The organism is Achromobacter insolitus (assembly GCF_002209555.1).
Taxonomy (GTDB): Bacteria; Pseudomonadota; Gammaproteobacteria; order Burkholderiales; family Burkholderiaceae_B; genus Achromobacter; species Achromobacter insolitus.
Genome location: NZ_NJIF01000004.1, coordinates 226,732 through 341,023, shown reverse-complemented (window position 1 = coordinate 341,023; position 114,292 = coordinate 226,732). Strand labels below are relative to the sequence as shown.

Below are 114,292 nucleotides of genomic sequence, written 5' to 3'. Positions count from 1 at the left end.
AATCAGGGCGGGCCAGGATGGTGCCGTCCACGTCCACCTTGATCAGGCTGGACGCCGTGATTTCCTCGTACATCATCCCGTAGGGGTTGATCAGGAAGGCGTTGTCTTCGTCCGGCACGCGCGCCGAGATATGGTTGGCCATCATGTCGGCCATGCCATAGAGCTCGACGAGCCGATAACAGGCCGCGAGGTCGATGCGGGCATTCCACTCCGCCTCGGAACACTGCGGACGCATGGAGGCAATGCGCAGGCGCCCCGGCGCTTGGGGATCAGGTCTCATTGGAATTCGTGCAGATCTGTCGCCGCTGCACCATGCCGCGGCATCCTGGCTGGCAATTTATCTGCGGTGGCGGGCAGGGCCTAGCCACTGTGCCGGCATGGGGGCATCACGAATCGAGAAGGGTTGCCCCCGGCCAGCCGCCGTTGCGCACGAGCGCGCGCATCACGTCCAGGAGCACCACCCGCGCGGCCAGCGCCGCCGGCGACAGCTCTTCGTCGTTGATGCAATAGACCAGGTTGCGCCGGAACAGGAACGGATCATCGATGGGGTGCATGCTCAGCAGCCCCGATTCCACGCGGGCCACTGCCGCGCCAGGCTGGATGGTCGCCAGGGGATTGGCCTGCACCAGGTCCATCAGCGTGGTCAGCCCATCGATCTCCACGCCGATCCATGGTTCCACGCCTGCTCGCTCGAAGGCGGCCTCCACCCACGCCCTCAGGCCGTGGGCCTTGCTTGTCACTGCCTGAGGCAGGCTGCCCAGCTGCGCAATGGTGACCGGTTCGCCATCCGCTAGCGGCACCATGCCGCGGCGCGCAAGCAGGAACAATCGCTCATCCAGCACCGGGATGGCGCTGCGTCCCTGTGTGCTGTCGTTCTGGAACAGCACGGCCAGATCTAGCCGCCGGCCCGTGAGCAGTTCCCCCAGGTTGCCGGACAATCCTTCGACCAGGTGCAGCCGCACATTCGGGTAGCGCTCGGCCATGGCCGCGTAGAACGGCCGGGCCAGCACCGAAGCGGTGGTGGGGGCGAAGCCGACACTGACCATGCCGGAGAGCCGCGCCTCGCGCGCTGCGGCCACCGCGTTTTCAGCGTGCCGCAGCGTCAGCTGCGCCTGCCGCAGGAATGCCGTGCCGGCGGGGGTGGGCACCACGCCGGTGGGCGTGCGCACCAGCAAACGCGTGGCCAGCTCGCTTTCCAGGCGGCTGATCTGCTGGCTGAGCGCCGAGGCGACCACTTCGAGCTCGCGCGCAGCGCGGCCGATGCTGCCCAGTTCTGCGACGCGGACGAAGTAGCGGAGTTGGCGAAGTTCCATGGCGGCAGGCTAGAGGCGGAAGAGGGGATAGTAGCTGCCGCAGGCGCGCGCGCGCCGTTTTGCCGGCCTCGGGAAAACCAGTCTGACGGTTCAAAGAAATGTCAGGTATCTGACTTTATTCTGAACACCAAACGAAAATTGTTTACACTCTCATCCTCAAAATTCGAGTATGAGCGGGCCGCCGCGGGGGCGGGTGCCGTTCGAGTTACGGGAGAAAGTCGATGCGCAAGTTGCTGTTGGGAGCGGTATTGGCCGCTGCGGTATTCGGGGGAACGGCCCAGGCCGCGGTCGAGCCCAAGGCCGTGGTGGCCACGTATTCGGATCTGGCGCTGGCCGGTTACGAAGACTCGCTGACCTCTGCCAAGGCATTGCGCACCGCCATCGACGCCTTGATCGCCAAGCCCAGCGCCGAAACGCTCAAGGCCGCGCGCGAGGCCTGGCTCGCAGCGCGCGTGCCCTACCAGCAGACCGAGGCTTACCGCTTCGGCAACCCCATCGTCGATGACTGGGAAGGCCGCGTCAACGCCTGGCCGCTGGACGAAGGCCTGATCGACTACGTGGACGCGTCCTACGGCACCGAGAACGACGAGAACGCCTATTACGCCGTCAACGTCATCGCCAACTCCAAGATCTCGGTGGGCGGCAAGACCGTCGACGTCAGCAAGATCACTCCCCAGCTGCTGTCCGAAGTCCTGCACGAGGCCGACGGCAACGAAGCCAACGTGGCCACGGGCTACCACGCCATCGAATTCCTGCTGTGGGGCCAGGATTTGAACGGCACCGGCCCGGCACCGGCGGACCGCAAGGGCACGCCGCAGGAGCGCCACGCCGGCAATCGTCCGCACACCGATTTCGATCCCAAGCACTGCACGGGCGGCCACTGCGAGCGCCGGGTCGAATTCCTGAAGGCCGTGACCGACCTGCTGGTGACCGACCTGGAAGAAATGGTCGGCAACTGGAAGAAGGACGGCGCTGCGCGCAAGGCTGTCGAGGAAGATCCGAAGGCTGGCCTGATCGCCATGCTGACCGGGCTGGGCAGCCTGTCCTACGGCGAGCTGGCCGGCGAACGCATGAAGCTGGGCCTGATGCTGCATGATCCGGAAGAAGAGCACGACTGCTTCTCCGACAACACCCACAACTCGCACTACTACGACCAGATCGGCATCCGCAACGTCTACCTGGGCAGCTATACGCGCATCGACGGCAAGACCGTTACGGGCGCCAGCCTGTCGGAACTGGTGAAGGCCCGCGATCCCAAGCTGGACGCCGAAGTGCGCGCCAAGCTGGACGCCACCGTGGCCGCCATGCAGGCGATGAAGACGCGCGCCGAAACGGTCGAGACCTACGACCAGATGATCTCGGACGGCAACAAGGAAGGCAACGCCGTGGTGCAGGCCGCCATCGACCGCCTGGTCGACCAGACCCGCAGCCTCGAACGCGTGATCGCCCTGCTGGACCTGGGCAAGGTCGCCATCGAAGGTTCCGACAGCCTGGACAAACCTGACGCCGTATTCAAGTGAAACTCGTTTTAGCCGCCGTACTGGCGGCGTCGGCCCACGCCGGCGCCGCCGCTGCTCCAACCGGGCGCGACGATCTTTCGCCCGAAGACAATAAGCGCGTGACCGCCATCACCGCGCCCACGCGGGACTTCTCGAAGGCCGAGACCTTCGAAACCATGCAGGCGGGGGCAGCCACCACCAACAAGCTCATCAATGCCGACATCTTTTCGCAGCCGTCGGCGAACATGAGCTTCGAGGGGCGTCAGGAGTTCCAGGTCGGCAACGGCCTGTTCCGCAAGGACTGGGTCTCGGCGCCCGCATCCACGCAAGCCTCGGACGGCCTGGGTCCGCTGTTCAACGCGCGGTCCTGCCAGGCCTGTCATACCAAGGACGGGCGCGGCACGGTGCCGGGTTTCGATCCCCTGGAGCGCACCGACGCGGTGGCGCTGTTGCTGCGCCTGGCGGTCCCGGAAGGGCCGGATCGCGGCCACCCGCGGCTTTCCGCAGGTGAAATCGCGGCTTTGCCCGAACCGGTCTATGGCGTGCAGCTGCAGAACTTTGCGGTGGCGGGCCTGCCCGCCGAAGGCCGCATGGAAATCGAGTACGCGCCGGTTCCCGTCGCGCTCAATAGCGGTGAAACCGTCACCCTGATGAAGCCCACGTACCGCATCGAGAACCTGGGTTACGGCCCGATGCGCGCGGACACCCAGATTTCGCCTCGGCTGGCGCCGCCCATGATCGGGCTGGGCCTGCTGGAAGCCATACACGAGGCCGACATCCTGGCCAACGTGGGCGCGGACAAGCGCGATGGCATCGTCGGCAAGGCCAACTGGGTCACCGACGTGCGCACTGGCGCGCGAGCTCTGGGCCGCTTCAACCTGAAGGCTGGCCAACCCACGGTCGAGCAGCAGAGCGCCGCCGCCTTCTCCAATGACATGGGGCTGTCGACGCCCTTGTTCCCCAAGCATTCCGGCGACTGCACGCCCGCGCAGAAGCAATGCCTGGACATGCCGCACGGCGCGCAGCCGCGTTTCGGCCCGGAAGAAGTGCCGGCCAAGCTGATGGACTTCGTCACCATCTATTCCACCAACCTGGCCGTGCCGCAGCGCCGCGATGCCGATGATGCGCGCGTGCTCGCCGGCAAGAAACTGTTCTACGAAGCCAATTGCGTCGCCTGCCACGTGCCCAAGTACGTCACCAGCCGCAACGCCAAGCAGCCTGAGCATCGCTTCCAGCTGATCTGGCCCTACACCGACATGCTGGTGCACGACATGGGCGACGACCTGGCCGATGGCGTGTCCGACGGACTGGCCAATGGACGCGAATGGCGCACGCCGCCGCTGTGGGGCATCGGCCTGACCAAGACCGTGAATCCCAACGCCACCTGGCTGCATGACGGACGCGCGCGCACCTTGTTGGAGGCCGTGCTGTGGCATGGCGGCGCAGGCAAGCCCGCGCGTGACCGCGTGGTGGCGATGACGCCGGAGGAACGCGCCGATCTCATCCGTTTCCTGGAGTCGCTGTGATGGCGGGATTTGCCAAGCATCTGTTGAAGTGGACGGCTGCCGCCGCGCTGATCGGGGCCGCGCCCTGGCCCGTTCTTGCTGCGCCGCCCGCCGATCTGGGCGAGCGCCTTGCGCGCGATTACGCCCGGCCCGCGATGGCCAGGATGGTCGACGCGGCGTCGGCCCTGGATGGCGCGCTGGGCGTCTGGTGCGCGCAGCCCGGCGCCGCCGACGCGGCACGTGTGAAGCAGGCGTTCGAAAACCTCGCTCTGGCCTGGTCCGGCGTCGAGTTCCTGCGCTTTGGCCCGCTGGTACAGGCCAACCGCTACGAGCGCCTGGCCTTCTGGCCCGATACGCGCGGCGTCATGCCCAAGCAGGTGCAATCGCTCATCGCCGCCAAGGATGATGCCTTGCTCCAGCCTGGCGCCCTGTCGGGACGCAGCGTGGCGGTGCAGGGCCTGCCAGCGCTGGAGTATGTCCTTTATGGCGAACCGGCCTTGCTGCGGCGCAACGGCGAACAGGATTTCGCCTACGCCTGCGGCTACGCCAAGGCTGTCGCGGCCAACGTCACGCAGATTTCGCGCGATGTGGCGCAGGCCTGGAGCGCCGAAGGCGATTTCGGTCGGCAGTTTGCGCAACCCAATGCCGGCAACGACCTGTACCGCGACCAGCAGGAGGTCGCGGCCGAGGCCATGAAGTCTCTGTCCACTGGACTGCAATTCGCGCGCGACGTGAAGATACTGCCGGTGTTGGGCGACACCCCGGAAGCAGCGCGGCCCAAGCGCGCTGCATTCTGGCGCAGCCAGTTGTCCACGCGCCTGCTGGCCGCCAACCTGGATGGCTTGCAGGCCTTCTATCAGGCGGGCGCCTATGCCCTGCCCGCGGGTGAGGCTTGGATGGCCGTGTCGGTGCGCGGCGAACTGGAGAGCGCGGCGCGCACGCTGCAGACTGTGCCGGTTCCGTTGGAGCAGGCGCTCGCGCAGGAAGAAGGGCGCCGGCTGTTGACCCTGGCGGCGTTGACCCTCAAGAACGCCAAGGCCATCGTCGACCAGGATCTGGCGCCGGCTCTGGGCGTGACGATCGGATTCAATGCGCTCGATGGCGATTGACCGGCGCCGCTTTCTGTCGCTTGCCGCCGCCATGGGCCTGGCGCCGGCAGCGGCGCTCGCGGCCGCGCCCAAGGACGGCGCAGTTCTGTACTTGAGCGCGCGCAAGCGCGGCGGGCGCGACGAAGCCGTGTTGCTGGACGAGACCGGACATGATCGGCTGGTGGTGCCGATGCCTGCGCGCGGACACAGCTTCGCGATCGACTCCGCCAGCGGACGCGCCGTGGTCTTTGGTCGTCAACCTGGCTTTTTCGCGCTGGCATTTTCCCTGGACGGGGGCGAGCCCCAAGCGCTGCCCATGCATGAGGAACGCCATTTCTTCGGCCATGGCGCCTATCTGGAAGGTGGCCGGCTGCTGGCCGCCACGGAAAACGATTTTGAGGCGGGCCGGGGCGTGCTGGGGGTTTATGACGCTTCGCCCGGCGCTGCGTACCGCCGCATCGGAGAGTTCGATACCGGCGGCATCGGACCGCACGAGGTCGTGCTGATGCCTGACGGCAAGACACTCTGCGTCGCCAACGGCGGCATCCTGACGCATCCCGACTACGGCAAGCTGGAACTCAATCTGGACACCATGCGGCCCTCGCTGGCGTACATCGACGCGGCCAGCGGAGAACTGCTGGAGAAGGTCGAGCTGGAGCCGGCCTTGCACCGCCTTTCGATCCGCCATCTGGCGTTGGCCGCGGACGGCTGTATCTGGTTCGGCTGCCAATACATGGGTCCGGCGGCCGACCGTCCCGCCTTGGTCGGGCGTCACCGGCGCGGCGCGCGGCTTGAACTCTTCGAGGGTCCCGCTCAGACGCTGCGCCAGATGCGCAACTACGTCGGCTCGGTGGCGGTGGATGCTGCCGGCGCCGTGGTGGCGACGTCTAGTCCGGTGGGCGGGCAAGTAATGTATTGGGACGCGGCCAACGGCCGGTGCCTCGGTACCACTGCCTTGGCCGACGGTTGCGGCGTGGCGCCGGCGGCCGATGCCGGTTTCCTGCTGAGCAGTGGCCTGGGCGCCATGTTGCGCGCCGACGCGACGGGGGCGGAGACGCCCGTGCTGGCGCCGTCGCGCGAGGTGTCGTGGGACAACCATTTCCGCAAAGTGCCCGCGCAGGCCTGATCCTTTTCGCTTACAAAGCTTGACACAACAGGGCCGCAACGCGGCCCTGATCGCAAGCGTCATCTGATAAAGTTTTCGGCTGTTTTTTTCAGGCCGCCAGGCGCCCGTCGCGGGGCCGCCGCGCGGCCTCAACTTTTGCGCAGGAGTATCCATGGAAGAAGCCTTGAAAGAATTTAGCGCCTGGGCTCCCAGGCTGGTGGACCTGGGCCTCAATCTGCTTATCGCCTTGCTGATCCTCATCATCGGCTGGTGGGTGTCGTCCCTGCTGGGCAGCTGGGTGCGCCGCGCGGCCACGCGTTCCAGCAAGATCGATCCCACCATCGTGCCCATGTTCTACAGCACCGTGGTCTGGACGGTGCGCATCTTCACGGTGATCGCGGTGCTCGCGCGCTTCGGCGTGCAGACGGCCAGCCTGATCGCCGTGCTGGGCGCGGCCGGCCTGGCCGTGGGTCTGGCTCTGCAAGGCACGTTGCAGAACATCGCCGCAGGTATCATGCTCCTCATCCTGCGCCCCATACGCGCGGGCGAGTACGTGGCGCTGAGCACGGGCGTGGACGGCACGGTGGAAGAGGTCGGCCTGTTCCTGACGCGCCTGGTTCAGGTCGACGGCATTCACCTGACCCTGCCCAACAGCACGGTGTGGAATGCCACCATCACCAACTACAGCCGCAACAAGACGCGCCGCCTGGATATTCCCGTGCCGGTGCGCTATGGCGACGACCTGGAGGTGGTGGTGGCCAAGCTGCGCGCCATCGTGGATGCGCGCCCCGAAACGCTGAAAGACCCCGAGCCGCTGGTCAAGGTGGTCGACTACAAGGAAAACGGCGTGGTCGTGAACGTGCGCGTGTGGACCGAGGCGGCCAAGTATTGGGACCTGCGCTGGGGCTTGTACCAGGACATCCGCAAGTCGCTGGAGGACGCGGGCTTCCAGCCGCCGATTCCGATGCGCGAGATCCAGAACGCGAAGACGGGAGCGGCTGCCTGAAGCTGGTTTTTTCTCGCAGGAACGGAAACGGGCGCCCAGGGCGCCCGTTTTTTTTTACTGCTGCCAAAAGCGCTACGCCTGCATGGACAGGCGCGCCAGTTCGGTCTTGATCCAGCCGGCGATTTCGCGCTGCCGTTGGGCCGGCATGCGGTCGATAATGGCCGTCACGCTGACCGCCAGGATCGGCGCGCCCTGGGAATCCAGCAGCGCGCAGCCCACGCCGAGCGCACCGCGCACCGCGTGATTGCCCACAACGGAATAGCCGCGGGCGCGGGTGTTTTCGATCAGGCGGTACATTTCCTGTGGCGTCATGCCGCCGTACTCGTCCAGCCGGCCGGAGTTGCGCTCGACGATGCCGCGCGCGACGTCGTCGGGGAGGGCGGCCAGCAGGGCCATGCCGCCGGATCCCACGCCCAGCGGCTGGCGCTTGCCCGCATAGGTGGCCAGGATCTGCACGGGATAGCTGCCGATCTCGCGATGCAGGCTGATGGAATCGTCCTCTTCGCGCACTACCAGGAATACCGCGTCGCCGGTACGGTCGGCCAGGCGGCGCAACACGGGCAGCAACTGGCGCACGCGCGGGTCGCGCGAACGCGTGTCCGGGTCCACCGCCAGTTGGGCGCGGTACTTCTTGGTGCCCGTCACGGCCAGCACCAGCCCAGCGTCGAGCAGGGCGGCCAGCAGGCGGTAAATGGTGGGACGCTGTATGCCCGTCAGGCGGGCAATGTCGGTCACGCTCAGGCCGTCAGGGCCCTGGTCCCGCAGGGCTGCCAATACCGCCAATCCGCGCCGCAGTGTGCGTGGACCCGCAGCCGCGGCGTCGCTATCTTGCATGAAAATCTCTGAAAACTCGGGTTATTACGGAATATTCAAGGGAAAACCACTGTCCGTGCTGTGGACTCTACCTTGATGTGGTGCCTGTGTATAGCTCAGAATGCAGCATCGAACAATTCAAATCGTCCATTCAATGGACAGTACCCGCACGGAGACACTATGACTACAGGTCAAAAGCCTGGACTGCGGCGCATCGCCGCCACCCTTCTGGCTACCGCCGCAAGCGCATTCGCCCTGGGCTCCGCCCATGCCGCCTACCCCGACAAGCCCGTCCGTATCGTGGTCGGTTTTTCCGCGGGTGGCACCACCGACGTGATTGCTCGCATCATGGCCAAGGAACTGACCGAGAGCCTCGGCCAGTCCTTCGTGGTCGAGAACAAGCCGGGCGCCGGCAGCAATATCGCCACCGACCAGGTAAAGCGCGCAGACCCCGACGGTTACACGCTGCTGTTCGTGGCCGTGACCAGCGCCATCAACCAGACGCTGTACAAGAATGTCAACTTTGACCTGACCAAGGACTTTACGCCCGTGGCCCTGGGCGCCAAGGTGCCGAACATCCTGGTGGTGAACCCCCAAGTGCCCGTGAAGACGGTGCAGGAATTGGTGGACTACGCCAAGAAGAATCCCGGCAAGCTGGCGTTCGCGTCGTCCGGCAGCGGCACCTCCATCCACATGGCGGGCGAGCTCTTCAAGATGAGGACCGGCATCGACGTGCTGCACGTCCCGTACAAAGGCAGCGCGCCGGCCGTGACCGACCTGATCGGTGGCCAGGTGCAATTCATGTTCGACAACATGCCCTCGTCCTGGCCGCACGTGCAATCGGGCAAGCTGCGCGCCCTGGCTGTGACGACCAAGGAACGCTCCAAGAGCGCCCCGGATCTGCCCACGATGCAGGAAGCGGGTTTTGCCGATTTCGACGTGTCTTCCTGGTTCGGCATGATCGCGCCGGCCGGCACGCCGCCCGAGGTCGTGAACAAGCTCAATGCAGCCATGGTCAAGGCGCTGGACAAGCCCGAAGTGCAGAAAAGCTTCGAGAGCCTGGGTGCGGTGGGCGTCAAGACGACGCCGGCCGAATTCGGCCAGTTCATCAAGTCGGAAGTCGAAGGCTGGGCCCCCGTGGTCAAGGCCTCGGGCGCCAAGGTGGACTGATTTTCGATTTCCGGGCGGCGAGCCGCCCGGCAAACCTTGCAGGGGACAGGCGCGAGCCTGCCCCTATTTTTTTGTTCCGTCGTTGCGGCGCGCGGTGGCCAGCATGGCGGTGCAGACGCCACGCATCATGTCCACTTCGTCGCGGCTCAAGGCATGGCGGGAGAACAGATGGCGCATGCGCGGCATCAGCTTCTTGGGGTGCGCCGGATCCAGGAACTGCACGCCGATCAGTGCTTCTTCCCAGTGCGCCAGGAAGGCCTGGACGGCTTCGCTGGAGGCCGGGGCCGCGCCGCGCGGCGCTTCTTGCGCGGTGGAGGCGGGCAGCAGCGCCGCGCCCTGGTCCACCAGCAGTGCGTAGCGCAGCTCCCAGGCAGCCAGTTGCAGCGCCTGGGCCACGTTCAGCGAGCTGTATTCGGGATTGGCCGGGATGTGGCAGATACGGTGACACAGCGCGATCTGGGCGTTGGTGAGCCCGGCGCGTTCCGTGCCCAGCACCACGGCGGCCACGCCCTCGGCGGTTTCGCCCAGGTGGACGCGGGCCAGGTCGGCGGCCTGGCGGATATCGCAGGGCGGCGGGCCCAGGTCGCGCACGCGGGCGGTCAACGCGAAAGCCATGGTGACGGGCGCCAGCGCCTCTTCCAAAGTAGCGTGGATCCGGGCATTTTCCAGCACGTCCAACGCGCCGCTGGCCAGCGCCACGGCCTCCGGTTGGCTTGTTACATCTGGAAATTTGGGCTCGACCAGGACCAGTTCGGAGAATCCCATCGTCTTGATGGCGCGGGCCGCCGAACCCACGTTTCCGGGGTGGCTGGGGTTCACCATGATGAACCGAACACGTGAAAATGCTTGAGTCATTTAAAATGGCACGTTTGGCTTAGTGCCTTCCTGGTTTTTTGGGTCGATTTCCCCGGTTGGGGAGCGGCGGACCGGGGGGCGGCAAGCGGCCTACCATCAAGCCAACTCATCGCATTCGTACGGAATTTTATGCACCCGATGCTCAACATCGCCATCAAGGCGGCCCGGCGTGCCGGCACCATTATCAACCGTGCCAGCATGGATTTGGAACGACTCAGCGTGGCTCGCAAGGGGCCGCGGGATTATGTCACGGAAGTCGATCGCGCCGCCGAGGAGTCGATCGTCGAGACGCTGCGCGCCGCGTACCCGGACCACGCCGTCCTGGGCGAGGAATTCGGCCTGCAAGGCCCCGACCAGGCTGAATTCCAGTGGATCATCGATCCCCTGGACGGCACCACGAACTTCATCCATGGCCTGCCCAACTACGCCGTGTCCATTGCGTTGACGCAGCGCGGCCAGGTCACGCAGGCGGTCATCTATGACCCCACCCGCAATGAACTCTTCACGGCCAGCCGCGGCAGCGGCACGTTCCTGAACGACCGCCGCGTGCGCGTGTCGGGCCGCACCCGCTACCACGAGGCCCTGCTGGGCGCCCATTGGCCCAATTCCGGCGACCCGGAGCAAGGCTCCGCGCGTTTTCGCCAGATGGCCGAAGGCAGCACTGGCGTACGCCGCCTGGGTTCCACGGTGCTGGATCTGGCCTACGTGGCGTGCGGCCGCCTGGACGGCTTCTGCGGCGTTGGCCTGAAGTCCTGGGACCTGGCTGCGGGCAGCCTGATGGTGCTGGAGGCTGGCGGCCTGGTCGCGGACTTCGACGGCGAGCAAGGCTGGATGGACACCGGCAATGTGCTGGCCGCCAGCCCGAAGATCTTCACGCAGATGCTGTCTTCGTTGAACCCGCCTTCGGCGGCCTGAAGCGGGGCGCCTCCGCCATAAGGAAACACCGGCCCCGGGGGCCGGTTTTTTCATGGGCGGCCGCTGCGCATGGGCTTGATCCCGAAGACTGAACGCGGCGCGATTGATGTCCATCAATGGCACTGCGCCGGTGCGGCTCTAGACTTGTGGGTGGCGGCGGCGCAGGCATTTGCCTCGCGTGTATGAAGGCCGCGACGTTTACGGAGAAGTTCCCATGCTGGCAAAAGCCACCCTAGCCATCACCCTGTCCGCAGCCAGCCTGCCCGTGTTTGCCGCCCAGTGCGAGGCGACCATCGAGAGTAACGACGCCATGCAGTACAACGTGAGCGAGATGGTCGTCGACAAGAGCTGCAAGCAATTCACCGTGCATCTCAAGCACGTCGGCAAGTTGCCCAAGACCGCCATGGGCCACAACTGGGTGCTCACCAAGGACGCCGACAAGACCGCGGTGGCCACCGAGGGCATGACTGCGGGTCCGGCGCAGGACTACGTGAAGGCGGGCGATACCCGCGTCATCGCGCATACCAAGGTCATTGGGGGCGGTGAGTCCGATTCCGTGACTTTCGACGTTTCCAAGCTGACTCCCGGCGAGGCCTATGCCTACTTCTGCTCTTTCCCGGGCCACTGGGCCGTGATGAAGGGCACGCTCAAGCTCGGCAGCTGATCCTCCTCCGCGCAAAAACCGGCTCCAGGCCGGTTTTTTTTGCTTTGCGAGATCCGTCCAGGCCCGCAATGCCCGGGTTCCCAAGGCTTAAACCCCGTGTACATCAGGCATACGGAGGGGGCGCGTCACCGGCGTGTCACGGATTTTCCATGTACGATTACCGGTCGTGTAACTTCTGGAGCTCCTGATGGAGTGGCTGCTGGACCCCACTGCGTGGGTCGGCTTGCTTACCCTGGTCATCCTTGAGATCGTCCTGGGGATCGATAACCTGATTTTCATCGCCATCCTGGCGGACAAGCTGCCCCCTGCGCAACGCGACCGCGCGCGCATCATGGGCCTGAGCCTGGCGCTCATCATGCGTCTTGGCCTCTTGTCGGTCATGTCATGGCTGGTCACGCTGACCACCCCCCTGTTTTCCATCGGCCCGCTATCGTTCTCGGGCCGCGACCTGATCCTGATGATCGGCGGCCTGTTCCTGCTGTTCAAGGGCACCATGGAACTGCACGAGCGCCTGGAGGGCTCCCAGCACGGCGGCTCGTCGGGCCCGCGCGTGTATGCCAGCTTCTGGGTGATCGTGACGCAGATCGTGGTGCTGGATGCGGTGTTCTCGCTGGACTCCGTCATCACCGCGGTAGGCATGGTGGACCATCTGGCCATCATGATGATCGCCGTCGTCATCGCCATCGGCATCATGCTGCTGGCGTCCAAGCCGCTGACGCGCTTCGTCAATGCCCACCCCACGGTAGTGGTGCTGTGCCTTGGCTTCCTCCTCATGATCGGCTTTTCGCTGCTGGCGGAGGCCTTCGGCTTCAAGGTGCCCAAGGGCTATCTGTATGCCGCCATCGGCTTCTCGGTCGCCATCGAGGCGCTCAACCAGGTGGCGCGCCGCAACCTGCTCAAGCTGGATGCGCGCCGCCCCATGCGCGAGCGCACCGCCTCCGCCGTGTTGCGCATGCTGGGCAAGCGGCCGCCAGCGGACGAGCCCGACCTGCCCAGCGCGGACGGTCCGGCCATTCCCGCCTTCGGGGTCGAGGAACGCAATATGGTCAGCGGCGTGCTGACGCTGGCCGAACGTTCCATCCGCTCGATCATGACGCCGCGCACGGACGTCTCCTGGATCAATATCGACGACGACCCGGAAACCATCCGTCACCAGCTGACCGAAGCGCCGCACAGCTTTTTCCCCGTGTGCAGGGGGTCGCTGGACGAGGTGCTGGGCATTGGCCGCGCCAAGGACCTGGTGGCGGACCTCATCACCGAGGGCAGGGTGCGTCGCAACCGCCTGCGCGACCCCATTATCGTGCATGAGTCCATCGGCATCCTGCGCCTCATGGACACGCTCAAGCGCTCGCGCGGCCAGCTGGTGCTGGTGGCGGACGAGTTCGGGGCGATCGAAGGCCTGGTGACGCCCATCGACGTCTTCGAGGCGATCGCCGGCGAATTCCCCGACGAGGACGAACTGCCAGACATCGTCGCCGACGGCGAGAACACCTGGAAAATCGACGGTGCGGCCGACCTGCACCATGTCGAGCAAGTGCTGGAAACCGAGGGCCTGGTCGATGACGCCCAGGATTTTTCAACCCTGGCGGGATATCTGCTGTCGCGCTTCGGGCACTTGCCCAAGCCGGGCGACGTCTGCGAGTACGAAATTCATCACGAGCATTTCCGCTTTGAAGTCCTGGAAATGGACGGCCGCCGCATCGCGCTGGTGCGCGTGGAGAAGCGGCCGCAGGAAATGCTCGCCGACGACGAATCCCTAGCCAACGATTAACTGGAACCGACCTGCCATCGTGACCGAAAACACTCTATATCTGTTCAAAGCTTTCGTCCTGGGCATCATTGAGGGCCTGACGGAGTTCATTCCCGTGTCCAGCACTGGGCACCTCATCCTGGTGGGCGACTGGATCAATTTCCAGTCCAGCCAGGGCAAGGTCTTCGAAGTGGTGATCCAGCTGGGGTCCATCCTGGCGGTGATGTGGGTGTTCCGCGCGCGCCTGCTGACGCTGATCCGCGGCACGCTGACCGGCGTGCCCAGCGAGGTGGCCTTCACCCGCAACCTGATCATTGCCTTCTTGCCCGCAGCCGTCATCGGCGCGATCTTCATCAAGGCCATCAAGGGCATCTTCTACCATCCCGCCGTGGTGGTCGTGACGCTGGTGCTGGGCGGCCTGATCATGCTTTACGTGGAACGCAAGACCCACCATACGCCGGGCGACGTGCCCGGCGCGGCGGACGATACGGCTTCCGACGAGCGCGCCACGGCTCGCACGCTGGAGCAGATTTCCTGGAAGCAGGCATTGGGCGTGGGCGTGGCGCAATGCCTGGCCATGATCCCTGGCACCTCGCGTTCGGGCGCCACCATCATCGGCGGCATGATTGCGGGCATCCAGCGCAAGACGGCCACCGAGTTCTCGTTCTTCCTCGCCATGCCCACCATGCTGGGCGCGGCGGTCTACGACATGTACAAGAACTTCGACGTGCTCACCCAGCACGACCTGTCGGGCATCGCGGTGGGCTTTATTGCCGCCTTCCTGAGCGCGATGGTCGTGGTGCGCGCCGTGCTGCGCTTTGTCGCCAACCACACCTATCGCGTGTTTGCGTGGTACCGGATCGTGTTCGGCGGCGTGGTCGCGGCCTGGATCTTTACCCGCTGAGCCGGCTGGCGCTTGTTGCCAGCACCAATGACAAGGGCCGCAAATGCGGCCCTTGTCGTTTTCGGTCATGCGGTGGAGCGCGGGGGCGCTACGCTTCCGTTTCCAGGTCGTAGAACTGCAGGCCGTCGCGGTCGATGACCAGCCAGCCGCCGCGGGCGGGCGAGACGTGGTCGCAGTCCCAGTCGGGCAGCACCCAGCGTTCACGCTTCTTGCCATCCACTTCCAGCACGTGGCGGGCCGGGCGATGGGTATGGCCATGCACCAGGACGCGTACGCCGGTCTCGCGGAAGACCGATACGATGGCGGCGGCGTTGACGTCCATGATTTCCATGGACTTCATCTGGTTGGCCGCCTGGCTTTCGCCCCGGGCCTGCTGTGCCATGGCCAGCCGTTCGGGGATCGTCTTGGACAGGAACTCAGCCTGCCAGCGGGGATCGCGGACCATCTTGCGGAATTGCTGGTAGGCGGCGTCGTCCGTACAGAACTCGTCGCCGTGGGTCAGCAAGACCTGGCCGTAATCCGTTTCCAGCAGCGCCGGCTCGGGCAGCAGCTTGGCGCCCAGGGCCTGGGCCAACTCTTCCCCAATGAGGAAGTCGCGGTTGCCGCGGCCCAGCCACACCGGAATGCGGCTGGCGGTGTCGCGCAGCGCCGTCAGCGCCGTGGCGAGCCACGGCGGCGCGGCGCGGATCACATCGTCGCCGATCCAGGCATCGAAGATGTCGCCCGGCAGCAGCAGGGCGCCGGCTTCCTCCCGCGCGGCCTCCAGGAAGGCCAGGAAGGCCTCCGAGGTGGCCGGCGTGGCCGGCCCCAGATGCAGGTCGGACGCCAGCCAGATGGGGCCGGACAGGGCGATCTTATTCAAGAACTTCGGCCTTCTCGATGATCACGTCGTCGTTGGGGACGTTCTGGTGGAAGCCCTTGTTGCCGGTCTTCACGCCCTTGATCTTGTCGACCACGTCCGTGCCTTCGGTCACGGTGCCGAACACGGCATAGCCCCAGCCGTTGGGCGTGGGCGCGGTGAAGTTCAGGAAGTCGTTGTTGGAGACGTTGATGAAGAACTGCGCCGTGGCCGAGTGCGGATCGCTGGTGCGGGCCATGGCCAGGGTGTACTTGTCGTTCTTCAGGCCGTTGTTGGCTTCGTTTTCGATCGGAGCATGGGTCTGCTTCTGCTTCATGCCGGGTTCGAAGCCGCCGCCCTGGATCATGAAGCCATCGATCACGCGGTGAAACACCGTGCCGTTGTAGAAGCCTTCCTTGACGTAGGTCAGGAAATTCTCGACGGTCTTGGGAGCCTTGGCGGCATCCAGCGTGATGACCATGTCGCCTTGGTTCGTTTGGAGCTTGACGCGGGGGTTGGTGCTCATGGCTTTTGTGCCTTCAGAGGTGGAGGTGGAGGAATTGGCCGCGGGGGCGGCGCTGACGAGCGCTGGGGCGAATGCAGCCAGCGCGAACGAGCACGCCGTCAGGCGCAGCAGGTGTAGGGGGGAGTAGCGGGACATCATTTGCCGTGTTTATCCTTCAGCATGGTTTCGACTTCGCGGACCTTGTCCTGCATACCGGGCACGCCATCGCGGGCGGCCTTCTTGTAGGTGTTCAAGGCCTGCAGAAGTTGCAGGTCGCCCATATTGGCGCGGGCGGCGGCATAGTTGGGGTCGGCGCGCAGGGCCATCGAGAGCGCATCTTGCGCCCGGTCGAGTTCGCCCCGGGCAGCATATAGAGCCGCCAGGTTGTTCCAAGGTTCCGGCAATTCCGGAAAGCGGTTGGTCATCTCGGTGTAGACGTCGATGGCCTCGTTGCTGCGGTTCAGGGCTGCCAGCGCGCGCGCGTGCTGGAACATCAGCTGCACGTCGGTGCCCCGCTGGTCCTTGATCTGCTCCTGGCGCTTTTCGATCATGGCGAGCGCTTCTTCGTTGTCGCCGCGATTCAGCAGGCGCTCGATGTGCGTCGTGATCTGCGACGGCGAGGGCGTCAGGCGCGTGTCGACGCTGGGCTGGGCCGCTTCCAGCAATTTGGCCAGGCTGTCCCAGCCGCCTTCGGGCGGAATGGGATCCAGGGTGGTGCGGTTGGCGTTGGGATTCGTTCCACCGCCGCCCGCCATCGACTGGGCCAGAGCGGCTCCAACCGGCGCGCCCGCAAGGGCCAGGGCGAGCAGGGCGACGCGAAAGCGCGGCTTGATAGTCACTTGGGCATCCGTTAAAAGTCGTGGCAGGTCGACGCTCACGCGCGCGACCGGGCCGCTTGCTATACTTGACGACCGCCATTTTAGCCCCGGTTGGGTTTTGGCTCGACATTGGGGACGAACCCCGGCGATTCGTTCATCAGGGCGGGTTTGAAATCCGGCTCGAGCCCGACTTCAAAGCCGGATTCGAACTGCGGGGCTCGGAATGGTCCGCGCCAGTGAGATTATGGCTCGGGGCCGCAATGCGGGATCGATAGCGGACCCGGCGGTACACGTCGAAGGTATTGTCCTTCGGCAACAACTTTCCGTAACCGCCACGGAAAACTTGGATAAAGTCTATAAGCGCCATGCTGCAAATCTACAACACGTTGTCGCGTACCAAAGAACCGTTCAAGCCGGCCCAGGCCGGTCAGGTGCGCATGTACGTGTGTGGCATGACCGTCTATGACTTCTGCCACCTGGGCCATGCCCGCATGCTGGTGTCCTTCGACATCGTGCAGCGCTGGCTGCGCGCCAGCGGCCTGGCGGTGGACTATGTGCGCAACATCACGGATATCGACGACAAGATCATCCGCCGCGCCGTCGAGACCAACCGCCGCCTCGGCGAAGTCACCGAGTTCTACATCGACGCCATGCACGCCGACGAGCGCGCCCTGGGCGTCCAGTCGCCGGACCGCGAGCCGCGCGCGACCGAGTATGTCGGCGAGATGCTGGACATCATCGGCAAGCTCGAGCAGAACGGCCTGGCCTACCAGGCCGATGATGGCGACGTGAACTACTCCGTCCGCGGCTTCCCGGGATACGGCAAGCTGTCCGGCAAGACGCTGGACGACCTGCGCGCCGGCGAGCGCGTGGCGGTGGGTTCGGCCAAGCGCGATCCGCTGGATTTCGTGCTGTGGAAGTCCGCCAAGGCGGACGAGCCGGACGACACCAAGTGGGAATCGCCCTATGGCCTGGGCCGTCCGGGCTGGCATATCGAGTGCTCGGCCATGAGCAAGTCGCTGCTGGGCCTGCCGTTGGATATCCATGGCGGCGGTCCGGACCTGAAGTTCCCGCACCACGAAAACGAGATCGCCCAGACCGAGGGCGCCTTCGGCGGCACGCTCGCCAATATCTGGATGCACTGCGGCCCGCTCATGGTCGATTCGGACAAGATGTCCAAGTCGCTCGGCAATTTCCGCACGATCCGCCAGACCATCGCACAGGACGAGCCCGCGGCCGACCAGGCGGTGTACCGCGTCAACCCGCGCGAAGCGGAAATGGTGCGCTTCTTCATCGTGCGCAATCACTACCGCAGCTCGCAGAACTACACGCCGGACAACCTGGTCGACGCGCAGAACGCGCTCGACCGTCTGTACCAGGCGCTGCAGAACGTCCCCGCCGATGCCCAGGGCATCGACTGGAACGAGCCGCAAGCCCAGGCCTTCAAGGCGGCCATGGACGACGACTTCAACAGCTCGGGCGCCGTGGCGGCGCTGTTCGAACTGGCCTCGGAGGCCAATCGCAGCAAGAGCGCGCGCAGCGCCGGGCAGTTGAAGGCGCTGGCGTCGCTGCTGGGCCTGCTGCAGCAGGAGCCGGCGGCGTATTTCCAGTCGCCTACCCGCTATTCGGCGGCAGCGATGGAGCAGGGCGACCGCCGCGAGCTGGACGCGGTCGCCATCCAGTCCCTGATCGATGCGCGCGCGGCCGCCAAGGCGGCCCGCAATTTCGCGGAAGCCGACCGTATCCGCGCGGAGCTGCGCGAGGCCGGCATCGAACTCGACGACAAACCGGGCGGCGTGACGCAATGGCGTCGGGCTTGAACCCGCAGGATACGCCCGCCATGTCCACCGTCGACCTCGAGATTCCCAAGCCCGAGTATTGGGAAGCCGCCGTAGCCCACCTGATGCGGCGCGACCGCATCCTCAAGAAGATCATTCCCCAGCACCCCGAGGTCTGGCTAACCTCGCGCGGCTCGCCTTTCGTGACGCTGGCGCGGGCGATCATCGGACAGCAGGTGTCCAGCAAGGCGGCCGACGCCGTCTGGACCCGGTTCATCGAAGCCGTGGGCAAACGGCCCACGCCTGTGGCCGTGTTGCGGGTGGGCCTGGACGGCCTGCGCGCGGCGGGGCTGTCGCAGCGCAAGGCCGAGTACGTCCTGGACCTTGCCGTGCATTTCGGCGAACGCCGGGTCCATCCCGAGAAATGGGCGGCAATGGACGACGAAGCCGTCATTTCCGAATTGACCGCCATCCGGGGCATCGGGCGCTGGACGGCGGAGATGTTTTTGATTTTCAATCTGCAGCGGCCTGATGTCCTGCCGCTGGATGATCCTGGGTTGCTCAAGGCAATCTCGCTACACTATTTCAGCGGCGAGCCTGTCTCGCGCTTCGAGGCTCGCGAAGTCTCGTTGGCGTGGCAACCCTGGCGTACCGTGGCGACCTGGTATCTGTGGCGCAGTCTGGAACCGACTCCGGTTCAGTACTGACGCACGCCAGGCAGCCCATCTACGGAACCACACTACATGCGCAATACATTTCTGGAATTCGAACAACCGCTCGCCGAGCTTGAGAACAAGATCGAGCAGCTGCGCTACGTGCAGGCCGATTCGGCCGTAGACATCTCCGACGAGATCGGACGTCTGCAGCAGAAGAGCCAGACCTTGGCCAAGGAAATCTACGCCAAGCTCACGCCTTGGCAAACGGCCCTGGTCGCCCGCCATCCCCAGCGTCCCTACACGCTGGACTACGTGCGCGAAATGTTCACCGATTTCCACGAACTGCACGGCGACCGCATGTACGCCGACGACCAGTCCATCGTGGGCGGCCTGGCGCGTTTCAACGGCACGCCCTGCATGGTCATTGGCCATCAGAAGGGCCGCGACACCAAGGAACGCGCCGCCCGCAATTTCGGCATGCCGCGTCCGGAGGGCTATCGCAAGGCCCTGCGCCTGATGCGCCTGGCCGAGAAATTCGGCATTCCGGTGTTCACGTTCGTGGATACCCCGGGCGCCTATCCCGGCATCGGCGCCGAAGAGCGCGGCCAGTCCGAAGCGATCGGCCACAATCTCTATGCCATGGCCGAACTGAAGGTTCCGGTCATCTGCACCATCATCGGTGAAGGCGGCTCCGGCGGGGCCCTGGCCATCGCCGTGGGCAATGCCGTGCTGATGCTCCAGTACGCGACCTATGCCGTGATCTCGCCGGAAGGCTGCGCCTCGATCCTGTGGCGCAGCGCCGACAAAGCGCCCGAAGCCGCCGAAGCGCTGGCCATCATCGCCCCGCGACTCAAGGATCTGGGCCTGGTGGACCGCGTGGTCAACGAGCCGGTGGGCGGCGCCCACCGCGACCCGCGCGTCATGGCCCGCTTGCTGCGCCGCGCGCTGGGCGACGCCCTGCGCCAGCTCCAGGGCATGACACCCGAGCAGCTCGTGGAACAGCGCGTCCAGCGCCTGCTGTCCTACGGCGCCTACCAGGAAGTGCGCGCCTGAGCATGCTGGGCGCCGGCAGGCTTGCCGGCGCCGCGGCTTCGCGCCACGCGCCCCTTGTTCCATGACCGCCCGCCAAGCGCCCGACACCACGCCTCGGGCCGCGGCGGGCGTTGTTCCTTCCCTTCCCGTGTCGGCCGAGCTGGCGGCGGCCTTGCGCCACGCCTTGCAGGCGCTGCCGGAGCGCGCGCCGCGCATTGCGGTAGCGCTTAGCGGCGGCGCGGATTCGGCCATGCTTGCCGTGCATGCGGCCCCCGTGGCACGCGAGCTCGGCATCGACCTCGTTCTATTCCATGTGCATCACGGCCTGCAGGCCGCCGCCGACGCCTGGACGCAGCACGTCCAGGCGCTGGCCGGGCTGTTGGCGTTGCCGCTGTCCGTGGCGAGGGTCGACGTGGCACAGGCGGCGGGCAAGGGCATCGAGGCGGCGGCGCGTGATGCGCGCTATGCGGCGCTGGCGCAATTGGCGCGCGAGCAGGACGTCACGCATGTGCTCCTCGCCCATCATCGCAACGACCAGGCGGAAACCGTCTTGCTGCGCCTCTTGCGCGGCACGGGACTGACCGGCATGGCGGCCATGGCGCCCGTGTCCAGGCGCGATGGCCTGGTCTACCTGCGTCCGTGGCTGGATATCGGCCGCGACACGATCCTGCAGGCGGCCGATGCGGTAGCGGCAGCCAGCGGCTGGCGGCCCGTGCAGGACCCCACCAATGCCGATCCCCACTACACGCGCGCCGCCCTGCGCGAATTGCTGGCTCCGGTGCTGGACGCCCGCTGGCCGGGGTGGCGCGGCATCGTCGCGCGGCATGCGCGGCACATGGGAGAGGCGGCGCAAATCCTGGACGAAGTGGCGCGGGAGGATTTGGCCGCGCTCGATCCCTCGGCCGATGGAGCCAGTTTTTCCTTGCAGGCCTGGCGCGGGCTTTCCGACGCGCGGCAGGCGCACGTGTTGCGGTATTGGTTGCAGCAGAATGGCGCGCGCATGCCGACCGACGCCCGGATGCGCGACCTGTTGCGCCAATTGCGCGGGCTGCACAGCCTGGGCCATGATCGCCAGCTGCGGGTGGAGCAGGCCGGCCACGTCATTCGTTGCCACCGGGGCAGGGTCTGGGTCGAACCTCGGCATTGAACGGGAGCAAGCGGGGCGTCTGGCGGCCTGGCGTCCCCGAAATACCGCTGCGCGGACAGAATTTTGCACAAGCTGCGCAATTTTTTACCGTCGCGCTAGAATATACGGCTTTGCCCGTCAACCTTTTGCGGCGGGTTCCCAGCCAGAGTACGAGATGTCCCTGATCGTTCACAAATATGGCGGTACTTCGATGGGCTCGGTCGAGCGCATCAAAAACGTGGCGCGTCGCGTCGCGAAGTGGCACGCCGCCGGCCACCAGGTTGTCGTTGTTCCGTCGGCGATGGCAGGCGAGACCAATCGCCTGCTCGGCCTGGCGCGCGAAATTTCGCCCCAGCCCGATAGCCGCGAACTCGACATGATTGCCGCCACCGGCGAGCAGGCCAGCAGCGGCCTGTTGGCCATTGCCTTGCAAGCCGCTGGCGTGCCGGCCCGCAGCTATGCCGGCTGGCAAGTGCCCGTGCGCACGGATTCGTCCTTCACGAAGGCGCGTATCACGTCGATCGACGACGAGCGCATCCGCGCCGATCTGGACGCAGGCCGCGTGGTCATCGTCACGGGTTTCCAGGGCGTCGATCCCGAAGGCCACATCACCACGCTGGGCCGCGGCGGTTCCGATACCTCGGCCGTGGCCGTGGCGGCCGCCATCAAGGCCGACGAATGCCTGATCTATACCGACGTGGACGGCGTCTACACGACCGATCCGCGCGTGGTGCCCGAAGCGCGCCGCATGGCCGTCGTTTCCTTCGAGGAAATGCTGGAAATGGCGTCGCTGGGTTCCAAGGTCCTGCAGATCCGCTCGGTTGAATTCGCCGGCAAATACCGTGTGCCGGTCCGGGTCCTGTCCTCGCTGACCGACCCGCTTATCCCGCTCGAAGAAGAAATGGTCTCGGGCACGCTGATTACTTTTGAGGAAGACGAAAAAATGGAAGCCGCCGTTGTCTCCGGCATCGCCTTCAGCCGCGACGAAGCCAAAATCACCTTGCTGGCCGTTCCGGACAAGCCCGGCATCGCCTTCTCCATCCTGGGTCCGGTCGCCGCCGCCAACATCGACGTCGACATGATCGTGCAGAACCAGTCCGTGGCTGGCACGACCGACTTCTCGTTCACCGTCAACCGCAACGAGTTCGCTCGCGCCGTCGACCTGCTCAAGCGCGAAGTCATCCCGGCCGTGGGCGCGCGTGAACTGTCCACCGACGAGAAGGTCGCCAAGGTCTCCATCGTCGGCATCGGCATGCGCTCGCACGTGGGCGTGGCCAGCCTGATGTTCCAGACGCTTTCGCAAGAAGGCATCAACATCCAGATGATCAGCACCAGCGAGATCAAGACCTCGGTGATCATCGACGACAAGTACATGGAATTGGGCGTGCGCGCGCTGCACAAGGCCTTCGGCCTGGACCAGGCGCCCGCTGAAAAGGCCTGAGACCAGACTGTGGCACGATTTTTTTTGCGATGAATGCCCCATAGCGGGCAAGAGTGAAAAAAGTCGTGCTAGAATCTCGTTCTCTTCGGAGATGTGCCCGAGAGGCTGAAGGGGCTCCCCTGCTAAGGGAGTATGTGGCTAAAAACTGCATCGTGGGTTCGAATCCCACCATCTCCGCCAGATTCTCTCCGATCTGGCTTCGGCTGGTCCGGAGATAAAAAACCCGCAATTGCGCAAGCGATTGCGGGTTTTTTCATGGGCCGCGGCTTTGTTCATATGGGCGCGCCGCAAGCCTGGGTGCCGCTGCGCGGTCAGACACGCGCCGTGCCCCGACATGAGAGAATTCCAGATTCCCTTTTACGCGCTCCGCCCTTGAAACACCTGCTCGCCACCCTGGACCGGCTGGATGATTTCGACGAAGTCATCGATGTGCGCACGCCGCTCGAATTCGCCGACGACCATATTCCTGGCGCCACCAACGCGCCGGTGCTGAGCAACGAAGAACGCGTGGTGGTGGGCACGTTGTACAAGCAGGTCTCGCCCTTCGAGGCCTCGCGAGTGGGCGCCGCGCTGGTGGCGCGCAATATCGCGGCGCACCTGGACACGACCTTCGCGGACCGGCGCCAGGGCTGGCGCCCGTTGATCTATTGCTGGCGCGGCGGCACCCGTTCCGGCTCCATGACGACGATGTTCAACATGATAGGTTGGCGGGCGCGGCAACTCGATGGCGGCTACAAGACCTATCGCCAGGCCACGCTGGACGCCCTGGAAAGCCTGCCCGCCGGCTTGCGCTACGTTGTGTTGGCCGGCCCCACTGGCAGCGGCAAGACGCGATTGCTGAATGCCCTGGAGCAGGCGGGCGCGCAGACGCTGGACCTGGAGCGCCTGGCCTCGCATCGCGGGTCGCTGCTGGGCGCGTGGGCCGGTGTCGCACAGCCTTCGCAAAAGGGCTTCGACACGCGCCTGGCGCAGCGCTTGCGCGCATTCGATCCGGCGCGGCCAGTATTCGTCGAAGCGGAAAGCCGCAAGATCGGCGCGGTCGCGTTGCCGGCCGCGCTGCTTGCGGCGATGCACGCCAGTCCGTGTGTCGAAGTGAGCTCCAGCCGCGCGGATCGCGCGACCTTCCTGCTGCAGGACTACGCGCACCTGTTCGAAGATCCAGAATCGCTCAAGGCGCAGTTGCAGCGCATGATCGGCCTGCACAGCCGCGAGCGCGTGTCTGGATGGCTGGCCTTGGTCGATAGCGGCGCGCGCCGCGAGCTGGCGCAGGAACTGATAGACCGCCACTACGACCCGGCTTACGCGCGCAGCTGCCATGCGCATTTCAAGCAGTTGTCCCGGGCGCTGCCGCTGGAGTTCCGTCCCAACGACGACGATGTGGTCGAGCAGGCGAGGGCGCTCCTGGCCAGACTGGATATGGCTGGCAGCGCCTGAGCCGCGCTCAGTCGATGCGCACGCCCGTCATGTCGACCAGCTTGCGCCAGTTCTTCACCTCGTCTTCCTGGTAGGCCTTGAGATCCGCGGGGCTGCCTGCGGCCGGAGTCATGCCGATCTGTGCGGACAGCTGGCGCAGCTCGGCGGTGTCGAGTACCTGCCTGACCTCGGCATTGATGCGCTCGACGATGGGGGCGGGCGTGTCGCGCGGTGCGAACATCGCAAACCACACCACCAGTTCATGCCGGTCCAGGCCGCTCTCGGCCACCGTCGGAATGTCGGGAGCAAACGGGGCGCGTTGGGGCGTGGTCACGGCCAGGGCGCGCACCTTGCCTGCGGCAATCTGCGGCAATGAGGGGCCGACGTTCTCGAAGGCATAGGAGATGCGCCCGCTCATGAGGTCGGTCATCATGCCGCCGACATTGCTGTACAGCACTGTGGTCACGTCGATGTCGGCCATGTGCCTGAGCAGTTCCACCCAGACCCGCGCCGTGGTGTTGCTGGCGCCGAAATTGATCGCGCCCGGTTGGGCCTTGGCTGCCGCGACCAGCTCGGGAAGCGTCGTTGCCTTTGCGCTGGCATTGCCGATCAGGATCATGGGCAGGCGGCCCATCAGCGCGATGGGGGCGAAGTCCTTGACTGGGTCATAGGGCAGGCGTTGATACAGGCTGGCATTGGCCGCCATGGGACCATTGGTGCCCATCAGGACGGTATAGCCGTCCGGCGCGCTGCGGGCCACGTACGCGGCGCCTATGCCGCCGCCGGCACCTGGCTTGTTTTCCACCGTGACCGGTTGTCCCAGCCGTTCGCTCAGGCCCTTGGCAACGCCGCGCGCCAGCGTATCGGTCGCGGATCCGGCGCCGAATGGAACGACCATATTGATCGGTTTGTCTGGGAAGGCGGCGCTCGCGTTCAGACAGGCCGCGCCCAGCGCCAGCGCTGCGGCGATTTGCTTCATCTTGTTGGACATTTGTGGGTCTCGATTGTGGGGATTCAGGCGACGGTCGGACCGATGTCCTGCACCGTCGCGCGGCGCATCGATCGGCGATACTTCTCGTCGAAGCCGGCGCCCCGGTGCATGGTGCAGCGGTTGTCCCAAAGAACAAGATCGTTGGCGCGCCAGCGGTGCCGGTACACGAACTGGGGCTGCGTGGCGAAGGCCATGAGTTCATCGATCAGTTCGCGGCTTTCGTCATCATCCATGCCCTCTATGCGGCTGATGTGCGATGCGATGTAGAGGGATCGGCGGCCGGTGCCTGCATGCCGGCGCACGAGGACTTGCCGCACGGGCGGCTGGAGCTCGCGCCAGGCGTCAGGCACTGAACCCACGTCGAAATCCGTCAGTCCGCGCGAGTGAAAGTAGTCATGCACCGCGATCAACGGAGCCAGGCGTTGCCGCCGTTCTTCGTCCAGGGCGTCCCAGGCCGCCCGCATGTCGGCGAATTCGGTGGCGCCGCCGACGGGCGGGATTTCCTGGGCCGACAACAGGGATACGCTGGCCGGCGTGCGCTTGAAGGAACTGTCGGTGTGCCAGAGCTGGTTGCTCAGGTTGATAAGGCGGCGAATGTCGCCTTTGTCCAGAATGCCGCCGCGTTCATCCAGGTTGGAGATGTCGGAAAGCTCGGCGTGGTTCAGGCGGCGAGGGCGGTGCGCGTTGTAGACCGATGCGCCCACCGATGTCTCCAGCGGACCAAAATACCGCGCCACGGTCATCTGCCCGGCCTCGTCCAAGGGCTGGTCCGGCACGACCAGCACGGCGTAATGATCCAGGGCGCCGCGCAGCGCTTCGATGTCCTGCGCCGATAGCGGCGCGCGCAGGTCGATATTGGCCACCTCGGCGACAAAGCCCGCGTAAACGGGGGTGAGTTCCATCATTTTCGTTCCTCCGATGGCAAGCCACTGATGCGCAATCGCATCCTGGTGTGCTATTATTTTTCGACTATCGAAAATTATTTCTTCTGTCGAAATAATCATGCCTAAGATTCCGAGTGAACGAACTTGGGGTTTACCCAAGGGCGGCGATCAATTCGTCGAGGCTTTTGCGCGCGGCCTGGCCGTTATCCGTGCATTCGGCCCTGGCCACCAGGCGCTGACGCTGAGTGAAGTAGCGCAGCGCGCCAACCTGACGCCGGCTGGCGCCAGGCGCTTGCTCTACACGCTGGTGACGCTTGGCTACGCACGCACCGAGGACCGCAGGTTCAGCCTGGCGCCGGCGGTGCTCGAACTTGGCTATGCCTATTTGTCGTCGCTGTCCTGGCGCGATATTGCGCGGCATGCCGTCGAGGAGTTCATGCGCGACACGGGCGAGATCTGCACCGTGTCGGTGTTGGATGGCGAAGACGTGGTCTATGTGGCCCGCGCGGAAATGCCGAGTCCGCTTTCACGGCGCCTGGGAGTTGGAGAACGTCTGCCGACCCACGCCACGTCCAGCGGCCATGTGCTGTTGGCGGGCGCGAGCGTTCAGGAGCGGGAGCTGTTCATCGCCAAGGCGCCGTTTGCGCGCCATACACAGCACACGCTGGTTGAGGCTGCGGAGTTGCGTCAGGCGATCGAAGACGCAGCAAAGGCGGGGTATGCACTGGCAAGCGAGCATCTGGAGCTGGGCATATGCGGCCTGGCCGTGCCGATCAAGGACGAGAGGGGGCGGGTGGTTGCAGCGTTGACCACCAGCTTGAGTCTGGCAAGGCACGAGCGCGCCGAAATCGTGGGCAAGTTCCTGCAAAAAATGCGCGGCACGGCGGAGCAGATCAGCGGGGCACTGGCGTGAACCGATGTGCCCGGAGCGGATGCGTCACTTGCACGCTTTGCGAAATAACGCTATTATTCAAGGCTTGCTTTTAAACGCAATGCGAAACGCAAATGCGCCCGTAGCTCAGCTGGATAGAGTACCTGGCTACGAACCAGGGGGTCGTAGGTTCGAATCCTGCCGGGCGCGCCAAGTTCGATTGCGCATTGAACGTCTCGTTTAAATAGCAAGAGCAGTGAAGAGTAAAAGCAGTAAAAACAGAGCAGTAAAAACAACGGCAAGATTTTTCTGATATAATTTTGCCTCTTTGCCGGAGCGCCCGTAGCTCAGCTGGATAGAGTACCTGGCTACGAACCAGGGGGTCGTAGGTTCGAATCCTGCCGGGCGCGCCAAGTTCACTTGGTCAATACAGCAAAGAAAATGGAAAGGCCTTTGATCATGCATCAAAGGCCTTTTTGTTTTGCGCGTCGCCAACGCCGTCGCGACGGATCGCTGGATCATTGGCGGAGCAGGCCTGTCAGAAGCGGATCGTCAAGCCCGCCATCGGGCCTTGGAGCACCGCGTCGAACTTGAATCCCCCGCTGCTGTAGTCCACGCCCAGGGCGCGATAGCCTATCGCTGCCGAGACGTTCTTGCTGATGTTGTAGCCAATGCCCAGGCCGACGTCCCAATCCGCTTCCGCGCCGCCCGCGCCGATCAGGCCCCAGCCGGTGAGGTAGTACTTGGAGCTGAGGACATAGTTTCCGCGCACGCCTACCAGGCCGTCTACCCACGTGGCGCCGTCGCTGCGCGTCCTGCCATTCAGGTGAGCGCCCTTGAGCGTGATGTCGGTGTCGACCGACCAGACCCGCAAGCCCGCCACCACATCCAGCTGGTGCGGCGAATTCTCCAGCACGGAATACCCCATCCCGAGCAGTCCCGCGAATGTGGATGTCTTCACGTCCGCGCTGCTGGCCAGCAGGCCGCGCGGTGTGTCGCCTTGGGTGCCGATCTTGGTGTAGATCAGGTCGCCGAATACGCTGTAGCGCCCTTTGCGCGCATCGCCGATCAGCATGGCGCCGAAGTCGAGGTTGTCGAACAGTTTGTCGAAGTCGGCATGGATATCGATGACTGGCGAACGCGATTGGGACACCTTGCCGGACAGGCCGGCAGCCCAGAAGTAAGGCGTGACCGCGAACTGCCATTCATTCGAGGGCAGGGAAGCGGGAGCGGGGTCCGTTTCGGCGCCAACTGCCGCCGCGGCATGGAGCAGGCCGCAAGCCAGGCAGCCCGTGATCTTTTTTTTCATTGCAAACCCTTCCCAAACTGCAGGCGCGATGGATCGGATCCGTCACGCCCGCGGTGAGCGCAAAGCCGGCCTCCGGCCGGCGGGTGCCACGCCGGAATCAGGTGACCCTTCTTACCGGAGGGATGGTCCAGGAGCCGTCGATGATGGATGGGTTGCTTTCATTGGGCCAGTACAGGCGCATCATCAGGATGAATTTTCCCTTGGGCGCCGGCAGCCAGTTCGACTCCAGTTCGGGGCCGGGCGATTCATGCTGTATGAGCAAATCGATCGACCCGTCCGGCTTTGCCTTCAGGGGCTGGCGCGCGCTGATCGAGTAGCGGTTCAGCGGGTTGTCGACGAAGAAGTAGGCCGCGTCATACATGGTCAGCGACCAAAAGCCCGAGACGGGAGGCGTGAGGCCTTTCTTGAACGTCAGCACATATTTTTCGGATCCGTCATAGAGACGTTTGATGGCGCCGGTATCCGATTTCAGGGAGGTGGGGTAGATGGCGTCCTGCGGGCGGTTGGCCCCCAGGCCGATCGCGGTCACCAGCGCGCGTTGGAGGTAGTTGGTGCCATAGATGCCGGTCTTGGTTGTGAAGCCCCAGCCGTCGATGTCCTGTATGTCGCCGCCGCTGGACTTGAAATGCGTCATGATGCGCCCAAAGCCGACTTGGGGAACGCGCTTCGCAACGGCAGGGTCGAGCAGAGTCTTGTCAAAGTCCTTGCCGGGCACGATCCCTATCGTGGCCATCTTCGCGACGATGGGCGCGTCGGCGGCGTTGGGCGGGTTGCGCTTGAGCAACTGGGCAAACAAGCTGAAGTACTCGACCGCGTCCATGTTGTTGACCTGGTCGCGCACCGAGGTCTTCATGTCGATGGCGGGGTCGACCTTGCCTGCGGGGGGATTCCAATCCTTGCCCCAGGCGCTCAACGGACAGAGCTTCACTTCATCCTGCAGCTTGTGGACTTCCGCGTAGTCCTCCTGAGTGCCGGTGCAGTAAATGCGGCCCAGCAACCAGACGATGCTGGTCGGCGATTTGTACTGGGTCATGCCTGGTGGAATCGCGCCCTCCCAGCCGGGGCCGGTCACCACGAAGGTTTGCGGTCCTGTACCCGTCGTGCGTTTCCCGGGCACGTCGAATACCGTCGTCCAGCCGTCCAGCATCGGAAACAAGGCATAGCGTCCGTTCATGTCCGGCAGACTGACGACCCAGGGCTCATCGCCGACGTCAAAGAAGGACGTGGTGTAGAGCGTGTCGGCATTGGGCGCCGTCACGTCCCGGAACTTCGCATCGGGATACTGCCGCAGCTTGATGAGATGCCCCATCGGCGCTCGTGTCCCCTTGGGTTCCGCCACGTTGGTGATGACACGCCTGGTCATCTCCATCGTCACCAGCGGGTAGGCGTAGACGTAGACATCGGTGGCCACGCCGAATTGCTCGTCGCCTTCAGGCAAATCCGCGACCAAGCCATCGGCAGCCCGGGCGGGCCTGCGCAGGGCGCTGGTTGCGAGCAGGGCAAGAGCGCCCGTGTTCAATGTGCGGCGTGTCAGCTTCATAGGATCGCTCCAACGGAATCATGGTTTGAAAATCACGAAGGGCCGCAGCACAGCCAGGACTGTGCCGCCCGATACCTTGCTTCACCGTTCCCGGACGTACTTCCCGATTTCCTGGGCAGCGCCCGTAGTCCATTCATCTATCAGCGGTTGCAGCTTGGACAGGCGGACGCCGCCGGCGCCTTGGGTGGCGTTGGCGACCTTCTCGCCCGTGCCGCCCCGCACGGACGCATACAGCAATTCGTCCGTCATGCTGTCCGTGACCCGCGCCTCGATGGCGACGGTCGCGTTGCGCGCCATGCCTCCTTCCATGGCGGCCTTGGCCTCGGTCATGACCAGGGCGATAGGGATGTATTGATAGGCTCGCAGCGCTTGCGCAGAGGTGCCTACCGCCGTGATTGCGATGCGTATATGGGCGACGCCCGGTTCGGCGCGATCGACCAGCCTCACGCGCTCGCCCACCTTGCGCCTGAGGGTTTCGTTGACCGCATCGCGTATTTCCGTGAGGGTTTCCAGGGAAACGTCCGCGGAAGGCTGGGGCTCGGGGTAATACATCACGGGATCGAGCCAGACCGCGGTGTAGCGCGACGGGTTGAATGCGGGGTTCAGGTAAACGAGCCGGGTGCCGCCGTCGGGGGCCGGCGCTTGATGCAGAAGCGAGTAATCAGGGAGGAAACCGGATTCCGCCGGTTGTGGGGCGGTGGAACAGCCCGTCGACAAAATCGTGGCCGCAAGGCTCAGTAGAAGCGCGCCCGAGGAATGCTTGATGTTCATGCAAGTTCCTTCTGACCGTTAGGGGGCGATGAGAGCCCCGGCTGCTGGCGTCGGCGAGAGGTCCCGTACAGAAGCTGCTTTCCGCTCGTGGGCGCATGTTATGACTTAAATGCACAGGAAGCCAATTATTTTTCCAACGCGGGAGTTTCGCAATGCGGACTCGTGAACCGGGCTTTCTGAACTATTTTCTTTGCGCGTGTTTTGTGGAAGGAACCACCGCCACAGGGCGGCTGATTTGCGCAGCTTTTATTATTCATGGTATAAACACGCCTCTTTCGGAGCGCCCGTAGCTCAGCTGGATAGAGTACCTGGCTACGAACCAGGGGGTCGTAGGTTCGAATCCTGCCGGGCGCGCCAAGCTTCTTGCTTGGCCTACAGAAAGAAAACGGAAAGGCCTTTGATCTTGGATCGAAGGCCTTTTTGTTTTGCGAGCAGGGATTGATTCACTGCGGGTTGATTCACTGCGGATTGATTCACTGCGGCTCAGTGCGTCGATGGAGGGTCCGCGGCCTGGACTGGAACCGGGCCTCGGGCGTTGTCATCGCCGTCGTCGAACCCCCAATCACCGACTGTGTACCAGTCGTCTCCCAGCATTTCAGCGGGATGCATGGTGCGGCCGGAGCCGTTGCCGCAGGCCATCGAGTCGGTAGGGCAATAGCGATCGCAGCCCCAGCATATGCGTTCGGGGTGCTTGGGATGCAAGGGAAACTTCTTGGCCATGCCGGGTGCCTGCTGCCTGATGGCGCCGCGGGGGCGACGCCGCTCGTTCCATGTATGCGTACAGCGTACTGCTCGGTGCGCATGAATATCTTTGATCTGGAACAAGCGCGAGCGCCGGCGATGCCGGACGCGCGCCGGTGCCGTGGGCTTGAAGATTTGGGGATGCAACGGCCGCCACCCGAATGCATGGGGTGGCGGTCCTGGTGGGCCTAGTGGCGTCGTCGGTCCACCGCCGTCAGCGAGGTGCCGCTCTTTACCAGACGGTAGGTCTGTCCGCCCAGCCACGAGACCTTTTCGCCTGTGCTGGTGCGGCATATGCAATGCGTCTTCGGGTCGAAACGCGGGGTGCCCAGCGCGGAGTACGCGTCCGGGTCCGAGACGAAGCGTTCAATGCGGTACAGCGTGCCGTCCGGCGCGGTGGCGAGGACGTCGGTCAATCGTCTTGCGGTGCCGAGCATATGCGATACCTCCATGCGCGGGCCATTGGATTACGGCGCCAAAGTCGTTTGGGCAGTTCAGTGCGCCCGGGCGGGAAGCTTGATGTTCCGGCGCGAGGCGCTATTGAAAATGCCCTCCAAACAATGAATCGTCGAGCTGGTCGGGAGAGACGCCCAGGGCTTCGGATACGCGGTCCAGGATAACCTGCCTGGGGCGCGGGCGCGGCCTTTCCAGTTCGACGTAGATGGAGTGGTCCACGCCCAGCCGCGCAGCCATATCAGCGGTGCTGATATTGAGATGCTCGCGCCAGGCGCGTATCAGGCTCCAGTCGTTGCCGGTTTTTAGATTGACGACAGCTAATGGTAAATGACTCTGCCCCTGTGCAGAGGCTTTGCGCGCCGCGGGTTTTCTGCGTGCGTCGCGCAGGCTGCTCTTGGTGGCAGCGCTTTTGCGGGAATCGCCACGTGGCGTGGTGGCCGCGGTTTCGGCGGTGAAAATGGTGCCACTATTCAGTTGGCGATACTGGTTGTCGCCAATCCAGTGCAGGGTTTCGCCGTTGTCGAGCATGCATTCGCAATCCAGGTGGTAATTGCTGGGCATGCTCTCGAGTTGCGCGATGGTTTCCGTGGTCGTGGCGTGGCGCACCACACGGTGCAAGACACCGTCTGGCGAGCGCACAAACACGTCGGGAAGTCTCCAGGAAAACGGAATGATAATCTCCACGGCGAAACCTTTCCCGCCACTGTATCCCGGGGTGCGTGTGGTGGGATTTGGGGTTTCCCCTCGCCTGACTTGAGTCTCTGATTGTGCGCCACATCAGCCCACAACATCTTCACAAATCTTCACTGCGCGCGAGGCTATCATCGCCGCGTTGCCTGTTGTCCGGGCGTACTGTTCGAGTGGTGTCGATGCGCGTTGTCGCGGCAGGAATCCGGGATGCGCGGCCGCGAGCAAAGGCGGTGGCGTGGTGGGCGGTACTGGCGTCATGCATGCTGCATGCGGGATTGGCTGGGCTCTGGTGGCGCGAACGGATAGAGCCCATAGGCGGGTCCGCCGCGCACCCGCCGGACCTTTCGTTCTTCGTGGATCTGTTGCCGGAAAAGGTCCCGCAGCGTTCCACGTCGTCGCAGCAAATGGCCGCCGGGGCCTCCGCGGGCAACCCCGGGCCTGCCACGCCTGCACGCATCGATACGCCGTCGATTCCTTCCGCGCCGCCACGGCAACGTTCCGGCGCGTACAAGACGCCCGCGCCGCCTTCGCCGCAGCGGGCGCCCGCGCAAGCTTCAGGCGCGCAGGACTCGCATCGCGACTTCGGTTGGCGAGCGGAAGACGCGGCGTCGGCGGGCATGCCGCGCTCGCGCGGTGAGCCCGTGGTGCGCCTGGGGCCCAAGGCGCCGGTCGAGCAATCCGAACTCGCGCGAGGCATCGCGAAGAGCGCGCGGCCACCGTGCAAGAACGCTCATGCCGACATGGGCTTGCTGGCCTTGCCATTCCTGCTGGCCGATACCGTCACGGATCGGGGCTGCAAGTGGTGAGGGCGAAGCCCGCGCTGGCGAGCAGCCGGGGCATGACGTCCGCGGCCGCGCCGCGCAGATTGTGGTGCGCGCGCGCATCCAGCGGGGTTGCAGCTACATTGATCTGCGCCACGATCGCGCCGGCAGCCAGCGCGCGTTGCGGCAACTCAGCCGCCGGGTAGACCAGCGCGGATGTGCCTATGCTCAATAGCAGGTCGCATTGTTCGGCGGCGAGCATGGCGTGGCTCCAGGCGTCCCTAGGCAGGCTTTCACCGAACCACACGACGCCGGGCCTTACGGGAGCGCCGCAGTGTGAGCAGGCTGGCGGGACGATGCGCCGTCCTTCTTCGGGTTCGTCCGGAAGCTCCTGCGCAAAGGTGTGCGCGGCGCCGCAGGCCGAGCAGCGGGGAGCATGCAGACTGCCATGCAGATGCGCGACGCGAGGACTGCCTGCGCGTTCATGCAGATCATCCACGTTCTGCGTGACGACGAGCAGTTCGGGCACATGCCGCGCCCATGCCGCGATGGCGCGGTGCGCGGCATTCGGGGTTGCGCGCAGGACTTGCGCGCGTCGCCATTCATACCAGCCCCAGACGACGTCGGGCTGGGCCTGGAACGCCTCGGGGGTAGCCAGCGCCTGCGCGTCAAAGCGTGACCACAAGCCCGTCAGCGCATCGCGGAAGGTAGCGATGCCGCTTTCCGCGGAGACGCCGGCGCCGGTGAAGACGACGATGCGCCGAGCCTGCCGCAACGCTTGCGTCAGCGAGGGGGGAATATCCTGATGCGTGTTTTTCATTTTCAATCTTGCAGCCCGTCCGATACGCTCGCATGCGCGAGTCTGGCCCTGTCAAGAATAGCCTTGGGGCGATTACCCGGGCGGCGTCAGGGGCAAGGCTGCGCATCCGTCCTGAATCGTGGATACTATTTTTTCAATCTGGGATTTCCAGAACTCATGGAGAGACGCAATGCCCGAATCTCAAGGCGGCCTGGACAGGCTGCGCCGCTTCATCGCCGCCGCGACCCGCTTGGCCACACCTTCCGGTCTGGCGCAAAGCCCGGAGCTGGAGGCGGCCTTCGCGGATCTGGTGCGGCATGATGACTGGCTGCCCGAGGCCTGTACCGCGCCCCATCCGCAGTACTACCAGCAATACCTGCTGCATTGCGATCCGCTGGAGCGGTTTTCGCTGGTGAGCTTCGTATGGGGGCCCGGGCAGTTCACGCCGGTGCACGATCATGAGGTGTGGGGCTATGTGGGCATGTTGCGCGGCGCCGAGGTCAATCAGCGCTATGTCCGCGGCCAGGATGGCGGCGTGGCCCCTGCGGGAGCCGCGACGACCCTCCAACCGGGCGACGTGGAGCGCCTGTCGCCCGCCGAGGGCGACATCCACCGCGTGTCCAATGCCCATGCGGACCGCGTATCCATCAGCGTCCATCTCTATGGCGGCAATATCGGCGCCGTGTCGCGCCATGTCTATGACCCCGCCACGGGGCAGGCCAAGCCTTTTGTGTCGGGGTATTCTTCATCCAGCCTGCCCAACCTCTGGGACCGCTCGGAAGCCGTGCGGGCCGCGATTGCTGGCGGCGCCGGCTAGCACCCTGTTCGATTGCGGCGTCTCGTGCTATTTTCTTGTCCTAAATATTAGGAAAACAAACAATGGACAAGACGCTGCTCAAAGGCCTGATGGTGTTGGAGGCAGTCACCGACGTGGACAATCCGCCGCGCACCATCGATGCGCTGGCCGCTCGCGTCGGGCTGACCCGCAGCAATACGCACCGCACCTTGCAGACGCTCATCCACGCGGGCTACGTGATCAAGGACGATGACGGCGGCGGTTATCGCGGCGCGGTGCGGCTGTTCGAGCTGGCGGCGCGTCAACTAGCCCAACTGGACGTGCGCAAGCTGGCAGCCCCGCACATGCGCACGCTGGCCGACCAGACGGGAGAAACCGTGCACTTGTCCGTGCTCGACGGCTTCGACGTGGTGTACGTAGACAAGATCGACAGCCCCCAGCCCATACGCGCCTATTCCATGGTGGGCGGACGCGCGCCGGCCTATGCCGTCGCCACCGGCAAGGCCTTGCTCGCCTATCAGGCGGAAGGCTACGTCGAGCGTTACGCCGACAAGCTCGTGCGCCATACGCCATCGACCATCGTGTCCATGCCGCTGCTGAAGGACGAACTGCGCAAGATCGCCCGCAGCGGCTACGCGATCAACCGGGGCGAATGGCGCGAAGGCGTGGGCGGACTGGCCGTGACCCTGTTCAACAGTCTGGACCAGCCCGTGGCCGCGATAGGCATCTCGGGGCCGCTGGATCGCCTGAGCGCCGCTAGGATGAAGCAGCTGGCGCCGGAAGTGGCCGCCTGTGCCCAGTCGATTTCGCAAGGGATGGGCTATCGCCGGGGCTATCTGGACCAATAGCGGTCCGCGCCAGGGCCGCGGCGATGCGCCGGGCCTGGCCTTGCGCCAGGCGCGCATTGACATCCATGGAGGTGGTCCAGAAGTACGTGCCGCTCGCCAGGCTGCCCAACAATGAAATATGCGCCTGGATTTCACCCTGCGCGTTTTTCAGGCAGCCCGTGTCGTAGTCCAGCGCCAGGCCGCCGTGAGGGTCGGGCCGGGCGTGCCCTTCGCGCAGCAGCGCGGACACCAACGGGTCCTGCGTGCGCGACGTATCGACCGAGAAGCTGGTGGCATTGATCAGATAACGGCTGGCGTGCGTGCTGATGTCACCCGCCGGATTGCGCAAGCGCGTGTGGAACAGGCCGCTGGCGCTGTCGTGCCGGCTGTCCAGATAGCCGCCGCTCACTTGCAGCTGGCCGTTCTGGAACAGCGCCTGCAGCTTCAGGGCGTTGCGCATCGGAAAGGTGGCGCGCCGCGCCATCCAGAGCGAACGCCACTGCGCCTGGAAGCGGCCGCGCTCGGACGGCGGCATCAGGTGCCAGATCAGGTCCACGGTGGCGTTGGTCGCTGCCGCCACGGCCTGCCAGGGACGGGCGGCCTGCTCGGACCGCCGTATCTCCGCGTCCAGCGCGGCGCGGGCATCGCCGTCCATGCCCAGCACGTCTGCCGGTTCCAGGCTGCCGCCCAGCGCAAGCACTTCTTCCTGGAGCGCCGCCGCGATGGCTGAAAGAGACAGTTCACCGCCATGCCTGGCGGCAAGGCGCGGAACGCCTTCCGGGCCCAGTTGTTGCAGCCTGCCGGGCGTACGGTTGTGGGGGCTGCGTACGGCAGGCAGGCGGCCATTGCGCGACACGCACAAGATGGGGCCGCGATGGGCTGCCTGCCGCAAGGCCGCCACGGCGTCGACGGCGCTCAGGCTGGTGCCGACCACGCAGACCGGTGCATCGGCGGCGATGCCGCTGGCCAGCGCGCGCACGGGATATGGGCTGTTGAAGTATCCGGGCGCATCTCGCAACCCGGGAAAGGCCTGCGAGGGCAGGTTGCCGTTGCATAGCGCCACATAGCGCGCGATGCAGGGCGCTCCCTGTTCGGGTTCCACATGCACGCCGCCGCCAGGCAGGGGCGCCACGCGGCGGACGCGGCTGCGCACGTGCGTGAGCGCGATGCCCTGGGCATGCGCCAGTGCGCGGGCTCGTTCGTACACTGCGCGCATGTAGGCGCCGAACAGCGGCCGCGGCAGAAAGTCCGTCGGTGCGATCGTTTCGGCGTCGTGCGCGCGCAGCCAGGCGGGGTCCTGGACGCGCAGCCATTCCACGAAATCCAGCCGGTGGTCGGCCCGCGCCGACATATTGCCAGCGGGGATATTGAGCAGGTTGCTCGGCAGATCGTCCTGGTAGGCGTCGCCCGCGCCCGGCTCGGCCTGCGGCTCGAACAGCACGATGGCCAGTGGTCGGGCGCCGGCCGGTTCCAGCGAGAGCAGGAACTGATACAGGAGGCTGACGGCTACCGAGCCGCCGCCAACGATGGCCAGGTCCGCGGCAGGCGGGGTGGAGCTTGCGCGAGGCGCCATCATTTGGACGCCGACAGGCGCACGACGTCGGCCCATCGGGCGACTTCCTGCTTCAGCACGCGGCTGGTGTCGGCTGGCGTGGTGGCCACGGCGTCGGCGCCCAGCTTTTGCGCAGCTTGCTGCACGGACGCCATGGCGGCAGCCTTCTGCATGCCCGCCGAAAGCTTGTCCACCACCGCGGGCGGTGTGCCGGCCGGCGCCAGCAAAGCGTAAGTGGTGGCGACCGAGTAATCCTTTACGCCTTGCTCAGCCAGCGTGGGCAGATCCGGCAATGCGGTGGCTCGCGTGGCGGTCGTGACGCCGAGCAGGCGGATTTTTCCGGTGGCAACCTGCGGCAGCAGCGCCGGCAACGTTTCGATCACCATGTCGATCTGGCCGCCGAGCAGGTCGGTAATGGCCGGGCCGCTGCCGCGATAGGGCACATGCATGAGCTTGGTGCCCGTCACGACCTGGAAGAGTTCGCCCGCCATGTGCTGGGACGTCCCCGGACCGGCCGAGCCGAAGGTGATGGAGCCGGGCCGGCTCTTGGCCAGGGCGATCAACTCCTGGACATTCTTCGCCGGGATCTTGGCGCTGTTCACCGCCACGGCCATGGGCATGCTGGTTGCCATCGATACGCCCACGAAGGCGGTGCCAAAGTCGTAGCCGGGCTTGTCCGGCATGGCGGCATGGATCGCGTGGCTGCCCACTGCGCCCATCAGCAGGGTATAGCCGTCGGCCGCGGATTTGGCGACGTACTCCGCGCCGATCTCGCCTCCCGCGCCCGCTTTGTTTTCCACGACCACGCCTTGGCCCAGGTAGTCGCCCAGATGTTGCGCATAGATGCGCGCAGCGGCATCCGTTGCTCCGCCGGGTGGGAAGGGGACCACCATGCGCACGGGTTTCGTCGGCCAGTTGTCGGCCGCGGCCGCGCCGCCTGCCAAAACCAGCGCCATGCCAGTCAGGGCAATGCGCCACATTTTCTTCATGGAAGTCTCCTTGGTGTCGGTGGGGGCCGGCATGCGCTGGGCCGCGGTCCTTTTTTAAAATCCTAAAATATAGGACTCGTGTATCAATAAATGGTTTACTTAGAATTCCACACGGTGATATGCTGGTCAACAATTAAGCGCGCTACATAGGGATTGCACTAGGAATGGCGCCGGAATTCATGCGCTTGCAGCAGGCGTGCGGTGAATGATGCCAGCCTTCAAGGCGTGCTTTTATAATGTTTTATTCATCCTAAATATTGAATTTTCATAACGAGAGGTCAGACATGACACCCAGTTCGGCACTGGCCGGCATTACGGTGCTGGAGATTTGCAATGTCGCGGCGGGACCTTTTTGCGGCATGTTGTTGGCGGACATGGGCGCCGACGTGATCAAGGTCGAAAACCCCGAAGGCGGGGATACGCTGCGCAGCTGGCCGCCCATTTCCGAGGGCTATAGCGAGAACTTCGCGTCGCTGAACCGCAACAAGCGTTCGGTGACGTTGAACCTCAAGGACCCCGGCGACCTGGCCCTGGCGCGCGAGCTCGCGCTTTCCGTCGACGTGCTGATCGAAAACAACCGGCCGGGCGTGATGGATCGCCTCGGGCTGGGATACGCGCAACTGCGCGAGGCCAATCCCAGACTGGTCTATTGCTCGATCTCGGCCTATGGCCAGTCTGGTCCGCGCTCGCAGGAGGGCGGCTTCGACCTGACCATCCAGGCGATGAGCGGCATCATGAGCGTGACCGGTGAGGCCGGGGGCGAACCCGTGAAGTGCGGCGTTCCGTTGGCGGACTTTTCGGCGGGCCTGTACGGCGCGTTCGCCATCGCGTCCGCCTTGCGGGCGGCCCAGGCCGACGGACAAGGCACGCATATCGACGTCCCCATGCTGGGCGCCACGCTGGGCATCGCTGCCTTGCAGACCTCGGAGTTCTTTGGCAGCGGCAAGGATCCGGTCAAGCTGGGATCGGCACATCCGCGCAATGCGCCTTACCAGGCCTTCCGCTGCAAGGGGGGGTACTTTGGCATGGCCGCGGGCAACCAGGCGTTGTGGAAGGGCGTATGCGCGACAGTGGGCCGGGAAGATCTGCTGACTGATCCGCGCTTTACCGATACCAGCGCCCGCGCGCGCAACCAGACGGCCCTGCGCGAGATCCTGGAGGCGATCTTCGAGGCGGAGGACGCCCAGGCCTGGCTGGCGCGGTTCCGCGCGGCCGGAGTGCCATGCGCGCCCATCAACACCTATTCCGAAGTGCTGGCCGATCCGCAGGTGGAGCACATGGGCTGGGTGCAGCCCGTGGAGCTGCCCAACGGCGTGCGCACCCGTACTTTCGGGTTGCCCGTGCGCTTCGACGGACAGACTACGGCCTTGCGCCGTCGTCCGCCCGCATTGGGCGAACACAATGACGAAGTGCTGGGCGCGCTGCGCGCGGCCCGCAAGGAGACGACTGCATGAGCGGCGTCCTGCGCATCGACAGGCAAGGCGCGGCGCATGTGCTGACGCTGGCGCGGCCCGACAAGATGAACGCCTTGTCGGCCGAACTGGTGGAAGCGCTGATTGCCGCGCTGGACGAGGCCGAGGCCGGCGGCGCCAAGCTCATCGTGCTCAAGGGCGAAGGCAAGAACTTCAGCGCGGGTTTCGACTTCGGCGCTTGGCAGGAACAGAGCGAGGGCGATCTGCTGCTGCGTTTCGTGCGCATCGAGACACTGCTGCAACGGCTGGCGGCGTCGCCGTGCCTGACGCTGGCGCTGGCCCATGGCCGCAACTTCGGCGCGGGCGTGGATTTGTTTGGCGCCTGCAAATGGCGCGTCAGCGCGCCGGACGCCACGTTCCGCATGCCCGGGCTCAAATTCGGCCTGGTGCTGGGCACGCGACGTTATGCGGCACTGGTTGGGGCGGAGCGTGCGCGCGCGGTGCTGGAGCAGGCAGCCACGTTCAGCGCGGAAGAGGCGTTGCGTGACGGCTTCGCCAGCCGCATCGTTGCGGCGCAGGACTGGCCGGACATTGAGCGCGAGGCGCTGGACGCCGCGTCCGCGCTCAGCTGCGCCAGCCGCGTCCAGCTATACGCGGCGCTGTCGGCGGAAACGCCCGACACCGATCTTGCCCGCCTGGTGCGCTCCGCCGCCGAGCCGGGCCTCAAGGACCGGGTGGCGGCGTATCTGCAGGCGCGCTAGGCGCACAAGAACAAGCAGGCAAGGAGACATCATGGCATCGGGTTTCAATCAGAAGAACAAGCAGTGCACCCTGGCCGAGCTGGCCGCGCTGGTGCCCAACGGCGCATCGATTGCATTGGGCGGCAGCTTCCTGCACCGCGGACCATTCGCCTTCGTGCGCGAGCTGATCCGGCAGGGGCGGCGCGACCTGGAGCTGGTCAAGCAGTCGCCTGGCTACGACGTGGACATCCTGTGCCGCGCCGGCGCGCTGCGCCGCGTGCGCGCGGGCATCGTCGCCATGGAAGGGAACTTCGGCCTGGCGCCGTGGTACCGCAAGGCCGTGGAGCGTCACGAGATCGAACTGGAAGAACATGCCTGCGCGAGCCTGACGGCCGGGCTGCGGGCAGCCGCCTTTGGTGTGCCGTTCCAGCCTTGCGGCGGCCTGCATGGCAGTGGCCTGCCCGAGCTCAATGGCTGGAAATGCCTGGACGATCCCTATGGCAGCGGCCAGCAGACCTGGGTAGTGCCGGCGATCCGCCCCGACTTTGCCGTGATTCATGCGTCGGAAGTGGACGCGCTGGGCAATGTGCGCGTGCACGGCACCGCGCACTGGGACCGCATCATGTCGCGCGCGGCGGGCAGTGTGCTGGTGGTGGCCGAGAAGGTCGTCGACAGCGCGGTGTTCGAGGCCAATCCGGAATCCACGCTGGTGCCGTTCTTCATGGTGCAGGCATTTGCCGTGGCGCCGCAAGGCGCCTGGCCCGGGTCCTGCTGGCCGGACTACGCCATCGACTATCCAGCGGTGGAGGCATACATGGACAAGCAAGGCGATCTTCAGGCGCACATGGCCGCGGCGCCGGAAGCACGGGAGGTGCAGCATGGCTGAGCAATGGTCGGGATTTTCGTACATCGTCACCAATCTGGCGCGGTTTATCCGTCCGGACGAAATCACCTTCAGCGGCGTGAATTCCACCATGCCCATGCTGGCCTGCCTGCTGGCCAAGCGCGCGTATGACTGGGACTTCGTCTACATCAACGTGGCTGGCGGCGTGAATCCGCGGCCCTCGCACGTGCCGATCTCCAGTTCCGATCCGGTGCTGGCCGAGCACACGGCCTCGATCTTCTCGAACGAGGATTTCTACGACCTGTGCACGCGCGGCCGCATGGACCTGACCTTCCTTGGCGCGGCCCAGATCGATGGGGAAGGCTGCGCCAACAATTCCTGCATTGGCGACTGGCATGAACCCAAGGTGCGCCTGCCGGGGGGCGGGGGCGGCGCAGTGATGCTGCCTACCGCCAGGCGCGCCTGCACTTGGCGCACGGAGCACTCGCGCCGCACCTTCGTGCCCAAGCTGGACTTCATGACCTCCTGGGGCGGATTCCACGGCGTGGTCACGCCGATCGCCGTATTCGTCAAGCGCAACGGGCGCCTGGCCTTGCAGTCCTGGCATCCGGAATCCAGCCTGTCCGAAGTGCGTGAGCGCACGGGATTCGAATTCGACGCCACGGGCGCCGAGCCGTCCGCGCTGCCCTCGACCGCTGAAGCGCGCGCGCTGCGCGAACTGGATCCTGACGGACAGTTCGAACGCGACGCCGCCGTCGTGCTGCGCTAGGAGGCCAGGATGACGATCGCCGATGCCACGTTGGTGGCCGCTTTTGCGCGCCTGTGGAGCCAGCCGCAATGGGCCGTGCAGCCTGCCATTGCGACTGCGCAGGGCGTGCTGACGTATGCCGACCTGTACCGCGCGGTTGGATGCATCGCCGGCGGCCTGCGCGCCGTTGGCGTGGCGCGCGGCAGCCGCGTGGCCATCGCGATGGAACGCTCGCAAAGCCAGGTGCTGGCCATTCTGGGCGTGATGGCGGCGGGCGCATGTCCGTGTCCGCTGGAGCCGCGGCTATCGGATGCGGAAACCGCCCGGCGCGTGGCGGCGGTGGGGCTGGACTGGGTGTTGCATGACGAGTCCAATGCCACGACGGCCCGGGCCAGCGGCCTGGCGCAGCAATGTTTGTTGGACGCCGCAGGCGTGGCGCAAGGGCCGCTGGATTGGACGGGCGCCGGCGAGGCGGAGCCCGGCGACGCGGGCCTGCTGTTATTCACGTCGGGAAGCACAGGCAATCCCAAAGGCGTGCTGCTCAGCCATCGCGGGTTGGCAAACAATGCGCGCGGGGTGCTCGCGCACACGGGTTTGACGCCGCAGGACCGACTGCTGCACGTTATGCCGCTGCATCACACCAATGCGCTCAATAATCAGATTTTCACGCCGCTGCTGGCCGGTGCCTGCGTAGCGCTGGCGGGCCGGTTCCGGGCGGAAGACATGCCGGGTTTGCTGCAGGCGTTCCGGCCCACCATCATCACGGGCGTGCCCACCATGTATGCGCGCATGTTGGAGCTGGAATTCGATCCGTCCAGCCTGGCGGCGTTGCGCTTTGCGCGTTGCGGCTCGGCGCCGATCACCGAAGCGCTGCATCGGCGCATCGAAGCCTTCCTGGGCTGCCCGCTGGTGGTGTCGTATGGCTTGTCGGAAGCTACCTGCACATCGACCATGAATCCCCCCGCAGCGCGGCGCGTCGGTTCAGTGGGCACGGTGCTGGCCGGCCAGAGCGTTACCTTGCGGCTGCCGGACGGCACGCAGGCCGCGCCAGGCGGAGAAGGCGAGATCTGCATCGAAGGCGACAGCCTGATGCTGGGATATCTGGGAGTGGACAACGCCGACGCCCTTGCGCCGCAGTTGCTGCGCACGGGCGATCTGGGGCGTTTCGATGATCAGGGCTACCTGAGCATTACCGGCCGCATTAAGGATGTGATCATCCGAGGCGGGGAGAACATTTCGCCGGCGTTGATCGAGGGGGTGGTGACGGGACTGCCCGGCGTGGCGGCCTGCTGCGTGGTGGGCGCGCCGGACGAGGATCTGGGTGAAGTGCCCGTGATCTTCGTGCAGCGCGCGGGGGACCTCGCACCGGACGGGCCCGGCATACAGGCGGAAGTCTTGGCGCGCCTGGGCCGGATCTACGTGCCGCGTGACGTGCTCTGGATCGATCGCCTGCCGGAGAATGCGGTGGGCAAGGTCGACCGCAAGGCGTTGGCCCGCCAGCTGGCACCCGCGGCTCTGCGCGTGTAATCGAAAACGGCGTGCACGCCCCGTGTTCCGGGGCGTGCGGCCAGGCTATTCGACCTTGCCGATCCGGTTGACCGCAACCTCCAGCGAGGCCGAGTCCTTCTTCCAATATTCGTCGAATGCGGGCGCGTCCAGGTATAGCACCGGGCTGCCCGTGCCCGCAATGCGCGCCTGGACGTCGGGATTGTTGGCGATGTCCTTGACCGTCTGGCGCAACTTGTCGATGACGGCGGGCGGCGTGCCGGCCAGCGCGAAGACGCCCGACCATTGCACGAAGCTGATGTCATAGCCCTGCGACTTGAAGGACGGCACGTCCGGCAGGCTGTCGAGCTTGCCGTCGCCCCAGTGCGCCAGCGCCTTGACGCGCCCGGCCTGGATCAGCTGCATGACGCTGGACGGGCCGGTAGCCAGGGCGTCGACCTGGCCGCCCACCAGCGCCTGCACGGCGGGGCCCGCGCCAGTGAAGGGCACGTGCATCATCTTGATCCCGGCCGCGTTCTGGAGCATTTCCATCGGCACGTGCATGGTGCCGTAGATGCCCGAAGACCCGTAGCTGAATTTACCCGACTGCTTCTTGGCCGCGTCCATGAATTCCTGCAGCGTCTTGTACGGTGCATCCGCGCGCACCACCAGCACGGTGGGATCGGCCGTGATCCGCGCAATGGGCACGAACTGATCCAGCTGATAGGCCGGCTTGCGTTCCAGCAGCCGATCGGCCGCTGGCAGGATGGAAATGGACGACAGGCTCATCAGCAGGGTGTAGCCGTCCGGCTTGGCGCGGCCGGCCTGGCCGATGCCGATGGCGCCGCCAGCGCCGCCCTTGTTTTCGATCACGACGGTCTGACCAAGCTTATCGCCCATGGCCTGGGCCAGCGGCCGCGCGATCGTGTCCGCGACACCGCCGGGCGGGAAGGGCACGATCATGGTCACGGGACGTTCGGGATAGCCGGCAGCCAGCGCGTTCGCGGCTCCCAGCCACAGCAAGACGGCCGCGGCCGCCCGGGTGCATCGCAGATTCATGTCTCACTCCTTGTGTGTGGCCGCCGGGCCGCCCCGCGTCTACCCTTGTCTTTCCAGGACAGCAATCCGTATCGCGGGCGCGGCGGCGGCTTTTCTGTTGCGTCGCCCCGTGTTCAGGTTCCGGGGCTTGCGCTTAGACGAAGCGGTTTTCTATGTGCCCGATACCGTCGATCTCCACGCGCACCACGTCGCCGTGCTTCAGGAACTGCGGCGGGTTCAAGCCCTGGCCCACGCCCGCCGGCGTGCCGGTGGCGATGACGTCGCCCGGATAAAGCGTGATGCCGCGCGAGCAGGTTTCGATCAGCGTGGGGATGTCGAAAATCAGGTCTTCGGTGTTGCCGTCCTGGCGCAGTTCGCCGTTGACCCAGCAGCGCACGCGGGTCTTCTGGCCGTCCAGCTCGTCGGCCGTCACCAGCCAGGGGCCCATGGGGCAGAAGGTGTCGAAGGACTTGCCCAAGTCCCATTGCTGGTGGCGCATCTGCACGTCGCGCGCCGTAACGTCGTTGACCACGGTGTAGCCAATGACGTGGCTCATGGCTTCGGCGCGGGAGATATTGCGGCCGCCCTTGCCAATCACCACCGCGAGTTCGGCTTCGTAATCGATCTTGTCGGACACGCCCACAGGCAGGCGCACGTCGTCCCATGGACCGATGACGGTTTGCGGCACCTTGGTGAACACAATGGGCCAGGATTCGGGGTTGGCGTCGTTGTCCTTGAAGACGGAATCGCGCAACTCCTTGGCATGAGCGTGGTAGTTGCGCCCTACGCAGAACAGGTTGCGCCGCTGCGCAGGCAGGGGCGCTTCGTGTTCCACCTGGTCCCAGCGGTAGGACGAGCCGATCCTGGCCGGAAGGGCGCGGCCTTCGGCCAGCCATTCCACGGCCGTCAGCGCGCCGGCGGCCGCGAGTTCGCGCGGAAAATCCAGGGCGGTCACGCTGCCGCCATCGTCGGAGACTGCGCCGATGTAGCGCTCGCCGTTGATCCGGAATACTGCAATCTTCATTCTTGCTCCCTGGGCGGGTCGGAGCCGCCTTTGTTTGATACCAAAAAATACCAATTGGGCCTGTTTGGCAGCCCAATTTCGGGAGAGGATATACCAAAATGATCCCGCTTTCTATCGACGGATTGCGCGAAAGAACGTTTTTATTGGTCTGATTTGGTATTATTCGCCCCGCATAGCCATTAAGGAACGCCCATGGACAAAGCTTCCGCCTTGCGCGCGGTCATCATTGAGAACCTGCAATCCGGCGCCTGGCCCGCCGGGCATCGCTTGCCCACCGAGCGTGCGCTCAGCGAGCAATTCGGCATCAGCCGCTCGACCGTGCGCCGTACGTTGGCGGACCTGAAGACCGAAGGCCTTATTTCGCAGCGCGTGGGTAGCGGAACCTACGCCAATCCGCCGTCCACCCTGGCGCAGGCCGAGGTGTTGCTGCGTGCGGAAGTGCTATCGACCAGCCCCGCCGAATTGATGGCGGCCCGGTTGGTGCTGGAGCCGGCCATCGCGGCGTTGGTGGTGCAGCACGGCACGCCGGCGGATTTCGCGGCCATGCAGAATGCTTGTGCGCAGGCCGAGGCCGCCGAAGGTTTCGAAGCGTTCGAAATCTGGGATGCCAAGCTGCATGAGCTGATGGCTACGGCCACGCATAATCTCTTTATCGAAAAGGTATTCGCGCTGATGACGGCTGCGCGGTCGCAAGCAACCTGGGGCGCGTTAAAGCGCAAGAGCCTGACGCGCGAGCGGCGCGAAGCCTACCAGGTTGAGCACCGTGAAATTGTCGAAGCGCTGCATGACCGCGATGCCGAGCGGGCCATGGAGGCCGTGCGCCGGCATTTGCTGCACGTGCGGGACAATCTGCTCGGGTGAGGGCTGGCTGGCGCCAGCTGGTGGCGCGCCAAGTACGAGGGCCGGCGCCTCAGGACTGCGCGCGCAGTCTTGCCAGTTCGGCGGAAAGCTCCGCCACCAGTGCCTCGGCGCGCGCCAGCGGGTCGTGTGCTCCGGGGGAGGACTCCGTGGGCGCGGCGGGCGATTGCAGCCGGGGCTGCACGCTTTCGTGACCCATGCTGACGTCGACGTCGAACACCAATTGCTCCGCGCGGTGCCAGGTCGTGAACCATTCCAGCGGCCGACCATGCTGGTCCATGCCCTGGCCCTGCAGCATCAACAAGGGCGTGCCGGTTTGCGTGTCCAGCAGTTCCGCCAGCGTCTTGTCGGCAGCCACCGCCCGGATCTGGTTGCGGCCGGCGCCAGGGCGCAGGCCGAAGCGGCGCGTCAGCACGCCATGCAGGGACGCGTCGGTCAGGTCGTCGGCGCGCAAGCCCGGCACGGCATCGGCGGGGATCCAGGTGCGCACATAGGCCAGCGGGGCGTCGGCCACGTGGCGCAGGCGTTCCAGCATCAGCAGTCGCGTGGTGCCGAAAAAGGCCTCCACGTCGGGGGGCGGCTCGGCGCGCGCGAAGGCCAGCACGCGCGTCTGCAAGGCGACGCCAGACTGCGCGAACTGTTCGTACAGGCCGGTGGAGCGCTGCACGAGCCGGCGGTGTTCCTGGGGCGCCGCCACGGTGGCGGGGCGGCCGGTTTCGCGCTGGATCAGGCCTTCGGTAGCCAAGGCCGCGAGCGCCTGCCGGACCACGCTGCGCGCCACGCCGAAGCGTTCGCATAGCGCTGCCTCGCTGGGTAGCACGGCGCCTGCCGCGAGCTTGTTCGTGCGGATGTATCCGCGCAGCAGCGTCGCCACCTGGGCGTGCAGCGGGATATCGCCGGAGCGATCAAGTGCGGGCAATGCGTCGTGCGTGGCGGGCGCCATGGGAATCAACCTCCGGTTTGTGCCCGCGCAGTTTCCCACACATGCGTCCAGCCCGGGGCCAGATGCGCGGCGCGCTCGGCGGCCAGGATCAGGCTGTCTTCGCGGGCGATGCCGCGGCCGGCGATGTCGAAGGCGGTGCCATGGTCCACCGATACGCGCACGACGGGCAGGCCTACCGTGATGTTCACGCCATCATCGCCGTAAACCGCCTTGAAGGGTGCGTGGCCCTGGTCGTGGTAACAGGCGATAACGAACTTCCATTTGCCGCGCACGGCCTGCGGGAACAGGGCGTCGGCAGGAATCGGACCGGCGGCCAGGATGCCGGCGGCATTGGCCTCGGCGACGGCAGGCGCCAGGATGTCCGCGTCTTCCGTGCCGAAGATGCCGTTCTCGCCGGCATGCGGATTCAGGCCCGACACCGCCACCGGCTGGTCGCCGCGGCCCAGCGCCTTGGCGAAGGAGCCGGCCAGGCGCAGCACCGCGCGCATGCGCGCCGGCGTCAGGTCCTCGATGGCCTGGCGCAGCGACACGTGGGTGGTCGCGTGGAAAATGTAGAGGTCGCTGGCCGACAGCACCAGCGAAAAAGTCTTGACGCCGAACTCATGCGCCAACAGTTCCGTGTGGCCGGGCCATTTGTGGCCGGCCGCGTGCATGGCGGCTTTGTTCAGCGGGGCGGTGACGATGCCGTCGACCTCGCCGGCGCGTGCCAGCGCGCAGGCCGTCGTGACGAAGCGCACCGAGCCGTCGCCTGCGTCCGCGCTGATCTCGCCCAGTTTCACATGAGCCAGCGACGGGCCTGCCTGCAGCACTTCAATGGTGCCGGGGGTGTTGGTGCAGTCGGCGGCGCGGTCCAGCTTGCGCACGATGGCGGGATCGCCGCCCAGATTGCGCACGGCATTGGCCATGACGTCCGTGTCGCCGACCACCAGCAGGCGGGCCTTCTGGCGCAGTTCATCATGGCCCATCAGCATCTTGGCCGTGATTTCCGGCCCGATGCCCGCTACGTCGCCCAGCGTTACGGCCAGCAGGGGCAGTTTGCCCGGTTGGGGTTGTGTCATCGCTTGAATCTCCTGTCGCGGATCGCGCGCACCGCGCGAACCAGTACGTCTTCGGTGCCAAAGCCGCCGGCCTTGGTCACCACGGGCAGGCCAGCGGCCGTGCCTCCGGTCAGCGTGCCCAAGGGCACGCCGCCCATCACTTCGTCCACCAGCGCAATGCCGCGCGCGCCTAGCGCCACCAGCACGCTGCGCGCGCCGTCTCCGCCCGTGGCGACCACGCCGGCCGCGCGGGCGCTGGTGATCAATTGCGCGGCCAGGCTGCCCAGCCGTTCGGCGACCGTCTCCGAGTCCAGACCGTCCAATTGGCCTTCGGGCGCCAGCAGCAGCACGGTGCCGGCCTCCGCCGGCGCCTTGGCGTGAGCCTGCAGCAGCGGCTGGCTCCAGGCCTGCCAGGCCGCGTCGTCGGCCAACTGGGGCAGCGACGGCGTCCAGGTGTCGGCTCCCGAGGCTTGCAGCGCGGCGGCTTGCGCGCGCGCTGCGCTGTGCTGCGAAGTCACTACCACCACGACGGGCGCGGTCTGGTCGGCGCCGGCCCACACTCGGGCCAGGGGCACCGCCAGGCCGCCCGCGCCCACCGGCAGGGCATGCGCGCCCAGCAGGCCGATGGCGCGCGCCAGGCGCTCCAGGTCGGCCTCGGTGGCGGCATCGACGACCACGGTCTGGCCAGCTTCGCGGATGCGCGCCGCCAGCGCTTGCGGCGTGTCGCCGTCCTGGGTCGCCACATGGGCGCAACCGAGCAGGGTGGGGATATGGCTTTCCGTCACCGGGGTGACCGGATCGGTGGCCGCCGAGGTCTCGGTGACCGGCTTGCCATTGACGTAAAGCACGCCCTGCACGACGGTGCGGCCGGTGGCCGGGAAGGCGGGGCAGATCACTGCCACGGTGTCCGGACCCCAGGCCTCGCGCGCCGCGTCGATCTCGGCCTTGAAGGCGCCGCGCAAGGTCGAATCCACCTTCTTGTACAGGCGCGTGACGCCCGCTGCGCGCAGGCGCCGCACGTTTTGCCAGACGACCTCGGCCGCGTCGGCGGCCGCCAGCGCGCGGCTGTTGGTCGTGACCGCCAGCACTTCCACGCCGGCGGTGTCGGAACCCGACAGCGCCTCGTCGGCGCCGCCGATGGACAGGTGTGTGTTCCAGCCGGCGCGCACGAACTGCACCGCCGTATCGCCCGACCCGGTCAGGTCATCGGCGACGATGGCGATGGCGGGATTCAAAGCGCTTCTCCGCGCGCTTCACGCAGGGCGGGCGCGGCGGCCGACGCATCGGCATCCTCGGACTTGAGCTCGCCGGCGCGCTTGAGGAAATACGAAGCCAGCACCGGAGCCAGGATCGAGCTGATCAGCACGCAGGCCGCGACCTGCGCGGTGGCGGTCGACACGTATTGCTGGAAGTTGGGATCGGCCGCGGCCACGACTGCGGGCGTGGCGATGGCGTTGCCGGCGGTGGTGCCGGCCGCGAAGCCCAGGCCGCTCTTGCCGCCGCGGCGCAGGATGTAGCGATAACCCAGGTAGACCAGGCCGCCGGTGATGGGGCTGATGATCAGGCCCAGGATCAGGCCGCTGATGCCGCCGGAAACCACGGCGCCCAGATTGATGCCGGTGCCCAGCGCGAAGGCGAAGAAGGGGATGACAATGTTGGGCACGGGCTTGAGCACGTCGCGCCACTTGGGATCCAGGTTGCCGACCACCACGCCCAGCAGGAACGGCACTAGCGCCGCCACCAGGGCGATCATGGGGATGTCGGCCAGGCCCGAGGCGCCCAGGAACAGCAGGCTGAAGAAGGGGCCGTCGTTGACCGCGCTGGCGACATAGGCGCCTCGGTCGCGGGCATCGCCGTACTGGCCGGTATAGGCCAGCCAGAGGCCGCCGTTGCTGTTGTCGAATGCGGCCAGCATCGCCAGGATGGAGACGCCCAGCACGCCGTCCAGGCCGACGTAGCTGCCCAGGATGATGATGAGCGTGGCGGGCACCAGGGTCTTCATCAGCAGGATGGTGCCGGCGGTGGCCAGGATGGGCCCGCCGGTGCGCGTGTTGACCTGGGTGCCGGTGGCGAAGATGAGCAGCGCGATCAAGGGCAGGGCGCTGTTCTTGAACAGGGCCGTGGTGAAGCCGCCGATCGTCAGCGCATCGGGAGCAAAGGTGCCGATCAGGGAACCCAGGATCAGCGGCACCAGCATCAATCCACCGGGGATTTTCTGCATCGTGCCAAAAAAGGGTGAGCGGGAAGTTTCGGTCGACACTATCGGAGTCTCCAGGACGGTTTTTCTGGGTTGCAGACGTTCGAGCGCGCGTCTGTCAGACGGTTTCAGGGGTGAAAAACCGTAGTGTACACCTGTACGTACAGCGTGTACGTACAGGTTTTCCCGTCCGTGGCGGGGCGCCGACCTAGAAGCGGTAGGCGCCGCTGAGCATGACCGTGCGGCGCGCCCCGTAGAAGCAGTCGCCGCGATCCAGGCAGACCACTTCGTAGGTGCGGTCCGCGATGTTGTTCACGTTCAGCGCGTAGCGCCAGGGGCCATTGTCGTAGCTGAGCATGGCGTCGAACAGCGTAACCGCGGGCGTTTCGGGGGCGCCGCCGTCTCGGAAGGCCGACAGGTAGCGTACGCCCGCGCCTACCGCGAAGCCCGGCTGGCCGGCCAGGGCGAAGCGGTACTTGCCCCACATGGAGGCCATGTGCTTGGGTTGCGCCTCCAGTTGCGGATCCAGATCGGTATAGATGTAGTTGGCGATCACGTCCAGTTCCTTGGTGACGCGGCCGCGCAGTTCCAGCTCCACGCCACGCGTGCGAGTCTTGCCGGCCTGGATCTGGTTGTTGGGATTGTCCGGATCGTTCGTCTGGCGGTTCTTCTCGCGCAGGTCGTAGGCGGCAGCGGTGAACTCGATGTCCGCGTCCTTGGGCATGTACTTGATGCCGGCCTCCACCTGTTTGCCGCGCATGGGTTTCCAGCGCTGGTTGTAGAAATCGTCCCCGGCGATCGGCGTGAACGATTCGCTGTAGCTGAGGTATGGCGACCAGCCATTGTCCGCCGCGTACATCAGGCCGAAGCGCTTGGTGGTGGCCATATCGGTTTCGCGGTCCTGGCCTTCGGTGGTGCTGTCTGCGCGGTCGCGCCGGATGCCGGCCAGGAAGATCCAGTTCTTGTCGAATTTGATCTGGTCCTGCGCGTAGAAGCCGATTTGCTGCTGATTGACCTTGGGATTGTCCGACAGTTCATACTCGGGCACGTTGCCGTACTCGGGGTGATACAGGTTCAGCGGCGAGCCCGCGCCGCGGGCCATTTGGCTGGTTTCGCGATAGCGCGAATAGTCCATGCCGAAGATCACTGTGTGTTCCGTGCGGCCCCAGTTCAGCTTGCCTTCCAGGTTCTGGTCCGCCAGCAAGGTGCGCATGCGCGGCTTGTTGACGTAGAAAATGCGGTCCACGGTGGTCTGCTCGGGATCGATGTAGGAATCGCCCCGGCGCGCGCCGTAGACGTTGGGGTAGAGCGTCTTGTAGTCGACGCTGCTGACCGTGTTGCGGAAGTTCTGCCGCACTTTCCAGGTGTCGTTGAACTGGTGCTCGAACAGCCAACCCACGCTGAACTGCTCGGTGTCGTAGGCATCGAAGCCCGGCTCGCTGGCAAAGCGCCGGGTAGGGATGCGGCCGTTCGGATTCTCCTGCACCGAGCCGCTCCAGGGCAGGAAGGATTGCGTGGTGCCGGCGCGGTCCTTCTGCCAGGTGGCCTGCAGGGTCAGCGATGTGGCCGCGCTGGGGCGCCAGGTCAGCGAGGGCGCAAGCATCAGGCGGTCGTCCGGCGCATATTGGACCTGGGTATCGCTGTCGCGTCCCACCGCGATGACGCGGTACAGCCATTGGCCGTCCTCGCTGGCCGGACCCGTGAGGTCGGCCTGGATCTCGCGGCGGTTGTGGTTGCCCAGCACCACGCCGATCTCGCGCTGCGGTTCCTCCAGCGGGCGTTTGCTGACCAGGTTGACGATGCCGCCCGTGCTGCCCTGTCCGTACAGCATGGACGACGGGCCGCGCAACACTTCCACGCGCTCCATGGCATAGACCTCGGTGCGCGGGTTGTTGAAACTGAAGTACTGGCGCAGGCCGTCCAGGTACTGCACCGGTTCCACGCCGCGGATGCGCACGTAATCGGCGCGGTTGTCCACGCCGTACGCATTGGGGCGCACGCCGGCTGCGTAGTTCATGGTGTCCTGGATGTTTTGCGCGCCCTGGTCCTCGATCTGTTCGCGCGGGATCACGGTGATGGCCTGCGGCGTTTCCGACAGGGGCGTGTCGGTCTTCGTTCCGGTGGCGCTGCGCGTGGCGACGTAGCCCTCGACCGGGCTGGTCGCGGTTTCGCCGGTGCCGGTGACCTGCACGGCGGGCAGGATCGTGGCGGGTTCAGCCGAGTCCGCGGCTTGGGCGTGGGCAGCGCCGCCCAGGCAGGCGGCGAGCGCGGCGCCAAGGGGCAGCAGAACCAGCGGCCGCGCGCGCGGGCCGGCGGGATGACGGTGGCGTATCAATGGAATTCCCCTGCGGCCTGGATTCGGCCTATTGAGTATGTAAATAGCAACGATAACTATTATTGATTTACTGCCTGGAGGCTGTCAGGAAATGGGCTGGCCGCAGATGTAAAAAAGCCCTGCAAAGCTTGCCGGACAGTAAGGCTGCAAGAAAAAACGCCGTGCTATCAGCGGCTTGTGGACAGTTCCGCAGGCTGTGTGGCAGCGGGGCGCCTGTTGGCGAGACGCGACAGATCGTTCAGGCGTAACGTGGCCGGCGGGTGCCGCCTTCGCGCCGGCTGGCCTTGTCGGTGACGATATTGTCTTCGGCCATGCGGCGGCCGCGCTGCTCGATGCGGCCAAGGAAGTCGCGCAGCAGGGCGACTTCGTCCTCGCTCAGGTCCTGCACCAGCAGGTTGTTCAAGTGCGAAACCTCGGGCAGCAAGGCCTCGTAGCGGGCCGTGCCTTCAGCGGTGGCTTCCACGCGCACCACGCGGCGGTCGGCGCTGTCGTGCAGACGGCGCAACCAGCCTTTTTCGCATAGCGCGCCCAGGGTCCGGGAGGTGCGGGCCAGGTCCAGCTTGGCAGCGGCCGCCAGCTCGGCTGAACTCATGATGCCGCCCTCGACGGCACAGGCCAGCACGCGCCATTCGCGGCGCGTGATGCCGAAGCGGCCTTCGCACAGGCGCAGAAACACCGGATTGGATTGCGACCACGCCTGATACAGCCGATACATCAGCATGTCGGAAAGCTGGCGTTGGCCGGACGCGGGGATGGTCGGCATGGCGTCTTCTCCTGATGGCGTTGCAGTTCGCGCTGCATATCGTTATGGAAAGTCCTGGATTAGATCAACAAATGTGCGCGTTGCTAAATTCAATTTTCCTATTTGGGTATCGGCCATGCAGTGACAACCATAATCGACAGGGGCCGCTGTCTCCAGGAGAAGACCATGCGTAAATGGATAACAGGCGCCGCTGCAGCGGCGGTGCTTGTGGGCGCCGCGCCCTTGGCCGGCGCGCAGCAGGCCCCGTTGGACGGGACCCTGACGGTGGTGGTGGGCTACCCGCCGGGTGGCAGTTCGGACCGTATTGCGCGTCTGGTCGCGGATCGGCTCAAGGATCGGGTCGGCGTGTCCGTCGTGGTCGAGAACAAGACGGGGGCGGGCGGCCGCATCGCGGCGCAAGGCCTGCATGCGGCGCCGGCCAGCCAGAACGTACTGATGCTGGCGAATCCGGCCGTGATGGTGGTGGCGCCGCTGGTCTATGCCCAACCGGGCTACGATGCGCAGCGCGACTTCAAGCCGGTGTCCCTGGTCAGCCGCTACAAGTTCGCCCTGGCGGTGGCGGCGAACTCGCCGATTCAGGACCTGGCCGGCCTGCGCCAATGGCTCAAAGCCAATCCCAAGCAGTTCGCGGTGGGCGTGCCCGCCACGGGCAGCCTGCCGCATTTCTTTGCGCTGATGCTGGGCCGCGAACTTGGCCAGGAGCCGGAAGTGGTGGGTTACCGTGGGTCGGCGCCGCTGATTTCCGAACTGATCGGGGGCATCTTGCCGCAAGGCATCGACACGCTGGATACCCTGCTGCCGCAACACCGAGCGGGCAAGATCCGTATCCTCGCCATCTCCGGCGACGAGCGCGACGCGGAGCTCAAGGACGTGCCCACCTTCCGCGAAAAGGGCGTGAACCTGGCGGCAGACGGCTGGAACGCGTTCTTTGCGCCCGCCGCGATGCCGCAGGCCAAGGCCGACAGGCTGGGCGCGGAAATCGCTGCCGTGTTGCGCGAGCCCGGCATGCAGGAGGCCTTGCGCGCCGCCGACCTGGAGCCCGTATCGCTGGACGCGGCCGGCACTGCCGCCGCCCTGGCGGCCTACCGCAAGCAATGGGAGCCGGTGGTGCGAGACTCCGGTTTCACGGCCACGCAGTAGGAGGGGCAATGTCCACCGTGCAGAACGTGCTGTTCATCATGGCCGACCAGCTGCGGGCCGACCACCTGAGCTGTTATGGCCACCCCTACCTGCAGACCCCCAGCCTGGACACCCTGGCGGCGCGCGGCGTGCGTTTCGAGCGCGCCTTCGTGAACTCGGGCGTATGCGGCCCGTCGCGCATGAGCTACTACACCGGCCGCTATCCTTCGCGCCATGGCGCCACCTGGAACCGCGTGCCGCTGTCGATCAACGAGATCACCCTGGGCGAGTACCTGGCAGGGCAGGGGCGCGAGCTGGCGCTGGCCGGCAAGACGCACATCATTCCCGATCGGGCCGGCATGGAACGGTTGGCTATCGACGGCGCTTCCGAACTGGGCACCTTGCTGGCCCGGGGCGGCTTCACGGAGCTGGACCGCTACGACGGCCATCACACTCCCGGCGACGAAAGCGGCTATCCCGGCTATCTGCGGCGCCACGGCTACGACAGCGCGGACCCCTGGACCGACTACGTGATTGCGGGGGTGGATGCGGGCGGCCAGATCGTCAGTGGCTGGAACATGCGTAATGCGTATCTGCCATCGCGCGTGGCCGAGCGGCATTCCGAAACCGCCTATATGACGGACCAGGCATTGGATTTCATGAAGCGGCGCGGCAGCCAGCCCTGGGTGCTGCATCTGAGCTATGTGAAGCCGCATTGGCCCTACATGGCGCCGGCCCCGTACCACAACCTCTATACGCCGGAACAATGCCTGCCGGTGCGGCGCAACCGGGAAGAGCTGGAAAATGCGCACCCGGTGGTGGCGGCCTACCGGCAGCAGGAGGAGAGCGTCAGCTTTTCCACGGACGAATGCGTGCGGGTGGTGCGGCCGGCCTATCAGGGGCTGATCCGGCAACTGGACGACCATCTCGGGCGGCTGTTCGATTACATGGAAGGCGCGGGGCTGATGAAGAACACGCTGATCGTGTTCACGGCGGACCATGGTGACTTCCTCGGCGACCACTGGCTGGGTGAAAAGGAGTTGTTCTACGACACCGTGCAGCGCGTGCCGTTCATCGTCATGGACCCTTCCGGCTCGGCCGATGCCACGCGTGGATCTGCCTTGGACGATATGGTCGAAAGCGTGGACCTGGTGCCCACGGTGCTGCGCGCGCTGGGCGCGCCCGGACCCGTCTACAGGCTGGAGGGCCGCGAGCTGCAAACACTGCTGCACGGCCGGGATGCGGCCACGCCGTGGCGGGACTGCGTGTATTCGGAGCTGGATTACAGCTTTCGCCAGGCCCGCCTGTTATGCGGTAAGACGCCCCAGAATGCCCGAGCCTGGTCGGTGCGCACGGACCGCTGGCGCTATGTGTACTGGCTGGACGAGCGCGAGCAGCTCTTCGACCTGCACGCCGATCCGGACGAATACCAGGACCTGGGCGCGAGCGGCGCGCATGCGGAAACGCGGCTGGCGCTGCGGCAGCGGCTGCTGGAATGGATGCTGCGGGGCAAGCGCCGCACCACCATCAGTGATGAGGCCGTGGAAAAGGCGACCAACGCGCACAAGCGCGCCGGTGTCTTCTTCGGACAGTGGTGAGGAGGAGCCGGCTCGCGCTGGCGAGCCGGCGGGTTCGGGCCTAGCCTGGCTGCCGGGCCTGCGGCGGCGCGGCGGGCGCCTGCGCGGCGGGCTTGAGCTCGCGGCGCAGGATCTTGCCGACGTTGGTGCGCGGCAGATCGTCGCGGAATTCGATGTAGCGCGGAACCTTGTAGCCCGTCAGCTGCTTGCGGCAATGCGCGATCAAGGTTTCGGCGTCCAGCGCGGGATCCTTGCGAATCACGTACAGCTTGACGGCTTCGCCCGAGCGTTCGTCGGGCACGCCTACCGCAGCGACTTCACGCACGCCGGGATGCAGGGCGGCCACGTCCTCGACCTCGTTCGGATAGACGTTGAAGCCGGACACCAGAATCATGTCCTTCTTGCGGTCGACCAGGAATACGTAGCCGTTTTCGTCCACGTAGCCGATATCGCCGGTGCGCAGGAACCCGTCCGGGTAGAGGACCAGCGCGGTTTCGTCGGGCCGCTGCCAATAGCCCTGCGTGACCTGGGGGCCGCGCACGCATATTTCGCCAGCCTCGCCCACACCCAGCTCCTGGCCTGCGTCGTTGCGGATGGAGATATCGGTGGACGGCACGGGCAGACCGATGGATCCGGTGAACTCCTTGACGTCCAGAGGATTGATCGTGACGGCTGGCGAGGTTTCGGTCAGGCCATAGGCTTGCGCCAGCGAACGGCCGGTGACCGCGCGCCAGCGATCGGCCACCGAACGCTGCACCGCCATGCCCCCGCCCATCGTGAGGCGCAGCCGCGAGAAATCCAGGCGCGCGAAATCCGGATTGTTGAGCAGGGCGTTGAACAGCGTATTCACGCCAGTGAAGGCAGAGAACGGCACTTTGCGCATTTCCTTGATCAGTCCGGGAATGTCGCGCGGGTTGATGATAAGCAGGTTGCTGGCGCCCATCTTCATGAAGGTCAGGCAGTTGGCTGTCAGCGCGAAGATGTGATACAGCGGCAAGGCTGTCACGATGCATTCTTCGCCCTCGGTCACCAGCGGCCTCACCCAGGCATAGGCCTGGCTCAGATTGGCCACCAGGTTGCCGTGGGTGAGCATGGCGGCCTTGGCCACGCCGGTGGTGCCGCCCGTGTACTGCAGGCAGGCCAGATCGCGCTGGTCCAGTTCCACTTCGGTGAAGGGGGCGGCTCGGCCAGCTTCCAGCGCTGCGCCCAGCCGCAAGGCCTCGGGCAGGGACCACGCGGGTACCATGCGCTTGACTCGGCGGACCACGAAATCCACCAGGCGCCCCTTGACCGTTCCCAATAGTTCTCCGATGGACGTCACCACCACGCGCTCGATCGCGGTTCCTTCCAGGGACTTTTGCACGGTTGCAGCGAAGTTGTCCGCAACCACGATGACGCGAGCGCCGGAGTCGGCCAACTGATGCTGGAGTTCGTGCGGCGTATAGAGCGGATTGCAGTTGACCACGACGCAGCCGGCGCGCAAGGCGCCGAACAGGCACACGGGGTATTGAAGCAGGTTGGGCATCATGAGCGCCACGCGGTCGCCGCGGCCCAGTCCGTTCGCATGCAGCCAGGCAGCGAAGTCGCGCGTCAGCCGGTCAAGCTCGGCATAGCTGAGCGATTTGCCCATGCTGATGTACGAGGTCTTGCCGGCGTAGCGCCGGCAGCTCTCGCGTACCACTGAAACCAGCGTCGTCACGCCGTCCATCTCGATCTCCGCGGGCACGCCCGCGGGATAGCTTTTCTGCCAGATTCGTTCCATTTCCCGGGATTCCGTCTAGGGTCCTAGCCGCCCAGCAGGGCTTTCTTCAGGGAAGCTTGCGCAGGCTTGTCGCCCAGCCAGACCCGCAAAAGGGCGCGTGCGAATGCGGGGCTGTCGATGCGGCCCCGCGACTTGCCGTTATCCGTGACCGCGACGCCCTGGGCGTCGAAATCCAGGTCGACCACATCGCCTTCGCGCACGGCGCCGATTTCAGCCATCAGGGCCGACAGGCGCTCGGCCGGCGCCTTGAGCTGTGCCAGTTCCTGCGCAGGCGTATTGTCGCGCAATCCGTCCTGCAGGGCTTCGTCCAGGCTCTTGCTGTCCACGTCACGCAGCAGCCGCAAGCGCATGCGGCGCGGTTCATCGCTATTGACCAGCGCGGCGGCGTCACTGGTTTTCGCGGTGGCGTACAGCGCGGCCACGTAGACCTTGACCACGAATTTGGTGCGCAGGCCGGCGCCGTTCAGCACCAGCGTTCGGCCGCCTTCGGACAGGCTGTCCGGCACGCGCACGCCGCCGACTTCCACATCGGCGGCATGGGCGGGGGCGCCGGCCAGGCAGGCGGCGAGCGCGAGACTCAGGGCGGCCTTTCGCCCTCCGGGGATGCGACGCATGGTTCTCCTCCAGTGTTCTTCTGTTTGTAGAACTTCTTGTCTGCGATATAGATCGTGCGTTCCACCACGGCATAGACAACGCCGTCGCGGTCTTTGAGTTCCACCGTGTAGGTCCGGGTGGTTTCATGGTCGCGCGCCAGGAGCCTGCGGATTTCCGCGATTTCGCCCGGCGGCAGCCGGAAGTCGGCGTACAGCGTGACGTAGGCCGGCTTGCGGTAGCGTATGGTGGCGGCCTTGTCCCACACGATGTGATCCGGGCCCAGCGCGGACATCAGCATCGTGGGGTGGGCGCCGTCGGTCACGGCGAACAACGAACCGCCGTACATGGATCCAACGATATTGCGGGTGCGGCGCAGCAGCGGCAGCTTGATGCGGATGTGATGAAAGTCCGCGGACACATGCACCACCTTGCCGCCGGTGGCGCGGAACGCCGGATGCAGGTTGAAGCCTACCCGCATCAGGCGCGCACGCCATTGCGGCGACAGGTTCTTGAACCAATAGGGCTTCATGCTGCGCGCGGCTCCGCCTACATCGCTTCGAAGAGGCCCGCCGCGCCCATGCCGGTGCCGATGCACATGGTCACCAGCCCGTACTTGCCGCCAGTGCGCCGCAGGCCGTGTGTCAGGGTCGCCGTGCGGATCGCGCCGGTGGCGCCCAGCGGGTGTCCCAGGGCGATTGCCCCGCCCAACGGGTTCACCTTGGCCGGATCCAGCTTCAGTTCGCGGATTACCGCCAGCGATTGGGCGGCGAAGGCCTCGTTCAGTTCGATCCAGTCCAGTGCATCCTGGCCGATGCCGGCGCGTTGCAGCACCTTTGGGATGGCTGCGACCGGGCCGATTCCCATGACTTCGGGCGGAACTCCAGCCACGGCGAAACCGGCAAAGCGCGCCAGCGGGCTCAGGTTGAGTTCGCGCAGGACCCGGTCGGACACCAGGATGACGGCGGCGGCGCCATCGGACATCTGCGAGCTGTTGCCCGCGGTGACGCTGCCGCGCGCGGCAAACACGGGTTTGAGACGGGCGAGCGCCTCGGCGCTGCTGTCCGGGCGCGGCCCCTCGTCCACTTCGACTACGCGGCGCGTGACGCGCACCGTGCCGCTCGCGTCCCCGGGCTGGCGCGACACCGTTTCATAGGGGGTGATTTCGGCGCGGAAGTGGCCGGCGGCGATGGCCGCGCAGGCTTTCTGGTGCGAGGCGAGGGCGAAGGCATCCTGGTCCTCGCGCGAGACCTTCCAGCGTTCGGCGACCTTTTCGCCGGTCAGGCCCATGCCGAAGGCCATGCCGATGTTCTCCTGGTGTTCGAAGATGGCCGGATTCATCGACACTTTGTTGCCCATGATCTGCGGCATGGCGCTCATGGACTCGGTCCCGGCGCCTATCATGATGTCGGCCTCGCCGGTGCGGATGCGGGCGGCGGCGTCGGCGACCGCCTGCAGGCCGGACGCGCAGAAGCGGTTCACGGTAACCCCCGCCACGCTTTGCGGCAGGCCCGCAAGCAACAGGCCGATGCGGGCGACGTTCATGCCCTGTTCGGCTTCCGGCATGGCGCAGCCGGCGATCACGTCGTCGATGCGCGCGGCATCCAGGCCCGGGACTTGCGCCAGCGCGCCGTTGAGCGCGGCGGCCAGCATGTCGTCGGGGCGGGTGGTGATGTAGGCGCCGTTGCGCTTGCCCACCGGCAAGCGCGTGGCGGCAACGATGTAGGCGTCTTGAATCTGCTTGCTCATAGTGATTCCTTGTGTGTCCATGGCGTTGCCCGTTGCGGTCTTCTGCCTTGTCCTGCCGGGGCCGCGCGGATCCGGCTCCGCCGGTCCGCAGTCGGCGCCCCCTGGGCGGGCCCCCCTAGGGGGTGGGCCTAGTTCCTCAGGGGCTTGCCGGTGTCCAGGGTGTGGCGGATGCGGGCCTGCGTCTCGGGCGTGCGCAGCAGCGCGACGAATTCCTTGCGTTCCACGGCCAGCAGCCATTCCTCGTCGACCTTGGCGCCGGTTTCAACTTCGCCGCCGCACAGGGCGATGGCGGCGCTGCGCGCCACGCGGTAGTCATGGGCACTGATCATGCCGCCTTCGCGCATGTTGACCAGCACCATTTCAAAGTTGGCGATGCCATTGCGGCCCGCGACAGGGATGTCGCGCAGGCGGGGAGGCGGCGCATATCCCGCCTCGGCCGCAGCCCGGGCCTGGCCGATGGCGACGTACAGCAGTTCGTCCGGATGGAAGACGACGATATCGTGTTCGCGGGCGAACCCCACGGAGATGGCCTCCAGCGCACTTTTCGCGACCTGCGCCATGGCTATGGTCTGGAACACGGGCTGCAGATAGGGGAAGACTTCGCCCGGCGTGGCGGTCTTCGCCGCCAGCGCGGCGGCGCGGCCAGCGAATTCCTTGCTGCCGCCTCCGGCCGGGATCAGCCCGACGCCGGCCTCGACCAATCCGATATAGCTTTCCAGCGCCAACACCCGGTGCGACGCGTGCATCAGGAATTCGCAGCCTCCGCCCAGCGCCATGCCCTGCACGGCTGCGACGGTGGGGATCTGCGCGTACTTGAACGACTGCGAGGTGCGCTGGAACTTCTCGACCGTTGCTTCCAGCATTTCCCACTGGCCTGCGGCGCAGGCTTCCGACACCTGCTGCAGGTTGGCGCCTACGGCGAAGGGCGCGTCATGCCAGATGACGAGGCCGTCGTAGTCGCGCTCGGCCCGCGTCACGGCCTGCAGAATGCCTTCGAGCACTTCGGCGCCCAGTGTGTGGTTTTTCGAGGTAACGGAGAGAATGGCCACGCCGGCATCGACCTGCGGCAGGTTCCAAAGGCGCACGCCCTCGTTTTCCCAGATCGTGACACCGCGTTCGGCGGCGCCTTCGCCGTATACGCGTTCGGGGAACAGCTGGCGGCGATACACCGGCAGCGTCGAGCGCGGGCGCAGTTGCGCGGTGCGCGCGGAGTAGGAGCCTTCGGGCGCATGCACGCCCTGCCGGTCCGGTTCCAGCGCCCAGGCGGGCAGCGGGGCGTCGCTCATGGCACGGCCGGCGGCGATGTCCTCGGCGACTGCGCCGGCAATGGTTTGCCAGCCGGCCGCCTGCCAGGTTTCGAACGGACCTTGGGCCCAGCCAAAGCCCCAGCGCATGGCCAGATCGAGGTCGCGCGCGTTGTCGGCCACGTGTTCGAGCTGCACGGCGCTGTAGTGGAAGATGTCGCGGAACAGGCTCCAGAGGAACTGGGCCTGGGGATGGTTGCTCGCGCGCAGCGCGGCGAAGCGCTTGCCCGGGTCGCGCTCCTTGAGCAGTGCGGCGACTTCATCGGCCAGCTTGCCGGCGCTGGGCACGTAGTCCTGCGCCTTCAGGTCCAGCACCTGGATCTCCTTGCCTTGCTTGCGGTAGACGCCGGCGCCAGTCTTCTGGCCCAGCGCGCCCTTGGCGATCAGGGCGGAAAGCCAGTCGGGCAGGGTGAAGTAGCGGTGCCAGGGATCGTCCGGCAGGTTCTTTTCCATGGTGCCGACCACGTGGGCCAGCGTGTCCAGCCCGACCACGTCGGCGGTACGGTAAGTGGCGCTCTTGGGGCGGCCGATCTTCGGCCCGGTCAGCGCGTCGACTTCGTCGAAAGCCAGGCCGAGACGCGCAGTGTGGTGCATGGCCGCCAGGATGGAGAACACGCCGATGCGATTCGCCACGAAGTTGGGCGTGTCCAGTGCGCGGATCACGCCCTTGCCCAGGGTCGAGGTCAACCACGTTTCAAGCTGGTCCAGCACGGCCGGCTCGGTATGCGAGGTGGCGATGATCTCCACCAGCCGCATGTAGCGGGGCGGGTTGAAAAAGTGGATGCCGCAGAAACGGTCGCGCAGGCCGGCGGGCAGGGCGTTGGCCAGCGCGTCGATCGACAGGCCCGAGGTATTGGAAGCGATGATGGCGCCGGGGGCGACGTGCGGCGCAATGCGCTCGTACAGCGCCGTCTTCCAGTCCATGCGTTCGGCGATGGCCTCGATGACCAGATCGCAGCCTTGCAGGCGTTCCAGGTCGTCGTCATAGTTGGCGGGCGTGATGAATGCCAGGCGCGCCGCGCCGGCCAGCGGCGCCGGCTCCAGCTTTTTCAAACCGGCCAGCGCCTTCTTGACCGTGCCATTGCGGTCGCCTTCGGGGGCGGCCAGGTCGAACAGCGTGACGGGCACGCCGGCATTGGCCAGATGGGCGGCGATCTGCGCGCCCATGACGCCGGCCCCCAGGACGGCGACGTGTTTGACGACGAACTTGCTCAAGGCAGTCTCCTGAAAAAAGCGGATGGCGGGCCGGACCGGGCCAGGCCGCCATCCGTGGGGCGGGTTAGAAGCGGGACGACAGCTGTATGCCCAGGATATGGGCATTGCTGTCATAGGTGCCCGCCACGCGGCCCTTGGTCAGCTGGTTGCCGGACGTCGTGTCGATGTCCGTCTTGCGCAGGTACAGATAGGTGTAGCCGACGTCCAGCGTGGTGTCCTTGGTGGCTTGCCACTGCACGCCGGTCGAGAGCCAGTAGCGGTCATTGTCCGGCAGCGAGGTCGGGCGGTCGGCTTCCTTGTACACGGGCGACTGGTCGAACGCGACGCCGAATTTCCACTTCCAGTTGGGCGCGAACTTGTAGTTGGCGCCCAGGGCGACGCGCCAGCTGTCGCGGAAGTTCAGGGGCAGCTCGTCGTCGCGCGCGCCTGCGCCCGAGTTGCGGATCTTCAGCTCGGGAATGCTGCTCCAGCCCGTCCATGAGACGTCGCCCAGCAGCTCCCACCGTTCGTTCAACTGGTGCGCGGCGCTCAGGATCAGGGTGTCGGGCAGGGACACCGAGGCTTTGGCGTCGAACGAGACCGAGTTGCCGCGCGGATAGATGCTGGTGATGTCCGTATCGCCCTTGGCGGTGTGCTTGATCTTGGAACGGTACGACAGGCCGATGCGGGTGTCGTCCGTGGGCTGCAGCATGAAGCCCACGTTCCAGCCCCAGGCGTCGCCCTTGAGGTTCAGGTCGGCGTCGCCGGTGGTGCCCAGCGGCAGGCCGGGAACCGGAAGCACGGTCTTTTTCTTGTAATTGGCGTCGATGTGCTGCCAATTGACACCGAAGCCCATAGAGAACTTCTCGTTGACCTTATAGGCGATCGACGGGTTGACGTTGATCGTCTTGATCTCGAATTTGTTCGAGTGGTATTGGCCCACCCAGCCGTCGTCGTATTCGGTCATCAGGCCGAAGGGAGCGCCCACGCCCAGGCCGATGAACCACTGTTCGTTCAATTGCCAGGAGGCGTACATGTTGGGCACCACGCCCAGGTTGCCCGCGTCGCCGCCATTGCCGCCGGTGGGGCGCGATCCGCCCAGGCCGGTGCCCGGCAGGCCGGGAATGCTGGGGTTGCGGCTGTCGCCGTTGTCGGAGAACTTGAACGACGGCTTGATCAGGTTGACGCCGCCGGACACGTTGAAGCCGGGCAGGTAGGTCATGCCTGCGGGGTTGTAGTAGATGATGCTGGCGTTCTCGGGGTTCGCCGCAGAGCCCGCATACGCGTTGCCCAGGCCGCTGGCGTTCTGCTCCAGGAGCTGAAAGCCGGCGGCATGCGCCGTCGTGGTTGCGCCCAGGCCGACCACGATGGCCGACAAGGTGCTCAGGGACAATGAACGTCTGCTCATGGTACTGCCTCCTCGTGATGGATGGTGTGTCTCTATGGCACTGCCGGTCTTGTCGTTCCGGTTTAGGGTGTACAGGTCCTAATCGGCCTCAGCCGGTCTTATACTGCGCATCGCATTGCTGCTCTGGTAATGCATGGGGCCGCCCGTGAATGGCGCGAACCCCGTTCCGAAAATCACTCCCGCGTCGGCCAGATCGGCGTCGGCGACGATACCCGCGTCCACGCGCTGGCGCGTGGCGTCGATCAGCGGCTCGATCAGGCGCTGCGCCAATCCGGCGGGGGCGCCTGACGGGTGGTTGCCCTTGACCGGCTTGCCGTCGCGCCAGACGTAGAAGCCGCGGCCGCTTTTCTTGCCCAGATCGCCACGCGCAAGGCGTTCGCTGAGGCAGCGCGGCGGCTCGGCGCCGCCAGCCAGTTCCTCGCCGGCAGCGCGCGCGATATCCAGGCCGACGGTGTCGGCAAGCTCCAGCGGCCCCATCGGCATGCCGAAGGCGACCATGGTCGCGTCCACGGCTTCAGGCGCCAGGCCTTCGTCCACGCTGCGCATGGCTTGCAGCATATAGGGCGCCAACACGGCGTTGACCAGAAAGCCCGGCGCACTCTTGACAGGCAACGGGAGCTTGTCGATCTGGCCGACGAAGGCGCACGCGCGGGCTTGCATGTCGCCCGCGTCGCCTTCGGCCTGCACCACCTCCACCAGCGGCATCTTCGCCACGGGATTGAAAAAATGGATGCCCACCAGCCGTTGCGGACGCGCCAGGCCCTCGCGCAGCGTCTCCAGCGGCAGGCTGGAGGTATTGGTGGCGAGCAGGGCATCGGTCTTCATGCGCGGTTCCAGCGATCCGTAGAGGGCGCGCTTGGCGTCGGGCTGTTCGCTGATGGCTTCGATCACGATATCCGCCAGCGGCACGCCGTTGCCTGCGGGATCGGGCGTCAGTCGGTCGAATGCGGCTCGGGCCAGGCGCGGGTCTTTCAGGCGGCGGGCATATAGCTGGGCGGCACGCTTCATGGCGGGCGCGATGCGCGCCATGTCCTGGTCCTGCAGCGTGACAGTCATGCCTTTGAGCGCGCACCAGGCCGCGATGTCACCCCCCATGACGCCGGCACCCACCACGTGCACATGGCGCGCCGGCGGGACGCCAGTCTGCTTGCCGTTGGCCTTCAACCGTTCCTGCAGGCGGAACACCCGCAGCAAGTTGCGTGCCGTGTCGGACGAAATGATGCGATCGATCAGCTCGGGGGCCTGCAAGGCGTTGCCGCCATGCGTCTCCCAGATATCGACGATGGCAGGCGCGGCCGGATAGTGGCCCAGGGGATCCTTGGCGGCGATCTGTTTACGGGCGCGGCTGGCCACGACGGCCTTGAGCGGCCAATGGTTGGCCCAACCGCCGAAGCCGCGCGCGCGGCGCGGCGCCTTGCGCGAGAGTACCGTCTGGCGCGCCGCGGCCAGCAGCAGGCGGGGCGGCACCCGCGCATCTGCCAGGCCCAGCGCGGCGGCGCGGCGCGCATCGGCGCCGCGGCCCGTCAGCATCATTTCCAGCGCGGCGGGCGCGCCGATCAGCCGCGGCAGGCGCAGCATGCCACCCCAGCCGGGGAAGATGCCGAGCATGACTTCGGGGAGGGCGAGCGAGGTGCCAGGCTGGTCCGCCACCAGGCGGTAGCGGCAGGCCAGCGCCAGCTCCAGGCCGCCGCCCAGGCAGTGGCCCTGGATCAACGCCAGCGTGGGATAGCGCGCCGAGGCCAGGCGATTGAAGAGATTCCAGCCGCGCGCGACCAGCGCGCGCGCCTGTTCGGGCGTGTCCAGGCTGGCGAATTCATTGACGTCGGCGCCCACGATGAAGCCCGTGGCCTTGCCGGACCGGATGATCAGCCCGGTGGGCGGCGCCGCGTCCAGCGTATCCAGCACCACGGCCAGTTCCGCCATGGTGTCGGCGGACAGGGCGTTGACCGCGCTGCCGGCACGGTCGAAAGTCAGCCAGGCCAGGCCGTCCGCGTCGCGGTCCAGGCGCCAGTGGGCAAGCATGTCCAGGGTCGTCATGGGCGGTCCTCATCCAGGGTTTCGACCAGCATCGCGCCGCCTTGGCCACCGCCGATGCAGATGGCCGCCATGCCGCGCCTGGCGCCGCGACGTTTCAAGGCCGCAAGCAGGTGCAGCACGATGCGGGCGCCGGAAGCGCCCACGGGATGCCCGATGGCGATCGCGCCACCGTCGACGTTGAGCCTGGCGGGGTCGAGGCCGCCCCAGGCCGGCGTGCCGAAATGCTCCTGGCAATAGGCATCATCGCGCCAGGCCGCGAGGCAGCCTAGCACCTGGGCCGCGAAGGCCTCGTTGATTTCCCACAAGTCCAGGTCATTCAAGCCCAGTCCATGACGCTGCAGAACGGGCGTGGCGGCATGCACGGGCCCCAGGCCCATCTGCGCGGGATCGAGGCCGGCCCATTGGCTGTCGACGATGCGGCCCAGCGGCCGCAGGTTCCATTTGCGGACCGCTTCTTCGGAAGCCAGCACCAGCATGGCTGCGCCGTCCGTCACTTGCGAGCTATTGCCCGCGGTGATGTTGCCCCAGGGCTTGTCGAAGACGGGCTTGAGCTTGGCGAGCTTCTCGGGGGTGGAGTCGTCGCGCACGCCGTCGTCGTCAGGGTAGAGCTTGCCCTGCGTGTCGATCAATGGCGTGATTTCGCCCAGAGCGCCGGCCGCGCGGGCCGCCAGCGCGCGAGCATGGCTCTGCGCCGCATAGGCGTCCATTGCGGCGCGGTCGATGCCGAAACGGGTCGCGACGTTTTCGGCCGTCTGCCCCATGGAAAGTCCGACGACCGGGTCTGTCAGGCCTTTGAGCAGGCCGATGACAGGCACCAGGTTGCGCAGGCGGAAGCGGCCCAGCGCCGCCAGTTTGGCGCCCGCTCCGCGGGCGGCGTACCAGCCGGCCAGCCAGCGCACCATGTCATCCGAATACAGCACCGGCGCGCGCGACAGCGCGTCCGTGCCGCCCGCCAGCACCAGTTCGGAGCGGCCGGACTGGATGTTGGCGATAGCGGAATCCAGCGCCTGCATGCCTGATGCGCAATTGCGCATGACGGTCCAGCCGGGCACCTTGTTGCCGCAGCCCAGGCGCAGCGCGATCACGCGGCCGATGTTCACTTCGTCGGGAGAGGGCGCTGCGCAGCCCACGATGACCTCGTCCAGGTCGGTGGGCGCATAAGGCTGGCGCAGCAGCAGGGCGCGCCCCGCCTGCACGGCGAGATCGCCGGCGGAAAAGGGGCCTGGGCCCGTGCGGGCCTTCAGGAAGGGAGTGCGGGCGCCGTCGACGACGTAAACCGGTTTGAATGCCATCCGATTGCTCCTTCAGGCGACCCTGCGCTCGGCCACGGGGCTGCTCTGGTCCGCGGAGCGGAAGTCAAAGGGGAAATCATCCACTTTCACTACCGTATCGCGCAAGCGGTTGCGGCGTTTCACCACCGCATATTCTTCGGCGGTGATGCCGCCGATGGCGAAGGCGGCGTCGGCGATGTCGCGCACGTTGGCTTGCGGGTTGCCGTCCAGCGCGCCGCGCTTTTCAAGCTCGCGGATCTTGGCTTCGATGGGTTCGGCGTCCAGCGTCGCGGCCAGGGCCTGTTCGATCGCGCCCACGGGCTCGGCGTCCGTCGCGGGCAGATGGCAACCTGCTGTCAGGCGGTCGCGCGCCGCGTTCGGATTGATCAGCAGCCGCGCCACATCCTGGCCCAGCTGGTCCGACGGCAAGGATTGGGTGCGGCCCCACGGGAATATGAGGCGGCGCAGGCTCCAGGCGACGTAGCGGTTGGGGTAATTGTCCAGCACGCCTTCGATGGCTTCTTGCAGCTTGAACAGCGCATCCTGGATCGACCAATGCGCGAGCGGCGCGTCGGCCGCCTGGCGGCCTTCATCCTCGAAGCGCTTGAGCGTGGCGCTGATCAGGTACATCTGCGACAGCACATCGCCCAGGCGCGCGGACAGGCGTTCGCGGCGCTTCAGGCTGCCGCCCAGGACCAGCATCGAGGTGTCCGCCAGCAGCGCGAAGGCGGCGCTGTAGCGGCTGAGCAGCTGGTAGTAGCGCTTCATCTCGGGCGCCACGTCGGCGTTGACTCGGAGATATCGCGCCCCGGTCAGCGCGCTGCCCAGGGTGCGCAGCTTGTTCTTCGCGACAAAGCCCACATGGCCCCAGAAGGCGCGGTCGAAGTCATCCAGGCCGCGCTTGCGGTCGGGGGATTGGGCTGCCTGCATTTCGGCCAGCACATATGGGTGGCAGCGGATCGCGCCCTGGCCGAAGATGATCAGGCTGCGCGTCAGGATGTTGGCGCCTTCGACCGTGATGCCGATGGGAATCTGCTGGTAGGCGCGGCCCAGGAAGTTGGACGGCCCCAGGCAGATGCCCTTGCCGCCGATCACGTCCATGCCATCGTTGACGACCTGGCGCGCGCGCTCGGTCACGTGATACTTGACGATCGCGGACACCACCGATGGCTTCTCGCCCAGGTCCACCGCGCCTGCCGTCATGCTGCGCGCGGCATCCATCATGTAGGTGTTGCCGCCGATGCGCGCCAATGCTTCCTCCACGCCTTCGAACTTGCCCACCGGCGTGCGGAACTGGCTGCGCACGCGTGCATAGCCGCCCACCGCTCGCGCGGTCAGCTTGGACATGCCGGTATTGGAAGACGGCAGCGAGATGGACCGGCCCGCGGCCAGGCACTCCATCAGCATGCGCCAGCCTTGTCCGGCCATGGCGGGACCCCCGATGATGAAGTCCAGCGGCATGAAGACGTCCACGCCGCGAGTGGGGCCGTTCATGAACATGGCGTTCAGCGGAAAATGGCGTCGGCCCGTGTCCACGCCCGGATGGTCGTGCGGCACCAGCGCGCAGGTGATGCCCAGGTCCTTCTTGCCGCCCAGCAGGCCTTCCGGATCGTACAGGCGGAACGCCAGGCCCAGCAGGGTGCACACGGGAGCCAGCGTGATGTAGCGCTTGTCCCAGGTGACCTTCATGCCTATGACTTCGCGGCCCTGCCATTCGCCCTTGCAGACGATGCCGCTATCTGGAATGGCGGCGGCGTCGGAGCCCGCCCAGGGGCTGGTCAGGGCAAAGGCAGGCACTTCCTCGCCGCGCGCCAGGCGCGGCAGGTAGTGGTTTTTCTGTTCATCAGTGCCGTAGTGCAGCAGCAGTTCAGCGGGGCCGAGCGAGTTCGGCACCATGACCGACACCGCCAGCGCCGAAGAGCGCGTGGACAGCTTGGTCACGATTTCGGAGTGGGCGTAGGCGGAGAATCCGAGGCCGCCATATTCCTTGGGAATGATCATGCCCAGGAATCCCTGCGTCTTCAGGTAGGTCCAGACCTCGGCCGGCAGGTCGTAGCGTTCCTGCGTGACGCTCCAGTCGTTGACCATGCGGCAGGCCTCTTCGGCCTGGCCGTCGAGAAAGCGCTGCTCTTCGTCGGTCAAGCGCGGACGGGGGTAGGCGAGCAGGCGGCTCCAGTCGGGCCGGCCGCGGAACAGTTCACCTTCCCACCACACCGTGCCCGCTTCCAGCGCGTCGCGCTCGGTGTCCGACATCTGCGGCAGCACCTTGCGGTACAGATTGAAGATCGGGGCCGACAGCAGGGCGCGGCGAATGGGACGCACGCTCAGCACGACCGCGGCCAGGAGCGCGACGATGACCAGAGCGAGGATGACTGCGTTCATTTTCTTGTCTCCGTGGATGTTATGTCCCGCCTGCTGGGGCGTGAACGTTACGGCACCTGTGGCAGGGGCGCGCGCAAGCCGCCCAGCAGAAAACTCATCAGGCGCGGCAGCAGCAGGTCCGGGTTATCGGGCTGCTCCGCGTCATCGATGGTCCAGCCCGTGACCGAGCGCAGCAGGTCGGTGCCGATGATGGCGTAGGACGTGGCCCCCAACATGAACTGAAAGCGCCACACGATCTCGGCGCGAGGCACGTCGGGCAGCGCTGCGAAGAGCGCATTGCGGTAGCGCTCCAGCACGTCCGCGTATTCCTCGGCGAACAGCGCCCGGATGAAATCCGAGGGGTCGGTCATGGTGCGTTCGAGCAGGGGCAGGAAGGTGCTGCCGGCCTGGGCGGGGTCGGCAGCCAGGCGCAACAAGGTGCCGAAAAATGCGTCCACGATCTGCGATGGCTTCAGGGGCTTGCCTTCGGCTTGCGCCTCCAGTTCATCCAAAAGTCGCAAGCGCTCGCGGTTCAGCACTTCCAGCCGCCGTTTGAGCACCGCCTGCACGAGTGACTCCTTGGAACCGAAGTGATAGTTCACCGACGCCAGATTGACGCCAGCGGCCGCCGTGATCTGGCGCATGGAGGTGCCATCGTGTCCCTGCTGGGCAAACAAGGCCTCTGCGGTGTCGAGGATGGACTCACGAGTGGGGGAAGGTCTGATTTCTTGCATAAGGTTGAATTCAAACGTTCGTTTAAAAACAATTATGCGTGAGAGATGGCTGAGATGCGAGCCTCGGCTATCCCCAATAGGGTTTACCACTACCGGGGCGCGCGCAGCACTTTCGGGACCGGCCGGATTTTCCGCTGGCTCACCCAGAGGGATGAGAAATCTCATGCGGAGGAAGGAGCAATTTCCTAGGGTTTGCGCATGATCCTGAGCCATTCGTCCTCGGACTGCCGACCTAGGATGAATGTGGTCTGGAAGGGACGCGCAAAACCCCGCAGTATCAGCGCGAGGACATGAGTCTGTCGCGCCCCTGAAAACACAATCTAGCCCGTTCGCCGTACCGGACGGAACGCCGATACGCCCTGGCACAGGAGCAGGAGAAATGAAGACCTACAGAGTGGGACTGCTGGTTGACGGGTACGAGCAACCCGGCTGGATGCATGAGATGGCCGAGTGGCTCACGCATAGCCAGGATTTTGAAGTCGCTGCTTTGCTGGTGATGGACGCGGAAGGCGGTGAGAACTCGCCGCGCTTGAGCACGCGAGCGCTGTTTGGCGTCTTGTCTCGCCTGGAGGCGCGGCTGTTGCCCGCCAAACAACGGATGTCGCTTGCCTGCAGCGACATGCGCGAAAGCGTGTCTACGGATACGACCACCGTCCTGGCGCTGGCGCCGGGCATGCCGGCGCCCGAGGCTCAGAATCAAGTCGAGGCATTGGGGCTGGACCTGGTGATCATGCTGGGCGCATCGCCGGCCACCCGCGAACAGATGGCGGGCTGGGCGCGCCTGGGGGTGTGGCAATTGAGTTATTCGGATATCGCGGTCGCGACAAGCCGCTATGCCGGCTTCTGGGAGGTTTACCAACGCGAGGATCACACCACGGTGAAACTCTGGCGCGTGGGCCCGAAGGAAGATCAGGATGAACTGCTGGACCAGCGCAGTTTCAACACCGAAGTGTTCTGGTTGAAGAATCAGGCGCGCGCATTCAGCCTGGGAAATTTCATGGTGTACGACGCGCTGCAGGCGCTAGCCCGCGTCAAGCAAGGCGTTGCGCCGCCCGGCATGCAGATCATGAGCGGCATGCGGCGCGAGGATCCCGTGGAGTGGGACAGCGCCGCATATATTGCGCGCCAGGCGTGGTTAATGTCCGATTTGATTGTGCGGCGCGTCATGAAACGCAACGTGCGCTGGCGGATCGGTATGTTTCCCTCTGCGCGGCAGCAGGCGGTGGTATCCGAGGCGATGGTATTGCAGCCGCCCAAGGGTAGATTCTTCGCCGATCCGTTCGTATATACCCAGGACAAAAAGCCATATATATTCTTCGAGGACTACGATTTTACTTCCCGCAAGGGCACGATCTCGGTGGCGACCTACTCCGACGGGGCTTTCCGCCTGCTGGGCACTGCCCTGAACCTGCCCTACCACTTGTCGTTCCCCTATATATTCGAGCACGATGGCGTCACTTACATGGTGCCGGAGACTTGCGGGAACCGCAGTATAGAGCTATGGAAATGCACTGAATTTCCGCTCAAGTGGGAGCTCGATGTAAATCTGATGACGAATATATCCGCAGTCGATACCATTATTTTCAAACACGGAGAATACTGGTGGTTATTAACTAATATCGACCGCACGGACGGCCAAAGCCATTGCGACGAATTATTTGCTTTTTTTTCGGACTCGCCGCGCTCGACCGAGTGGACGCCGCATGCCTGCAATCCCATCGTGCGCAACCCGATGCGGGCCCGCAACGCCGGAATCGTTGTGTCGCCTAGCGGAGAGGTGATCCGCTGCGCTCAGTACCAGGGCTTCTGTCACTACGGCAAGGGCGTGTCGCTGAACCGGATCGAGGAGCTCTCGCCATCCACCTACGTCGAAACGGATGGCGAAATCCACTACGCAAGCTTCCTGAGGAAACGCCATGCTTCAATGCACCATTGGCATCATCAGGGGGGGCATACGGTATTTGACTTCGCCTATATGGAGTAAATCGTGCCGGAAACGCAAAAATAAAAATGTTACCTATATTTCGATTACAAGAAAAACGCACGGGCGCTATGTGTCCGCGGAAACATCTAGATAGTTATTGCGTTAATTCCGGAAGTCTCGGGCCGCGTCCGGCGGATGCCACGGCGCGGCTTTTTTACGGCTGTAACAATGGCCTGCCGTAGCCGGGAGCCCGATTCCCTCTTGCATGTTTCATAGGGAAAACGCAAGCTCCGCATGGGGAATCCCTGGTGAAAACCCTAGCGCCCCAAAGGACGAGGAGCGCGCCTCGTCCGGATTTACGATGATGATTAAGGCTAACGAATGATTTCTGTTTTTGTCGGATTATATCGAGCCGAAACGTCTTGATTTTGACAATTTCGAACCATAAGATGGGTCCATGCCATCCGTTATGTTGGCTACGAAAGTCTCCCAGCCCAAATGCCCCGGTTCAGCTTCATTAGATATTCCGGGATATTGCGGACTCGCACCGCGGGGTTGGATAAAAATAGTCTTCAGCACAGCGAAGATCCCTTCTAGGCCCGTCGAAAAACCGGGAGGACACCATGGCCAAGATGGTCCTGATTGAAGCCCATCCGCTCCTGCGGTTGGGGTTGTGGCAGATTCTGAGCAAGTTGGATGATGTGTGGGAAATCGAGGGGATGGGTTTGGCTGACATCTCCAAGGCGGACGGCGTGCACGCGGGCGCCGACCTGTTGATTTACGGATTGCCGGTGGATACCGACGAAGCGTGGAGCGCGCTGCATGAAATCCAGCGCGTATTGACGCCCAAGCGGATCCTGCTTCTGACGGACGTCATGCCCTTGCCCATGCCGGTGCAGGGCCTGCCCGGGGCCAGCGTTTACGGCTGCCTGATGAAGACGGCCTCCGTGGAAATTCTTGAAGCGGCCATCCGCCTGGTCATGGCGGGCGGACAGTGCTTCCCTAGCGAACAGGCATTGCAGGCTCCCGCCCAGGCGGTCTGCGCACTGCCCGCCAGGGAAGTCGATGACGTCGCCGCCAACAAGGGGTCCATGCCTGTCAGCGCCGGCGCGCAACTGCTGCAGATCACGCCGCGCCAGTACGAAGTGCTGGTGCTGCTGGCGCGGGGGTATCCGATCAAGACGGTCAGCAGGATGTTGAACATCTCGGTGGCCACGGCCAAGACGCATGCGTGCACGCTCTACCAGCGCTTGCATGTCAAGAACAAGGGCGAAGCCGTATACGCGGCGCTGCAACGCGGCGCGACCTTGGAATGGCATGAACCCAATGGCAGGGACGTGGACGCCGGGCAGCTTTATGGGCGCAAGCTCGGGTAACCGAGGCAGGTTGCGCTGTCTGCCCGGCAGCCTGGAACCTTCGCGTTCCGTTGCTGCCGGGAGAGCGCATAGCCATCCTGGCTAATTCATACACAGCAGCATCCGCGGTCGCAGTGCTGCTGCATTCCTCCACCAATCATCCTCCTGAACGAGATTCAGCGAACGTAGCCGCTGATAGCATGGGTTGTGTCCGCAAGTCTGGATTGAGAGGGCGAACCACTCCGCCTCGCCATCGCGATCCTGAGCCGCGGACGAGATTCCCGTGAGATCGGTGACGCAGATGATCTGCCATTGCTGCAACGCTGCGCCAGCGTCATGGGAACCGTGTATGGGCCATGCGTCACAAGGTTCCCCCCGGGATGACAACCGTACTGATCGAAGACTACGCTTTGCTCCGTGTCGCGATCCAGCATGTGCTGGAGCGTGTGCGGAACACCGACGACATTCTGGCTATCTCGCCAGCCCAATTGCTCACCATGTCCAGTTCGATCAACCGCCCAGTGGAACTGCTGGTGATGGGTTGCAGCGGCCTGGCTGAACAGGACGTCGGGCTGCTGTCCCAATCGATGGCGTTCTTCATGCCCCGGCTGGTATTGGTGCTGTACTCGGTGCTGGATCCAGGCGTCATGGCAGCATGCGCGCGGGCAGGTGTGGCGGGCTACATGCCCAAGGCCTCCAGCCCCGATGCGCTGGCCGCGGCCGTGAGCCTGGTCATGGCGGGCGGGGAGTGCTATCCGCAGCCCGCAGCGCGGCCGCAGGGCGCATCGCATCCGCCTACCCAGGAACTCAGGGAACTGACGCAAAGGCAGGAAGAGATCCTGCAATTGCTGGTGCAAGGCAAGACCATGCGGGAGATAGGCCAGCAAGTCGGCATATCGGTGGCCACGGTGAAGAGCCATGCCCGTACCCTGTACTGGAAACTGAATGCGCGCAACCAGGCCGAGGCGGCCTACATCGCTGTGCAGATGGGCTTGGTCAGAAGCGGAAACGGAGCGGCGCCGGGCAAGCTCGATTCCGACTCCTAGAGGGGAAGGGACAGAGGCAGGCTGGAGGCCGCCCCGATTCCGATCGCGCTCGCGCAAGCGATCCGCGGCGCGGCCGGACCGCGGATTTGGCGCAGCAGGCGGATGGCGGGCTATCGCGGTCCGGTATTCGCGTCGGATTCGGTTGGACGAGCGGCGGGTTTGCCCTTGGCCGAGATCAGCGCCTCGAACTCCTGTTCGGCTGCGGCCAGCACGCTGTCCACGTGCAGATGGGCTTGCGCATACTGGCGCGCGGCGGCGCCCAGCGTTTCGCGGATCTGGGCGTTGTAGCTGAGCTTGCGCACGGCTTCGGCCATGGCGGCGCCGTCTTCCGGCGGAGTCAGCAGGCCGCAGCGCGCGACGACGCCCGCCAATTCGGTGCCGGGCGCGGCGCCGCACACTACCGGCCGGCCGCTGGCCAGCATGCCGGTCAGTTTGGATGGCATCACCAGGTCTGCGGCGCCAGCGCGTTGGGGCAGCAGGTGGATGTCGGCGGTGTTCAAAAGTTCGCCCAGGCGTTCGGCCGGCTGCAGGTCCAGGAAGACGACACGGGGCAATCCCGCGCATTGCTCTTCGAGCGGCGCGCGCTCAGGGCCTTGCCCGCAGAACAGGAACCACAGGCGGGTTTCGCGATTGAGCCTGGCGGCGACGTCGGCCAGGGTCTGCAAGCCCTGCTTGCCGCCCATGTTGCCCGAGTACAGTGCGACGATGGCGTCATCGGGGATGCCAAGCTCCGCGCGGTAGCGGCCGCTGCCGCCTTGCGGCGCGATCGCGTCCACGTCTATCCAGTTGGGCAGCAGCACGGCGCATCCCGGCTCCACGCCTTTGGCCAGCGCCAGGTCCAGCATGCGGTTGGAAATGGTGGAGACGCGGTCGAAGCGGCGCATCAGCCAGCGTTCGGCGCGGCGTACCAAGGCGCGCAGGCCGGCACCCTTGAGCAGTCCCAGCTCAAAGGCGGCGTCGACTTCGTAGTCCTGGATGTGGAGCCAGGCGCTTGCGCCGCAAAGCCGCGCCGTCAGCCACGCGGCGGGCGCGCAGAAGAGGGCGGGCTCCACGACGAGGATGATATCCGGCCGCCCGGCGGCGGCGCGCAGCAGCGTGGGCAGGCTGGACAGGGCGAAGCTGGCCAGATGGATCAGGCGCTTGAGGCCGCCCGGCCGTTCGGGAACCCAGAGGGGCGCGCGGCGCACGGTGACACCGCGCAGGGTTTCCTTGCGATAGCGGCCGGCGCGGTAGCCCTCGTGCACCTGCCATTGCGGGTAATAGGGCGGAGCCGTCACCACACTGACGTCGTGACCGCGCGCGGCGAGCCATTCGGCCAGCTCGGCGCTGTATTTGCCTATGCCGGTGAGTTCGGGCGCGTAGTTGATGCCATAGATGAGGATCTTCATGCCGGGCCAGCCTGGCGCGGCCGGATCGGACGGCACGGGTTGCCATGGCACACCATGGCGGGGGGCATGTTGCGGAATACCGAGCTGCGCGCGCCGATCACGGCTTCGCGTCCCACGGTCACGCCGGGACCGATGAAGACATCCGTCGCCACCCAGGCGCCGTCCTCGATGCGCACTGCGCGCTCGCGCAACGGAAATTCGGGCTGCCCGGCGTCGTGGTCGGCGGCGCACAGATAGCTGCGCTGCGAAACCACCGCATGGGCGCCGATCTGGATGGGCCCCAGGCTGTAGATGACTGCCTCGTCCCCGATCCAGGCATAGTCGCCGATCTGCACTTTCCACGGATAGGTCACGGTGGCGGTGGGCCGGATCAGCACCTTGCGTCCGACCTGGGCGCCAAAGCAGCGCAGCAGCCAGCGGCGAAAGCCATACGCCACCTGCGGCGACCAGCGGAACAGCGTGGCCTGCACCGTCCACCACAGCTGCACGGTCAGGGCAGAGCGGCCGCGCTGGCCAGGCGCGAGGGCAAAGCGGTCCAGGCGCTGCAGGGCGCTCATTTCGCAGCTCCTGCCACGGCATCGTCCCGCGCCGCGGTGGCGCTGGCCTGCCGCGCCTTCTGGAGTTCCTCGGTCTTGATGCGGATCTGCCAGTAATACATGGCGCGCGCCACCGCATAGTCATAACCGGCCTTGCCATCCAGGAAGCCCAGGCGCAAGACGTAGGAATGCAGGAACGAGATGGGCGCCTTGAACGGCATGGCCTGGAACAGGCGCTTGAGCAGGGCGCGCGCGCCGACGTTCGCCTCGCGCGGATCGTTCATCAGCCCTTTCGTGCGCAGGTTTGCTTCCCAGTCGGAATAGCGGTTGTGCTTGTCGAAGTAATGGAACAAGGAGTCGTGATCGTTGTGCACCATGCGCTGGCGCAGGGCAAAGGTTTCGCCTTCCACCTGCGGCTGATAGTGCCCTTCCACTTCCCACATGTGCGCCACGTCCAGGTCGTCATAGTCCAGGAAGCGCGAACGGTCGCGGGCCAGCAGGGCCAGCTTGTAGACGCGGTGTCCATGTTCGAGTTTCTTGCCGCAAAAAACATAGTCGAAAGGCACGAAGGCGCCGCCCGCGCCGGCGGCAAAGCGCGGCAGGACCTGGCGTATCTCGTCGGCCAACGCAGGCGTCATCTCTTCGTCCGCGTCCACGTACAGCACCACGGGATGCGAGAACGGCAGCTGTTCCAGGCACCACTGCTTCTTCTTTGGATACTTGCCGTTCCATTGGAAGTTCGAGACCTTGGCGCCCAGCGCCGTCGCCATTGCGCAGGTTGCGTCGGTGCTGTTGGAGTCCACCACGAACACTTCGTCGAATTCGGCCAGCGCCTTCAGGCACTTGTTGATGTTGCGTTCTTCGTTCTTCGTCATGACGACGACCGATACCGGTATCTTCTGCATGATGCTGTCCTGTTCAGGGCGTGCCGCGCTGCATCAGCGGGCGGAAGAGGGCGATGACGTTGCGGCAGTGCCTTTCCAGGGAGAAGGCGTCGGCCCTTTCGGGGCCCTGCGCCGCGAAGCGCTGGCGCATCTCCGCGTCATAGGCCAGGCGTCGCACCGCCTCGGCCAGCGCGGCGGCGTCGCCCACGGGAACCAACAGGCCGTAGCGTCCGGAGTCCAGGATTTCGGCGGGGCCATGCGGACAGTCGGTGGAGATCACCGGGACGCCCAGGCACAGCGCTTCCACCAGCACGTTGCCGAAGCTCTCGCGCAGGGAGGTCAGCGCGAATGCGCCGGCGCCCGCAATCACCGGGAACGGATTGTCGATATGGCCCGCCAACGTGACCGAGGTGCGGGAGGCATTTTCATTGATGCGCTTTTGCAAGGCGTCGTGCTCGGATCCCTCGCCCAGGATGGTGAAGCGGATGCCGGGGTCATCCAGCAGCGCGGCGGCATCGATCAGCGTGGCGTAGTCCTTCACGGCTTCCAGGCGCCCCACCGCCACCACATGGTAGGGCGCGGGTTGCGCGGGCTCGCTCTCGCCGCGGCCGCCCTGCGCGCGGACATTGTCCAGCGGCACGCCGTTATAGATGGTGTGGACCTTGCCGCGCAGCGGCGGGAACATGCTGACCAGGTCCTCCTTGACGCCGCGCGATACGCCGACGACCGCATCGTGGCGGCGATAGGTCTGGCTGACCAGCCAGCATTTCAGGCGGCGCATGCGCGAAGCCCCGTAATGGATGGCGGGGCTGCTGTGTTCGAAGGCCACCGTGCGGAACTTGCCGCGCAGCAGCTTCTTGGCCACGATGACCAGCATGTTGCACAAGAGGCCATGCGAGCAGACGATGGCGGGCTTGTCCCGCCGGATCTGCTGAAGCAGCCGGAAGAAGGCCAGCGGCAACATCAGCCGCAGCGCCGCGGGAGATTCATTGACTGGCAGGGCTCGGGTCACCTTAGGGTTGGAGACGGGATACTCGCGGATGCGCGAGCGCAGCAGGAACAAGGCGGAATCGACCCCTTGTTCCGGTAAGGCATCCACGATGAAGGCGACACATCTTCCTACGCCGCCGTGCAGGTCCGGCGCGACAAACAAGACATCAGGCATGTGGGATCACTCTAGTTGGCGTCCGGCGCGCAACGTCCGGGCGGTGGCTGGGGGCGGATGTCGTTCTTTGTTCGGGCACGGGCATGATCTGGGCATTGCGCATCAGCGACAGGCAATAGCACAGCAGGAACCCGGTGAAGGCGGTCTTGGGCGCGTAGGCCAGGCCGCCGGAAAGCGAATCGATGAAGATGTAGATGGGGACGGTAGCCAGCAGATAGCGCCGGTGCAACTCCAGCCCGGGGTGGGCGTATCGCCTGAGCAGCGTCAGCAACAGGATGAGCAGCGGCGGCAGCATGATCATGATGGTGCCCACCACGCCGAACTTCATCAGGTAAAAGGCCCAGGAGTTATGGGCGAAGGTGCTCAGCTCGAAACCGTTTTCGCCCATGACCCAGCTGCGAAAGCCCGCGCCCTTGCCGAACACGGGGCTTTCCGCGAAGAAGTCCATCTGCCCTTGCATTTCCTGGATGCGCGCGCCGTAGCTGGAGTCTTCGTCCAGGCGCTCCACGCTGAAAATGCGGTTCGTCAGCACGTCCAGGTAGCCGATGCTCGCAAAGACCAGCACCCCGGCCACCGCTGCCGGCGCGAAGATCAGCACGGCGCGCCGGCGGATTTCGGGGCCGGCGCCCAGCAGCACGGCGATGAAGACCGAGACCGCAAGCTGCAGGTACTGGCTGCGGTTAAGCGAAAAGACCAGCGCCAGCAGCATGTAGACCGTCAGCGCGTAGGCCTTGGGCCCGGTGACATTGAGCGTGCGCCGGAAGTACAGCAGCGACACCACGCCAAGCGGGATGGCCCAGACACCCAACCGCACGTTGCGCAGCGGGTTGGACACGCTGAATCCCTGCAGCTGTTCCGCCAGCATCAGCGTGGCGACGGCAAGGCAGGCGGCCACGATGTACTTCTGCAGCACGGCATAGGCGGCCGGGCTGTCGATGTCCTTGTAGCAAAGAAACGGCGTGCACAGGAAATAGAAGACGATGCGCAGATCCCGCGCCACGTCGCCGGTTTCGATGCCAGGGTGATGCAGCGAGACCAAGACCAGGTAGATCACGGACAGGGCCTGGATACCCAGCAGCATGCCCAGCGTGCCGCGGGGCAAGGCATAGGCCGCTGGATCCGCAAGCCGCAACGCCTTGACCACCAGCATCGCGACGAACAGGAAATCGAAGGGCGACAGCTTGAAGCTGCCCACGCCCAGGACAAAGCGGTCGTCGTTCAGGGCAAGCGCCGTGAAGGCAAACAGGCCCAGCAGATGCAGGGTCGAAAGGCGGCGGTGCGTAGTCATTGCGGCTCTTCTCGGTGTGGGCTGTAGGGCTAATGCGCAGCCCAGTCGTCGCGTCCGAAGATCTTGGTGGTCAGCTTCTCGAACAGATAGGACAGGTCGCCCTGGCGCGCATGCGCGGCCACCTTGGAAGCCCGGCAGGAAAGCTCGAACAGCTTGCCCAGGCCGGGTTCCGTGCGGCGGATGCGCGTGACGATCTGCTCGCGCTCTTCCAGCAGCACGTCCTGCATCAGCGCCGTCTTGGTTTCGTCGTGGGCGGTGTAAACGCCCATGGCGTCCGGCACGATCAGGTTCTTGCCCTCGCGCAGCAGCCGGCTCCACAGCTCCAGGTCCATGCAATAGCGCATGCTTTCCTGCAAGAGCCCGTACTTTTGCAGCAGGTCCCGGCGGAAGATGGCGGACTGGTTCGGGATGGACGCCTTGACGACCGTGAGCGTGCCGCGGTTGACGGGCGTGTAATGGATCTTGCGGAAGATGTTGTTGTCCGCGTCCGCCACGAAGAGGTTGCCGCTGACGATAGGCGCGCGCCCCTTGGAGGCGGCCGCGCCCAGCTTGCGCAGAGCGCCGGGGAAGTACAGGTCATCGGAGTTCTGCCAGCCCACATAGTCGCCCGTGGCGCGTTCGAAGCCCTTATTGATCGCATGCGACTGGCCGCGGTCCGGCGTGCTCTCCCAGTACGTCAGGTAGCGTTCGTACTTGCGGATGATGTCCACGCTGCCGTCGGTGGAGCCGCCGTCGATGATGATGTATTCCAGTCGCGGATAGCCTTGGTTCAGCACGGACAGAATGGTGCGTTCCAGGAAGCGGGCCTGATTGAACGAAGGGGTCACGATGGTCACTTTCGGCAACAGGCTGCCCGCGATGGGCGCCGGCGGCCGCAACTCGCGGACAAAGTCGATGAGCTGCCGTGAATAATCGTTATGACGCTTGCGCATGTAGGACCTCAGCATGTGAATTAACGGGTGGCCGCAGGCAACGCGCCCGGAAAGTCTGGGCGGGATTGACGGATGGCGAGAGCCACGCCGGCCAGCGTGATCGCCGCGTAGGCCATGCGGCCCCATGCCGCGGCGTGTTCGCCCGCCGCGTGTACCAGTCCCGCCATGACGCACAGCATCGCCAGCCCGCCCAGGCCGTTCAGGATGGCGACGGCGCGCGAGTTTCCGAGCCCGAGCAGCGAAAAGTGCGCGGCGGCGTTCAGCGACAGCAGCCCGGAGGCCACGATGAGCAACTGGAACGTTCCCAGATGGCCGGTGGCGACGTTGTCTCCGAGCAGCAGGTTCAGAAGAGGATGGCTGACCGCCAGCACCGCCAGCGTGGCGCTGGCCGACAGCGCCAGGTTCCACAGCATCATGCGGCGGATCTCGCGTTCCACCGCGCCGGGATAGGGCGGTGAGACCGACAGGCGGGTGACGCGCGGCATGGCCTTCTGGAAGATGGCGACCGACGCGGTATGGATGATCTGTCCGACCTGCACGCCGACCGTGTAGATCGCGAGCGCCGCCGGCCCCATGAGGCTGCCGACCAGCACCCGGTCCACCGACCCGAAGGCCAGGGCGCTCAAGCTGTTGAGCCACGACCAGCGCGAGAATCTGAAGGCGTCCATCATGGCGGCGCGGTCGCGCACCGGGCGCACCACGATGCGGCCATACGTGCGGGCGAATACGCGCATCTTCACGCTACCCGCCACCAGCAGCCCCAGCGCTTGCGCCAGGCCCGTCCAGGTGGGCGATGCCGTCATCCAGGCCGCAGCGCAGGCCAGGCCCATGGTGCCGGTCCGGCTGAAGACTTCGCACAGGGCCGTGGCGCGAAAGTCTTCGCGTCCCTTCAGGCAGCCGGAGAAAAGCTGGTCATATTGCTGGGTAAGGTAGATAGCCAGCGCGGGCATGGCCAGCATCGTCACCGCCACGCCGCCAAAGGTGGCCTCGGGCCATCCCAGGCCCACGACTCCCCACAGCAGCACCGCGGCCAAAGTCACGACCGCCAGCGCGCAGCCGATCAGGGACATGCTCACGCCCGCTGCGCGATAGGCCCCGCCCGGCTCGTGCATGCGTTCGGACACCAGTTTGGTGGCCGTCACGGCCGCGCCAAGATTGGCGGCATTGCCGAACCCGGCCAACGCGATGATCATGGAATACTGGCCGAAGCCCACGGTCCCCAGCTGCCGGAACAGGATCGGCAGGGCCACCAGCGCCGCGACCGGGCCGATGCCATACTCCACCAGCCCCCAGAAGGAGGCATTGCCGGCGATGTGTTTCCTGAGGAATCCGAGCATGGGTGAGGCCTGTCGACATGAAGGTTCTGGCGAGGCCGTCAGGCCACGGGCAGCGCATGTTGCGTGCGTTCACGCAGGAAGTGGCCGTAAGCCAGCGTGATGCCATGCGTCAGTGATGTCTCCGGTTTCCAGCCCAGCGCTTGCACGCGCGCCGAGTCCATCAGCTTGCGCGGCGTGCCGTCGGGCTTGCTCGTGTCGTAGACAATGCTGCCTTCGTAGCCGACCACGCGGGCCACGAGTTTGGCCAGCTCGGCGATCGAGATGTCCTGCCCGGCGCCGATGTTGTAGATGCCTTCGGCTTGCGGGTGTTCCATCAGCATGACGCAGGCTTGGGCCAGGTCGTCCACGTACAGGAATTCCCGCAGCGGCGTTCCGGTGCCCCAGATCGTCACGCTTTCCTGTTCGGCTTCCCGGCCTTCGTGGAATTTTCGGATCAGCGCGGGCAGCACATGGCTGCTGTGCAGGTCGTAGTTGTCGTGCTGGCCATAGAGATTGGTCGGCATGGCGCAGATGAAGCGCGCGCCGAACTCTCGCTGATAGGCCTCGCACAGCTTCAAGCCCGCGATCTTGGCGATGGCATAGGGCTCGTTGGTGGCTTCCAGCGGCCCCGTCAGCAAGGCGTCCTCGCGGATCGGCTGGGGGGCTTCGCGCGGGTAAATGCATGACGAACCCAGAAACAGCAGTTTGCGCACCCCGGCCGCATACGCGGCGCGGATCACGTTGCACTGGATCATCAGGTTCTTGTACAGGAACTCCACCGGATGCGTCTGGTTGGCCAGGATGCCGCCAACCTTGGCCGCGGCCAGGTACACCACGTCGACCGGCGTGGTCGAGAAGAAGCGGTTGACCTGGTTCTGGTTCTCCAGGTCCAGCTCTTCCCGGCCTCGGGTCAGCACGTTACGGTAGCCGCGGCGCTGCAATTCGCGCGTGATCGCGGCGCCCACCATGCCGCGATGGCCGGCGACAAAGACGCGTTGCTCCAGGTTCGTCATGTCGTGCTACTCCTTGTAGGCGTAGATTTCGTAGCCGTTCTGTTCGACCAGGGCATCGCGCCGCGCATCTCGCAGATCGCTTTCCACCATTTCCTTGACCAGCTGCGCGAAGGAAGTGCGGGGCGACCATCCCAGTTTTTCGCGGGCTTTGGTCGGATCGCCCAGCAGGGTCTCCACTTCCGTGGGACGGAAGTAGCGCGGGTCCACCCGGACGATGACCTGGCCCGGCTTGATGTCGTGCACCGGGGAGAACAGCACGGTGGCGGTCTCTTCCAGGCCTTCGCCTTCCCAGGCCAGCAGGATGCCCAGCTCGCGGGCGGCGGTATTGATGAATTCGCGCACGCTGTACTGCATGCCGGTCGCGATGACATAGTCCTCCGGCGTATCCTGCTGCAGCATCAGCCACTGCATTTCGACGTAATCGCGGGCGTGGCCCCAGTCCCGCAGGGCGGACAGGTTGCCCAGGTACAGGCACTCCTGCAGGCCGAGTACGATGCGTGCCAGGCCGCGGGTGATCTTGCGCGTCACGAAGGTCTCGCCGCGCTTGGGCGATTCGTGGTTGAACAGGATGCCGTTGCAGGCGTACATGCCGTAGGCTTCGCGGTAGTTCACGCTGATCCAGTAGGCGTACAGCTTGGCTGCCGCATACGGGCTGCGCGGATAGAACGGTGTCGTTTCCTTTTGAGGCGTTTCCTGCACCAGGCCATACAGCTCCGAGGTGGAGGCTTGGTAGAAACGGGCCTTGTTTTCCAGCTTCAGGATGCGGATGGCTTCCAGCAGGCGCAAGGTTCCCAGGCCGTCAGCGTTGGCCGTGTATTCGGGCTCTTCGAACGAGACGCCGACATGGCTTTGTGCGGCCAGGTTGTAGATCTCGTCGGGCTGCACCGACTGCACGATGCGGATCAGGCTGCAAGAGTCGGTCATATCGCCGTGATGCAGCACGAAATTGCGGGGCTGGTCGTGCGGATCCTGGTAAAGATGGTCGATCCGCGCGGTATTGAACAGCGAAGCACGCCGCTTGATGCCGTGGACCTCATAGCCCTTGGCCAGCAGAAACTCCGCCAGATAGGCCCCGTCTTGGCCGGTAACGCCGGTAATCAGTGCCCGTTTTGGCATGGTTGTATCCTTAAGACTTAGTGACTGCACGAAAGGAGCCGAAGGCTGCGGTACCAATGTGCAATGAGATTACTGTTGCACCAGCCGCGGAGATATCGGCCAAAAGGTCTAATAAATCAGCCTGTCGATACGGAACAAAGGACTGGATTGCTTCATCCAGTGCACCCAGGGCAGCGACCCCCAGAAGGGCCGTCAGCGCCGGGCGCCGGTTGACCGAGAAATAGATCAACGTAGTCAGGAAGGCGTAAGCCGCAAGATGCAGGCGCTTGTCCCCAAACGCATCCGACATCTCGGCGGCCAGGCCCGGCAAATTGCCCACCGTCACCAGCACGACAAAAAACAGCGCCGCCACCGGCAAACAGATCCGCGCCATTCCCGGTCGCCAGAACCCCCTTTCGCCGCCGGGCCGCCCCAAGGCGAAAGGCACCCCCTCGGGGGGCAGCGAGCGCGCGTGGCGCGGGGGCTCTTCCCCCACGCCGCCGGGCCGCCCCAAGGCGAAAGGCGCCCCCTCGGGGGGCAGCGAGCGCGCGGAGCGTGAGGGTTCTTCATCCTTAGACGCGGCCATACATATCCTGGAATCTGACGATGTCGTCTTCGCCCAGGTAGGCCCCCGATTGCACCTCGATGATCTCCAGCGGGATCTTTCCGGGATTCTCCAGGCTGTGGATTTCGCCCAGCGGAATGTAGGTCGACTGGTTTTCGGTCAACAGATATTGCTTGTCGCCGTTGTAGATCCGGGCCGTGCCCGAAACCACGATCCAGTGCTCCGCGCGATGATGGTGCATCTGCGAGGACAGGCGCGCGCCGGGCTTCACCGTGATGCGCTTGACCTGGTAGCGCGGCCCCTGGCCCACCGAATCGTAGGAACCCCAGGGCCGCTGCACCTCGCGGTGATGGTTCAGTTCGGAGCGGTGCTGCGTCTTGAAAATCTCGACCAGCCGCTTGACGTCCTGTGAGCGCGACTTGTGCGCCACCAGCACGGCGTCGGCGGTTTCGATCACGACGATGTCGTCCAGGCCCACCGATGCAACCAGCCGGCTGGTGGAGTGGATCAGGCAGTTGCGTGAATCCTCCACCATGACGTCGCCCGTCGTGGAATTGCCTTCCACCGTCTTCTGGGCGATGCCCCAGACCGCGTCCCAGGCGCCGACGTCGCTCCAGGAGGCCGCCAGCGGGATGACCACCGCGCTGTCGGTCCGTTCCATGATGGCGTAGTCCATGGAGTCGCTGGGGCAGGCCTCGAAGGAAGGCCCGTCCAGGTGGAAGAGCGAATTTTCCCCGTGCCCGATGGCCACCGCCGCCTGTACCTGTTCCAGCATTTTGGGCGCCAGGCGCGCCATTTCCGACAGGAACACCGAGGCCTGGAAGGCGAACATGCCGCTGTTCCAGTAATAGCCCCCATCTTCGATGAAGCGTTGCGCGACTTCGGGAGATGGCTTTTCGACGAAACGGCGCACGCGGCGCGCCGGCGCCATGACCCCGGGCTCGTCCGCCTGGATGTAGCCATAGCCGCTGAGCGGCGCGGTGGGGGTTATCCCGAAGGTCACCAGCGCGCCCTGCAGGGCGGCCCGGTAGGCTTCGGCGAAAGCCGCGCGCAGCACCTCGCCGTCTTCCAGCACGTGGTCTGACGGCATGATGAGCATGACGGGGTCCTCCCCGTCGCGCATGGCGCGCAGGGTGGCCGCGGCGATCGCCGGCGCGGTGTTGCGCGCGTACGGCTCCAGGATCACCTCTACGTCCTTGATGCCCAGCTCCAGCGCCTGCTCCGCGGCGATGTAGCGGTGGGCGTCGTTGCATACCAGGGTGGGCCTGGCCTCGGCGCCGGCCGAACCCAAGCGCAGCAAGGTGTTTTGCAACAGGCTGCGGTCATCGGTCAAACGGATGAACTGCTTGGGCAGCAGTTCCCGCGACAACGGCCACAGGCGCGAGCCTGATCCACCGCAAAGTATGACTGCCCGGTACGGGGGAGGGGGGTTGGTCATGGCGCTCACTCCTTGAAGTAGGCCTGGGTGTAGGGGTGCACGCCGGGATCGGCGGCGATGGCCTCCGCGGGCAACCAGCGGTAACTGCGGTGCTGGGCCTGGGGCAGGCTGGAAATGTCCAAAGAAAGCTCCGCCTCATAGGCGAGGACGACGTAGTGGGTGGAGCGTCCGGCTTCACCCGCGAAATTGGTGCCATAGAAGTGTTCGTAGACGCCGCGAGGAGTCCAGGACAGTTCCGTCTCCGGCACGCCGAGTTCGTCGCGGGCGATGCGGCGCAGCGCGTCGCGCAGCGTTTCGTTCTTGCGGATGCGCCCGCCCGGCACGAACCAGGCGCCCTGGGCGGGCGGATTGGCCCGCAAGCCGGTCAGGTAGCGGCCGGCGGCGTCGCGCAGGAGCAGGTCGATGGACACCAGGGGCAACATCTCCACCGCCTGGCGGAACTCCGCCTGGGCAAGCAGCCCGCCGCGCGTGGCGGCCTTCTGGCGCTCGGGCCATCCCAAAGGTTTAGTAGACATTGCGGCCCGTCCATCCCGAGATCGCCGTGCGGGCGATGATCTGCAGGTCCATCCTGAACGTCCAGTGCTGGATGTAATAGATGTCGTGCTCGACCCGGTCGCTCATCTTGCGCAGCGTGTCCGTTTGCCCGCGCAGGCCATTGACCTGCGCCCATCCCGTGATGCCGGGCTTGACGCGGTGGCGCATCATGTAGCGCTGCACCAGGTCCTTGTACATTTCGTTGTGCTCCAGCGCATGGGGACGGGGTCCCACCACCGACATGTCGCCCAGCAACACATTCAGGAACTGCGGCAGTTCGTCCAGGCTGGTGCGCCTGAGAAAGCCGCCGATGCGCGTGACGCGAGCGTCGTTGCGGGTCGCCTGGGTGACCACGCCTTGTTCCTGGTGCACGGTCATGGTGCGGAACTTATAGACGTGGAATACCTTGCCATCGACGCCCAGCCGCGGCTGGGTGAAGAACACGGGCCCGCGCGAGGTCGCCTTCACCAAGAGAGCCACCGTCAGCATCACCGGCGACAGCCCTATCAGCGCGCAGAGGGCAAAGCTGCGGTCGAAGATTTCCTTGGCCAGGCCGCGCACGCCCGCCGCAGGCAGGCTATTGAGCTGGATGGCCGGCAGGCCCAGGAATTCGCCGATGCGGTGCCCCAGCAGCTGGATGGACATCACATCGGGAATCCAGCGGATATCCACCAGGTCGTTGCGCAGGTGATAGAGGACTTCGCGCAGTTCCTGGCCGGCTTCCATCGGCAGCACGATCCAGATCTCCCGGACGTTGTGCTCATGCACGAAGCCATGCAACCCGTCCAGGTCATGCAGGCGGCGCACTTGCGGCGGCAGGTTCTCATGCGGTTCGGCATAGATCCCTGCCACTTCGTAGCCTGCGCCGCGGTATTGCTCCACCCGGCGCCACAGGTCGTGGCCCAGCGCGCCGAAGCCCACCAGCAGCACGCGCTTGCGGTCCAGCCCCCGGTCGCGCGCCGCGCCCAGTACCGCGTAGACCGCAATGCGTAAGCCTGCCAGTGTCAGCGCCGACATGACGAACCATGTAGCCGCCCACATGCGGGATATCGCGGCGGTCTGGTGCATGAGAAAACTGATGCAGATGCCCAGCGCGAAAACCACCGCCCAGGCCGCCAGGCTGCGCACGACCAGGTCGGTGAGCAGCCGGCCGCGCCACGATACATATAGCCGGAAGGCCGGGAAGATGGCGACGACGCCCAGCCCGCACAGGTAGATAAGGAACAGATGGATCTGCGGAGGATCCGCCAAGGCATCGTCCGAGAACTTCAAGCCGGTGGCAGTCAGGCCGCAGGCAATGACGATCGCGGCATCGAGCAAGCGGTAGAGATAGCTTGCTCCGCTGAATCTAGACGACGTGTCCGTTTGGGACGGGTCCATCGCGCACTCCTGTTCGTGGGGAGCCGCCGTGCGGAAGGCAAAAACGGTGCGCTGCCGCAAAGCTTGTGGCTACCGACAAAATCTTATTGAGTGCGCAACGCACCCGAAACCTCCAAACGATGTAGGAGAAGGCTTAGGACATCCGTCGAATGTGCGGGGCTAGGAAAAGAGAGTGGAATGTCGCAACCCGTTACGCATCGGGCTCACTCCAAGCAACGAAGTCATTCACAAGTGGATTTGCCATGACGACATTTTTCGGAACGTTGAGCCGAGCCATAGCCGCTATCGCGCTCGTGTCCTCGCTGGGCGCTTGCGCCTTGTCTCCCGGTATGACCTTTGACGCCAATCAGCTCGCGGATCCTCTGGACCCGAATTCAAAGGCCGTGATCAAGGAAATTACGCCGTCGCTGGTGCTTGAGGATCAGCGCGCGCGCCAGGCATTGCTCGACAACGAAGGTGTCGACAAGCTTTACGGAAAGTCCGGGCCCTACCTCATCGGACCGGGAGACATACTCTCGATCGTCGTGTGGGACCACCCTGAACTCGTCCTTCCGACGCAAACCTACGCCATCGGGACTGGGGTGACCGAACTAGCCATTGGGGATACCGCCTCGGGCATTCCGGGCTATACGGTCTCATCCACTGGATATATCCAATTTCCCTATGCGGGATTGCTGAAAGTGGCCGGCTTGACGGAACTTCAGGCGCGCAATCTCATAGTGAATAGTTCAAGCAAGTACATCCAGGATCCGCAGATCACCGTACGCGTTCTGGGATATCGCAGCAAGCGCGTTTACGTGGACGGCGAGGTCAAGACGCCGGGTGCGATTGCGATCAACGATATTCCGATGACCCTGTTGGAAGCCATCAACAGGGCCGGAGGCATTTTGCCGACGGGAGATCGCAGCGCAGTGTACGTGATCCGCGACGGCCGTCGTACTCGCGTGAACGTGCCGGCCCTGATCGAGCGTGGACAGGACCTGAATCAAGTGCTGCTGAAGTCGGGCGACATCGTAAGAGTGACGCCGCGCGACGACAGCAAGGTGTTCGTGATGGGCGAGGTGACCTTGCCTACCGCTGCAGTGATGCGTGACGGACGCATGTCGTTGACCGAGGCGTTGGGCTTGGCCGGAGGACCGAACCAGCTGACCTCGAATCCGTCGCAGATATTCGTTGTACGCAGCACGGAGCAAGCGACGCCGCTGGTGTTCCACCTGAACGCCGGCTCGCCGCAGAACCTTGCGGTGGCGGAGAAGTTCGAGTTGCAACCCAAAGATGTTGTGTTTGTGGACTCGGCCGGCCTGGTGCGGTGGAACCGCTTCATCAGCAACCTGTTCCCGAGCGCGCAAACGGTACAGACCGTGAAAGCCATAGATTAGTCCGCCTTAAACCACGCCTGGGGACGCCGCGACCGCGGCGGCGTCTTCTCTGGAGAGCTGCATGTCGTTGCCCATCGAATCGTTCGAGCCGTCCGTGCCGGCTCGTCAGCAGGAAACTCCGTTGACGTCCCACGTGGACGCCATCTTCTCCAACCGGTGGATGATCATTGCGATCACTCTGCTCGCATTATTGGGAGCGCTGACCTATGTGATGGTCACGCCCAAGGTCTACTCGGCTGACATCATCGTGCAGGTGGAAGAGGAAATGCCCCAGGGGCAAAGCCGCAGCCTGCTTGGCGACGTCTCTTCCATGTTCGATACCAAGGCCGAGACGTCGGGCGAAATGGAAGTGTTGCGCTCGCGCATGGTCGTAGGCCCCGCTGTCGACAAGTTCCTGCTGTACATCCAGGCCAAGCCGCGCTACTTCCCTGTGATCGGCGAATGGCTGGCGCAGCGCTACGAGAGCCTGCCGTATCCGTCGAGCTTCCCGCGCGGCGGCTATGCCTGGGGCGGCGAGGCCATTGCGATTTCGCAGCTGGACGTGCCCAACGAGTGGCTGGGCAAGCCCTTTCGCGTCACCACGCTGGGAGAAGGCCGCTACACCTTGAGCGACAAATTCACCGGCGCCACGTTCAATGGCACCGTGGGCAAGCCCGAGCACTTCCGGCTGCCCGGCGGCGGCGCCATGGACGTGCACATCGATGCCTTGACCGGGCGTCCGGGCACCGAGTTCACCGTATCGCGCAGCTCGCGCCTTGCCGCCATCGAGGACGTGCAGTCGCGGCTGGGAATTTTCGAGCGCGGCCGGACCTCGGGCGTGATCGGCGTCACGCTGGAAGGCAATGATCCCGCGCTGACCACGGCGGTGCTGAACCAGATCGGCCAGGAGTACGTGCAGCAGAACGTGAACCGCAAGTCGGCGCAGGCCGAGAAGTCCCTGGTGTTCCTTGAACAGCAGCTGCCGGTGCTCAAGGGCGAACTGGACGCGGCCGAGACCAAGTACAACTCCTTGCGCAACAAGCGGGGAACCATCGACCTGAGCGAAGAGGCCAAGCTCATCCTCGCGCAATCGGTGGACGCCCAGACGAAGGTGATGGAACTGCGCTCCAAGCGTCAGGAGATGATCACGCGCTTTGCGCCGACCCACCCGGCCATCGTGTCGCTGGATCGCCAGATCGCGGGCCTGACCGGGGACGTGAACCGCATCGGCAACAACATCCGGCAGCTTCCCGACCTGGAGCAGGACGTGGTGCGCCTGGTGCGCGACGTGCGCGTCAACACCGAGCTCTACACTGCGCTGCTCAACAACGCCCAGCAACTGCGCCTGATCCGTGCGGGCAAGGTGGGCAACGTGCGCATCCTGGACTCGGCGGTGCAGCCCGACAAGCCGGTACGCCCGAAGGCCGCCATCATCATCGGCGTGGCGACCGCCTTCGGCCTCATCTTCGGCATGCTCTGCGCCTTTGTCCGCAACGCCTTGTTCGGCGGCTTGTCCGAACCCGACGACGTCGAGCGCCATACCGGCTTGCCGGTGCTGGCCGCCATCCCGTACAGCGACATGCAGGACAAGCTGTGGCGGCGCAGCCGGCGCAAGAACGCGATGGTGCCCGCGCTGCTTGCGCAGAGCCAGGGCAACGCGCCACCCATAGAAAGCCTGAGATCGTTCCGCAACGTGCTGCAGGCGTCGCTGCGCCAGTCCGCCAACAACATGGTCATGTTCACCGGCCCGGTGGCGGGCGTGGGAAAGTCGTTCCTGTCGGCCAACTTCGCCTTCATCCAGGGCGGCGTGGGCAAGCGGGTGCTGCTGATCGACGCTGACTTCCGCAAGGGCCAGCTCAACCGCTACTTCGGCGTGCCCAAGGAGGACGGCCTGTTCGAAGTCCTGTCGGGCACGATACCGTTGACCCAGGTCCGCAAGCACAGCGTGTCCGAGGGCGTGGACTTCATCGCCACGGGCGCGGTCACCTTCGACCCTTCCGAACTGCTGGCCTCGCCCGTTTTTGGCGCAACCCTGCGCGAGCTCGCATCGCAGTACGACATGGTCATCCTGGACACGGCGCCCGTGCTGTCGTCTCCGGACGCGGCCGTGGTCGGCACGCATGCCGCCGCGGTAATGGTGGTGGTGCGCTCGGGCATGAACACGGTGGGGGAAATCCGTGAAACGGCCAAGCGCCTGATCCAGGCCGGCGCGCCCGTGGATGGCGTGCTCTTCAACGGTCTCAAACTCCTGCCGGAACGCTTCGGCTTCCGGTCCAAGTACGGCAGTTATCGCTACTCCCGTGCGGCGTATTACGGCGATTTCAAACAGAACGGCCCTAAATAAACGCCACCCGGAGAAACTGGCATGCACGGAACTTTTGGCTGGGATACGCCGCAAATTCTGGATGCGGTTTTCAAGGCTTATGACATACGCGGCACAGTGCCGGACGAGATCGACGCGCGGTTTGCGCACAGCCTGGGGATGGCGGCGGGGACCCAGGCGCGGGAGCAAGGGGCCCGGTCGATCGTGGTGGGGAGGGATGGCAGGCTGAGCAGCGTCGAGCTGGCGGCCGCCTTGCAGGCAGGCCTGCGCTCGGCGGGCATGCATGTCATCGACATCGGCATGGCCACCACGCCGATGGTGTACTTCGCGACCCGGCTGATGGACACGGGCGCGGGCATCGCGGTCACGGGCAGCCACAATCCGCCCGCGCACAACGGCTTCAAGATCGTGCTGGACGGCGCGTCCTTGTATGGCGAAGGCATCACCGCGCTGCGCGACGCAATGCGCCTGCCGATCGAGTCGGCCAGCGCCGCGGGCGGGCGCACGCAGATGCAGATCATGCCGTGCTATACGGCGCGCCTGATGGGCGACATCCGCATGGCGCGGCCGATGAAGATCGCCATCGATTGCGGCAATGGCGTCGCCGGCGCCGCGGCGCCGGCGTTGTTCCGCGCCCTCGGCTGCGAAGTGGTCGAGCTGTTCTGCGAGGTCGACGGTTCGTTCCCCGGCCACCATCCGGATCCGGCCGACCCGCAGAACCTGCAGGATCTCATCTACTGCCTGCGCTACTCGGATTGCGAAGTCGGCCTGGCGTTCGACGGCGACGGCGACCGGCTGGGCGTGGTGACCAAGACGGGCCAGATCATCTGGCCGGATCGCCAGCTGATCCTGTTCGCGCGCGACGTGCTGTCGCGCAACCCGGGCGCCGAAATCATCTACGACGTCAAATGCAGCCGCCACGTGGCCCGCGCGATCACCGAGGCCGGCGGCAAGGCGACGATGTGGAAGACCGGCCATTCGCTGATCAAAGCCAAGATGCGGGAGACCGGCGCGCTGCTGGCCGGCGAGATGAGCGGCCACATCTTTTTCAAAGAGCGCTGGTATGGCTTTGACGACGGCATCTACGCGGCGGCGCGGCTGCTGGAGATCCTGTCTGGGGCGCCAGATCCGTCGGCATTGCTGGAAAGCCTGCCGCAGTCCTGCGCCACTCCCGAAATCAAGCTGGAAACCGCTGAAGGCGAGCAGTTCGATCTGGTGGCGGCGCTGCGCGCGCAAGGGCAGTTCCCCGGCGCGCAGTCCATCAACGACCTGGACGGCATCCGCGTGGACTACGCCGACGGCTTCGGCCTGGCGCGTCCGTCCAACACCACGCCGACGGTGGTATTGCGTTTTGAAGGGGACACCGTGGCCGCATTGGCCCGTATCGAGGAGGACTTCCGCAACGCGTTCCGGCGCATTGCCCCTCATGTTCGTTTACCGTTTTAAGGAGCATCACGCGATGGGAAAGGCCAAATATGCGGTTGAGGCGCTAAGGGCGAATTCGGGCCTGGCGGACAGCCCGGAGTGGCAGGCGTTCGCGCAGGCCGCGCGCGCCGCGGAGCTGGATGGCGCCGCGCTTAAGGTCATCGAGGCAGCGGGTCTGTGCGTGGACCTGAGCATGCAGCGGCAGTCGCCGGCGCTGGAAGCCGCGGCCATGTCGCTGCTGCAGGCGCGCGGCGTGGCGGATGCGCGCCAGGCGCTGTTCGCGGGAGAGCCGGTCAACTGGACCGAAGGCAAGCCGGCCTGGCATACGGCGCTGCGCGCCGGGCGCACGCGGGAGCAGCCCGATGGGCAGGACGCGGACTCCGTCTGCGAGCATTCGCGCATGACGGACTTCGTGCGCCGGGTCGACCAGACGGCCGATTTCAATACGGTGCTGCATATCGGCATCGGCGGCAGCGATTGGGGGCCGCGCCTGGCGGTCCAGGCTTTCGGAGGCGCGTCGCAACGCCGGCAGATCCGCTTCGTGTCCAATATCGACGGCCATGCCTTCCATGACGCAGTGGCCGGGCTGGATCCGCGCCGCTGCCTGGTGGTGGTGTCCTCCAAGTCCTTCACTACCGCCGAGACGCTGCACAATGCGCGGGCCGCCATCGCGTGGCTCAAGCAGGGCGGCGTGGCCGACGTTTCGGAGCATTTGGCGGCGGTCACCGCCAATGTGTCGGCGGCGCGCGCGCTGGGCGTGCCTTCCAGCCAGATATTCAAGATGTGCGACTGGGTGGGCGGCCGCTACTCCGTCTGGTCGGTGGCGGGCCTGTCGATCGCGCTGACGGTTGGCGCCGACGTGCTGATCGGCATGCGGGCGGGCGCCGAAGCGATGGACCAGCACTTCCAGCAGGCGCCGTTCGCGTCGAACGCGCCCATCCAGCTGGCGCTGGCGGGCCTGGTCAACTGCAGCGTGCTCGGGCATAACTCGCTGAATATCGCGGCGTACAGCGCGCGCCTGCTGCATCTGGTCACCTACCTGCAGCAGCTGGAAATGGAATCGCTGGGCAAGCGCGTGGCGGGCGACGGCGCGGCGGTTGGCGTGCCCACGGCTCCCATCATCTGGGGCATGCCAGGCACCGATGGCCAGCACACCTTCTTCCAGTGGCTGCATCAAAGCGAGGACGGCGCGCCGGTGGACTTCATTGCCAGCCTGCAGGGCCATGCGGACAGTCCGGACGCGCACCGCATGCTGCTGGCCAACTGCCTCGCGCAGCGCCAGGCGCTGCTGCGCGGCAAATGCCTGGAGCAGGCCTTGATGGACGTGGCGCACATCGATGACCAGGAGCGCGCGCTGAGCCTGGCGCAGCACATGGTGCATCCGGGCGGACGGCCCTCCACCCTGATTGTGTTGCGCCAGCTGGATCCGCGGGGGCTGGGCGCGCTCTTGGCGCTGTACGAGCACAAGGTGTTCGTGCAGAGCGTGGTCTGGGGCATCAATCCCTTTGACCAATGGGGCGTGGAGCTGGGCAAGCGCCTGGCCACCGGCATCGAGCGCGAGTTGGCGGTGCCCGTGTCCGCGGGCGTGGTGGATTGGGGGCATGACGCGTCCACCTCGTATTGGATCAACCGCTACCGCAGCCACGCGCAGGCGCCGCGTCCGCGCCACGCCTGGGTGCCCGGTGTGGCCGCGCATCTGTGAAGGAGGCCGCGTCCATGCCGGACCTGCATGTGTTGGTGACGGGCGGCGCCGGCTATATCGGCACGCACACGCTGGTGGCGATGGTGGCGGCGGGCCAGCGGCCGCTGGTGCTGGACAACTTCAGCAACGGCAGCCGCGAGGCCGTGCGCCGCGTCGAACGTCTGTGCGGTGTGGAGATTCCGCTGGTGGAAGGGGACATCCGCAGCCCCGGGCTGGTCGAGTCGGTGCTGGCCGAGTCCGCCGCGCGCGGCGCGGCGGTGAAGGCGGTGCTGCACCTGGCCGGCAGCAAGGCGGTGGGGGAGTCCGTCGCCGATCCCCTCAAGTACTACGACAACAATGTTGGCGGTTCGGTGGCGCTGCTGCGCGCCATGCGCGAAACAGGCGTGTCGCGCATGGTGTTCAGTTCGTCCGCCACCGTATACGGCGAGCCTCGCTATCTGCCGTTCACCGAGGCGCACCCCTTGGCGCCCACCAATCCCTATGGCCGCACCAAGCTGATGGTGGAGGAAATCCTGCGCGACGCCTGCGCCGCGGACCCGGCCTTCAGCGCCGTCACGCTGCGCTATTTCAATCCCATCGGCGCGCACCACAGCGGGCAGATCGGCGAAAGCCCGCGCGACGTGCCGAACAATCTGTTCCCGTTCATCACCCAGGTAGCGGTGGGCCGCCAACCCTTTCTGCGGGTATTCGGCGACGACTACGACACCGTGGACGGCACGGGAGTGCGCGACTACCTGCACGTCATGGACCTGGCGCAGGGGCATGTGCAGGCGTTGGCGTACTCGGAAGGCCATCCCGGGTTCGTGGCGGTGAACCTGGGCACGGGGCAGGGCACCAGCGTGCTGGAGCTGGTGCACGCCTTCGAACGGGTCAATGGCTGTCGGATTCCGGTGCGCACGCAGGCCAGGCGTCCTGGCGATATCGAACGGATGTGGGCGGACCCGGCCCTCGCGGCCTCGCTGCTGGGCTGGCACAGCACGCACGACGTGGATGCCATGTGCGCGGACGGCTGGCGTTGGCAGCAGGGGAACCCACAGGGCTACGAGCAGGACGCTGCGGCATAACCCCTGCGGCGTGTCGGTTGGTTTCCGCGAAAACGGCGGGAGCGGTTACAGTGGACGGAAATATTGCGAAGCAGCATCGCGCGGCGGCCCGGGCCGCCGCGCAAGCACCGTCAACGAGGCGCACCCATGTTTGAATTCACTCCGTTTTCCCGTCGCGCCGGTTCCCGGCAGGAGCCGCGTTCATGAGCGGGCCGACCTACAGCGCGCCGGCTCACTGGAACCTGGACAGCATCGTGTCGGGCCTGCGCGAAGCGCGCGTGGCCTGGCGCGGTCCGCGCGGCCGTTTGCGCGAAGATGCCGGCCTGCGCGAGTTCCCCTCGCAGGAAAGCCTGCGCCAGATCGTCAAGGATCTCTGCGGCGCCCTGTTCCCCATGCGCTTGGGGCCGATAGACCTGCGCGAAGAGGTCGAGGACTTCTACGTCGGGCATACCATCGGCGCGGCGCTCGACGCGCTGCTGCACCAGGTCTGTCTTGAGCTGCAATACGTGGGCCGGCCCGAACAGGCTGCGCCCGCGGATACGCGCCAGCGCGCGATCGAGATCGTGCGCCAGTTCGGCGCCGAACTGCCCCGCGTGCGCGCGGCGCTGGACCTGGACGTGACCGCCGCCTACCAGGGCGACCCGGCCGCGCACAACGTGGACGAAGTGCTGCTGTGCTATCCGGGCGTGGCGGCCATGATCCATCACCGCCTGGCCAATGTGCTGTACCGCCTGGGCGTGCCCATGCTGGCGCGCATCGTGGCGGAGATCGCGCATGCGGACACGGGCATTGACATCCACCCGGGCGCCACCATCGGCCGCAGTTTCTTCATCGACCACGGCACGGGCGTCGTGATCGGCGAGACCGCCATCATCGGCGACCGTGTGCGCCTCTATCAGATGGTCACCCTGGGCGCCAAGCGCTTCCCGCCGGGTGAAAACGGCGAACTCAAGAAAGGCCTGGCGCGCCACCCCTTGATCGAGGACGACGTGGTGATCTACGCTGGCGCGACGATTCTGGGCCGCGTCACCATTGGCAAGGGCTCGACCATCGGCGGCAACGTCTGGCTGACCCGCAGCGTGCCGCCGGGCAGCAACGTGACCCAGGCCAGCCTGGTCAGCGACATGCCCGACTGTGGGCTGGGCGGCTGAACGGCGATTGCGGCCAGCGCCGCCGCGTGCCCGCGTGGCGGCAGGCACTTAGGAGCCTGGATGGACACACGAGTCTCTGATCTGGCCGCGCTGCGCGGCTTTGTCGACCGCCACCCGCGGCTGTTCGTGCTCACCGGAGCGGGCGTCAGCACCGACTCCGGCATTCCCGATTACCGCGACACCGAAGGTGAATGGAAGCGCAAGCCGCCCATGACCCTTCAGACCTTCATGGGCGGACCCCTGGCGCGGGCGCGCTATTGGGCGCGCAGCATGGTGGGCTGGAGACGTTTCGGCCACGTGCAACCCAATGCGTCGCACCGGGCGCTGGCCCGGCTGGAGTCGCGCGGCCGTGTTTCGGTACTGGTTACCCAGAACGTCGATGGCCTGCACGAAGCCGCCGGCAGCCGCGAGGTCGTGGACTTGCACGGCCGGCTGGACGCGGTGCGCTGCATGACATGCGACTGGCGCGGCGGCCGCCAGGCCTGGCAGGAAGCCTTGCTGGAGGCCAATCCGGACTGGGCGCTGCTGGATGCCACGGATGCGCCCGATGGCGACGCCGATCTCGAGGGCGAGGACTTCGCGAGCTTCAATGTGCCTCCGTGTCCGCGCTGCAACGGCATCGTCAAGCCGGACGTGGTCTTTTTTGGCGAGACCGTGCCGCGCGAACGCGTGGACAGGGCCAACACAGGCCTCATGAACGCGGACGCGGTGCTGGTGGTGGGGTCTTCGTTAATGGTGTATTCGGGCTACCGATTCGTGTCCGCGGCGGCGCGCAACGGCATGCCGATAGCTGCCATCAACCTGGGGCGCACCCGGGCCGACAGCATGCTGACCCTGAAAGTGGAACTGCCTAGTGCCGTGGCGCTGGACGCGCTGTAAAGCCGTCCGCGGGCGGCCGGTTTTTGACCGGTCTAAGCAAGTGCTTGCCCAGAAAAGGTTTTTTTCCGCTGTTACAGACCTTTCCATAGGGTTGTCCACAGGAACTGGGGATAACTCCTAGGGATAACCCCGAGATTTCGACCTCTCTTTAGGGGCTTCTGTCAAGCCTCGGGGGTATCCGCCATGTCCCCCAATAAGGCCTTGCGGGCGGCGTGCCAGCTGCCGGCGTCCGGCGCGTAGAGCAGGCCGCCAGTGCGATGCGTGGGCTTATAGGGGGAGCCATCGAAATGGGCGGCGTAACCGCCGGCCTCGCGGTGCAGCAGCCAGCCGGCGGCATGGTCCCAGGCGGTCAGTTGGTTGTACAGCGCGACGTGGCAGTGCCCCGCAGCCAGCATGCGGTACTCGTGCGCGGCGCAGCGCAGCGAGGCGGTGCTGCCCAGGCGCGCCAGATTGCTGTTGACGGCGGTGCGCAGCGGCTGGGGCAGCGCGCCGGTCGAAATCAGGCCGTCCATGTCTTCGGGAGGCACGGGGCTGGCCACGGCCAGTTGGGTCTGCTTGCCGTTTTCGTATTCCATCCAGGCGCCTTCGCCGCGCACGGCCAGCGCGCTGTCGCGGCTGACCGGATCGTAGATGACTCCTGCGATCACGTCGCCGCGATGGCAGGCGGCAATCATCATGCCGAACAGAGGCAAGCCCGCCACATAGTTGCGGGTACCGTCGATGGGGTCGATCAGGAATGCCAGGTCGGCGTCGACCAGCATGTTCAGCAGGGCGGGATTGCGAGCCGAGGCTTCTTCGCCGATCAGGACGGCGCCGGGGTGCAGTTTGGCCAGACGGGCCGCGATCAGGCGCTCGGCCGCTTCGTCCGCGTCGGTCACGAGATCCCGCGCGGAGCTTTTGCCGCGCACCGCGCCTTCCGGCAGATTGCGAAAGCGCGGCATGACTTCCGTTTGCGCCGTTTCAGCCAGGATGGCGGCGAGCCGGCGGGTGTCCTCGCGGGTAAAGGTTCTGCTCATACGGACTCGTTCGTTCGGGGAACGCGCAAATCTACCATGCCTGGCGCGGGCCGGGATGCAACATCGCCGGCCCGGGGTACCCGCGTAGGCCGCAGCCTGGCCCCGCTGGCGGCCGGCCAGCGGGGTGTCGTCGATCTGGCGCGATCAGGCGCCCAGGTCCACGCAGAGGTACTTGATTTCCAGGTAGTCTTCGATGCCGTACTTAGAGCCTTCGCGTCCCAGGCCGGATTGCTTGACGCCGCCAAACGGACCGACTTCGTTGGAGATGATGCCGGTGTTGATGCCGACAATGCCGTACTCCAGCGCTTCGGACACGCGCCAGATGCGGGCGTAGTCGCGAGTGAAGAAGTAGGCGGCCAGGCCGAAGATGGTGTCGTTGGCCATGCCGATGACTTCTTCTTCGGTTTCGAAGCGGAACAGCGGAGCCACCGGGCCGAAGGTTTCCTCGGTCGCGAAACGCATGGACTGCGTCACGTCGCGCACCACCGTCGGCTCGAAGAACGTGCCGCCCAGCGCATGGGGCTTGCCGCCGGCGATGACACGGGCGCCGTGCGAGGTCGCGTCGGCGATGTGTTCCTGCACCTTTTCCACCGCGCTGCTGTCGATCAGCGGACCCTGGGTCACGCCGTCGGCAAAGCCGTCGCCGACCTTCATGGCTTCGACCTTGGCAACCAGGCGCTTGGCAATCTCTTCATAGACGCCGGCCTGCACGTAGATGCGGTTGGCGCAGACGCAGGTCTGGCCGGCATTGCGGTACTTGGATGCCAGGATGCCGTCGACGGCGCGGTCCAGGTCGGCGTCGTCGAACACGATGAAGGGCGCGTTGCCGCCCAATTCCAGCGACAGCTTCTTGATGGTGGGCGCGCATTGCTCCATCAGCGTGCGACCGACTTCGGTGGAGCCGGTGAAGCTCAGCTTGCGCACCACGTCGCTTTCGCACAGGGCCGCGCCGATATCGCGCGAGCTGCCGGTGATGACGTGGAAAACGCCTGCGGGCACGCCGGCTTCCTCGGCCAGCACGGCCAGCGCCAGCGCCGTCAGCGGGGTCTGCTGAGCGGGCTTGACCACCATGGTGCAGCCGGCCGCCAGGGCGGGACCGACCTTGCGCGTGATCATCGCAGCCGGAAAGTTCCACGGCGTGATCGCGGCGGTCACGCCGATGGGTTGCTTGAGCGCCATCAGCCGTTGACCCGCCTTGGGGCTTTGCAGGATGTCGCCGTCGATGCGCTTGGCTTCCTCGGCGAACCACTCCAGGAACGAGGCGGCGTACGCGATTTCGCCAGCGGCCTCGGTCACGGGCTTGCCCTGTTCGGACGTCATGATGGCGGCCAGATCCTTCTGGTTCTGCATCATGAGCTGCGACCACTTCAGCAGGATCGCGGCGCGTTCCTTGCCGGTCTTGGCGCTCCAGGCGGGCAGGGCGGCCTCGGCGCTGGCGATGGCCTGTTCGGTTTCCTTGCGGCCCAGCTTCGGCACCGACAGGATGGTCTTGCCGGTGGAGGGGTTGGTCACGGGAATGGACGCGCCGCTGCCGGCGCCTACCCACTTGCCGTCGATGTAGCAGGCGTCGCGCAGCAGATCGGGGCGTGCCAGGGGTTGGGTCAGTGCTGTCATTGTTGGAGTCTCCTTGAATGGATTGCGGCCGGCCAGGAAACGGCTTGCGGGCGTGGCGGGTAGGCGGCTTGATGATCAAGCCGGAAACCCGCTACGCCCGCAAAACTTGTGCCTGCCTGCCGAAGAACCGGTTGTTCAGGCCCTGTTCGTCAGGCGGCGAGCGCCTCGGACAGGATGGCCAGCGCGCGATCGAACTGGGCGTCGGGGATGGTCAAGGGGTACAGGAAGCGCAGGACGTTGCCGTACACACCGCAGCTTAGCAAAATCAGGCCCTTTTCGATGGCGCGGGCTTGCACGCGCTTGACCGCTTCCGCATCCGGCTTGCCGGTGGCTGCGTCGTTCAGCTCCAGCGCGACCATGGAGCCCAGGCCGCGCACGTCGGCGATGCCCGGAACCTTGGCGCGCAGGCCTTCCAGGTGCGCGCGCAGCTTGTCGCCCAGGACCACGGCGCGTTCGCACAGCTTTTCCTCGGCGATCACGTCCAGCACGGCATGCGCCGCCGCTACCGCCAGCGGGTTACCGGCGTAGGTGCCGCCCAGGCCGCCCGCGGCCGGGCCGTCCATGATCTCGGCGCGGCCGACCACACCCGAGATCGGGAAGCCGCCGCCCAGGCTCTTGGCCATGGTGATCAGGTCGGCCTGGACCGAGTGGTGTTCCATGGCGAACAGCTTTCCGGTGCGGCCGAAGCCGGTCTGGACTTCGTCGGCGATCAGCAGGATGCCGTGCTCGTCGCAGACCTTGCGCAGCGCGGTCATCAGTTCGGGCGGGGTGATGTTGAAGCCGCCTTCGCCTTGCACGGGCTCGATGATGATGGCCGCGACGCGCTTCGGATCGATGTCGCACTTGAACAGCAGGTCCAGCGCCTTGAGCGAGTCCGCCACGGTGATGGATTGAGTGGCGTTGGGGAACGGCACGTGATAGATGTCGCCCGGCATCGGACCGAAGGACAGCTTGTACGGCGCGACCTTGCCGGTCAGGGCCATGCCCAGCATGGTGCGGCCATGGAACGAGCCCGAGAAGGCGATGACGCCCGAGCGGCCGGTGGCCGAACGCGCGATCTTGATGGCGTTTTCGACGGCTTCCACGCCAGTGGTGAAGAAGGCGCTCTTCTTCAGGCCGTCGATGGGGGCCAGGCGGTTGATGCGCTCGGCCAGCGAGACATAGCCTTCGTACGGGACGATCTGGTAGGCCGTGTGCGTGAAGTTGTCCAGTTGCGCGGCAACCGCGGCTTTGACCTTCGGGTGCAGGTGGCCCGTGTTCAGGACGGCGATGCCGCCTGCGAAATCGATGTATTCCTTGCCATTGGCATCCCACAGGGTGGCGTTTTCGGCGCGCACCGCGTAGAAGTCGCACATGACGCCGACGCCACGGGGCGTGGCCAGGGAACGGCGGGTATTCAGGTCCTGATTCTTCATCTCAGCCTCGGAGAGCATGATGGGCGGGAAAAAACCCCCACGGCGCGCCTTTGGCTAGCTGCCCCTGGGGGCGCTTTTTACCTTGGGGCGGCCCGGCGGCAAAAACCTTATTTAATGCTACGATGGCCCCATTTGTGGGAACCACTTTTATAAATCGGGTAGAACCAATTGCGGTCCATTGTCGGTGACTTGCTGCAGCTGCGGCTGGCGGACGGCTCCAGCGAGCCGATGAACAAGCGGCTGTACCGCGGCATCCGGGAGGCCATCCTGGACGGCGCCATCGCGGCGGACTCGCGGCTGCCGGCCACGCGCGATCTCGCGGCCGAGCTCGGCATCGCCCGCAACACCGTGGTCCACGTCTACAGCCAGCTGCTGGCGGAAGGCTATACCCGCAGCCGCCAGGGCAACGGTACCTTCGTCAACGCCTCGGTCCCGGATTCCTACCTGGCCAGCGGCCGGCGCAAGCACCTGCCGCCGCCGGCGCAAGCGCGTGCGGCGCTGTCGCCGCGCGGCGCGGCCATTGTGGATGGCGTGTCGGCCTCGCCCTACCAGTGGGGGGCGTTCATGCCCGGCGTGCCCGACCTGACGGAGTTTCCGCATAAAAAGTTTGGCCGCATCGTCAGCAGCCTGTGGCGCAATCCCTCGCCCGACCTGCTGACCTACGCCTATGGCGGCGGACTGCCGGCTTTGCGCGAGGCGCTGGCGCAACATCTGGCGTTGACCCGTTCGATCGATTGCGATCCCGAGCAGATCATCATTACCGAAGGCTCGCACCAGGCCATCGACCTGACCACCCGCATCCTGGGCGAGGCTGGCGAGACCGCCTGGGTCGAGGACCCCGGCTACTGGGGCGCGCGCACCATTCTGCAGGCCAACGGCCTGCGCACGGTGCACCTGCCAGTGGACGAAGAGGGCATGCGCCTGCCAGACACGGTGGGCACGCCGCCGCGCTTTATCTTCGTCACGCCATCGCATCAGTATCCGCTGGGCCCGGTCATGTCGCTGACGCGCCGGCGCCAACTGCTGGCGGTGGCGCGGCAGAGCGGCAGCTGGATCATCGAAGACGACTACGACAGCGAATTCCGCTTCTCGGGCCGGCCCATCGCGTCGCTCCTGGGGCTGGAACCGGATGCTCCCGTGATCTACATGGGCACGTTCAGCAAGACCCTGTACCCGGGCCTGCGCGTGGGGTACCTGGTGCTGCCCAAGACCCTCACCGCCGCGTTCCAGGCGGCGCACGCGGAGCTCTACCGCGAAGGCCATCTGATGACGCACGCCGCCCTGGCCACGTTCATCTCGGAGGGCCATTACGCGGCCCACATCCGCCGCATGCGCATGCTGTACGGGCGCCGCCGCGCCATGCTCGTCAACCTGATCGAACGGCGGCTGGGACCCGATTGGCTGCATCGCGACGCCAGCATGGCGGGGCTGCACCTGGTGCTGACGCTGCCCCCGGACATGGATGACCTGCGCGTGGTGGACGTGGCGCGCGGCAAGGGCGTGCTGACGCGCGCGCTGTCGCGCTATTACGTCAATGACGAAGGCCGGCGGCCGGGCCTGCTGCTGGGCTACGCCTGCGTGCCCGAGCACGATATCGCGCGCAAGTTCGAGGTGCTGCTGGAAAGCCTGGCCGAAGTGGCGCGCGCACCTGCCGCGGCGCAGCCCCTCGCCGCTTCAGGCGGGCGCTAGCGCGGCCGCGAAGGCCGCGGCGTTGCGCATGCCCTGGTCTTCGAAGTTGGTGTTGAACACCGCGTGGGCCTGGGCGCTTTGGGCCGCCAGGCGAGCGAAGCGCTCGGCGAGTTCGGCCAGTTCCTGTTCGGAGTATTCGTATTGGAAGCGTCCCGAGGATGCGGCGCCGGATACGTTCCAGGTGGCGGCGTTGCGTCCGTGCAGGCGCAGCAGCGTCAGTTCCGGGTGGGTGCATTCCCATATGGCGGGCACTGAATTGTCAAACCCCTGCGGGCTGTCGACCACCGTATGCGCCAGCCCCAGGTCGCGTTCCAAGGCCAGGGTATCCGCGGTGGCGGCGGGCGACTCGAACCAGCTGCGGTGGCGGAACTCCACCGACACCAGGTGTTCCTCCATGCGCCGCGCGCAATCGGCGACCCGGGTCCGGCCGCGCGCGTCGCGCCGGATCCAGGGCGGAAACTGGAAATGCACCGCGCCCAGCTTGTCCGACATGCGCAGCGGCTCCAGCGCAAGCTGGTAGCGGCGCCAGAGTTCGTCGCGCAGGTCCGCCGGCATCCGGTCGTGGTAGATGACGGGTTCGGGCCAGCCAGGCAGTTCGCGCCGGATGTCCGCGGGCAGGGCGGAAAGCGGCGTCTGATGGCCGGTGAACAGCCGGAAGGCCTTGATATTGAAGATGAAATCGTCCGGCGTGCGCAGCGACCAAAGGTAGGCATTTTCCGCCGTGGGCATGGCGTAGTAGCTGGAATCCACCTCGGCCATGGGAAAGCGCGATGCATAAAAGCGCAGCCTGGCCTCGGCGCTGCGGACATCCGGGGGATAGAAGCGGCCGCAGGCCAGGAGGGTGGGATCGGTCCAGGAGGCGGTGCCGGTCAGTAGGCGCATGGCCGAGGGCAAATCAGACGGAATTGAAAAATTTCTGTATAAATATACAGTGCCGATCGAGGGCCGGGCAACGCTCACCCTCCAATTTCCAGAGGCCGCGGCAATGCGGCCCCGCTTCATGTCCGACCAAACCAATCCGCCATCCCCGTCCGCCGCCGACCGCCCCGATCCCCTGGCCGATCTCAACCCCGCCCAACGCGAAGCCGCCGAGTTCGGTGTGGCGGGCGCGCCTGGAGACGACGGCCCCTTGCTGGTAATTGCGGGGGCGGGTTCGGGCAAGACCAATACGCTGGCCCACCGGGTCGCGCACCTGATCCTGAACGGCGCGGATCCGCAGCGCATGCTGCTCTTGACCTTCTCGCGCCGCGCCGCGCTGGAAATGGAGCGGCGCGTGGGCTCGGTGCTGCAGCGGGTGATGAATCTGCGCGCGACGCAACAGGCCCCCTCGCTGCCATGGGCGGGCACCTTCCACGCCATCGGCGCGCGGCTGTTGCGCGACTGCGCGCAACGCATCGGCCTGTCCGAGGCCTTCACCATCCATGACCGGGGCGACGCCGAAGACCTGATGGGGATGGTGCGCCACGAGCTGGGCCTGTCGTCCACCAAGTCCCGCTTTCCCCTCAAAGGCACTTGCCTGGCCATCTATTCGCGCGTGGTCAACAGCCAGACCCCGGTGGCCGACGTCCTGAAGACGTCCTTTCCCTGGTGCGCCCAATGGGAGGACGAACTCAAGAACCTGTTCCGCGCCTACGTCGCGGCCAAACAGGACCAGCAGGTGCTGGACTACGACGACCTGCTGCTTTATTGGGCCGAGATGATGGGAGAGCCAGGCATCGCGGCCGACGTGGGCGCGCGTTTCGACCACGTGCTGGTGGACGAATACCAGGACACCAATCGCCTGCAGTCCGCGATCCTGCTGGCCATGAAGCCGGACGGCCGCGGCCTGACGGTAGTGGGCGACGACGCCCAGTCCATCTATTCGTTCCGCGCGGCCACGGTGCGCAACATCCTGGACTTCCCGGGACAATTTCCCTCGCCCGCCCGCGTGATTACGCTGGACCGCAATTACCGCTCCACGCAGCCCATCCTGAACGCGTCCAACGCCGTGATAGGCCTGGCCACGGAACGCTACGCCAAGGACCTGTGGACCGACCGGCAATCGTCCCAGCTGCCCGAACTGGTGACGGTCAGCGACGAAGCCGGCCAGGCCCGCTGGGTGGCCGACCAGGTGCTGGCGCAGCGCGAGGGCGGCGCCACGCTCAAGTCGCAGGCGGCGCTGTTCCGCACCGCCAGCCACAGCGCCGCGCTGGAACTGGAACTGACTCGCCGCAATATTCCCTTCGTGAAATTCGGCGGCTTGCGCTTCCTGGAGGCCGCGCACGTGAAGGACCTGCTGTCGATATTGCGCTGGGCGGAAAACCCGCGCGGCCGCATGGCGGGATTTCGTGTGGCTCAGCTGCTGCCCGGCATCGGCCCGGCCACGGCGGGCAAGCTGATGGACGCGATGTCCGCGTCCGCCGAGCCCCTGCGCGCGCTGCGCGAGTTCAAACCGGGTTCCGCGGCCCAGGCGGAGTGGGGCGCTTTTGCCGACACCTACGCGGCGCTGTGCGATCCCGCGCAGAAATGGCCGGCCGACGTGGACCTGGCCCTGCGCTGGTATGGGGCGCAGCTGGAACGCCTGTACGACGATGCGCGCGTGCGGCGCGCTGACCTGGACCAGCTGGCGCGCATCGCCGCGGGCTACGGCACGCGTGAACGCTTCCTGACCGAACTGACGCTCGATCCGCCCGATGCCACCAGCGACGAGTCCGGCGCGCCGCATCGCGACGAGGACTACATGATCCTGTCCACCATCCATTCCGCCAAGGGCCAGGAATGGAAGGCGGTCTATGTGCTGAACGTGGTGGACGGCTGTATCCCTTCCGACATGAGTACCGGCACGGCCGAGGAAATCGAAGAAGAGCGCCGCCTGCTCTATGTGGCGATGACGCGGGCCAAAGAGCGCCTGCAGCTCATCGTGCCGCAGCGCTTCTATGTGCACCAGCAGACCGGCATGGGCGACCGGCACGTTTATGGATCGCGCACGCGCTACATCACGAACGCCATGCTGCCACTGTTTGATCACTTGCCCAAGCTGCCCGATTTGCCGGCCGGGCGCGCCGCGCCCAAGGAACCGCAGGCGCCCGCCGTGGACGTCGCCAAGCGGGTGCGCAACCTGTTCTCGTAGGCTGGGCTATCATCGGCCGATATATATAAGCTGTCCGGCAGGGATCGCATTGACCAAGGGTGTGTATGTCTACTGAAGAACATGCGGCCGACGGCTCGAAGACCGAAGTCGTCGCATCGATCGCCTACGTGAACGGACGGCGGGACCGCGAGGTCCCCATCGACGAAGTCGCCCAGTACGTCAGCCAGGACCACGGCATGCTGTGGATCGGCCTGCGCAATCCGCGCCCGGAAGTGCTGGCCAAGGTTGCCAGCGAACTCGGCGCCTGCGACAAGAACCAGGAAGAGATGCTGGAAACCCACCGGCGGCCGAAGATCATCGACTACGGCAACATGATCCTCATCGTGGCCATTACGGTGGAGGTCGAGGCCGAGCGTCCCATCTTCGGCGAAACCCAGTTCCTTATCGGCGACGGTTTCCTGGTCACGGTGCGGCGCGGCGCGACCGCGGGCCACAGCCCCTTGCGCGAACGGCTGGAGGCTTCGCCCGACCTGCTCAAGCGGGGCAGCGATTACGTCGCGTCCGAATTGCTGGATTGGCTGGTGGACCGTTATGTCGCGGCGGCGGGCAAGATCGAAACCGTGGTCGAAGGCGCCGAACAGAAGCTGCTGATCCGCGGCGCCAAGGACTCCGATATCCGCAGGCTGTACCGGCAGCGCCGTGACCTGCTGCGCATCCACACCGTCGTGTCGCCGCTGGCGGAGATCTGCCGCCGTCTGGCGCGCGTCGAGATGTCGGCGGTGGACGAGCACGCTCGCCCGTACTTCGGCGAGGTCGCCGACCGCGTGCTGCGCGTGGACGAACTCTTCAACTCGCTGCGCGAATCCCTGGCCTTCGCCTTTGAAGCCAGCCTGATGATAGGCCAGGCCGCGCAGAATGACACTACCCGCAAGCTGGCCTCCTGGGCCGCCATCCTGGCGGTGCCCACGGCCATCGCGGGCATTTACGGCATGAACTTCGAATTCATGCCCGAGCTGAAGTCGCCCTGGGGCTACCCGGTCACGCTGGGCGTCATCGCGTCGGTCTGTTCGGTCCTGTATTGGCGTTTCCGCAAGTCGGGCTGGCTGTAGACCAGGGCTGCTTTCAGCACGACCGCCACCACCACCTTTATGGCAAACTGCCTGCGTTTTCCTATCTGGAGCCGGGCTGGTGCGTGGCAAATCTCCCTTTCGCGGCGGCAGCAAGCTGACCGCTCTGATCGTCGCCTTGATCCTTGCGGCGGCGGGCGCCATCGTCAATGGGTTGCAGCCCTCGGGAAGGGAGGGGCTGGACCGGGCCGAACGGCCGACCTCCTCGACCCAGGACAGGCCGGGCGCGGCGCTAGCGGGCGGCGTGCCCCAGGGCAGCTACACCCTGACGGGCATGATCGTGAATGTCGCTGACGGCGATACCGTGACCCTGCGCGCGCCGGACGGCCAGCATCGCATCCGCATGGACAGCATCGACGCGCCCGAAGAGGGTCATGGGTCCGAGCAGCCCGGCCAGCCTTATGCCGAGGCGGCGCGCAAGAACCTGGCCGGCCTGGTCGCGGGCAAGACGCTCACCGCGCAATGCTACGAAAAGGACCAGTACGGACGGGAAGTCTGCGCCCTGATCCTGGACGACGGCCGCTCGGCCAATCGCCTGCAGGTGGAGGCCGGTTACGCTTGGGCGTACACGGCGCGCCAGGGCGACTACCTGCGCGACAAGGCCATGCCGGACCTTCAACGCCAGGCCAAGGCGGCCGGGCGCGGCCTGTGGGCGCAGCCTGGCGCCATGCAACCCTGGAAGTGGCGCTATGACTGCTGGCGGCAGCGCCAGTGCGGTTGAGCCGGCGCGTGAACGCTGCCGGCCCTGGGGGATGCCTGGGTATGGGCCGGCGCCGGTGTTTGCTATCCTCTGTCGCAACGATTTGAAGGGAAGGTTTCCATGCGCGGATTGAAGCGGCTCTGGGCGGCGGCCATGCTGCTGTCGCTGGCGATGGCGGGCTGCTCGCAAGAAAGCCCCATCAACAGCCCCTACGCGTCCGGCGCCGAAAGCCAGAACACGCTGTTTTCCGCCTTCGTCAAACGGTCCCCGAAGTACCTGGATCCGGCCAGCTCTTATTCTGGCGACGAGACCCCTTATACGTACAACATCTATGAGACGCTGTACGGCTACCACTACCTGAAGCGGCCCTACGAGCTGGTGCCGCGCGCGGCCGCGGCCATCGACCCGCCCGTCTACCTGGATGCGCAGGGCAACACGCTGCCCGCCGACACGCCCGGCGAGCGGATCGCGCAAAGCATCTACGACATCAAGATCCGGCCCGGCGCGCGTTATGCGCCGCATCCGGCTTTCGCGCGCAAGACGGATGGCAGCTACGACTACTTCCCGCTGGCGCCGGGCGAGCTGGACGACAAGTTCTACATCCCAGATTTCCCGCGCACCGGCACGCGCGAGCTGACCGCGGACGACTATGTCTATGCGTTCCGGCGCCTGGTCAGTCCGCGTGTCGTGTCGCCGATCTCCGGTCTCATGATTGAGCATGTGGCCGGCCTGAAAGAGTACGCGGAGCGTCTGCGCCAGCGCGACCAGGCGCTGCGCAGCGACATGCCGGGCGGCGCCGGCACGCCTCCGTGGCTGGACCTGCGCGAACCCGACGGCTTTACCGGGGTGCAGGCGCTGGACCCGCACACGCTGCGCATCCGCGTCAACGGCAAGTACCCGCAGTTCAAGTACTGGCTGGCCATGACCTTCACCGCGCCTATTCCCTGGGAGGCCGATCGCTTCTACAGCCAGCCGGGCATGGCGGCGCACGACCTGTCATTCAACACCTGGCCGGTGGGCACCGGGCCCTACATGCTGGTGGAGTCGCTGCAGAACCGGCGTCATGTGCTGGGCCGCAATCCCAACTTCCACGGCGAACCCTATCCCTGCGAAGGCGAGCCGGGCGACGCGGCTGCGGGCCTCCTGGCCGACTGCGGCAAGCCCACGCCCTTCATCGACCGCGCGGAGTTCAGCGTCGAAAAGGAAGCCATACCGCTGGTCGGCAAGTTCATGCAGGGCTATTACGACGTGCCCCAGATCGAGCGCGGCGAGTACGGGGTGGCCATGCTGGTCGCCGCGGGCGACAGCCAGGACAAGGCGCGCCAGTATCGCGAGCACGGCATCAAACTGCCGACCACGGTCGAGACTGCCAACTGGTACATGGGTTTCAACTGGCTGGACCCCGTGGTGGGCAAGGGCGATACGCCGGAGCAGGAGGAAAAGAACCGCAAACTGCGCCAGGCCATCAGCATCGCCTTCGACTGGGAAGAGTACGTCGCGGTGTTCGAGAACAGCCAGGCCTCGGTGGCTTATGGCCCGGTGCCGCCTGGCGTGCTTGGCTATCGTGAGCCCCCCGAAGGCGTGAACCCGGTGGTCTATGACCTGGTGGACGGCAAGCCGGTGCGCAAGTCCGTGGACGTGGCCCGCCGCCTGCTGGCCGAGGCCGGCTATCCCGACGGCCGCAACGCCAAGACGGGCGCGCCGCTGGTGCTCTACTACGACTCGATGGTGGGGGGCGGCTCCAATCCGCAGTTCGACTGGATGCGGCGCCAGCTGGCCAAGATCGGGGTGCAACTGGACGTGCGCGCCACCGACTACAACCGCTTCCAGGACAAGATGATGCGCGGGTCCGCGCAGATCTTCCTGTGGGGCTGGAACGCCGACTATCCCGATGCCGAGAACTTCCTGTTCCTGCTTTATGGCCCCAATGCCAAGGCCAAGGGCGGCGGCGAGAATGCGGCCAACTATGCCAGCCCCGAGTACGACCGCCTCTTCGAGCAAATGAAGTTCCTGGACGATGGCCCAGAAAAAGAACAGCTCATCGCGCGAATGGTCGCCATCGTGCAGCGCGATGCGCCCTGGATGTTCGGCTACTTCCCGATGTCGGGCGGTGCCTACCAGCAATGGGTCGGCAATGCCAAGCCGACCCAGATGGTCCGCAACACGCTGCAGTACCTGAAGATCGACCCGGTCCTGCGGCAGCAGAAGATCGACGAGTGGAACTACCCGAAGTGGTGGCCCATAGGCCTGTTTGCGCTGTTGCTGGCGCTGGCGATATGGCCTTCCTATGTGGCGCTGAAGCGGCGCGAGCGCCAGACGGCCTTCGTGCCGTCCCAGGGCAAGGAGCATCAATCATGATCGGCTACGTGATCCGCCGGTTGCTGTACGGCGTGCTGATCCTGATCGGCGTGAATCTCTTCACCTTCATCCTGTTCTTCGCGGTGAATACGCCCGACGATATGGCGCGGCTGGCGATCGGCGGGCAGCGCGTCAACCAGGACGCGGTAGAAAAGTGGAAGGCCGAGCGGGGCTACGACAAGCCCTTGTTCTTCAACGCCAAAGCCGAAGGCGCGGCCCAACTGACCGACACGGTGTTCTACCAGCGCTCGGTGCCTCTGCTTGTCATGGACTTCGGCGCATCCGATGGCGGGCGCGACATCGGCCGCGAGATCAAGACGCGCATGGGCCCCAGTCTGGCCCTGGCGGTGCCGACCTTTTTCCTGGGGCTGTTCGTCAGCATCGTCTTTTCCCTGACGCTGGTGTATTTCCGGGCGACGCGCCTCGACTTCTGGGGCGTGGTGGTCTGCGTGCTGCTGCTGTCCATTTCCAGCCTGTTCTACATCATTGCCGGCCAATGGGTATTCGCCAAGCTGCTGCGCCTGGTGCCGTTCTCGGGTTTTTCGGGCGGGCTGGACGTGGTCAAGTTCCTGGCGCTGCCGGTGCTTGTCGCGATCGTCTCGCGGCTGGGTCCGGAAGCGCGCTTCTACCGCACCTTGTTCCTGGAGGAGATCGGCAAGGACTATGTGCGCACCGCGCGCTCCAAGGGGCTGGCCGAACGCGTCGTGCTGTTCCGGCACGTGCTGCGAAACGCGATGCTGCCCATACTGACCAGCACGGTGGCCGCCTTGCCGCTGCTGTTCATGGGCAGCCTGATCGCAGAGTCCTTCTTCGGCATTCCGGGGTTGGGCAGCTACACCATCGACGCCATCAACGCGCAGGATTTCTCCATCGTGCGCGCCATGGTGTTCCTCGGGGCCGCCCTCTACATCGTGGGGCTGATCCTGGCCGACATTTCCTACACGCTGGCCGACCCCCGCGTCAGATTCGAGTAGCCGCCATGCCCAAGTTCGTCTTCCTCTGGACCGATATCGCGCTATGGCTCATGACCCTGGGCGCGCTGGCCTATGCCTGGCACGTGCGCCGCAGCCCGAACCTGCGCGCGACGTGGGCGCGGGTGGCCCGCGACACGCCTGCCATGTGCTCGGCAGTGATTCTTGCCGCGTTCGTGACGATTGGCCTGCTGGACTCGGTGCATTATCGGCCGCTGCTGCCGCCGGCTCCGGGCGCCGCCGCCGACGCGCCTCCTGCCTACGCGCCCGCGGTGCGTTCCGCGCTGGACGGCTTGCTGGCCGGCACCGTGCTGACCACCCCCGAAAAAACCTATTCCGAACCCTTGGCGGTGCGTCAGTTCACCAAGGAAACCATGCTCGTCAACGACAAGCCGGTGCGCGACTTTCCCCGGCTGCGGGGCGCGGGCGTGCACCTGGACGACCCTGACCGCGACTACCTGGGCGACGTGGCCAAACGGCTCGGGCTGGGGCTGGCCGCGGGGCTGGCCGTCGCGGCCGTCGTGATCGGGCTGGCCTATGCCGGCCTGGCAAGGCGGCGCGGCGCGCGGGCGCAGGCAGAGGACGCGCAGGGCGGGCTCTCGGAAGTGCCCTGGCGCGCCATGGCCGTCACTTTCACGTTGCTATGCCTGGTGACCGGGGCGCTGGTTGGGCTGTCCAGCGGCTATCACGCGCTGGGCACCGACCGCATCGGCAACGATGTGCTGTGGCAGGCGCTCAAGAGTATCCGCACGGCGCTCGTCATCGGCAGCCTCACCACCATCGCGATGCTGCCCCCGGCCATTGTGTTCGGCATTGCCGCCGGCTATTTCAAGGGCAAGGTCGACGACGGCATCCAGTATCTCTACACCACCATTACCTCGATCCCGGGGGTGCTGCTGGTGGCTGCCTGCGCGCTGATGATGCAGGTCTACATAGACAACCACGCAGACCTGTTCGACACCTCGGCCGCGCGCGCCGACCTGCGGCTGTTCCTGCTCTGCATGATCCTGGGCTTCACCGGCTGGGCTGGCCTGTGCCGCCTGTTGCGCGCCGAAACCCTCAAGCTGCGCGAGCTGGAATACGTGCAGGCCGCTCGCGCGTTTGGCGTATCGCACTGGCGCATCATGACCCGCCATCTGCTGCCCAACGTGGCTCACCTGGTCCTGATCACCGTGGTGCTCGAGTTCTCTGGCCTGGTCCTGTACGAGGCGGTGCTGTCCTATCTGGGCATAGGCGTGGATCCCAGCATGAATTCTTTCGGTTCCATGATCGACGGCGCGCGGCTGGAGATGTCCCGCGATCCCATGATCTGGTGGAACCTGATGACGGCCTTTCTCTTCATGCTGGCGCTGGTGCTGGCGGCCAATCTGTTTGCCGATGCGGTGCGCGACGCCTTTGATCCGCGTACTCGCCGCTACAAGCCCGGCCGCATGGCCCGCCTGGGCCTGTTTGGCCGCGGCCCCCGCACGGCGCTGGCCACGGACACCCGTTCGTCCCGTCCTGGAGATGCGCCATGAGCCAGTCTTCCTTGCTTGAGGTGCACGGCCTGGACGTGGACATCGCCGGCGAAAGCGGCATGACCCATGCGGTCAAGCGTCTGCAGTTGGCGATTTCGCGGCGACAGACCTTCGCGCTGGTCGGCGAGTCGGGCTGCGGCAAGAGCATGACGGCGTTGGCGCTGTTGCGGTTGCTGCCCGACGCCGGACGTATCGTGGGCGGGCAGATCGACCTGGACGGAGAGGACCTCAACCGCCTGCCCGAAAGCGCCATGCGCGGCGTGCGGGGCGGGCGCATCGGCATCATCTTCCAGGAACCCTCCACCAGCCTGAATCCGGTCATGCGGGTGGGCGACCAGATCATCGAGACCCTGGTCGCCCATACGCCCCTGCG

At 65.7% G+C, this 114,292-nt stretch carries 99 protein-coding genes and 4 tRNA genes (2 of these 103 running past the window's edge); 50 read left to right on the top strand and 53 right to left on the bottom strand.

What is annotated here, in order from left to right:
• Both CEY08_RS16630 and CEY08_RS16625 read right to left on the bottom strand, forming a co-directional pair.
• Positions 1–280: the 5' end (the start) of a class II aldolase/adducin family protein gene (locus CEY08_RS16630; RefSeq protein ID WP_076814722.1), read on the bottom strand. Its footprint begins 521 nt before the window's first position; 280 of the gene's 801 nt are visible here — the first part of the coding sequence; it begins with the start codon at positions 278–280; its stop codon lies beyond the left edge, outside the window.
• 106 nt (positions 281–386) lie between these two features.
• Positions 387–1,313 carry a LysR family transcriptional regulator gene (locus tag CEY08_RS16625; protein ID WP_042794491.1) on the bottom strand — a complete coding sequence of 309 codons (927 nt, stop codon included), beginning with the start codon at positions 1,311–1,313 and terminating at the stop codon, positions 387–389.
• 221 nt (positions 1,314–1,534) lie between these two features.
• Between CEY08_RS16625 and CEY08_RS16620 the strand changes: the two genes are divergently transcribed.
• The 5 genes from CEY08_RS16620 (at position 1,535) to CEY08_RS16600 (ending at position 7,516) form a co-directional block, all read left to right on the top strand.
• The gene (locus CEY08_RS16620) at positions 1,535–2,833 is read left to right on the top strand and encodes an imelysin family protein (RefSeq protein ID WP_042794490.1); all 1,299 of its coding nucleotides are present in this window, start codon (positions 1,535–1,537) and stop codon (positions 2,831–2,833) included.
• The gene (locus CEY08_RS16615; RefSeq protein WP_076814721.1) at positions 2,830–4,338 is read left to right on the top strand and encodes a di-heme oxidoreductase family protein; all 1,509 of its coding nucleotides are present in this window, start codon (positions 2,830–2,832) and stop codon (positions 4,336–4,338) included. The genes CEY08_RS16620 and CEY08_RS16615 overlap by 4 nt, the downstream gene beginning before the upstream one ends.
• Complete coding sequence (locus tag CEY08_RS16610; RefSeq protein ID WP_063641110.1) at positions 4,338–5,426, top strand: imelysin family protein; 1,089 nt, start codon at positions 4,338–4,340, stop codon at positions 5,424–5,426. Before CEY08_RS16615 ends, CEY08_RS16610 begins: the two co-directional genes overlap by 1 nt.
• Complete coding sequence (locus tag CEY08_RS16605) at positions 5,416–6,531, top strand: DUF1513 domain-containing protein (RefSeq protein WP_076817805.1); 1,116 nt, start codon at positions 5,416–5,418, stop codon at positions 6,529–6,531. The genes CEY08_RS16610 and CEY08_RS16605 overlap by 11 nt, the downstream gene beginning before the upstream one ends.
• 151 nt (positions 6,532–6,682) lie before the next feature.
• A complete protein-coding gene (locus CEY08_RS16600; RefSeq protein ID WP_063960339.1) occupies positions 6,683–7,516 on the top strand; it encodes a mechanosensitive ion channel family protein in 834 nt (277 codons plus the stop codon).
• Between the two features lie 72 nt (positions 7,517–7,588).
• Here the strand turns inward: CEY08_RS16600 and CEY08_RS16595 are convergent, their stop codons facing one another.
• Entirely contained in the window at positions 7,589–8,350 is a 762-nt protein-coding gene (locus tag CEY08_RS16595) for an IclR family transcriptional regulator (protein WP_042794488.1), read from the bottom strand.
• Positions 8,351–8,509: 159 nt separating this feature from the next.
• Here CEY08_RS16595 and CEY08_RS16590 point away from each other — a divergent pair, with 159 nt between their 5' ends.
• Positions 8,510–9,499, top strand: coding sequence for a Bug family tripartite tricarboxylate transporter substrate binding protein (locus CEY08_RS16590; protein ID WP_063641112.1), 990 nt, complete (start codon positions 8,510–8,512; stop codon positions 9,497–9,499).
• Positions 9,500–9,562: 63 nt separating this feature from the next.
• Here the strand turns inward: CEY08_RS16590 and CEY08_RS16585 are convergent, their stop codons facing one another.
• The gene (locus CEY08_RS16585; protein WP_076814719.1) at positions 9,563–10,354 is read right to left on the bottom strand and encodes an RNA methyltransferase; all 792 of its coding nucleotides are present in this window, start codon (positions 10,352–10,354) and stop codon (positions 9,563–9,565) included.
• 129 nt (positions 10,355–10,483) lie between these two features.
• On the opposite strand from CEY08_RS16585, the gene CEY08_RS16580 reads away from it, so the two are divergent.
• The 4 genes from CEY08_RS16580 to CEY08_RS16565 all read left to right on the top strand — a co-directional run bounded on the left by CEY08_RS16580 (position 10,484) and on the right by CEY08_RS16565 (position 14,587).
• Complete coding sequence (locus tag CEY08_RS16580) at positions 10,484–11,269, top strand: inositol monophosphatase family protein (protein WP_063641114.1); 786 nt, start codon at positions 10,484–10,486, stop codon at positions 11,267–11,269.
• Positions 11,270–11,483: 214 nt separating this feature from the next.
• Entirely contained in the window at positions 11,484–11,933 is a 450-nt protein-coding gene (azu, locus tag CEY08_RS16575; RefSeq protein ID WP_042794486.1) for an azurin, read from the top strand.
• Between the two features lie 187 nt (positions 11,934–12,120).
• Positions 12,121–13,704, top strand: a complete 1,584-nt coding sequence (locus CEY08_RS16570) for a TerC family protein (RefSeq protein WP_042794485.1) — start codon at positions 12,121–12,123, stop codon at positions 13,702–13,704.
• A gap of 19 nt (positions 13,705–13,723) precedes the next feature.
• Positions 13,724–14,587, top strand: a complete 864-nt coding sequence (locus CEY08_RS16565) for an undecaprenyl-diphosphate phosphatase (protein WP_042794484.1) — start codon at positions 13,724–13,726, stop codon at positions 14,585–14,587.
• An 88-nt stretch (positions 14,588–14,675) separates the two neighbouring features.
• Here CEY08_RS16565 and CEY08_RS16560 read toward each other — a convergent pair whose 3' ends face one another.
• The 3 genes from CEY08_RS16560 to CEY08_RS16550 all read right to left on the bottom strand — a co-directional run bounded on the left by CEY08_RS16560 (position 14,676) and on the right by CEY08_RS16550 (position 16,769).
• Positions 14,676–15,449: a UDP-2,3-diacylglucosamine diphosphatase gene (locus CEY08_RS16560; RefSeq protein ID WP_063641115.1), complete on the bottom strand. Its 774-nt coding sequence runs from the start codon at positions 15,447–15,449 to the stop codon at positions 14,676–14,678.
• Positions 15,442–15,951, bottom strand: coding sequence for a peptidylprolyl isomerase (locus CEY08_RS16555; RefSeq protein WP_059372043.1), 510 nt, complete (start codon positions 15,949–15,951; stop codon positions 15,442–15,444). Before CEY08_RS16555 ends, CEY08_RS16560 begins: the two co-directional genes overlap by 8 nt.
• Before the next feature lie 134 nt (positions 15,952–16,085).
• Entirely contained in the window at positions 16,086–16,769 is a 684-nt protein-coding gene (locus tag CEY08_RS16550) for a tetratricopeptide repeat protein (protein WP_042794481.1), read from the bottom strand.
• A gap of 344 nt (positions 16,770–17,113) precedes the next feature.
• Between CEY08_RS16550 and cysS the strand changes: the two genes are divergently transcribed.
• From cysS to mnmH, 7 genes are all read left to right on the top strand, one after another.
• Positions 17,114–18,568 (top strand): cysteine--tRNA ligase, encoded by a 1,455-nt coding sequence (gene cysS, locus CEY08_RS16545; protein ID WP_076814717.1) that lies wholly within the window; start codon positions 17,114–17,116, stop codon positions 18,566–18,568.
• Positions 18,569–18,588: 20 nt separating this feature from the next.
• Positions 18,589–19,233: a DNA-3-methyladenine glycosylase family protein gene (locus tag CEY08_RS16540; RefSeq protein ID WP_042797224.1), complete on the top strand. Its 645-nt coding sequence runs from the start codon at positions 18,589–18,591 to the stop codon at positions 19,231–19,233.
• 36 nt (positions 19,234–19,269) lie between these two features.
• Entirely contained in the window at positions 19,270–20,235 is a 966-nt protein-coding gene (locus CEY08_RS16535; RefSeq protein WP_042794478.1) for an acetyl-CoA carboxylase carboxyltransferase subunit alpha, read from the top strand.
• Between the two features lie 61 nt (positions 20,236–20,296).
• A complete protein-coding gene (gene tilS / locus CEY08_RS16530; protein WP_082900559.1) occupies positions 20,297–21,361 on the top strand; it encodes a tRNA lysidine(34) synthetase TilS in 1,065 nt (354 codons plus the stop codon).
• 154 nt (positions 21,362–21,515) lie between these two features.
• On the top strand, positions 21,516–22,781 hold the full coding sequence (locus CEY08_RS16525) for an aspartate kinase (protein WP_042794477.1): 1,266 nt from the start codon (positions 21,516–21,518) through the stop codon (positions 22,779–22,781).
• Between the two features lie 87 nt (positions 22,782–22,868).
• A tRNA-Ser gene (locus tag CEY08_RS16520) sits at positions 22,869–22,961 on the top strand.
• A 192-nt stretch (positions 22,962–23,153) separates the two neighbouring features.
• A complete protein-coding gene (mnmH, locus tag CEY08_RS16515; RefSeq protein ID WP_076814715.1) occupies positions 23,154–24,215 on the top strand; it encodes a tRNA 2-selenouridine(34) synthase MnmH in 1,062 nt (353 codons plus the stop codon).
• A gap of 7 nt (positions 24,216–24,222) precedes the next feature.
• Here the strand turns inward: mnmH and CEY08_RS16510 are convergent, their stop codons facing one another.
• Positions 24,223–25,185 carry a Bug family tripartite tricarboxylate transporter substrate binding protein gene (locus CEY08_RS16510; RefSeq protein WP_076814714.1) on the bottom strand — a complete coding sequence of 321 codons (963 nt, stop codon included), beginning with the start codon at positions 25,183–25,185 and terminating at the stop codon, positions 24,223–24,225.
• 23 nt (positions 25,186–25,208) lie between these two features.
• Positions 25,209–26,090: a TauD/TfdA dioxygenase family protein gene (locus tag CEY08_RS16505; RefSeq protein WP_076814712.1), complete on the bottom strand. Its 882-nt coding sequence runs from the start codon at positions 26,088–26,090 to the stop codon at positions 25,209–25,211.
• Positions 26,091–26,187: 97 nt separating this feature from the next.
• Between CEY08_RS16505 and CEY08_RS16500 the strand changes: the two genes are divergently transcribed.
• The 3 genes from CEY08_RS16500 (at position 26,188) to CEY08_RS16490 (ending at position 27,353) form a co-directional block, all read left to right on the top strand.
• A complete protein-coding gene (locus CEY08_RS16500) occupies positions 26,188–26,982 on the top strand; it encodes an IclR family transcriptional regulator domain-containing protein (protein ID WP_076814711.1) in 795 nt (264 codons plus the stop codon).
• 94 nt (positions 26,983–27,076) lie between these two features.
• A tRNA-Arg gene (locus CEY08_RS16495) sits at positions 27,077–27,153 on the top strand.
• A gap of 123 nt (positions 27,154–27,276) precedes the next feature.
• Positions 27,277–27,353 (top strand) — tRNA-Arg (locus CEY08_RS16490).
• Between the two features lie 125 nt (positions 27,354–27,478).
• Here the strand turns inward: CEY08_RS16490 and CEY08_RS16485 are convergent.
• From CEY08_RS16485 to CEY08_RS16475, 3 genes are all read right to left on the bottom strand, one after another.
• Positions 27,479–28,249 (bottom strand): hypothetical protein, encoded by a 771-nt coding sequence (locus CEY08_RS16485; protein WP_076814709.1) that lies wholly within the window; start codon positions 28,247–28,249, stop codon positions 27,479–27,481.
• A gap of 97 nt (positions 28,250–28,346) precedes the next feature.
• Positions 28,347–29,789: a DUF1254 domain-containing protein gene (locus tag CEY08_RS16480; protein WP_076814707.1), complete on the bottom strand. Its 1,443-nt coding sequence runs from the start codon at positions 29,787–29,789 to the stop codon at positions 28,347–28,349.
• Positions 29,790–29,870: 81 nt separating this feature from the next.
• Entirely contained in the window at positions 29,871–30,560 is a 690-nt protein-coding gene (locus tag CEY08_RS16475) for a DUF3313 domain-containing protein (protein ID WP_076814705.1), read from the bottom strand.
• 280 nt (positions 30,561–30,840) lie between these two features.
• Here CEY08_RS16475 and CEY08_RS16470 point away from each other — a divergent pair.
• A tRNA-Arg gene (locus CEY08_RS16470) sits at positions 30,841–30,917 on the top strand.
• A 126-nt stretch (positions 30,918–31,043) separates the two neighbouring features.
• Here the strand turns inward: CEY08_RS16470 and CEY08_RS16465 are convergent.
• The 3 genes from CEY08_RS16465 to CEY08_RS16455 form a co-directional block, all read right to left on the bottom strand.
• Positions 31,044–31,280 (bottom strand): DUF3079 domain-containing protein, encoded by a 237-nt coding sequence (locus CEY08_RS16465; protein ID WP_042794474.1) that lies wholly within the window; start codon positions 31,278–31,280, stop codon positions 31,044–31,046.
• 209 nt (positions 31,281–31,489) lie between these two features.
• A complete protein-coding gene (locus CEY08_RS16460; RefSeq protein WP_170946329.1) occupies positions 31,490–31,738 on the bottom strand; it encodes a hypothetical protein in 249 nt (82 codons plus the stop codon).
• A gap of 100 nt (positions 31,739–31,838) precedes the next feature.
• Positions 31,839–32,441, bottom strand: coding sequence for a helix-turn-helix domain-containing protein (locus CEY08_RS16455; RefSeq protein ID WP_076814703.1), 603 nt, complete (start codon positions 32,439–32,441; stop codon positions 31,839–31,841).
• 266 nt (positions 32,442–32,707) lie between these two features.
• On the opposite strand from CEY08_RS16455, the gene CEY08_RS16450 reads away from it, so the two are divergent.
• Complete coding sequence (locus tag CEY08_RS16450; RefSeq protein ID WP_076814701.1) at positions 32,708–33,253, top strand: hypothetical protein; 546 nt, start codon at positions 32,708–32,710, stop codon at positions 33,251–33,253.
• Here the strand turns inward: CEY08_RS16450 and CEY08_RS16445 are convergent.
• Positions 33,228–34,028 (bottom strand): SIR2 family NAD-dependent protein deacylase, encoded by an 801-nt coding sequence (locus tag CEY08_RS16445; protein ID WP_076814699.1) that lies wholly within the window; start codon positions 34,026–34,028, stop codon positions 33,228–33,230. The genes CEY08_RS16450 and CEY08_RS16445 overlap by 26 nt on opposite strands.
• A gap of 169 nt (positions 34,029–34,197) precedes the next feature.
• On the opposite strand from CEY08_RS16445, the gene CEY08_RS16440 reads away from it, so the two are divergent.
• Entirely contained in the window at positions 34,198–34,824 is a 627-nt protein-coding gene (locus CEY08_RS16440) for a cysteine dioxygenase family protein (protein WP_063641126.1), read from the top strand.
• A gap of 62 nt (positions 34,825–34,886) precedes the next feature.
• Complete coding sequence (locus tag CEY08_RS16435) at positions 34,887–35,651, top strand: IclR family transcriptional regulator (RefSeq protein ID WP_063641127.1); 765 nt, start codon at positions 34,887–34,889, stop codon at positions 35,649–35,651.
• On the opposite strand, the gene CEY08_RS16430 is transcribed toward CEY08_RS16435, so the two are convergent.
• Both CEY08_RS16430 and CEY08_RS16425 read right to left on the bottom strand, forming a co-directional pair.
• The gene (locus CEY08_RS16430) at positions 35,560–37,206 is read right to left on the bottom strand and encodes an FAD/NAD(P)-binding protein (RefSeq protein WP_232033819.1); all 1,647 of its coding nucleotides are present in this window, start codon (positions 37,204–37,206) and stop codon (positions 35,560–35,562) included. The two genes, CEY08_RS16435 and CEY08_RS16430, sit on opposite strands and share 92 nt — an antisense overlap.
• Positions 37,203–38,171, bottom strand: a complete 969-nt coding sequence (locus CEY08_RS16425; RefSeq protein ID WP_063641128.1) for a Bug family tripartite tricarboxylate transporter substrate binding protein — start codon at positions 38,169–38,171, stop codon at positions 37,203–37,205. Before CEY08_RS16425 ends, CEY08_RS16430 begins: the two co-directional genes overlap by 4 nt.
• Positions 38,172–38,455: 284 nt before the next feature.
• Between CEY08_RS16425 and CEY08_RS16420 the strand changes: the two genes are divergently transcribed.
• From CEY08_RS16420 to CEY08_RS16400, 5 genes are read left to right on the top strand one after another with little or no spacing between them, the layout of a single operon-like run.
• On the top strand, positions 38,456–39,625 hold the full coding sequence (locus tag CEY08_RS16420) for a CaiB/BaiF CoA transferase family protein (RefSeq protein ID WP_076814697.1): 1,170 nt from the start codon (positions 38,456–38,458) through the stop codon (positions 39,623–39,625).
• Complete coding sequence (locus CEY08_RS16415; RefSeq protein WP_063641129.1) at positions 39,622–40,344, top strand: enoyl-CoA hydratase/isomerase family protein; 723 nt, start codon at positions 39,622–39,624, stop codon at positions 40,342–40,344. Before CEY08_RS16420 ends, CEY08_RS16415 begins: the two co-directional genes overlap by 4 nt.
• A gap of 31 nt (positions 40,345–40,375) precedes the next feature.
• Positions 40,376–41,209, top strand: a complete 834-nt coding sequence (locus CEY08_RS16410; protein ID WP_042794463.1) for a CoA transferase subunit A — start codon at positions 40,376–40,378, stop codon at positions 41,207–41,209.
• Positions 41,202–41,936, top strand: coding sequence for a CoA-transferase subunit beta (locus tag CEY08_RS16405; RefSeq protein ID WP_042794462.1), 735 nt, complete (start codon positions 41,202–41,204; stop codon positions 41,934–41,936). The genes CEY08_RS16410 and CEY08_RS16405 overlap by 8 nt, the downstream gene beginning before the upstream one ends.
• A gap of 9 nt (positions 41,937–41,945) precedes the next feature.
• Positions 41,946–43,442: a class I adenylate-forming enzyme family protein gene (locus CEY08_RS16400; RefSeq protein ID WP_076814696.1), complete on the top strand. Its 1,497-nt coding sequence runs from the start codon at positions 41,946–41,948 to the stop codon at positions 43,440–43,442.
• Positions 43,443–43,487: 45 nt separating this feature from the next.
• Here the strand turns inward: CEY08_RS16400 and CEY08_RS16395 are convergent, their stop codons facing one another.
• Both CEY08_RS16395 and CEY08_RS16390 read right to left on the bottom strand, forming a co-directional pair.
• Positions 43,488–44,459, bottom strand: a complete 972-nt coding sequence (locus CEY08_RS16395) for a tripartite tricarboxylate transporter substrate binding protein (protein WP_076814694.1) — start codon at positions 44,457–44,459, stop codon at positions 43,488–43,490.
• Positions 44,460–44,592: 133 nt separating this feature from the next.
• Positions 44,593–45,462, bottom strand: a complete 870-nt coding sequence (locus CEY08_RS16390) for a fumarylacetoacetate hydrolase family protein (protein ID WP_076814692.1) — start codon at positions 45,460–45,462, stop codon at positions 44,593–44,595.
• Between the two features lie 192 nt (positions 45,463–45,654).
• Between CEY08_RS16390 and CEY08_RS16385 the strand changes: the two genes are divergently transcribed.
• Complete coding sequence (locus CEY08_RS16385; protein ID WP_076814691.1) at positions 45,655–46,323, top strand: FadR/GntR family transcriptional regulator; 669 nt, start codon at positions 45,655–45,657, stop codon at positions 46,321–46,323.
• 49 nt (positions 46,324–46,372) lie between these two features.
• Here the strand turns inward: CEY08_RS16385 and CEY08_RS16380 are convergent, their stop codons facing one another.
• The 6 genes from CEY08_RS16380 to CEY08_RS16355 all read right to left on the bottom strand — a co-directional run bounded on the left by CEY08_RS16380 (position 46,373) and on the right by CEY08_RS16355 (position 53,595).
• Entirely contained in the window at positions 46,373–47,263 is an 891-nt protein-coding gene (locus CEY08_RS16380) for a GntR family transcriptional regulator (RefSeq protein WP_042794457.1), read from the bottom strand.
• Positions 47,264–47,268: 5 nt separating this feature from the next.
• On the bottom strand, positions 47,269–48,321 hold the full coding sequence (gene pdxA, locus CEY08_RS16375; protein ID WP_076814689.1) for a 4-hydroxythreonine-4-phosphate dehydrogenase PdxA: 1,053 nt from the start codon (positions 48,319–48,321) through the stop codon (positions 47,269–47,271).
• Positions 48,318–49,535 carry a D-threonate kinase gene (dtnK, locus tag CEY08_RS16370; RefSeq protein ID WP_063641133.1) on the bottom strand — a complete coding sequence of 406 codons (1,218 nt, stop codon included), beginning with the start codon at positions 49,533–49,535 and terminating at the stop codon, positions 48,318–48,320. Before dtnK ends, pdxA begins: the two co-directional genes overlap by 4 nt.
• Positions 49,532–50,560 carry a 2-keto-3-deoxygluconate permease gene (locus CEY08_RS16365; RefSeq protein ID WP_042794454.1) on the bottom strand — a complete coding sequence of 343 codons (1,029 nt, stop codon included), beginning with the start codon at positions 50,558–50,560 and terminating at the stop codon, positions 49,532–49,534. Before CEY08_RS16365 ends, dtnK begins: the two co-directional genes overlap by 4 nt.
• Positions 50,561–50,705: 145 nt before the next feature.
• Positions 50,706–52,832, bottom strand: a complete 2,127-nt coding sequence (locus tag CEY08_RS16360; RefSeq protein ID WP_076814687.1) for a TonB-dependent siderophore receptor — start codon at positions 52,830–52,832, stop codon at positions 50,706–50,708.
• Positions 52,833–53,070: 238 nt separating this feature from the next.
• Positions 53,071–53,595: a MarR family winged helix-turn-helix transcriptional regulator gene (locus CEY08_RS16355; protein WP_076814685.1), complete on the bottom strand. Its 525-nt coding sequence runs from the start codon at positions 53,593–53,595 to the stop codon at positions 53,071–53,073.
• A 165-nt stretch (positions 53,596–53,760) separates the two neighbouring features.
• Here CEY08_RS16355 and CEY08_RS16350 point away from each other — a divergent pair, with 165 nt between their 5' ends.
• Both CEY08_RS16350 and CEY08_RS16345 read left to right on the top strand, forming a co-directional pair.
• The gene (locus tag CEY08_RS16350) at positions 53,761–54,735 is read left to right on the top strand and encodes a Bug family tripartite tricarboxylate transporter substrate binding protein (protein WP_076814683.1); all 975 of its coding nucleotides are present in this window, start codon (positions 53,761–53,763) and stop codon (positions 54,733–54,735) included.
• A gap of 8 nt (positions 54,736–54,743) precedes the next feature.
• On the top strand, positions 54,744–56,312 hold the full coding sequence (locus tag CEY08_RS16345; RefSeq protein WP_076814682.1) for a sulfatase-like hydrolase/transferase: 1,569 nt from the start codon (positions 54,744–54,746) through the stop codon (positions 56,310–56,312).
• A 40-nt stretch (positions 56,313–56,352) separates the two neighbouring features.
• Here the strand turns inward: CEY08_RS16345 and CEY08_RS16340 are convergent, their stop codons facing one another.
• From CEY08_RS16340 to CEY08_RS16295, 10 genes are all read right to left on the bottom strand, one after another.
• Positions 56,353–58,053, bottom strand: a complete 1,701-nt coding sequence (locus CEY08_RS16340; RefSeq protein ID WP_076814680.1) for an AMP-binding protein — start codon at positions 58,051–58,053, stop codon at positions 56,353–56,355.
• 23 nt (positions 58,054–58,076) lie between these two features.
• Complete coding sequence (locus tag CEY08_RS16335) at positions 58,077–58,667, bottom strand: chalcone isomerase family protein (RefSeq protein ID WP_076814678.1); 591 nt, start codon at positions 58,665–58,667, stop codon at positions 58,077–58,079.
• Positions 58,631–59,176: a DUF4442 domain-containing protein gene (locus CEY08_RS16330; protein WP_076814676.1), complete on the bottom strand. Its 546-nt coding sequence runs from the start codon at positions 59,174–59,176 to the stop codon at positions 58,631–58,633. The genes CEY08_RS16335 and CEY08_RS16330 overlap by 37 nt, the downstream gene beginning before the upstream one ends.
• Before the next feature lie 17 nt (positions 59,177–59,193).
• Positions 59,194–60,393: an acetyl-CoA C-acyltransferase gene (locus tag CEY08_RS16325; RefSeq protein WP_063960286.1), complete on the bottom strand. Its 1,200-nt coding sequence runs from the start codon at positions 60,391–60,393 to the stop codon at positions 59,194–59,196.
• A gap of 128 nt (positions 60,394–60,521) precedes the next feature.
• Positions 60,522–62,912 carry a 3-hydroxyacyl-CoA dehydrogenase/enoyl-CoA hydratase family protein gene (locus tag CEY08_RS16320; protein ID WP_076814675.1) on the bottom strand — a complete coding sequence of 797 codons (2,391 nt, stop codon included), beginning with the start codon at positions 62,910–62,912 and terminating at the stop codon, positions 60,522–60,524.
• A 64-nt stretch (positions 62,913–62,976) separates the two neighbouring features.
• Positions 62,977–64,299, bottom strand: a complete 1,323-nt coding sequence (locus tag CEY08_RS16315; protein WP_076814673.1) for an OmpP1/FadL family transporter — start codon at positions 64,297–64,299, stop codon at positions 62,977–62,979.
• A 78-nt stretch (positions 64,300–64,377) separates the two neighbouring features.
• On the bottom strand, positions 64,378–66,336 hold the full coding sequence (locus tag CEY08_RS16310) for a 3-hydroxyacyl-CoA dehydrogenase NAD-binding domain-containing protein (protein ID WP_088607731.1): 1,959 nt from the start codon (positions 66,334–66,336) through the stop codon (positions 64,378–64,380).
• Positions 66,333–67,628 (bottom strand): acetyl-CoA C-acetyltransferase, encoded by a 1,296-nt coding sequence (locus CEY08_RS16305; protein WP_076814671.1) that lies wholly within the window; start codon positions 67,626–67,628, stop codon positions 66,333–66,335. The genes CEY08_RS16310 and CEY08_RS16305 overlap by 4 nt, the downstream gene beginning before the upstream one ends.
• Before the next feature lie 12 nt (positions 67,629–67,640).
• On the bottom strand, positions 67,641–69,989 hold the full coding sequence (locus CEY08_RS16300; protein ID WP_076814670.1) for an acyl-CoA dehydrogenase: 2,349 nt from the start codon (positions 69,987–69,989) through the stop codon (positions 67,641–67,643).
• A gap of 47 nt (positions 69,990–70,036) precedes the next feature.
• Positions 70,037–70,702: a TetR/AcrR family transcriptional regulator gene (locus CEY08_RS16295; RefSeq protein ID WP_042794441.1), complete on the bottom strand. Its 666-nt coding sequence runs from the start codon at positions 70,700–70,702 to the stop codon at positions 70,037–70,039.
• Positions 70,703–71,081: 379 nt separating this feature from the next.
• On the opposite strand from CEY08_RS16295, the gene CEY08_RS16290 reads away from it, so the two are divergent.
• The 3 genes from CEY08_RS16290 (at position 71,082) to CEY08_RS16280 (ending at position 75,027) form a co-directional block, all read left to right on the top strand.
• Positions 71,082–72,686, top strand: coding sequence for a glucosamine inositolphosphorylceramide transferase family protein (locus tag CEY08_RS16290; protein WP_076814667.1), 1,605 nt, complete (start codon positions 71,082–71,084; stop codon positions 72,684–72,686).
• A gap of 563 nt (positions 72,687–73,249) precedes the next feature.
• Entirely contained in the window at positions 73,250–74,002 is a 753-nt protein-coding gene (locus CEY08_RS16285) for a response regulator transcription factor (RefSeq protein WP_063961669.1), read from the top strand.
• 359 nt (positions 74,003–74,361) lie between these two features.
• Entirely contained in the window at positions 74,362–75,027 is a 666-nt protein-coding gene (locus CEY08_RS16280; RefSeq protein ID WP_042794439.1) for a response regulator transcription factor, read from the top strand.
• A 110-nt stretch (positions 75,028–75,137) separates the two neighbouring features.
• On the opposite strand, the gene CEY08_RS16275 is transcribed toward CEY08_RS16280, so the two are convergent.
• The 13 genes from CEY08_RS16275 to CEY08_RS16215 all read right to left on the bottom strand — a co-directional run bounded on the left by CEY08_RS16275 (position 75,138) and on the right by CEY08_RS16215 (position 88,561).
• Positions 75,138–76,415, bottom strand: a complete 1,278-nt coding sequence (locus CEY08_RS16275) for a glycosyltransferase WbuB (protein ID WP_042797218.1) — start codon at positions 76,413–76,415, stop codon at positions 75,138–75,140.
• A complete protein-coding gene (locus CEY08_RS16270) occupies positions 76,412–76,972 on the bottom strand; it encodes a putative colanic acid biosynthesis acetyltransferase (protein WP_042794438.1) in 561 nt (186 codons plus the stop codon). Before CEY08_RS16270 ends, CEY08_RS16275 begins: the two co-directional genes overlap by 4 nt.
• Positions 76,969–77,856, bottom strand: coding sequence for a glycosyltransferase family 2 protein (locus CEY08_RS16265; RefSeq protein ID WP_042794437.1), 888 nt, complete (start codon positions 77,854–77,856; stop codon positions 76,969–76,971). The genes CEY08_RS16270 and CEY08_RS16265 overlap by 4 nt, the downstream gene beginning before the upstream one ends.
• Positions 77,857–77,869: 13 nt before the next feature.
• Positions 77,870–79,000 (bottom strand): glycosyltransferase, encoded by a 1,131-nt coding sequence (locus tag CEY08_RS16260; protein ID WP_042794436.1) that lies wholly within the window; start codon positions 78,998–79,000, stop codon positions 77,870–77,872.
• Entirely contained in the window at positions 78,993–80,288 is a 1,296-nt protein-coding gene (locus tag CEY08_RS16255) for an O-antigen ligase family protein (protein WP_063961671.1), read from the bottom strand. The genes CEY08_RS16260 and CEY08_RS16255 overlap by 8 nt, the downstream gene beginning before the upstream one ends.
• Before the next feature lie 29 nt (positions 80,289–80,317).
• Complete coding sequence (locus CEY08_RS16250; protein WP_042794434.1) at positions 80,318–81,220, bottom strand: glycosyltransferase family 2 protein; 903 nt, start codon at positions 81,218–81,220, stop codon at positions 80,318–80,320.
• Between the two features lie 20 nt (positions 81,221–81,240).
• Positions 81,241–82,557, bottom strand: a complete 1,317-nt coding sequence (locus CEY08_RS16245; RefSeq protein ID WP_063961672.1) for a lipopolysaccharide biosynthesis protein — start codon at positions 82,555–82,557, stop codon at positions 81,241–81,243.
• 38 nt (positions 82,558–82,595) lie between these two features.
• Positions 82,596–83,549, bottom strand: a complete 954-nt coding sequence (locus tag CEY08_RS16240) for a GDP-L-fucose synthase family protein (protein ID WP_042794433.1) — start codon at positions 83,547–83,549, stop codon at positions 82,596–82,598.
• 6 nt (positions 83,550–83,555) lie between these two features.
• Positions 83,556–84,665, bottom strand: coding sequence for a GDP-mannose 4,6-dehydratase (gene gmd / locus CEY08_RS16235; RefSeq protein ID WP_013395110.1), 1,110 nt, complete (start codon positions 84,663–84,665; stop codon positions 83,556–83,558).
• Between the two features lie 10 nt (positions 84,666–84,675).
• Complete coding sequence (locus CEY08_RS16230; RefSeq protein WP_076814665.1) at positions 84,676–85,038, bottom strand: VanZ family protein; 363 nt, start codon at positions 85,036–85,038, stop codon at positions 84,676–84,678.
• 178 nt (positions 85,039–85,216) lie between these two features.
• Positions 85,217–86,647, bottom strand: coding sequence for a mannose-1-phosphate guanylyltransferase/mannose-6-phosphate isomerase (locus CEY08_RS16225; RefSeq protein ID WP_042794431.1), 1,431 nt, complete (start codon positions 86,645–86,647; stop codon positions 85,217–85,219).
• Between the two features lie 5 nt (positions 86,648–86,652).
• On the bottom strand, positions 86,653–87,105 hold the full coding sequence (locus tag CEY08_RS16220; RefSeq protein ID WP_157123420.1) for a GDP-mannose mannosyl hydrolase: 453 nt from the start codon (positions 87,103–87,105) through the stop codon (positions 86,653–86,655).
• Positions 87,106–87,151: 46 nt separating this feature from the next.
• On the bottom strand, positions 87,152–88,561 hold the full coding sequence (locus tag CEY08_RS16215) for an undecaprenyl-phosphate glucose phosphotransferase (protein ID WP_063641146.1): 1,410 nt from the start codon (positions 88,559–88,561) through the stop codon (positions 87,152–87,154).
• A gap of 242 nt (positions 88,562–88,803) precedes the next feature.
• Between CEY08_RS16215 and CEY08_RS16210 the strand changes: the two genes are divergently transcribed.
• The 7 genes from CEY08_RS16210 (at position 88,804) to CEY08_RS16180 (ending at position 98,442) form a co-directional block, all read left to right on the top strand.
• On the top strand, positions 88,804–89,940 hold the full coding sequence (locus CEY08_RS16210; protein WP_042794429.1) for a polysaccharide biosynthesis/export family protein: 1,137 nt from the start codon (positions 88,804–88,806) through the stop codon (positions 89,938–89,940).
• 61 nt (positions 89,941–90,001) lie between these two features.
• Positions 90,002–92,263 (top strand): GNVR domain-containing protein, encoded by a 2,262-nt coding sequence (locus CEY08_RS16205; RefSeq protein ID WP_063961673.1) that lies wholly within the window; start codon positions 90,002–90,004, stop codon positions 92,261–92,263.
• A gap of 21 nt (positions 92,264–92,284) precedes the next feature.
• Positions 92,285–93,688 carry a phosphomannomutase/phosphoglucomutase gene (locus CEY08_RS16200; RefSeq protein ID WP_042794428.1) on the top strand — a complete coding sequence of 468 codons (1,404 nt, stop codon included), beginning with the start codon at positions 92,285–92,287 and terminating at the stop codon, positions 93,686–93,688.
• Positions 93,689–93,701: 13 nt separating this feature from the next.
• Positions 93,702–95,369: a glucose-6-phosphate isomerase gene (gene pgi / locus CEY08_RS16195; protein WP_076814663.1), complete on the top strand. Its 1,668-nt coding sequence runs from the start codon at positions 93,702–93,704 to the stop codon at positions 95,367–95,369.
• A gap of 14 nt (positions 95,370–95,383) precedes the next feature.
• Positions 95,384–96,433, top strand: coding sequence for a UDP-glucose 4-epimerase GalE (gene galE, locus CEY08_RS16190; protein WP_063961674.1), 1,050 nt, complete (start codon positions 95,384–95,386; stop codon positions 96,431–96,433).
• A gap of 182 nt (positions 96,434–96,615) precedes the next feature.
• Positions 96,616–97,563 (top strand): serine O-acetyltransferase EpsC, encoded by a 948-nt coding sequence (gene epsC, locus CEY08_RS16185; protein ID WP_042794426.1) that lies wholly within the window; start codon positions 96,616–96,618, stop codon positions 97,561–97,563.
• A 60-nt stretch (positions 97,564–97,623) separates the two neighbouring features.
• Complete coding sequence (locus tag CEY08_RS16180; RefSeq protein ID WP_076814661.1) at positions 97,624–98,442, top strand: NAD-dependent protein deacetylase; 819 nt, start codon at positions 97,624–97,626, stop codon at positions 98,440–98,442.
• Positions 98,443–98,603: 161 nt separating this feature from the next.
• Here the strand turns inward: CEY08_RS16180 and CEY08_RS16175 are convergent, their stop codons facing one another.
• The 3 genes from CEY08_RS16175 to CEY08_RS16165 all read right to left on the bottom strand — a co-directional run bounded on the left by CEY08_RS16175 (position 98,604) and on the right by CEY08_RS16165 (position 102,487).
• Positions 98,604–99,458 (bottom strand): inositol monophosphatase family protein, encoded by an 855-nt coding sequence (locus CEY08_RS16175; RefSeq protein ID WP_063641149.1) that lies wholly within the window; start codon positions 99,456–99,458, stop codon positions 98,604–98,606.
• A 144-nt stretch (positions 99,459–99,602) separates the two neighbouring features.
• Positions 99,603–101,072: an NAD-dependent succinate-semialdehyde dehydrogenase gene (locus CEY08_RS16170; protein ID WP_063641150.1), complete on the bottom strand. Its 1,470-nt coding sequence runs from the start codon at positions 101,070–101,072 to the stop codon at positions 99,603–99,605.
• 149 nt (positions 101,073–101,221) lie between these two features.
• The gene (locus CEY08_RS16165) at positions 101,222–102,487 is read right to left on the bottom strand and encodes a 4-aminobutyrate--2-oxoglutarate transaminase (RefSeq protein ID WP_063641289.1); all 1,266 of its coding nucleotides are present in this window, start codon (positions 102,485–102,487) and stop codon (positions 101,222–101,224) included.
• Positions 102,488–102,655: 168 nt separating this feature from the next.
• On the opposite strand from CEY08_RS16165, the gene pdxR reads away from it, so the two are divergent.
• The gene (gene pdxR, locus CEY08_RS16160; RefSeq protein ID WP_042794421.1) at positions 102,656–104,176 is read left to right on the top strand and encodes a MocR-like pyridoxine biosynthesis transcription factor PdxR; all 1,521 of its coding nucleotides are present in this window, start codon (positions 102,656–102,658) and stop codon (positions 104,174–104,176) included.
• Here pdxR and CEY08_RS16155 read toward each other — a convergent pair.
• On the bottom strand, positions 104,162–105,058 hold the full coding sequence (locus CEY08_RS16155; protein ID WP_076814659.1) for a DUF72 domain-containing protein: 897 nt from the start codon (positions 105,056–105,058) through the stop codon (positions 104,162–104,164). The genes pdxR and CEY08_RS16155 overlap by 15 nt on opposite strands.
• A gap of 118 nt (positions 105,059–105,176) precedes the next feature.
• On the opposite strand from CEY08_RS16155, the gene CEY08_RS16150 reads away from it, so the two are divergent.
• From CEY08_RS16150 to CEY08_RS16120, 7 genes are all read left to right on the top strand, one after another.
• Positions 105,177–107,285 (top strand): ATP-dependent helicase, encoded by a 2,109-nt coding sequence (locus tag CEY08_RS16150; RefSeq protein WP_076817798.1) that lies wholly within the window; start codon positions 105,177–105,179, stop codon positions 107,283–107,285.
• Between the two features lie 65 nt (positions 107,286–107,350).
• A complete protein-coding gene (locus CEY08_RS16145; RefSeq protein WP_042794419.1) occupies positions 107,351–108,355 on the top strand; it encodes a magnesium and cobalt transport protein CorA in 1,005 nt (334 codons plus the stop codon).
• Positions 108,356–108,434: 79 nt separating this feature from the next.
• Positions 108,435–109,094 carry a thermonuclease family protein gene (locus CEY08_RS16140; protein WP_088607730.1) on the top strand — a complete coding sequence of 220 codons (660 nt, stop codon included), beginning with the start codon at positions 108,435–108,437 and terminating at the stop codon, positions 109,092–109,094.
• A gap of 99 nt (positions 109,095–109,193) precedes the next feature.
• A complete protein-coding gene (locus CEY08_RS16135; RefSeq protein ID WP_063959779.1) occupies positions 109,194–111,431 on the top strand; it encodes an ABC transporter substrate-binding protein in 2,238 nt (745 codons plus the stop codon).
• Entirely contained in the window at positions 111,428–112,405 is a 978-nt protein-coding gene (locus tag CEY08_RS16130) for an ABC transporter permease (RefSeq protein WP_042794417.1), read from the top strand. The genes CEY08_RS16135 and CEY08_RS16130 overlap by 4 nt, the downstream gene beginning before the upstream one ends.
• Before the next feature lie 5 nt (positions 112,406–112,410).
• Complete coding sequence (locus CEY08_RS16125; RefSeq protein WP_076814655.1) at positions 112,411–113,919, top strand: ABC transporter permease; 1,509 nt, start codon at positions 112,411–112,413, stop codon at positions 113,917–113,919.
• On the top strand, positions 113,916–114,292 hold the start of the coding sequence (locus CEY08_RS16120; RefSeq protein ID WP_076814653.1) for an ABC transporter ATP-binding protein. It continues 1,321 nt past the right edge of the window; the window shows 377 of its 1,698 coding nt (coding positions 1–377); its start codon is at positions 113,916–113,918; the stop codon falls past the right edge of the window. The genes CEY08_RS16125 and CEY08_RS16120 overlap by 4 nt, the downstream gene beginning before the upstream one ends.

Coding starts and splice junctions, on each gene's coding strand:
- CEY08_RS16410 (WP_042794463.1), top strand. CDS start 40,376: ATGGCATCGGGTTTCAATCAGAAGAACAAGCAGTGCACCCTGGCCGAG.
- CEY08_RS16405 (WP_042794462.1), top strand. CDS start 41,202: ATGGCTGAGCAATGGTCGGGATTTTCGTACATCGTCACCAATCTGGCG.
- CEY08_RS16310 (WP_088607731.1), bottom strand. CDS start 66,336: ATGACGACCCTGGACATGCTTGCCCACTGGCGCCTGGACCGCGACGCG.
- CEY08_RS16125 (WP_076814655.1), top strand. CDS start 112,411: ATGCCCAAGTTCGTCTTCCTCTGGACCGATATCGCGCTATGGCTCATG.
- CEY08_RS16555 (WP_059372043.1), bottom strand. CDS start 15,951: ATGAGCACCAACCCCCGCGTCAAGCTCCAAACGAACCAAGGCGACATG.
- CEY08_RS16425 (WP_063641128.1), bottom strand. CDS start 38,171: ATGAAGAAAATGTGGCGCATTGCCCTGACTGGCATGGCGCTGGTTTTG.
- CEY08_RS16250 (WP_042794434.1), bottom strand. CDS start 81,220: ATGCGCAAGCGTCATAACGATTATTCACGGCAGCTCATCGACTTTGTC.
- CEY08_RS16245 (WP_063961672.1), bottom strand. CDS start 82,557: ATGCTCGGATTCCTCAGGAAACACATCGCCGGCAATGCCTCCTTCTGG.
- tilS (WP_082900559.1), top strand. CDS start 20,297: ATGACCGCCCGCCAAGCGCCCGACACCACGCCTCGGGCCGCGGCGGGC.
- CEY08_RS16215 (WP_063641146.1), bottom strand. CDS start 88,561: ATGGACCCGTCCCAAACGGACACGTCGTCTAGATTCAGCGGAGCAAGC.
- CEY08_RS16505 (WP_076814712.1), bottom strand. CDS start 26,090: ATGATGGAACTCACCCCCGTTTACGCGGGCTTTGTCGCCGAGGTGGCC.
- CEY08_RS16430 (WP_232033819.1), bottom strand. CDS start 37,206: ATGATGGCGCCTCGCGCAAGCTCCACCCCGCCTGCCGCGGACCTGGCC.
- CEY08_RS16460 (WP_170946329.1), bottom strand. CDS start 31,738: ATGCTCGGCACCGCAAGACGATTGACCGACGTCCTCGCCACCGCGCCG.
- CEY08_RS16345 (WP_076814682.1), top strand. CDS start 54,744: ATGTCCACCGTGCAGAACGTGCTGTTCATCATGGCCGACCAGCTGCGG.
- CEY08_RS16180 (WP_076814661.1), top strand. CDS start 97,624: ATGGACACACGAGTCTCTGATCTGGCCGCGCTGCGCGGCTTTGTCGAC.
- CEY08_RS16265 (WP_042794437.1), bottom strand. CDS start 77,856: ATGCAGAAGATACCGGTATCGGTCGTCGTCATGACGAAGAACGAAGAA.
- CEY08_RS16205 (WP_063961673.1), top strand. CDS start 90,002: ATGTCGTTGCCCATCGAATCGTTCGAGCCGTCCGTGCCGGCTCGTCAG.
- CEY08_RS16580 (WP_063641114.1), top strand. CDS start 10,484: ATGCACCCGATGCTCAACATCGCCATCAAGGCGGCCCGGCGTGCCGGC.
- CEY08_RS16480 (WP_076814707.1), bottom strand. CDS start 29,789: ATGAAGCTGACACGCCGCACATTGAACACGGGCGCTCTTGCCCTGCTC.
- CEY08_RS16395 (WP_076814694.1), bottom strand. CDS start 44,459: ATGAATCTGCGATGCACCCGGGCGGCCGCGGCCGTCTTGCTGTGGCTG.
- CEY08_RS16305 (WP_076814671.1), bottom strand. CDS start 67,628: ATGGCATTCAAACCGGTTTACGTCGTCGACGGCGCCCGCACTCCCTTC.
- azu (WP_042794486.1), top strand. CDS start 11,484: ATGCTGGCAAAAGCCACCCTAGCCATCACCCTGTCCGCAGCCAGCCTG.
- CEY08_RS16150 (WP_076817798.1), top strand. CDS start 105,177: ATGTCCGACCAAACCAATCCGCCATCCCCGTCCGCCGCCGACCGCCCC.
- gmd (WP_013395110.1), bottom strand. CDS start 84,665: ATGCCAAAACGGGCACTGATTACCGGCGTTACCGGCCAAGACGGGGCC.
- CEY08_RS16605 (WP_076817805.1), top strand. CDS start 5,416: ATGGCGATTGACCGGCGCCGCTTTCTGTCGCTTGCCGCCGCCATGGGC.
- CEY08_RS16240 (WP_042794433.1), bottom strand. CDS start 83,549: ATGACGAACCTGGAGCAACGCGTCTTTGTCGCCGGCCATCGCGGCATG.
- CEY08_RS16270 (WP_042794438.1), bottom strand. CDS start 76,972: ATGAGCGCCCTGCAGCGCCTGGACCGCTTTGCCCTCGCGCCTGGCCAG.
- CEY08_RS16390 (WP_076814692.1), bottom strand. CDS start 45,462: ATGAAGATTGCAGTATTCCGGATCAACGGCGAGCGCTACATCGGCGCA.
- CEY08_RS16315 (WP_076814673.1), bottom strand. CDS start 64,299: ATGAGCAGACGTTCATTGTCCCTGAGCACCTTGTCGGCCATCGTGGTC.
- CEY08_RS16290 (WP_076814667.1), top strand. CDS start 71,082: ATGAAGACCTACAGAGTGGGACTGCTGGTTGACGGGTACGAGCAACCC.
- CEY08_RS16595 (WP_042794488.1), bottom strand. CDS start 8,350: ATGCAAGATAGCGACGCCGCGGCTGCGGGTCCACGCACACTGCGGCGC.
- CEY08_RS16325 (WP_063960286.1), bottom strand. CDS start 60,393: ATGAGCAAGCAGATTCAAGACGCCTACATCGTTGCCGCCACGCGCTTG.
- CEY08_RS16465 (WP_042794474.1), bottom strand. CDS start 31,280: ATGGCCAAGAAGTTTCCCTTGCATCCCAAGCACCCCGAACGCATATGC.
- CEY08_RS16600 (WP_063960339.1), top strand. CDS start 6,683: ATGGAAGAAGCCTTGAAAGAATTTAGCGCCTGGGCTCCCAGGCTGGTG.
- CEY08_RS16335 (WP_076814678.1), bottom strand. CDS start 58,667: ATGCGTCGCATCCCCGGAGGGCGAAAGGCCGCCCTGAGTCTCGCGCTC.
- CEY08_RS16540 (WP_042797224.1), top strand. CDS start 18,589: ATGTCCACCGTCGACCTCGAGATTCCCAAGCCCGAGTATTGGGAAGCC.
- CEY08_RS16350 (WP_076814683.1), top strand. CDS start 53,761: ATGCGTAAATGGATAACAGGCGCCGCTGCAGCGGCGGTGCTTGTGGGC.
- CEY08_RS16175 (WP_063641149.1), bottom strand. CDS start 99,458: ATGAGCAGAACCTTTACCCGCGAGGACACCCGCCGGCTCGCCGCCATC.
- CEY08_RS16590 (WP_063641112.1), top strand. CDS start 8,510: ATGACTACAGGTCAAAAGCCTGGACTGCGGCGCATCGCCGCCACCCTT.
- CEY08_RS16275 (WP_042797218.1), bottom strand. CDS start 76,415: ATGAAGATCCTCATCTATGGCATCAACTACGCGCCCGAACTCACCGGC.
- CEY08_RS16285 (WP_063961669.1), top strand. CDS start 73,250: ATGGCCAAGATGGTCCTGATTGAAGCCCATCCGCTCCTGCGGTTGGGG.
- CEY08_RS16280 (WP_042794439.1), top strand. CDS start 74,362: ATGACAACCGTACTGATCGAAGACTACGCTTTGCTCCGTGTCGCGATC.
- CEY08_RS16210 (WP_042794429.1), top strand. CDS start 88,804: ATGACGACATTTTTCGGAACGTTGAGCCGAGCCATAGCCGCTATCGCG.
- CEY08_RS16525 (WP_042794477.1), top strand. CDS start 21,516: ATGTCCCTGATCGTTCACAAATATGGCGGTACTTCGATGGGCTCGGTC.
- CEY08_RS16450 (WP_076814701.1), top strand. CDS start 32,708: ATGCTGCATGCGGGATTGGCTGGGCTCTGGTGGCGCGAACGGATAGAG.
- CEY08_RS16620 (WP_042794490.1), top strand. CDS start 1,535: ATGCGCAAGTTGCTGTTGGGAGCGGTATTGGCCGCTGCGGTATTCGGG.
- CEY08_RS16225 (WP_042794431.1), bottom strand. CDS start 86,647: ATGACCAACCCCCCTCCCCCGTACCGGGCAGTCATACTTTGCGGTGGA.
- CEY08_RS16340 (WP_076814680.1), bottom strand. CDS start 58,053: ATGGAACGAATCTGGCAGAAAAGCTATCCCGCGGGCGTGCCCGCGGAG.
- CEY08_RS16165 (WP_063641289.1), bottom strand. CDS start 102,487: ATGAAGAATCAGGACCTGAATACCCGCCGTTCCCTGGCCACGCCCCGT.
- CEY08_RS16145 (WP_042794419.1), top strand. CDS start 107,351: ATGTCTACTGAAGAACATGCGGCCGACGGCTCGAAGACCGAAGTCGTC.
- CEY08_RS16440 (WP_063641126.1), top strand. CDS start 34,198: ATGCCCGAATCTCAAGGCGGCCTGGACAGGCTGCGCCGCTTCATCGCC.
- CEY08_RS16380 (WP_042794457.1), bottom strand. CDS start 47,263: ATGGCGCCCGCCACGCACGACGCATTGCCCGCACTTGATCGCTCCGGC.
- CEY08_RS16510 (WP_076814714.1), bottom strand. CDS start 25,185: ATGTCCAACAAGATGAAGCAAATCGCCGCAGCGCTGGCGCTGGGCGCG.
- CEY08_RS16475 (WP_076814705.1), bottom strand. CDS start 30,560: ATGAACATCAAGCATTCCTCGGGCGCGCTTCTACTGAGCCTTGCGGCC.
- CEY08_RS16355 (WP_076814685.1), bottom strand. CDS start 53,595: ATGCCGACCATCCCCGCGTCCGGCCAACGCCAGCTTTCCGACATGCTG.
- CEY08_RS16585 (WP_076814719.1), bottom strand. CDS start 10,354: ATGACTCAAGCATTTTCACGTGTTCGGTTCATCATGGTGAACCCCAGC.
- CEY08_RS16295 (WP_042794441.1), bottom strand. CDS start 70,702: ATGCAAGAAATCAGACCTTCCCCCACTCGTGAGTCCATCCTCGACACC.
- galE (WP_063961674.1), top strand. CDS start 95,384: ATGCCGGACCTGCATGTGTTGGTGACGGGCGGCGCCGGCTATATCGGC.
- CEY08_RS16485 (WP_076814709.1), bottom strand. CDS start 28,249: ATGAAAAAAAAGATCACGGGCTGCCTGGCTTGCGGCCTGCTCCATGCC.
- CEY08_RS16255 (WP_063961671.1), bottom strand. CDS start 80,288: ATGACTACGCACCGCCGCCTTTCGACCCTGCATCTGCTGGGCCTGTTT.
- CEY08_RS16385 (WP_076814691.1), top strand. CDS start 45,655: ATGGACAAAGCTTCCGCCTTGCGCGCGGTCATCATTGAGAACCTGCAA.
- CEY08_RS16420 (WP_076814697.1), top strand. CDS start 38,456: ATGACACCCAGTTCGGCACTGGCCGGCATTACGGTGCTGGAGATTTGC.
- CEY08_RS16260 (WP_042794436.1), bottom strand. CDS start 79,000: ATGCCTGATGTCTTGTTTGTCGCGCCGGACCTGCACGGCGGCGTAGGA.
- CEY08_RS16155 (WP_076814659.1), bottom strand. CDS start 105,058: ATGCGCCTACTGACCGGCACCGCCTCCTGGACCGATCCCACCCTCCTG.
- CEY08_RS16330 (WP_076814676.1), bottom strand. CDS start 59,176: ATGAAGCCCTATTGGTTCAAGAACCTGTCGCCGCAATGGCGTGCGCGC.
- cysS (WP_076814717.1), top strand. CDS start 17,114: ATGCTGCAAATCTACAACACGTTGTCGCGTACCAAAGAACCGTTCAAG.
- CEY08_RS16610 (WP_063641110.1), top strand. CDS start 4,338: ATGGCGGGATTTGCCAAGCATCTGTTGAAGTGGACGGCTGCCGCCGCG.
- pdxA (WP_076814689.1), bottom strand. CDS start 48,321: ATGACACAACCCCAACCGGGCAAACTGCCCCTGCTGGCCGTAACGCTG.
- CEY08_RS16300 (WP_076814670.1), bottom strand. CDS start 69,989: ATGAACGCAGTCATCCTCGCTCTGGTCATCGTCGCGCTCCTGGCCGCG.
- CEY08_RS16500 (WP_076814711.1), top strand. CDS start 26,188: ATGCCTAAGATTCCGAGTGAACGAACTTGGGGTTTACCCAAGGGCGGC.
- pgi (WP_076814663.1), top strand. CDS start 93,702: ATGGGAAAGGCCAAATATGCGGTTGAGGCGCTAAGGGCGAATTCGGGC.
- CEY08_RS16130 (WP_042794417.1), top strand. CDS start 111,428: ATGATCGGCTACGTGATCCGCCGGTTGCTGTACGGCGTGCTGATCCTG.
- CEY08_RS16415 (WP_063641129.1), top strand. CDS start 39,622: ATGAGCGGCGTCCTGCGCATCGACAGGCAAGGCGCGGCGCATGTGCTG.
- CEY08_RS16435 (WP_063641127.1), top strand. CDS start 34,887: ATGGACAAGACGCTGCTCAAAGGCCTGATGGTGTTGGAGGCAGTCACC.
- CEY08_RS16200 (WP_042794428.1), top strand. CDS start 92,285: ATGCACGGAACTTTTGGCTGGGATACGCCGCAAATTCTGGATGCGGTT.
- CEY08_RS16570 (WP_042794485.1), top strand. CDS start 12,121: ATGGAGTGGCTGCTGGACCCCACTGCGTGGGTCGGCTTGCTTACCCTG.
- CEY08_RS16170 (WP_063641150.1), bottom strand. CDS start 101,072: ATGACAGCACTGACCCAACCCCTGGCACGCCCCGATCTGCTGCGCGAC.
- CEY08_RS16400 (WP_076814696.1), top strand. CDS start 41,946: ATGACGATCGCCGATGCCACGTTGGTGGCCGCTTTTGCGCGCCTGTGG.
- CEY08_RS16625 (WP_042794491.1), bottom strand. CDS start 1,313: ATGGAACTTCGCCAACTCCGCTACTTCGTCCGCGTCGCAGAACTGGGC.
- CEY08_RS16135 (WP_063959779.1), top strand. CDS start 109,194: ATGCGCGGATTGAAGCGGCTCTGGGCGGCGGCCATGCTGCTGTCGCTG.
- CEY08_RS16445 (WP_076814699.1), bottom strand. CDS start 34,028: ATGAAAAACACGCATCAGGATATTCCCCCCTCGCTGACGCAAGCGTTG.
- CEY08_RS16230 (WP_076814665.1), bottom strand. CDS start 85,038: ATGGCGCGGATCTGTTTGCCGGTGGCGGCGCTGTTTTTTGTCGTGCTG.
- epsC (WP_042794426.1), top strand. CDS start 96,616: ATGAGCGGGCCGACCTACAGCGCGCCGGCTCACTGGAACCTGGACAGC.
- CEY08_RS16535 (WP_042794478.1), top strand. CDS start 19,270: ATGCGCAATACATTTCTGGAATTCGAACAACCGCTCGCCGAGCTTGAG.